Origin of the sequence: Haloarcula sp. 1CSR25-25, from assembly GCF_032027985.1 — an archaeon.
Classification (GTDB): Archaea; Halobacteriota; Halobacteria; order Halobacteriales; family Haloarculaceae; genus Haloarcula.
Genome location: NZ_JAHYBW010000002.1, coordinates 444,934 through 558,359 on the forward strand (window position 1 = coordinate 444,934; position 113,426 = coordinate 558,359).

110 protein-coding genes, 2 tRNA genes and 1 pseudogene (2 of these 113 only partly in view) are annotated in these 113,426 nt (G+C 64.3%); 33 read left to right on the forward strand and 80 right to left on the reverse strand.

What is annotated here, in order from left to right:
* A protein-coding gene (locus tag KZ498_RS07365; RefSeq protein ID WP_312618041.1) for an ATP-binding protein crosses the window boundary here: on the forward strand, positions 1–268 show its end. It extends 2,114 nt beyond the left edge of the window; 268 of the gene's 2,382 nt are visible here — the last part of the coding sequence; its start codon lies off the left edge, out of view; the stop codon is at positions 266–268.
* Between the two features lie 84 nt (positions 269–352).
* Here the strand turns inward: KZ498_RS07365 and KZ498_RS07370 are convergent, their stop codons facing one another.
* Positions 353–1,201 carry a hypothetical protein gene (locus KZ498_RS07370; RefSeq protein WP_312618042.1) on the reverse strand — a complete coding sequence of 283 codons (849 nt, stop codon included), beginning with the start codon at positions 1,199–1,201 and terminating at the stop codon, positions 353–355.
* 5 nt (positions 1,202–1,206) lie between these two features.
* Positions 1,207–3,090, reverse strand: a complete 1,884-nt coding sequence (locus tag KZ498_RS07375) for an ATP-binding protein (RefSeq protein ID WP_312618043.1) — start codon at positions 3,088–3,090, stop codon at positions 1,207–1,209.
* 402 nt (positions 3,091–3,492) lie between these two features.
* Here KZ498_RS07375 and KZ498_RS07380 point away from each other — a divergent pair, with 402 nt between their 5' ends.
* A complete protein-coding gene (locus KZ498_RS07380) occupies positions 3,493–3,921 on the forward strand; it encodes a hypothetical protein (RefSeq protein WP_312618044.1) in 429 nt (142 codons plus the stop codon).
* A 68-nt stretch (positions 3,922–3,989) separates the two neighbouring features.
* Positions 3,990–4,370 carry a hypothetical protein gene (locus KZ498_RS07385; RefSeq protein ID WP_312618045.1) on the forward strand — a complete coding sequence of 127 codons (381 nt, stop codon included), beginning with the start codon at positions 3,990–3,992 and terminating at the stop codon, positions 4,368–4,370.
* Positions 4,371–5,141: 771 nt separating this feature from the next.
* Here KZ498_RS07385 and KZ498_RS07395 read toward each other — a convergent pair.
* From KZ498_RS07395 to KZ498_RS07500, 22 genes are all read right to left on the reverse strand, one after another.
* Entirely contained in the window at positions 5,142–5,507 is a 366-nt protein-coding gene (locus KZ498_RS07395) for a hypothetical protein (protein ID WP_312618046.1), read from the reverse strand.
* Between the two features lie 795 nt (positions 5,508–6,302).
* Positions 6,303–6,995: a hypothetical protein gene (locus KZ498_RS07400; RefSeq protein ID WP_312618047.1), complete on the reverse strand. Its 693-nt coding sequence runs from the start codon at positions 6,993–6,995 to the stop codon at positions 6,303–6,305.
* Entirely contained in the window at positions 6,992–7,990 is a 999-nt protein-coding gene (locus tag KZ498_RS07405; protein WP_312618048.1) for a hypothetical protein, read from the reverse strand. The genes KZ498_RS07400 and KZ498_RS07405 overlap by 4 nt, the downstream gene beginning before the upstream one ends.
* Before the next feature lie 3 nt (positions 7,991–7,993).
* On the reverse strand, positions 7,994–9,094 hold the full coding sequence (locus KZ498_RS07410; protein ID WP_312618049.1) for a hypothetical protein: 1,101 nt from the start codon (positions 9,092–9,094) through the stop codon (positions 7,994–7,996).
* 18 nt (positions 9,095–9,112) lie between these two features.
* The gene (locus tag KZ498_RS07415; RefSeq protein ID WP_312618050.1) at positions 9,113–10,342 is read right to left on the reverse strand and encodes a hypothetical protein; all 1,230 of its coding nucleotides are present in this window, start codon (positions 10,340–10,342) and stop codon (positions 9,113–9,115) included.
* Between the two features lie 8 nt (positions 10,343–10,350).
* Complete coding sequence (locus tag KZ498_RS07420; protein WP_312618051.1) at positions 10,351–10,962, reverse strand: hypothetical protein; 612 nt, start codon at positions 10,960–10,962, stop codon at positions 10,351–10,353.
* Between the two features lie 3 nt (positions 10,963–10,965).
* Positions 10,966–13,884, reverse strand: coding sequence for a hypothetical protein (locus tag KZ498_RS07425; protein WP_312618052.1), 2,919 nt, complete (start codon positions 13,882–13,884; stop codon positions 10,966–10,968).
* 163 nt (positions 13,885–14,047) lie between these two features.
* Entirely contained in the window at positions 14,048–14,662 is a 615-nt protein-coding gene (locus KZ498_RS07430) for a hypothetical protein (protein WP_312618053.1), read from the reverse strand.
* Positions 14,663–14,664: 2 nt separating this feature from the next.
* Complete coding sequence (locus tag KZ498_RS07435; RefSeq protein WP_312618054.1) at positions 14,665–15,171, reverse strand: hypothetical protein; 507 nt, start codon at positions 15,169–15,171, stop codon at positions 14,665–14,667.
* Between the two features lie 36 nt (positions 15,172–15,207).
* The gene (locus KZ498_RS07440; RefSeq protein WP_312618055.1) at positions 15,208–15,684 is read right to left on the reverse strand and encodes a hypothetical protein; all 477 of its coding nucleotides are present in this window, start codon (positions 15,682–15,684) and stop codon (positions 15,208–15,210) included.
* Positions 15,681–16,175: a hypothetical protein gene (locus tag KZ498_RS07445; protein ID WP_312618056.1), complete on the reverse strand. Its 495-nt coding sequence runs from the start codon at positions 16,173–16,175 to the stop codon at positions 15,681–15,683. Before KZ498_RS07445 ends, KZ498_RS07440 begins: the two co-directional genes overlap by 4 nt.
* The gene (locus tag KZ498_RS07450; RefSeq protein WP_312618057.1) at positions 16,175–16,852 is read right to left on the reverse strand and encodes a hypothetical protein; all 678 of its coding nucleotides are present in this window, start codon (positions 16,850–16,852) and stop codon (positions 16,175–16,177) included. Before KZ498_RS07450 ends, KZ498_RS07445 begins: the two co-directional genes overlap by 1 nt.
* 7 nt (positions 16,853–16,859) lie before the next feature.
* Complete coding sequence (locus KZ498_RS07455; RefSeq protein WP_312618058.1) at positions 16,860–17,174, reverse strand: hypothetical protein; 315 nt, start codon at positions 17,172–17,174, stop codon at positions 16,860–16,862.
* Entirely contained in the window at positions 17,174–17,545 is a 372-nt protein-coding gene (locus KZ498_RS07460) for a hypothetical protein (protein ID WP_312618059.1), read from the reverse strand. The genes KZ498_RS07455 and KZ498_RS07460 overlap by 1 nt, the downstream gene beginning before the upstream one ends.
* Positions 17,545–17,865 (reverse strand): hypothetical protein, encoded by a 321-nt coding sequence (locus KZ498_RS07465; RefSeq protein WP_312618060.1) that lies wholly within the window; start codon positions 17,863–17,865, stop codon positions 17,545–17,547. Before KZ498_RS07465 ends, KZ498_RS07460 begins: the two co-directional genes overlap by 1 nt.
* A 10-nt stretch (positions 17,866–17,875) precedes the next feature.
* Positions 17,876–18,793, reverse strand: coding sequence for a hypothetical protein (locus KZ498_RS07470; protein ID WP_312618061.1), 918 nt, complete (start codon positions 18,791–18,793; stop codon positions 17,876–17,878).
* Positions 18,793–20,196, reverse strand: a complete 1,404-nt coding sequence (locus KZ498_RS07475; RefSeq protein WP_312618062.1) for an XkdF-like putative serine protease domain-containing protein — start codon at positions 20,194–20,196, stop codon at positions 18,793–18,795. The genes KZ498_RS07470 and KZ498_RS07475 overlap by 1 nt, the downstream gene beginning before the upstream one ends.
* A gap of 14 nt (positions 20,197–20,210) precedes the next feature.
* Positions 20,211–20,960 (reverse strand): phage minor head protein, encoded by a 750-nt coding sequence (locus KZ498_RS07480; protein WP_312618063.1) that lies wholly within the window; start codon positions 20,958–20,960, stop codon positions 20,211–20,213.
* Positions 20,960–22,531 carry a phage portal protein gene (locus KZ498_RS07485; protein ID WP_312618064.1) on the reverse strand — a complete coding sequence of 524 codons (1,572 nt, stop codon included), beginning with the start codon at positions 22,529–22,531 and terminating at the stop codon, positions 20,960–20,962. Before KZ498_RS07485 ends, KZ498_RS07480 begins: the two co-directional genes overlap by 1 nt.
* A gap of 110 nt (positions 22,532–22,641) precedes the next feature.
* Positions 22,642–23,922 (reverse strand): hypothetical protein, encoded by a 1,281-nt coding sequence (locus KZ498_RS07490; protein WP_312618065.1) that lies wholly within the window; start codon positions 23,920–23,922, stop codon positions 22,642–22,644.
* Positions 23,906–24,397, reverse strand: a complete 492-nt coding sequence (locus tag KZ498_RS07495; protein WP_312618066.1) for a hypothetical protein — start codon at positions 24,395–24,397, stop codon at positions 23,906–23,908. Before KZ498_RS07495 ends, KZ498_RS07490 begins: the two co-directional genes overlap by 17 nt.
* Before the next feature lie 380 nt (positions 24,398–24,777).
* On the reverse strand, positions 24,778–25,503 hold the full coding sequence (locus KZ498_RS07500) for a hypothetical protein (protein WP_312618067.1): 726 nt from the start codon (positions 25,501–25,503) through the stop codon (positions 24,778–24,780).
* A 164-nt stretch (positions 25,504–25,667) separates the two neighbouring features.
* On the opposite strand from KZ498_RS07500, the gene KZ498_RS07505 reads away from it, so the two are divergent.
* Positions 25,668–26,015: a hypothetical protein gene (locus KZ498_RS07505; RefSeq protein ID WP_312618068.1), complete on the forward strand. Its 348-nt coding sequence runs from the start codon at positions 25,668–25,670 to the stop codon at positions 26,013–26,015.
* Positions 26,016–26,316: 301 nt separating this feature from the next.
* Here KZ498_RS07505 and KZ498_RS07510 read toward each other — a convergent pair whose 3' ends face one another.
* Together KZ498_RS07510 and KZ498_RS07515 are read right to left on the reverse strand one after the other, a co-directional pair.
* Positions 26,317–26,895, reverse strand: a complete 579-nt coding sequence (locus tag KZ498_RS07510) for a hypothetical protein (RefSeq protein ID WP_312618069.1) — start codon at positions 26,893–26,895, stop codon at positions 26,317–26,319.
* Positions 26,896–26,898: 3 nt separating this feature from the next.
* Complete coding sequence (locus KZ498_RS07515) at positions 26,899–27,141, reverse strand: hypothetical protein (protein ID WP_312618070.1); 243 nt, start codon at positions 27,139–27,141, stop codon at positions 26,899–26,901.
* A gap of 69 nt (positions 27,142–27,210) precedes the next feature.
* Between KZ498_RS07515 and KZ498_RS07520 the strand changes: the two are divergent.
* Positions 27,211–27,849, forward strand: a pseudogene (locus KZ498_RS07520) (IS6 family transposase).
* Between the two features lie 114 nt (positions 27,850–27,963).
* On the opposite strand, the gene KZ498_RS07525 reads toward KZ498_RS07520, so the two are convergent.
* The gene (locus KZ498_RS07525) at positions 27,964–28,551 is read right to left on the reverse strand and encodes a hypothetical protein (RefSeq protein ID WP_312618071.1); all 588 of its coding nucleotides are present in this window, start codon (positions 28,549–28,551) and stop codon (positions 27,964–27,966) included.
* 700 nt (positions 28,552–29,251) lie between these two features.
* Between KZ498_RS07525 and KZ498_RS07530 the strand changes: the two genes are divergently transcribed.
* Positions 29,252–29,686, forward strand: a complete 435-nt coding sequence (locus KZ498_RS07530; RefSeq protein ID WP_312618072.1) for a hypothetical protein — start codon at positions 29,252–29,254, stop codon at positions 29,684–29,686.
* Between the two features lie 223 nt (positions 29,687–29,909).
* Here KZ498_RS07530 and KZ498_RS07535 read toward each other — a convergent pair whose 3' ends face one another.
* The gene (locus KZ498_RS07535; protein ID WP_312618073.1) at positions 29,910–31,631 is read right to left on the reverse strand and encodes a hypothetical protein; all 1,722 of its coding nucleotides are present in this window, start codon (positions 31,629–31,631) and stop codon (positions 29,910–29,912) included.
* 445 nt (positions 31,632–32,076) lie between these two features.
* Here KZ498_RS07535 and KZ498_RS07540 point away from each other — a divergent pair, with 445 nt between their 5' ends.
* Both KZ498_RS07540 and KZ498_RS07545 read left to right on the forward strand, forming a co-directional pair.
* Positions 32,077–33,552 carry a hypothetical protein gene (locus KZ498_RS07540; RefSeq protein WP_312618074.1) on the forward strand — a complete coding sequence of 492 codons (1,476 nt, stop codon included), beginning with the start codon at positions 32,077–32,079 and terminating at the stop codon, positions 33,550–33,552.
* A gap of 272 nt (positions 33,553–33,824) precedes the next feature.
* Complete coding sequence (locus KZ498_RS07545) at positions 33,825–34,253, forward strand: CBS domain-containing protein (protein ID WP_312618075.1); 429 nt, start codon at positions 33,825–33,827, stop codon at positions 34,251–34,253.
* Between the two features lie 125 nt (positions 34,254–34,378).
* On the opposite strand, the gene KZ498_RS07550 is transcribed toward KZ498_RS07545, so the two are convergent.
* The 14 genes from KZ498_RS07550 to KZ498_RS07615 form a co-directional block, all read right to left on the reverse strand.
* Positions 34,379–34,636: a helix-turn-helix domain-containing protein gene (locus KZ498_RS07550; protein ID WP_312618076.1), complete on the reverse strand. Its 258-nt coding sequence runs from the start codon at positions 34,634–34,636 to the stop codon at positions 34,379–34,381.
* Positions 34,637–34,832: 196 nt separating this feature from the next.
* The gene (locus tag KZ498_RS07555) at positions 34,833–35,891 is read right to left on the reverse strand and encodes a hypothetical protein (protein ID WP_312618077.1); all 1,059 of its coding nucleotides are present in this window, start codon (positions 35,889–35,891) and stop codon (positions 34,833–34,835) included.
* On the reverse strand, positions 35,884–36,012 hold the full coding sequence (locus KZ498_RS07560) for a hypothetical protein (protein ID WP_312618078.1): 129 nt from the start codon (positions 36,010–36,012) through the stop codon (positions 35,884–35,886). Before KZ498_RS07560 ends, KZ498_RS07555 begins: the two co-directional genes overlap by 8 nt.
* Positions 36,009–36,257: a hypothetical protein gene (locus KZ498_RS07565; RefSeq protein WP_312618079.1), complete on the reverse strand. Its 249-nt coding sequence runs from the start codon at positions 36,255–36,257 to the stop codon at positions 36,009–36,011. Before KZ498_RS07565 ends, KZ498_RS07560 begins: the two co-directional genes overlap by 4 nt.
* A gap of 138 nt (positions 36,258–36,395) precedes the next feature.
* Positions 36,396–36,469, reverse strand: a tRNA-Thr gene (locus KZ498_RS07570).
* A 32-nt stretch (positions 36,470–36,501) separates the two neighbouring features.
* The gene (locus KZ498_RS07575) at positions 36,502–36,969 is read right to left on the reverse strand and encodes a GNAT family N-acetyltransferase (RefSeq protein WP_312618080.1); all 468 of its coding nucleotides are present in this window, start codon (positions 36,967–36,969) and stop codon (positions 36,502–36,504) included.
* An 86-nt stretch (positions 36,970–37,055) separates the two neighbouring features.
* On the reverse strand, positions 37,056–37,631 hold the full coding sequence (locus tag KZ498_RS07580; protein WP_312618081.1) for a CBS domain-containing protein: 576 nt from the start codon (positions 37,629–37,631) through the stop codon (positions 37,056–37,058).
* A gap of 67 nt (positions 37,632–37,698) precedes the next feature.
* Positions 37,699–38,472, reverse strand: a complete 774-nt coding sequence (locus tag KZ498_RS07585; RefSeq protein ID WP_312618082.1) for a GTP cyclohydrolase IIa — start codon at positions 38,470–38,472, stop codon at positions 37,699–37,701.
* A 98-nt stretch (positions 38,473–38,570) separates the two neighbouring features.
* A complete protein-coding gene (locus KZ498_RS07590) occupies positions 38,571–38,909 on the reverse strand; it encodes a hypothetical protein (RefSeq protein WP_312618083.1) in 339 nt (112 codons plus the stop codon).
* Between the two features lie 55 nt (positions 38,910–38,964).
* Complete coding sequence (locus tag KZ498_RS07595; RefSeq protein ID WP_312618084.1) at positions 38,965–39,264, reverse strand: DUF5785 family protein; 300 nt, start codon at positions 39,262–39,264, stop codon at positions 38,965–38,967.
* A gap of 45 nt (positions 39,265–39,309) precedes the next feature.
* Positions 39,310–40,569, reverse strand: a complete 1,260-nt coding sequence (locus tag KZ498_RS07600) for a PGF-pre-PGF domain-containing protein (RefSeq protein ID WP_312618514.1) — start codon at positions 40,567–40,569, stop codon at positions 39,310–39,312.
* A 395-nt stretch (positions 40,570–40,964) separates the two neighbouring features.
* Positions 40,965–41,573: a hypothetical protein gene (locus tag KZ498_RS07605; RefSeq protein ID WP_312618085.1), complete on the reverse strand. Its 609-nt coding sequence runs from the start codon at positions 41,571–41,573 to the stop codon at positions 40,965–40,967.
* A 333-nt stretch (positions 41,574–41,906) separates the two neighbouring features.
* Positions 41,907–41,990 (reverse strand) — tRNA-Ser (locus KZ498_RS07610).
* Between the two features lie 26 nt (positions 41,991–42,016).
* Entirely contained in the window at positions 42,017–42,769 is a 753-nt protein-coding gene (locus KZ498_RS07615; protein ID WP_312618086.1) for a hypothetical protein, read from the reverse strand.
* A 101-nt stretch (positions 42,770–42,870) separates the two neighbouring features.
* Between KZ498_RS07615 and KZ498_RS07620 the strand changes: the two genes are divergently transcribed.
* Positions 42,871–43,413 (forward strand): hypothetical protein, encoded by a 543-nt coding sequence (locus KZ498_RS07620; RefSeq protein WP_312618087.1) that lies wholly within the window; start codon positions 42,871–42,873, stop codon positions 43,411–43,413.
* Here the strand turns inward: KZ498_RS07620 and KZ498_RS07625 are convergent, their stop codons facing one another.
* From KZ498_RS07625 to aroA, 4 genes are all read right to left on the reverse strand, one after another.
* Entirely contained in the window at positions 43,414–44,040 is a 627-nt protein-coding gene (locus KZ498_RS07625; RefSeq protein WP_312618088.1) for a uracil-DNA glycosylase, read from the reverse strand. It abuts the gene before it with no gap.
* 1 nt (position 44,041) lies between these two features.
* Positions 44,042–45,241, reverse strand: coding sequence for a chorismate synthase (gene aroC, locus KZ498_RS07630; RefSeq protein WP_312618089.1), 1,200 nt, complete (start codon positions 45,239–45,241; stop codon positions 44,042–44,044).
* 58 nt (positions 45,242–45,299) lie between these two features.
* Positions 45,300–45,479: a hypothetical protein gene (locus tag KZ498_RS07635; RefSeq protein WP_312618090.1), complete on the reverse strand. Its 180-nt coding sequence runs from the start codon at positions 45,477–45,479 to the stop codon at positions 45,300–45,302.
* 399 nt (positions 45,480–45,878) lie between these two features.
* Positions 45,879–47,168, reverse strand: a complete 1,290-nt coding sequence (aroA, locus tag KZ498_RS07640; RefSeq protein WP_312618091.1) for a 3-phosphoshikimate 1-carboxyvinyltransferase — start codon at positions 47,166–47,168, stop codon at positions 45,879–45,881.
* 95 nt (positions 47,169–47,263) lie between these two features.
* Between aroA and KZ498_RS07645 the strand changes: the two genes are divergently transcribed.
* Both KZ498_RS07645 and KZ498_RS07650 read left to right on the forward strand, forming a co-directional pair.
* The gene (locus KZ498_RS07645) at positions 47,264–47,971 is read left to right on the forward strand and encodes an SDR family oxidoreductase (protein WP_312618092.1); all 708 of its coding nucleotides are present in this window, start codon (positions 47,264–47,266) and stop codon (positions 47,969–47,971) included.
* Between the two features lie 45 nt (positions 47,972–48,016).
* Complete coding sequence (locus KZ498_RS07650) at positions 48,017–48,883, forward strand: ZIP family metal transporter (protein ID WP_312618093.1); 867 nt, start codon at positions 48,017–48,019, stop codon at positions 48,881–48,883.
* Positions 48,884–48,897: 14 nt separating this feature from the next.
* On the opposite strand, the gene KZ498_RS07655 is transcribed toward KZ498_RS07650, so the two are convergent.
* From KZ498_RS07655 to KZ498_RS07675, 5 genes are all read right to left on the reverse strand, one after another.
* On the reverse strand, positions 48,898–50,298 hold the full coding sequence (locus tag KZ498_RS07655; RefSeq protein WP_312618094.1) for a PAS domain S-box protein: 1,401 nt from the start codon (positions 50,296–50,298) through the stop codon (positions 48,898–48,900).
* Between the two features lie 6 nt (positions 50,299–50,304).
* Positions 50,305–51,795, reverse strand: coding sequence for an ATPase domain-containing protein (locus KZ498_RS07660; protein WP_312618095.1), 1,491 nt, complete (start codon positions 51,793–51,795; stop codon positions 50,305–50,307).
* A 117-nt stretch (positions 51,796–51,912) separates the two neighbouring features.
* Positions 51,913–53,190: a TIGR00300 family protein gene (locus tag KZ498_RS07665; protein WP_312618096.1), complete on the reverse strand. Its 1,278-nt coding sequence runs from the start codon at positions 53,188–53,190 to the stop codon at positions 51,913–51,915.
* 58 nt (positions 53,191–53,248) lie between these two features.
* Positions 53,249–53,635 carry a hypothetical protein gene (locus KZ498_RS07670; RefSeq protein ID WP_312618097.1) on the reverse strand — a complete coding sequence of 129 codons (387 nt, stop codon included), beginning with the start codon at positions 53,633–53,635 and terminating at the stop codon, positions 53,249–53,251.
* A 54-nt stretch (positions 53,636–53,689) separates the two neighbouring features.
* Positions 53,690–54,070, reverse strand: a complete 381-nt coding sequence (locus KZ498_RS07675) for a zinc ribbon domain-containing protein (RefSeq protein WP_312618098.1) — start codon at positions 54,068–54,070, stop codon at positions 53,690–53,692.
* A gap of 141 nt (positions 54,071–54,211) precedes the next feature.
* Here KZ498_RS07675 and KZ498_RS07680 point away from each other — a divergent pair, with 141 nt between their 5' ends.
* Positions 54,212–54,913, forward strand: coding sequence for an SOS response-associated peptidase (locus KZ498_RS07680; protein ID WP_312618515.1), 702 nt, complete (start codon positions 54,212–54,214; stop codon positions 54,911–54,913).
* An 18-nt stretch (positions 54,914–54,931) separates the two neighbouring features.
* Here the strand turns inward: KZ498_RS07680 and KZ498_RS07685 are convergent, their stop codons facing one another.
* A complete protein-coding gene (locus KZ498_RS07685) occupies positions 54,932–55,054 on the reverse strand; it encodes a hypothetical protein (protein WP_312618099.1) in 123 nt (40 codons plus the stop codon).
* 119 nt (positions 55,055–55,173) lie between these two features.
* Between KZ498_RS07685 and cysK the strand changes: the two genes are divergently transcribed.
* On the forward strand, positions 55,174–56,100 hold the full coding sequence (gene cysK / locus KZ498_RS07690) for a cysteine synthase A (RefSeq protein ID WP_312618100.1): 927 nt from the start codon (positions 55,174–55,176) through the stop codon (positions 56,098–56,100).
* 36 nt (positions 56,101–56,136) lie between these two features.
* Here cysK and KZ498_RS07695 read toward each other — a convergent pair whose 3' ends face one another.
* Positions 56,137–56,748: a translation initiation factor IF-2 subunit beta gene (locus KZ498_RS07695; RefSeq protein WP_312618101.1), complete on the reverse strand. Its 612-nt coding sequence runs from the start codon at positions 56,746–56,748 to the stop codon at positions 56,137–56,139.
* Between the two features lie 97 nt (positions 56,749–56,845).
* Between KZ498_RS07695 and KZ498_RS07700 the strand changes: the two genes are divergently transcribed.
* Together KZ498_RS07700 and KZ498_RS07705 are read left to right on the forward strand one after the other, a co-directional pair.
* The gene (locus KZ498_RS07700) at positions 56,846–57,226 is read left to right on the forward strand and encodes a transcriptional regulator (protein ID WP_312618102.1); all 381 of its coding nucleotides are present in this window, start codon (positions 56,846–56,848) and stop codon (positions 57,224–57,226) included.
* 10 nt (positions 57,227–57,236) lie between these two features.
* Positions 57,237–57,956, forward strand: a complete 720-nt coding sequence (locus KZ498_RS07705; RefSeq protein ID WP_312618103.1) for a DICT sensory domain-containing protein — start codon at positions 57,237–57,239, stop codon at positions 57,954–57,956.
* A gap of 43 nt (positions 57,957–57,999) precedes the next feature.
* On the opposite strand, the gene KZ498_RS07710 is transcribed toward KZ498_RS07705, so the two are convergent.
* The 6 genes from KZ498_RS07710 to KZ498_RS07735 all read right to left on the reverse strand — a co-directional run bounded on the left by KZ498_RS07710 (position 58,000) and on the right by KZ498_RS07735 (position 65,662).
* Positions 58,000–59,127: a CapA family protein gene (locus tag KZ498_RS07710; protein ID WP_312618104.1), complete on the reverse strand. Its 1,128-nt coding sequence runs from the start codon at positions 59,125–59,127 to the stop codon at positions 58,000–58,002.
* Between the two features lie 215 nt (positions 59,128–59,342).
* Positions 59,343–61,169, reverse strand: coding sequence for an FAD-dependent oxidoreductase (locus tag KZ498_RS07715; protein WP_312618105.1), 1,827 nt, complete (start codon positions 61,167–61,169; stop codon positions 59,343–59,345).
* 93 nt (positions 61,170–61,262) lie between these two features.
* Complete coding sequence (locus KZ498_RS07720) at positions 61,263–62,411, reverse strand: ABC transporter ATP-binding protein (RefSeq protein ID WP_396276102.1); 1,149 nt, start codon at positions 62,409–62,411, stop codon at positions 61,263–61,265.
* Positions 62,392–64,245 (reverse strand): iron ABC transporter permease, encoded by a 1,854-nt coding sequence (locus KZ498_RS07725; RefSeq protein WP_312618107.1) that lies wholly within the window; start codon positions 64,243–64,245, stop codon positions 62,392–62,394. Before KZ498_RS07725 ends, KZ498_RS07720 begins: the two co-directional genes overlap by 20 nt.
* 12 nt (positions 64,246–64,257) lie before the next feature.
* Positions 64,258–65,382 (reverse strand): thiamine ABC transporter substrate-binding protein, encoded by a 1,125-nt coding sequence (locus KZ498_RS07730; protein ID WP_312618108.1) that lies wholly within the window; start codon positions 65,380–65,382, stop codon positions 64,258–64,260.
* Positions 65,383–65,446: 64 nt separating this feature from the next.
* Positions 65,447–65,662 carry a hypothetical protein gene (locus KZ498_RS07735; RefSeq protein ID WP_312618109.1) on the reverse strand — a complete coding sequence of 72 codons (216 nt, stop codon included), beginning with the start codon at positions 65,660–65,662 and terminating at the stop codon, positions 65,447–65,449.
* Positions 65,663–65,729: 67 nt separating this feature from the next.
* Here KZ498_RS07735 and KZ498_RS07740 point away from each other — a divergent pair, with 67 nt between their 5' ends.
* From KZ498_RS07740 to KZ498_RS07760, 5 genes are all read left to right on the forward strand, one after another.
* Entirely contained in the window at positions 65,730–66,386 is a 657-nt protein-coding gene (locus KZ498_RS07740) for a TIM barrel protein (RefSeq protein ID WP_312618110.1), read from the forward strand.
* Positions 66,387–66,438: 52 nt separating this feature from the next.
* On the forward strand, positions 66,439–67,551 hold the full coding sequence (pdhA, locus tag KZ498_RS07745) for a pyruvate dehydrogenase (acetyl-transferring) E1 component subunit alpha (protein WP_312618111.1): 1,113 nt from the start codon (positions 66,439–66,441) through the stop codon (positions 67,549–67,551).
* A 60-nt stretch (positions 67,552–67,611) separates the two neighbouring features.
* The gene (locus tag KZ498_RS07750) at positions 67,612–68,316 is read left to right on the forward strand and encodes a hypothetical protein (protein WP_312618516.1); all 705 of its coding nucleotides are present in this window, start codon (positions 67,612–67,614) and stop codon (positions 68,314–68,316) included.
* Between the two features lie 173 nt (positions 68,317–68,489).
* Positions 68,490–69,815 carry a divalent metal cation transporter gene (locus tag KZ498_RS07755; RefSeq protein WP_312618112.1) on the forward strand — a complete coding sequence of 442 codons (1,326 nt, stop codon included), beginning with the start codon at positions 68,490–68,492 and terminating at the stop codon, positions 69,813–69,815.
* The gene (locus tag KZ498_RS07760) at positions 69,812–70,366 is read left to right on the forward strand and encodes a hypothetical protein (protein WP_312618113.1); all 555 of its coding nucleotides are present in this window, start codon (positions 69,812–69,814) and stop codon (positions 70,364–70,366) included. Before KZ498_RS07755 ends, KZ498_RS07760 begins: the two co-directional genes overlap by 4 nt.
* Before the next feature lie 65 nt (positions 70,367–70,431).
* On the opposite strand, the gene KZ498_RS07765 is transcribed toward KZ498_RS07760, so the two are convergent.
* The 3 genes from KZ498_RS07765 to KZ498_RS07775 form a co-directional block, all read right to left on the reverse strand.
* Positions 70,432–70,677, reverse strand: coding sequence for a hypothetical protein (locus KZ498_RS07765; protein ID WP_312618114.1), 246 nt, complete (start codon positions 70,675–70,677; stop codon positions 70,432–70,434).
* 10 nt (positions 70,678–70,687) lie between these two features.
* A complete protein-coding gene (locus KZ498_RS07770) occupies positions 70,688–70,843 on the reverse strand; it encodes a hypothetical protein (protein ID WP_312618115.1) in 156 nt (51 codons plus the stop codon).
* Positions 70,844–70,921: 78 nt separating this feature from the next.
* Positions 70,922–72,835, reverse strand: coding sequence for a beta-CASP ribonuclease aCPSF1 (locus tag KZ498_RS07775; RefSeq protein ID WP_312618116.1), 1,914 nt, complete (start codon positions 72,833–72,835; stop codon positions 70,922–70,924).
* 268 nt (positions 72,836–73,103) lie between these two features.
* Between KZ498_RS07775 and KZ498_RS07780 the strand changes: the two genes are divergently transcribed.
* A complete protein-coding gene (locus KZ498_RS07780) occupies positions 73,104–73,586 on the forward strand; it encodes a hypothetical protein (protein ID WP_312618117.1) in 483 nt (160 codons plus the stop codon).
* Positions 73,587–73,628: 42 nt separating this feature from the next.
* Here KZ498_RS07780 and KZ498_RS07785 read toward each other — a convergent pair whose 3' ends face one another.
* The gene (locus KZ498_RS07785; protein ID WP_312618118.1) at positions 73,629–74,687 is read right to left on the reverse strand and encodes a hypothetical protein; all 1,059 of its coding nucleotides are present in this window, start codon (positions 74,685–74,687) and stop codon (positions 73,629–73,631) included.
* A 110-nt stretch (positions 74,688–74,797) separates the two neighbouring features.
* Between KZ498_RS07785 and KZ498_RS07790 the strand changes: the two genes are divergently transcribed.
* Positions 74,798–75,280 (forward strand): hypothetical protein, encoded by a 483-nt coding sequence (locus KZ498_RS07790; protein ID WP_312618119.1) that lies wholly within the window; start codon positions 74,798–74,800, stop codon positions 75,278–75,280.
* A 15-nt stretch (positions 75,281–75,295) separates the two neighbouring features.
* On the opposite strand, the gene KZ498_RS07795 is transcribed toward KZ498_RS07790, so the two are convergent.
* From KZ498_RS07795 to KZ498_RS07805, 3 genes are all read right to left on the reverse strand, one after another.
* On the reverse strand, positions 75,296–76,561 hold the full coding sequence (locus KZ498_RS07795; protein ID WP_312618120.1) for a Tat pathway signal protein: 1,266 nt from the start codon (positions 76,559–76,561) through the stop codon (positions 75,296–75,298).
* 78 nt (positions 76,562–76,639) lie between these two features.
* A complete protein-coding gene (locus KZ498_RS07800; RefSeq protein WP_312618121.1) occupies positions 76,640–77,143 on the reverse strand; it encodes an ArsR family transcriptional regulator in 504 nt (167 codons plus the stop codon).
* Complete coding sequence (locus KZ498_RS07805; protein ID WP_312618122.1) at positions 77,140–77,472, reverse strand: hypothetical protein; 333 nt, start codon at positions 77,470–77,472, stop codon at positions 77,140–77,142. Before KZ498_RS07805 ends, KZ498_RS07800 begins: the two co-directional genes overlap by 4 nt.
* A gap of 81 nt (positions 77,473–77,553) precedes the next feature.
* On the opposite strand from KZ498_RS07805, the gene KZ498_RS07810 reads away from it, so the two are divergent.
* The 6 genes from KZ498_RS07810 to KZ498_RS07835 all read left to right on the forward strand — a co-directional run bounded on the left by KZ498_RS07810 (position 77,554) and on the right by KZ498_RS07835 (position 87,371).
* Positions 77,554–78,276 carry a hypothetical protein gene (locus KZ498_RS07810; RefSeq protein ID WP_312618123.1) on the forward strand — a complete coding sequence of 241 codons (723 nt, stop codon included), beginning with the start codon at positions 77,554–77,556 and terminating at the stop codon, positions 78,274–78,276.
* Between the two features lie 96 nt (positions 78,277–78,372).
* On the forward strand, positions 78,373–79,149 hold the full coding sequence (locus KZ498_RS07815) for an SAM hydroxide adenosyltransferase (RefSeq protein ID WP_312618124.1): 777 nt from the start codon (positions 78,373–78,375) through the stop codon (positions 79,147–79,149).
* Positions 79,150–79,235: 86 nt separating this feature from the next.
* Positions 79,236–80,690, forward strand: a complete 1,455-nt coding sequence (gene proS / locus KZ498_RS07820) for a proline--tRNA ligase (RefSeq protein WP_312618125.1) — start codon at positions 79,236–79,238, stop codon at positions 80,688–80,690.
* Positions 80,691–81,200: 510 nt separating this feature from the next.
* Positions 81,201–81,614, forward strand: coding sequence for a CBS domain-containing protein (locus KZ498_RS07825; RefSeq protein ID WP_312618126.1), 414 nt, complete (start codon positions 81,201–81,203; stop codon positions 81,612–81,614).
* Between the two features lie 154 nt (positions 81,615–81,768).
* Entirely contained in the window at positions 81,769–86,316 is a 4,548-nt protein-coding gene (gene gltB / locus KZ498_RS07830) for a glutamate synthase large subunit (protein ID WP_312618127.1), read from the forward strand.
* A 71-nt stretch (positions 86,317–86,387) separates the two neighbouring features.
* The gene (locus KZ498_RS07835) at positions 86,388–87,371 is read left to right on the forward strand and encodes an NAD-dependent epimerase/dehydratase family protein (RefSeq protein WP_312618128.1); all 984 of its coding nucleotides are present in this window, start codon (positions 86,388–86,390) and stop codon (positions 87,369–87,371) included.
* Between the two features lie 3 nt (positions 87,372–87,374).
* Here the strand turns inward: KZ498_RS07835 and KZ498_RS07840 are convergent, their stop codons facing one another.
* Both KZ498_RS07840 and KZ498_RS07845 read right to left on the reverse strand, forming a co-directional pair.
* Positions 87,375–88,445: a TrmB family transcriptional regulator sugar-binding domain-containing protein gene (locus tag KZ498_RS07840; protein WP_312618129.1), complete on the reverse strand. Its 1,071-nt coding sequence runs from the start codon at positions 88,443–88,445 to the stop codon at positions 87,375–87,377.
* Positions 88,446–88,616: 171 nt separating this feature from the next.
* Positions 88,617–91,178 (reverse strand): glycoside hydrolase family 3 N-terminal domain-containing protein, encoded by a 2,562-nt coding sequence (locus KZ498_RS07845; protein ID WP_312618130.1) that lies wholly within the window; start codon positions 91,176–91,178, stop codon positions 88,617–88,619.
* A gap of 151 nt (positions 91,179–91,329) precedes the next feature.
* Here KZ498_RS07845 and KZ498_RS07850 point away from each other — a divergent pair, with 151 nt between their 5' ends.
* Positions 91,330–92,388: an NAD(P)-dependent glycerol-1-phosphate dehydrogenase gene (locus KZ498_RS07850; RefSeq protein WP_312618131.1), complete on the forward strand. Its 1,059-nt coding sequence runs from the start codon at positions 91,330–91,332 to the stop codon at positions 92,386–92,388.
* Here KZ498_RS07850 and KZ498_RS07855 read toward each other — a convergent pair.
* Positions 92,385–92,903 (reverse strand): hypothetical protein, encoded by a 519-nt coding sequence (locus KZ498_RS07855; protein WP_312618132.1) that lies wholly within the window; start codon positions 92,901–92,903, stop codon positions 92,385–92,387. The genes KZ498_RS07850 and KZ498_RS07855 overlap by 4 nt on opposite strands.
* A gap of 195 nt (positions 92,904–93,098) precedes the next feature.
* On the reverse strand, positions 93,099–94,919 hold the full coding sequence (locus KZ498_RS07860; RefSeq protein WP_312618133.1) for a S9 family peptidase: 1,821 nt from the start codon (positions 94,917–94,919) through the stop codon (positions 93,099–93,101).
* A gap of 79 nt (positions 94,920–94,998) precedes the next feature.
* Between KZ498_RS07860 and KZ498_RS07865 the strand changes: the two genes are divergently transcribed.
* Entirely contained in the window at positions 94,999–96,057 is a 1,059-nt protein-coding gene (locus KZ498_RS07865) for a glycosyltransferase (protein WP_312618134.1), read from the forward strand.
* Between the two features lie 256 nt (positions 96,058–96,313).
* On the opposite strand, the gene KZ498_RS07870 is transcribed toward KZ498_RS07865, so the two are convergent.
* The 4 genes from KZ498_RS07870 to KZ498_RS07885 form a co-directional block, all read right to left on the reverse strand.
* A complete protein-coding gene (locus KZ498_RS07870; RefSeq protein WP_312618135.1) occupies positions 96,314–96,748 on the reverse strand; it encodes a nuclear transport factor 2 family protein in 435 nt (144 codons plus the stop codon).
* A 266-nt stretch (positions 96,749–97,014) separates the two neighbouring features.
* On the reverse strand, positions 97,015–98,367 hold the full coding sequence (locus KZ498_RS07875; RefSeq protein WP_312618136.1) for a hypothetical protein: 1,353 nt from the start codon (positions 98,365–98,367) through the stop codon (positions 97,015–97,017).
* Positions 98,368–98,703: 336 nt separating this feature from the next.
* Entirely contained in the window at positions 98,704–99,453 is a 750-nt protein-coding gene (locus KZ498_RS07880) for a hypothetical protein (RefSeq protein ID WP_312618137.1), read from the reverse strand.
* A 316-nt stretch (positions 99,454–99,769) separates the two neighbouring features.
* On the reverse strand, positions 99,770–100,792 hold the full coding sequence (locus KZ498_RS07885; RefSeq protein ID WP_312618138.1) for a hypothetical protein: 1,023 nt from the start codon (positions 100,790–100,792) through the stop codon (positions 99,770–99,772).
* 689 nt (positions 100,793–101,481) lie between these two features.
* On the opposite strand from KZ498_RS07885, the gene KZ498_RS07890 reads away from it, so the two are divergent.
* Complete coding sequence (locus KZ498_RS07890) at positions 101,482–103,347, forward strand: DEAD/DEAH box helicase family protein (RefSeq protein ID WP_312618139.1); 1,866 nt, start codon at positions 101,482–101,484, stop codon at positions 103,345–103,347.
* A 27-nt stretch (positions 103,348–103,374) separates the two neighbouring features.
* On the opposite strand, the gene KZ498_RS07895 is transcribed toward KZ498_RS07890, so the two are convergent.
* The 6 genes from KZ498_RS07895 to purH all read right to left on the reverse strand — a co-directional run bounded on the left by KZ498_RS07895 (position 103,375) and on the right by purH (position 111,604).
* The gene (locus tag KZ498_RS07895; protein ID WP_312618140.1) at positions 103,375–104,868 is read right to left on the reverse strand and encodes a globin-coupled sensor protein; all 1,494 of its coding nucleotides are present in this window, start codon (positions 104,866–104,868) and stop codon (positions 103,375–103,377) included.
* A 123-nt stretch (positions 104,869–104,991) separates the two neighbouring features.
* Entirely contained in the window at positions 104,992–107,463 is a 2,472-nt protein-coding gene (folP, locus tag KZ498_RS07900; protein ID WP_312618141.1) for a dihydropteroate synthase, read from the reverse strand.
* 111 nt (positions 107,464–107,574) lie between these two features.
* The gene (locus tag KZ498_RS07905; protein ID WP_312618142.1) at positions 107,575–108,303 is read right to left on the reverse strand and encodes a hypothetical protein; all 729 of its coding nucleotides are present in this window, start codon (positions 108,301–108,303) and stop codon (positions 107,575–107,577) included.
* 42 nt (positions 108,304–108,345) lie between these two features.
* On the reverse strand, positions 108,346–108,894 hold the full coding sequence (locus KZ498_RS07910; protein WP_396276105.1) for a hypothetical protein: 549 nt from the start codon (positions 108,892–108,894) through the stop codon (positions 108,346–108,348).
* 36 nt (positions 108,895–108,930) lie between these two features.
* Positions 108,931–109,917: a formate/nitrite transporter family protein gene (locus tag KZ498_RS07915; protein ID WP_312618144.1), complete on the reverse strand. Its 987-nt coding sequence runs from the start codon at positions 109,915–109,917 to the stop codon at positions 108,931–108,933.
* A gap of 106 nt (positions 109,918–110,023) precedes the next feature.
* Entirely contained in the window at positions 110,024–111,604 is a 1,581-nt protein-coding gene (purH, locus tag KZ498_RS07920) for a bifunctional phosphoribosylaminoimidazolecarboxamide formyltransferase/IMP cyclohydrolase (protein WP_312618145.1), read from the reverse strand.
* A 127-nt stretch (positions 111,605–111,731) separates the two neighbouring features.
* On the opposite strand from purH, the gene KZ498_RS07925 reads away from it, so the two are divergent.
* Together KZ498_RS07925 and KZ498_RS07930 are read left to right on the forward strand one after the other, a co-directional pair.
* Positions 111,732–112,286, forward strand: coding sequence for a hypothetical protein (locus KZ498_RS07925; protein ID WP_312618146.1), 555 nt, complete (start codon positions 111,732–111,734; stop codon positions 112,284–112,286).
* 259 nt (positions 112,287–112,545) lie between these two features.
* Positions 112,546–113,426: the 5' portion of a zinc-dependent alcohol dehydrogenase family protein gene (locus KZ498_RS07930; RefSeq protein WP_312618147.1), read on the forward strand. It continues 187 nt past the right edge of the window; the window shows 881 of its 1,068 coding nt (coding positions 1–881); it begins with the start codon at positions 112,546–112,548; its stop codon lies beyond the right edge, outside the window.

A 113,426-nucleotide genomic window follows, 5' to 3' on the forward strand; every position in this document is an offset into this window, starting at 1 on the left:
GACAAAGGAGTCGTCTGCCTCCGCATCGACCGAGAGCGATGCGACCCAACAGACGGCGACGGACGGGGCAGCGATCATCATTGGAGGTGACCGGTACGTCGTCGATGATGACGACTTCGAGAGGGTCGTCGACCTCGTAGGCCTGGATGATGACCCGGCACCGAAGGACCTCGTCGAGGCCATCCTCATGGAGTTGGAGGAAGGCCAGGAGGCCAAAGCACGTCTTGAGGAGTTCCGCGATCGGATCGGTCCAATACTCGATCAGTAACCGCCAGGCGGACCATCCCGCCTGCTCTGGTTCTGTGCAGAGGCCGCTCGAGCGGGGAAGAAAACAGAGAGAACGCGTCCTTAGTTACTCGTCGCGAAAACGATCCGATGGACCGATGATGTCACCGTCTGGACGGTCCTTGACGTAGTTTTTCTCGTCGAGGCGGGCGTGAGCGTCGACCGCGTCAGCCTCGAGATAGAGGACTGCCGGGTGGCAGAAGTTCACCTGAAAGACGCTGAAGCTCTCCTCGGAAGCGATGTGAGGGACTTCAACGATGAGGCCCTCGCTTGTCAGGGCGCGGAGACGGGAGCGAACGAACGAGCAACTCACCTCGTAGTCCGGGTGTTGTTCGGCGTTGAGCCGCCCGGTCAACCAGTCCGACCGGAACAGCGCTCGCTTTTCGAGCCACGCGAGGAGCTGCCGTTCGTATGGGCCGAGTTCATGGTTTATCCGTTTCGCGTCGAGTCGGAAGTTGTCTCCCTGTAGGAAGACATCATCGCAGCCGCCGCACACCGTCGCCAGATTGCACGGGTCGTGCGGACGGTGGACTCCGTTGGCCTGTGCTTTCGGATAGATGTGGTCGAGGGTACGTTTCAACGATCGCTCGCTCGCGTCCGCGACGGCGGGCGCATCGAAGTTACATCCACACAGGATGCAAGTGTTGTCGTCCCGCTCGAACACATCCTGTCGGACGTCCTCCGGCGTCGTGTCCCTCGCGAGATGCTGGGTCGTCTTCGCCAGCAGGTGGCCCACGAGACCCGAGACATCGCTGAAGTCGTCGACCGTCAGCCGATAGCTGTTTCCGTCCTTGATTGCCCCCTCTTGGGCGAGGCGTGCGATCGAGTCGTACAACTGCGGATCCTCGACGGTGATTTCGATGACTCCGCCGCCATCCTCGTGGACCGCGATGTCAAACTCGATCGCGCTGTGCATGCTGATCACTGGAAGTCGAAAGTCACACCGAGTTCGTCTAACCGCCGTGCGACAGCGGCCACGCGACGACCGAACTCCGAGGCCGGCATCCCGTCATCGACATCGAAGGTTTCCGCGACGATGTCGAAGTCGTCGCCCTCGAACTGCACGTCACGATTCACTGGCGTGGCAGACCCACTGTCACCGCTCTCATCGTCGTCCTCGTCATCCTGCGGCCCGCTATCCGGCGGCGACGGCCGTGTGTTGACGGGTGAGAGTTCGTCAACCTCGACCGTGGCGTACTGTTCGAGAAACGCCTCGTATAGCGGCTCTTTCCACGGCTTCATGCCGGTATACCGAACTCCCTGCGCGGCGTGGTGTTTCGCCGCCGTTTTTACCTCCTCGACCTCGTGCTGGACGTCCATCCCCGAGGCGGTGAAGTCCGGGAGTACCACACCCACCGGCTCCGGAGCCGTCAGTCCGGCGAGGTCGCCGTGCTCGTCCTCGAAGTCGGCAGCCACCAGATCGAGATAGACCGCACGCATCTGAGCCTGTGTGGTCGCGTCGTCGTGTTCGAGTGTCTCTTTCCGCTGGATCCCGAGTTTGGCGTGCGCGGTGGCGATCTCGGTGACCTCCCGGACAGTCGGGAACAGGACGCCCTGGGATTTCGTCGGCTTGTCGTTGACTTGATCCCCTTGGTCGTACGCCAGCGGTCCCTCAACGGCCCCGCCGTTACCGGGGTGGTCATGGTCCTGCGGGAACCGGAGGAACGGCGCCGGGACCTTGTCGAAGGTCGCGGCCATGTAGCGATCCGCGAACCGCCGGACGTGGTTCCAGACGTCGTCCATGAGCGGCGCGTCGACGAACAGGCGGTCTTTAGTCGTGTTCCACGGCAGGCGGTCAGCCGGTGCCTCACTCTCGATGGCGAGACAGAGCTTGAACCGGCCATGCGCCTCATCGCGGTGCTCGCGAAGCCCGTTCGCGACGCCGAACCCACCCTGTTCATCGGTCCGGCCCTCGTGGATAAGACGGCCCTGGACGTAGATGTCCGTCCCCGTCGCGTTCTGGTCCTTCTCCTTCAGGAGCCCCACTTTTGCCCGCACTGTGATCGGGTCGGACAGCGACGGGTAGGTGAGGTCAACGGTGAACTCGCGCGGGTGGAGGTCGTCGAGTGCCGGGAACGCCCACTCGGGTGTCGCAGGCGGAGTCAACTCCGCGTCGTCAACGACGAACTCGGCGTATCCCGATTCGTTAAACGGACTCGCGCCGAGCTGGCGGCGGTACTTACTGGCGAGACCCGCACGGATGTCGTCGACGTGCTCGTCCCAGTCGAACCGGAGGTCCCGGAGGCGGATCTCTGTCGTCCCCGGTTCGATGTCGTACCGTTCGGGGTCGCCCGTCCAAGAGTCGGTCTCTCGGATCCACTCGTCAGTGATAGTGAACCCGTACCCACACGCCTCGTCGCTTTCCAGTGAGTGGTGGCGCGTTGCGAACGTGATGGTATCCGCGAGTCGTAGGGTGGCCTTCTTGACGCCGACGCCATAGCAGCCCCGAGACTGGACGTCACCGGTCTCGCTGGCGCCGATGGTAAAGAACACGTCTAGTTTGCTCGGTGCGACCCCGCCGGCGTTGTCGCGGATGACCAACTCCTCCGGTCCGTCGTCCGGGTTACGGTACTCGACCTCGAACCTGAGCGTCGAGCGACTCGCCGTAGTCCGGTGGAACGCGTCGTCTGCATTGTCCGCGATCTCGTACCATGCGCCCGGGACGTCCAGGTCTGCCCGCATCTGGTCGAGGAACCCGTCCTTGCTCGGCAGGAAGTCTAACTGCTCATCGAACAGTTCCTCGACGTCCGTGAGCGTTGGCGTTGGCGATACCGCTCCGTTGTCGGTTTGGTCTGTGTCAGACACTGCACCGTCAGCAATGATCGGTGGTATATAAACTAAACACCGCCCGGAGAACTCCACCTATCCACGTGACGCTGCTATGAACCTCGGTTAGATGAGAGTCCGGTACGACCTCCTCAGGCCGCGTTATCGCCTCATCGGCTCTGACACTACTATGTTGATATCGATGCATATCTACCCACTACATCAAGATTACCGGGTGAAAATGATGAGCTGTGGCGGTGCTACAACTTATGACCGTCACCATGATGGGCTCGGTTCGAAACCCTCAGTGGGTGCTACAAATCGCGTCCTGCACATCGGGCGAATATTCAATACGTGGGTGTGCCAGTGTGAGCGGAGACACTATACGATTCAGTAGTAACAATTAAGAACACTCGATAACAACGAATAACACAGGATAACATGCCCATACACATCAACGATCTCAAAGCGCAGGCAGAGGAAGGGATCTCAGTTACCCCGGGGACACAGAAAGCAGAGGTACTCCGCGTCCTCGTTACTCACCCCGAGATGGCCTTCACGCCGAAGGATATCGCCACTCACGCTGATATCCCAGCGGACAATGCGCCGACGGTTTGCAAGCGCCTCGCTGAGAAGGAGTTGGCAAACACCGAGAACGGGTACTACTACCTCCCACAGGATGACGCGACCGCCGCTGCCGTGCGACGGGCACTCGGGAGTGCCCACCAGCAAGATATGGCCCAGAAGACCGCCGAGGCAGACGAGGCCGCCTTTGCGGATGACACGGCTGATACTGAGTCGGAACGACTCACTGATGCCGAAGTTGATGCTGAGCTGGCTGAGATGGAGACTGAACTACGCGATATCTGACGCATGCGAAGCGACTGAGCCGGTCGTAAGTACCTGGGTTTTATCGCTGATAGAATATTGTACATCGTATGATTGCGTTACGCCAGCGAGACGTGGTTAGTCTCACTTATGATCCATACAAATCCTCTGGCACCCGGTCAGCAGTTGTCATTGATGGTATGAAAACGCCGAACCATCCGAACGTTGGTCGTATCTACTCGGTTGTCACGATTACTAAAGATCAAAACAATCAATACGATCAACATGACTGGACCGTCGAACTGCCGAAAGAAAAGACTGAGACGGACCAGCCACCTCTGAAGCACGATTCTGTTATTACGCCGTGGGGTACTTTCAATATCCAATCAAACGATATCGCCAGCCAGCATACCCGACTTAACGACAGTGGCATGAAACGGATATTCCTTGCCTTTCAGAGAATGATTCTTGACGACGTCGATACGAACTGATTCATCGACTTTTCAATAATTTCAATAGACTCCGCGACCGAGTTGGCGGTTTCAGACGACTCCGAATGAGATTGATTGATTCTACTCAGGCATGCAACTCGTGATCCACGAGGGCTTGATCGGTGGTCAATCGGTCTGGTGATAAAAAGATTCGTGGCGGCATCAACAAAGCGGACTCAGCGCCGTTGCCATCATTGTCAACCGAAGGGCTGCTTAGTGTCTGTAGTGCGTATCGAGAATGGTGCGTTGCGTCGCTAATGTGTTCACGAAACCGGTCAGTCTCAGCGCGCTCTCTGGCTTGGACGACGAAGTTTTCTCGAAGCACTATCGCGATGTTATCCACGAAGGATAGAAAATGTCGGTCGACGACGCACTGGAGACTATCCGCGATATCGTCGACGACCACCTGATGGCCGAACGTGTTCAAGTCATGAGCGACGAGATGGACGCTCTCAGTGCTATCTGACCTACGTTCTCGGCCGAGGAAGCACGGTCTCCTACAACGTACTGAACTTCGATTCGTACGCAGAACTTAGCCGACGGATCAGTCCGAAGAACCTAGAACTTTTGCTAGCAATCTCTGAATATAAACCGGCAAGGATTCCGCGAGGCTGCTGTCGACAGCACCGTTTTTTGTGCTAACTGTGACCCGTGGGATTGACTGGTCGTATCCCAGTTGTATGTCGATCTTCCCGGCTTCGTCCTTCTGCCCCTTGATATCGGCTTGATAGGTAGCTATTCAACACGGCACAGAATTGAAATTTGTAGTGCTCAGTCAAACACAGAAGAATCTATTGTCTCCGAATTTACAATACTGGATTGATGATCGTTCGCGCGGGGCTTTGATTTCACTGTGAGAGTCCCAATTGGCATTTTACCCTCTACAGCAACGATGTCGCCGCTAATATCTAATAATTTGCTTCGTTCTTTTATTCGTTTTCCGCTATCTCCATCAATTACACGAGCCCATTCGATCTCAAAATGATCGTGTTTAAGTAGAGATTTAATTACTGTGGGTTTAGCACTGTAAATAGAGAAATGTTTGTCTTGTCCGCACATTGTTAGCGTCGTCTCTTTTTCATCCCCTCCCAGCATTGGGTCACGATCAACTAAACTTGCCAATTTTTCACCAGTCATAACACAGATACTTGCAACTTAGCCATATATAAAAACCTTCGCAATCATATAAACTATATAAAAATAAAATATCCGAGTAATATTTCCTGATCCCTCCTTCGAGCCTTGGGGCCTCTGATGCCTTCCAGATAGTCACTCGCGTTTGTCCGCTTTCGTCCGCGATGAGATCGACCTGAGCAATACTTGGATGGATCCCACGACGTCCTGACACGCCCCACGATGCTTACCTCGCCGTGATTGACATCCTCAACCTTCCCAATGGGTAGGAGTGCCTCGGACGCCCAATCCAGGTCGTCGTAAACCTCGACAACCGCATCCGTCATTCCACATCCATCTGCAACCCGCTTGGCCAGTCGCCGACCGATCGCCACCCGTGTCCACCTATTGAGTTGCTCTTCCAACCGCGCCGCCTACCTGTTGAACGTTGCGAGTTCCGACTGTGGGAGCATCTCTCGGGGATCGCCCTTCGCTGGACCCTGCCATGGTTATTACTGCTCGATGCGGAACACGGCCCGCTATTCCTCTAGTGTGTGGTCGCGGTTGAAGCGGTCGTCCAACCGTGCGAGAACGTTATCGACGTAATCCGACGCGTTGACGACATCGTCCTCGGTGACAACCCTTTTCAGTGCCGCCGTGTCCTCGGAGAACCAACACGCATATATCGCATCCGCTATGCTAACGCGTCGACACAATGCCCACGGACACCAGTCAGGCCGTCCCGCCCGTCGTACGTGGCCGACCGTCTAGACCCGCGGTGGGTCGACTGTTCAACCACCGGGACGGGTAGGAAGCGAATCATATCGTTGGTCCCTCAAGAATGACGTGGCGATCAACGCGCTCGACCTGGGTGCCATCGCCGCTGAACCACAGCTCGACGACACCATTGTTGTTTGTGTCGTGACTGGCGTCGACCGCGCCGGACTCCTCGGCGACTTTGACCCCGCGTTCCTGATTGGTGGTGTCCCACTCGTAGGCCGTCGCCGTCGCATCGTTGGGGTCGACCCACTCCAACGTAATTTCGTAGATGGTGTCCGACGCCAGTGGGCCCGACGTGTCGGCGCTGATGGTAGATTCGGTTCCGTTAACCTCCTCTCGCAAGACGAAATCCCCACCGCTCTTGATTCGGGCCTGGATGTTGTAACTCCCCGAGCCAGTGCCGTCGCCGGAGCCAAAGGCCACCAGCCAGCAATCGGCACTCAACGAGCTCGTGTCGACCAGCCACGAGACCGTCGCGCCCTTGGCCGGGTAGTTCGGGAGCGGGTTCGTCACGCCGGGGCCGCTGGTTACTTTGATGAACGACGTACTGGAGTGCTCGAGCGAGTAGTCACCCTGGATAGCCGTCGTCGTGACGGTGGTGTCGTCGGTGCCGGCCCAGCCCGTCTGGTCGCCGTCCTCCCAGTCGTCGATGAGCAGCGTACCGGCGGTCGTCTGCGCGGCGCCGCCGCTGGTCTTGACGACGCCATCGTTGGTCTGGCGGACGCCCGTCATGTGTCGATGTACCCGTCGATGGTTGGGGCGGCGTCGATGGGGCCGCCCGTTGCATTACTCATGCGGACGAGTACGGTGTTGCCCTGCTCGGCCGTGTACGTCGCTCGGTCGGCCGACCCCAGTGTAATCTGAGTGACCACCGTCGCCACGCCGGCGTCGTAGACATCGAGCGTGCAATTCGAGGACGACCCGCCGCCCTGTTGGCGAAATTGCATGGCTGTGATGGTGACCGTCCCGTCGCTGGGCGGCACGATGCGATGGTACTCGACGTCATCCTGGCCGTCGGGAATCTCAGTGTGGCCCGGCTCGTAGTGGATGCGCTCCTGTATCACGAGATCGTCGCTGCCGTCATCCGCAACGCCGGCGCCGGCGAAGTCCGCCGGCTCGATGTCGAACGTGCCGCTGGCGTCGACCAGGCCGTCACCCGCCGACGGGCGTTTATGATGATTGTCCGGATCGCTCGCGTGGGTGTCGAGTTCGGTCTGGGTGGCGATGTCTTGTGTCAGGCTGTCGGCTTGGAGCGCACGAATCCGCCGATCTCGGATATCCGAGGACGTGACGCTCGTCGCCCCCGCGGGCACCCAGACCTCCGCCAGGACACAGGCGACGGTTTCGCTGAGGTCCGCCGGCGCTGGCCGGAAGTACTCGAATCGATAGAGGTTGCTGTCGTCGGGGGCCGTCGCCTCGGGCGTGCCGTTCTCGACCTGGAGACTGCCCGTGGTGTCGACGTAGACGACGTCCCGCCGTGGGTCGGTCCCGTTGGCGCCGTCGAGGCCGATACTCTGGGAGCCCAGCGTGTGAGTCGTTCCCTGGATGTAGGCGTCGCCAGCCGCGACCGACAGCGTGTCCGTACTGCCGAGTGCGCCGGTGTTGACACTGACAGCCAGGTCGCCCCCAGCGGGGTCGACGACGCCGATACCGTCGCCGCGATAGTGTTGCTGGTTTTCGTCGAGCGCTGTGCCGCCGTCACCGTCGTCGATGGTGTAACTTGTCATACCTTAGGGTTGGTTCAGTTGGGCGGTCTCGCGGCGCAAGTCGACGATAGTGTCGACGACGCCACGGCCGCTGTCGTTGACCTCCAGTGTGGCGCGGGCCTCGCCCTGTGACTCTCGCAAGTGCGTCTGCTCGACCGGCAGGGCCGGCGCGCCGTCGCCGGTGTCGAACTCGCTGATGGTGTAGTGATACCCCGGCAGGACGACCTGGGGGATAATCTCGACCGACCCCGACAGGTCGTCCTCGGTGAGCCGGTTGGCGAGTTCGCTGTCAGCGCGAGCCTGGCAGTCGGCATCCGTCGTGAGTGTCTCGTCGTCAATGCGGACGAGAATTTCGTCACTGAGGCGGTCGATCTCGGACTGGTCAGCAGCACGAGCGAACGCCCGCGAGCCGTCGCTACTCTCGCCGCCATAGACCTCGACCGCGTTCGCGTAGTTCGTGGCGTCGAGGCTGCTGTCCCACTCCGTGGCCGTCCAGTCGTCGGTCTTGACCGTCTCCTCAGGTACGTAGGACTCGACGCGGGGGCCCGTCTGCTGGTGGGACACGGTGAAGCGCATCCCCGCCAGTTCGTGCAGGTCTTGCAGCACCTCCATCGGCGTCCCCTCGGTACTGTAGTCCGACAGCGAGGTCGGCGAATCCGGCACCAGCACCGTCGCGTCGAAGCGGGTGTATTCTCGCCACACGGCGGCGATGGCCTCGTAGGCGTCGCCGCTGAAGGGGCCGACGGCAATGGCGCCCCGGGTCAGCGTGCGTGCCGGGCCGGACACCTCGATTGTGGCGGTGTCGCCAGTGGTCGGGCCAGGCAGGCCGAGGATGCGACCCTGAAACAACCGCTCGCCGCGAAACTCCAGTGTCGCGTCGCCGAGGATGAAGTCCTCCAGTCGGTCGAACGGCGGGAGCTCCGCAGTCAGTGTCGAGACGGCTGTATGCTCGAGTGTGACGTCGATGGACAGCAACGCAGTCGTGAGGATTTGCTGGCCGTTGGGCGCCCGCAGTCGCAGGCGATACTGGGCCGTGGGGACAGCGCCGTAGGTCCCGGGCCGGGTCGAGCCGTATGTCGCCGGCCGGCTGGCGCCGTAGGTGAACGTGAGACTGGGGTCAGGCATGCACGATGGAACCCATGGTCAGTCGAGTGCGTGAAGGTAATCGATGCGACCCTCGCCGACGATGGCGACGGCGACTCCGCGACCCTGGTGGGTAGTGTCTTGCGTCGGCGACGAGATGCTCGCCAGCTCGGTGGCGCGTGTCCCAGGATCGGTCGAGGTATCTGTCGAGAAGATGCGCGTCGGATGAACGCCACTGCCGCCACCGTCGTAGTCGGCTTCGATGATGTACCACGCCCCTGCCGACAGGGTGGGGCTGGCCGAGCCCAGCGTGCGCGAGACGCCGTCGGCGTCAGTTGAGAGTAGTTCGAGGTCGTTGTTCGGGACGTCGATGCGGATGCGGTTGTCGCCGGTGAAATCGTCGACGTCCTTGCCGAACGCGAGGTCGATACGGTCGTGGCCGGATTCGGCGTAGACTGCCATCGCCACCGTATCCCCGGACTCGGGATAGTAGGCGAGGCCGTCGCCGGGCAGCGAGTAGTCCGTCGCGCGGGTGGACTGGTCCCAGTAGGCCGCCGCGCTGGCCTCGAACGATGGCGTTGTGTACGTAAAGTCGGAATCGCCACCCCGCCAGTTGTCCTTGATCGAGTCCTCGAAGTCCTCGACGAGGCGGGTGGTGTCACCGCTGAAGGAGGTGACCGTCGTCGTCGAGAAGGCAACGATGGCGTCGGCATCGGCCGTGTACGCGCGATACTCCTCTGCGCTGGTGTTGCGCCAGAGGCGGTCCTGTGTCAGGTCTGCCTCGGGCGGGTCCGATGAGCGGACGGGAATGATGCCCAGCCCACCGACATCCGATACGCGGACGTCGTTGAGGTCACCGGGGTCGAGTTCGTCACTACTAGTCGTCCCCGGCGGAATCCACGCCTCTGCCAACGGGACACCATCCAGTGCCTGCGCGCTCGGCGGGGCCGGCAACGGGTTCTGAAAGCGGTCGTTCGGGGTGAGTTCGGCCACCGTCTCCGCCGGTTCGCCCTGAATGTAGCCGGCCTTGCCACGGTAATCGATGTATATGAGGTCCCGTCGGTGGTCGTTCGGCGCGCCGTCGGGGAGTGTCAGCGTCGACTGTACAAAATCGACGACCGTTCCGTCGACACGGACGGTGCCTGCATTGACCGTGACGTCGATGCTGGATCCCGAGGACGCGAGCGTGACACCGCCGCCGTTGAGCCACCCATACCCTTCGCCGAGGCGAAAGAGGGCGTTCAGTGGTAATGCGGTCGCGCCATCGTCGATATTGAGTCGTTGTGGCATTGGTGAAATCACAGACCGTTGACTTCGCGGGCCGCACGCACCGCCGTCCGCGTGGCGAACTCGCCCGCTGGGGCGATGGTCGTCGCTTCGAGTGTGAGCATGGCACGGGTCGTCCGGTCGGCCGGTTGCGGGCTTACAGCTTCGCCGCCGCTGACGACTGCCCAGCGCGCATCGTGCATCGAGGAGCGCCCGGGCGGTTCCTCGCCGGCCGGGGCGTCGGCGCTACTCGTTGCCTCCAGGGGGCCGATGCGGACGAGCTGCGTACCATCTGGCCCGCCGTGTTGTTCACGATAGCGCACCGTACCCCCGGGCACGTCGCCGTAGACCACGACGTCCGACGCGCGAACGAGGAGCTGTCGCGCTCTCCTGAAGCGGCCGACGTGCTCGTTGGCGGCGAATCCGCGCCCCGTCTGGGGGAGAAACGAGAACGTGTAGCTGACCGTCGTCCCTGGGCGGATGGGCGACGGTCGTGTCTCCGCGAGTAGGCCGTCAGCGCGGATGTTTGCGCCCAACCCACTGTCGACCGTGATGTACCACGGCTGGTGGCTGTTCGTGTATGTCGGGTCGCCCTTGCCGTAGCGATGGTAGCCGTGACGGACGTAGCCGTGTCGGTAGGCCATGAGTTAGCGCGTGGAGAGGCGTTTGAGTCTGCGTTCGAGGCGCTGTTCGACGAGATCGGCAGCGGCTTCGGGATCCTCGGTTTGGATGGCGCCTTCCTCGAAGACGATACGTGTCTCGCCGCCGGCGTCGAGTTCCTCGGCGAGGGCTCGCGCCCCGGTTTCGACCCCCATCACGACCTCGTTGGGATGGAGGTAGGCCAGCCCCTCGCCTTGCGTGAGGCCGCCGTGGGCGAGGCCGGGGGCGTCGCTGCCGCCGTAGAGGTCGCTGCCGCTACTGTCGCCGCCGGTATCGCTATCGTCCGTATAGCCGGCGAACGAGTTGTTCGAGCCGCCACCCCCCGACCCGGATGTGCCGCTGGTACCGTCATCGTCCTCAGATACGCCGGCCCCAGGGTTACTGCCACCCCCACCACCGCCACCGTCGTCGCCGTCATTATCGTCGTCCTCATTCCCACCAAGGAAGTTCTTCTTGATGTTCAAATCGATCGAACTCGAGACGCTGCTCGGGATGCTGTCGATCGCGTCGAGGGCGTCACCGGCGGTGCTGACGATATCTTCAAGCGCGGTCGTGATATCCGACAGGTCGATGCTGTTCAGCGCGCCCTCGATGCCGCCGACGATCGTGTCGAACGCGCCCTTGATGAGGGACTTGCCTGTCGATGTGAGCCAGTCGGCGACGGCGTTGATAAGGTCGGGGAAAAACGAGTTGCCGATGAGCCAGTCCCAGAACCCGCTCCACTGAGCCTTCGTGGCGTCGATGATGATGTTCCACGCGCCCACCAAGAGCTGCTTGCCGTCGGTCTTGGCCCAGTCTGTGAGCGTGTTCCAGGTCCGCTGGAAGAAGTTCTTGATGTTTGTCCAGGCCCCCTCCCAGTCGCCGCTGATGAGGTCGAGAATGACGTTGATGGACGTCAGCAGTAGGTCGAAGCCAATACTCGCGACGGTGTTCAACGTCCCGAGGACACCGTCGAAGATGCGGATCAAGTCGTCGCCGAACACCCGCCAGCCGGCCTGGATGAGGGTCAGCGTCGGTTTGATGATGTTGTTCCAGAGGCTGTTGAAGGCCGTCCGGGTGTTAGCGAGGATGCCATCCGAGCCCGAGAGGTTGGCAATCCAGATACGCTTCATCGAGCGCAGTCGCTCACGGATGTTTGTGAACACGGTGTTCATGACGCGGCCGACGATGTCGCGAATTGTTTGGAAGGTCTGCTGGCTTTCGGCCAGCATCCGCGTCAGGTTGCGGCTAAACGCCATCTGGCTGTCCTGGGCCGGGTTGATAATCTGTCTTTTGAACGACTGCATCATCGTTTGGGCGACATCCGTGATCGTCGCCATCGCTGTCCGAACAGTCCGCTCGGCCTGATTCCAGTTGTCGCGGAAGGCAGCGACGATTGTCCCGAGCGGCCCGGGGACGATGACGGTCGCCAGCGTCGCCAGTGCCTGTGCCGGGTTGCGTTGGATGAAATCCGTCAGCCCACCGACGATACGCTGGACGTCGTCGCTGTGTTGCGTCCATGTGGCTTCCAGTGACCGTAATTGCTGCCGGATGAACTGACCAACCTGTGGTAGCCCCTCGAGAACGATTGTCGTAACCCGGCCGATGTACTCGCCAACGGTACTTTCTACATTTGTGCCGTGAATACCAAACGCTGCGGCGATGTCCGATAAGACGGTCGTGACGAGCGATTTGAGAGCTGGGAATGTCTTCTCAAATTCCGTTCGGATTGCGGATAACGCCAGTTCGATGCTCGTCCGGATGCCCCCGAAGTTAGCTTGCACCGCACCGGCCAGCGCCGAGATGGCGATCACGGCCGCGCCCAGCGGTCCCAACAGCGCCGAGATAGCACCGGCGATGGCCGTTACCGCAGGCACAGCCACGACGAAGGCTGACCCGAGTAGGCCAGCAGCGACCGCCCCGTCGCGGAGTGGTTGTGGCAGTTCGTTGAACCGGTCAACGACAGAGCCGATGACGGACACCGCGCCAGCGACTGCCGGCACCAGTATCCGCGCGACTGTGTTTCCGAGTTCCAATAGCGGCGGCAAGGCCGAGACCGTTGCACCCAGTAACAGCGCGAACTCGTCACGGGTCTCGCGGAACGAATCCAGCAGGAGGTTGAACGCCTGCGGCCCACGGCTAGCGATGAAACTCACGAAGTCCTGAAAGACGGGCAAGGCCCGGCGGGCGAGGTCGAACATCGCCGCCGTAATCTGTGGAATGATGTCCATCGCTTGCTGACCCATCGACCGCAGCGTCTGGGCAAACTGGTCCAGCGGGCCAAGTGTGTCCACAATCGAGCGAACCAGGCCCGGCAAGGCGTTCAGGGCTGCGCGGATGAGTGGCACGAACGCCTCTCCCAGTGGTGCGATGATGTCCGCGATTTCGGACCGGAGTTCGCCAAAGCGCTTGGCCAGTGCCTCCGTTGGCTTCTCAACGTCGGGCATCGTCGACGCCAGCTCGCGACCATACGCCAGCAAGCCCGACCCGATGACGGTCCCAAAGACCGCCGCCAGTGCGCCAGCCCCGGCTGCGACGGCGCCGAGCGTTGCGACCAGCGGCCCCAGCGTCAGCGATAGGGCCCCCAGCGCCGGGATGAGCGAGGCCGACATCACGGCCGACCACGTCGCCGACGTTCCGGCAGCGCCCGACGAGGCTGACGAATAGCCGACGATGCCAGCCGTTGCGGCAGCGGCCTTCCGACCAGTCTGACTCAGTTGGTCGCCGAGGTTGTCGACGCGATTGCCCGCCAGTGTCGCCGGGGCGACGAGATCAGACATGCCCTCCGCGACACGGTCGAGCCGTGCCGACAGGCCGGTGGCTTCGTCGCCGGCAGCCTCCATCGACTCGCCGGCCTTGTCGATGGCAGCGCGGAACTGCTTGTCCCCGTCAAGCACTATCTCGGCGAGGACGGTGCCCTCGGCCATCTACACGCCCCTCGGCTGGCCAGCGGCGCCGCTGTCCCGGTGGTCTCGCTGTAGTTCGTTGTAGACGTGTTCCATGAACAGCCGCTCCGGTGTGCCTTTCGCTGGTAACTCGTGGGGCATCGCACTCCAGAACTGGCAGAACTGCGCGTAGGCCTTCCCGTCCTTACTCCGTGCGAAATTTCTGGGCGTTGCGTGCCTCCTCCTCGTACCGGAAGAAAATCGCCGCCAGGAGTTCCTGACGCGTGCCCGAGCGCAAACCGGCGCCAGTCCTGAACCGCTCTTCGTCGAACGCCCTGTCGTCAGTCACGTCGGCCAGGAACGCGAACAGCCAGCACTCGAACTGTTCGAGGCTGTCGAAGTACTCACTATCGAAAGTGATGGCCTCGAGATCCTCGGCCGTCTGGGCCTGCTCGTCGATGGCCGCCATCAGCCGGAAGCCATCGGTCATGATGTCCTGCTCGCGGTCGGACAGTTCGCGGCATTCCAGCGGGACCGTCGGCACGTCGTCGGCATGCTCCCAGAGATTGGCCGTCCACGTCGTCGTCAGCGCCGCCTGCATCGCCGCCTCGGCCTCGGATAGGTCATCGTCGGCCTGCTGGCCTTCGATGGCGTCAATCGTCTCACGTTGCGCGCTGGCCGAGAGATGTCGCCAGTGGCCCTCGTCGCGGTCGCCCTTGAGTCGGGCCAATCCCTCGTCGAGATACTCGTCCTGTTCCGCCGGCGAGAGGGCTTGCCACGCCTCGGCGTCCTCCATGGGGTCGCTATTGGCGGCCACCATCGTCAGAGGCTCCCGCCAGCGTCAAGTCGCACTGGCCGCTCGCGGCTGTAGATGACGAACTCGCGCGTTGAGTAGTCCTCCACGGCCATCTCGCCGGAGTCGGCAATGATGACATAATCCGTCGTGCCGACCTCGTGTTTGACCGTGTTATCGGCCTGGTCGGCCTCGTTGTCATAGACGGTGATGGTGATCGCGTCGGCTGTGTTGCCAGTTTCCCGAGAGTCGGCGTAGCCTTTCAGCTCGTAGGTCGACGTGTCGATGAGGTCGATTGTCTCCAGTTGCGCCGTCCCGGTGACGATATCGGCTGCGAACGAGATTTCCCAGGCCTCGGATGTCGCGGTCTTGTCGCGCTGGAAATCCTCGTGGTGGCGAACGTCGGCCACCTCCGTCTCGGGCGCAATCTCGACGGTGTCTTTGGTTTTGCCCACCTTATTCCAGGTCGGCGTCGATGCGCTATGGTCGTCCGTATGTTCGATTTCGATGATGTCGCCAACGAGTGTCTCTGCCATGTATCTCTCCTCACTGTGGGTGGTTGCGATGCGATGCTACGGCCGGGGCTGGTCGGCCTGTTTGGTCAGTTCGATCTGGATGTTGCCGACGAGTTCGCGGCCGATGTTCGACTCCAACTCGAAGGCGTCGGCCTGCTGGATGACGAGATAGTCGACCGTGCCCTTGAGCGAGCGATCGTCGTACAGGGCCGTCTCGACGGCAGCCATCGCCTCCAGTGTCGTCAGCAAGTTCTCCTGTGGCGTCTGGGGGTCTTGTTTGACCATGACGCCGATGTCCGTGCTGATGCGGATGAGTTCGTTCCGGCGGGAACTTTCGACGTCGTCACGTTGGTGGGAGAACGACAGGACCATCGCGTGTGGGTGGTCGATGCCGCTGGGTCGCTTTTGTCCCAGGATAATCCACGGGGTGCGATTGCCATCCGTCGCCCACTCGACGTCGGCATCGGCGATGGTCGCCGACAGTTCCTCGAGGACCTCTTCGTACCACGGATACCAGTCCAGCGACGTCGTCATCGGTCGAACACCCCCCGACGCTCGAGGACGCGTTCGGCGATATCGCCGGCACGAGCCTGCGTGTCCGCGACCGGCTGGGTCACGAAGTCGTGTTCGTCGGTGCCGTAGTGGTAAATCGACCGGTAGATGGCCTCGAACCCGCCGGGATAGCCGTTGCGCCGTGCCCAGCGGGCCAGTGACGTGTTCTCGGCGGGATTCGGCGATCCCGGTGCGTGGGGGTCGGTCCCCGTCAGCAGCGGCTCGATGTAGTTGACGCCACGCTTGCCACCAGCAACGACCTCGCCTGGTCCACCGCTCTCGGTGTTGATTGTCCGCACCGTGGATTTAGCCGTCCCCGAAGACGTTGGGATGTCGCGTTTGAGGTTGCCAACGAGATCCTCGCCCAGCGCCTGGAGAATCGCACTCCGATGGCGCGGCCAGTTGTCGTCGATAGCCTCGAAGGTCTCCCGCAGGTCGTCATCGAAGCGAAACCCACCGCGGATGCCGGCCATCAGATGACCCCCATCGTCCGGCCAGTGTCCCGATGGGCTGCCAACAGGCCGCGGATTTCGGCCGTCATCGCCGAGGGCAGGTTGACCGTCACGTCGACATCATCCTGCTGGACGATCATGCCCTCGCGCATCTGGGCTAGCCCCGACAGCGTATTGTTGACCAGTTTCTTTTCAGCTTCGGCGACGTCGGCCGGCGGCGACTGATAGCCCCAGTCGAAATCGACGGCGATGTTACCGTAGCCAGTCGGCCACTCGGGCCGGTCGCGTTGCGCCTTGCCCCGCTGGGCGAGTCGGTCAGCGACAGACGTCGACGGCGGCGCAACGCGCACCAGTTGGGCCGTCGCCGTGTCGACGACGTACTCCTCAGTCGGGACGGTGTCACCATCGACGCGCACTTCGCTGACCGAGCGGACTGGACTGGGCAGTGCGAGGATGCGCTTGCCAGTTGCCCCGCCGTTGCGCGTGACCGTGTCGCTCGGGTGATCCTCGAAATCCCGGCCGACGTACTCGTCGATGCGGGCCTTCGCTTCGACCTGGCGGGCTTCGAGAAACGCCCGCCACTCCGTCGGGTCGCCGAAGCTATCCGCCAGTGAGAACGTGTCGCCATCTTGCTGGACGTAGCTCTCCAGTGCCGATGGTGTGGCGTAGACGGTGGTGCCGTCGCTGGTCGTAGGCATGGAGTATTTAGTTGAGGTTCTGGACAACCCGAACCCCGTAGTAGCCGTCTTTCGGGCTAATTTCGGTGGTACTATCGCTGTAGGCGATATGGAACTCGGCGTTGTGCCCACCAGTCTGGGAGAGGTCAGACGCCGAAAACGTGTAACTTACAGTGTCGGCGTCGACGACGGTGACACTGGCTCCCGAGACGGCCGTGGTACCGTCGGGTGCTTCGACGTACAGCGTGACGCCGCTGACCGTCGTCAGGTCGGCCTCGACGTCGTCGAGCGTCTGTGTCCACGTCGTGTGGTCGTCATCGAGTTTGCGCACGTGGGCAGCCATCAGTCATCCTCTCGAGCTGCGTGAATCGCATCCAGTGCGGTCGTCCGATCTTTGCCCGCCGTTTCAGCGGTCTCCAGCGCATCGAGTTCGTCAGCGGTGTAGTCACCATCGGCGAGTCGGTCACGAAGTGCGTCGACCGACATTTCGCTGGGTGCGAACGGCTCGACCGTCGACCCGTAGCGGTGGGCCTTGGCGGCCTCGACGTCGCTGTGTTCTAGCGCCCACTGCGACCCGACCAGTGCGTCGGCCGTCTGCTCGGAGAGGCCCGTCAGGAATGGTTCCTCGGGCGTGAGGTGGGGGCCGTCGACGCGGCGCCAGCCCGCGGCGTCGTCCCGGAGTTTGACGACATGGGGTTCGACGGACTCGCCCATCAGGACCGCCCCCGCACCTCGATGGCGACCGTCTCCGTCGAGACGTCCGTCGAGCCAGCCACTTCGGCTAGTGGACCGGCGCTGGCGTCCTCTTGGAACAGCAGCACCTCGTCAGTGTCGTGGTCGTACCGGACCACATACCCCGATTCCGTCGAGGGCGAGAGGACCGTTACTGACTCGATACTGCCGAGGTCGGCGTCGCTGGGCGTCAACGGTTCGCCACCGCTGGTGTAGGACGTATCGAAGGCCCCTGTCAGGCGCACGCGGCGGCTGTGGGCACCGTCCCAGTCATCGTCGTCTTTGGTCCAGCTAATTCCCATCTAGACCACCTCAGGGCGCCGCGATGTTACTGGCCGTGACGACACCGGATTTCTCCATGATCTGGTAGTCGATCTTGGCCAGCATGTTGTAGATCGTCTCGATGTCGTTGAGGACGTTGCGCTCGCTGGCGTCGGTGGACTTGACCCGCAGTGGGTCCTGCACGATGTACAGCAGGTTCTCCATCGACGTGAGCATCACCCGGTCGTCGGGCCAGCCCAGCGGCGTGATGATGTCGAAGCCGTATGGCGTCGGCTCGTCGCCGTTCATCAGCATCGCATCGCCACCGCTCGTCGAGCGGTCGGTGAGGTACTCCTGGTAGGCGTCTTTCTGTTCGTAGGACGCCAGAAACACCAGGTTCTGGGCCTTCTTGTAGCGGTCGGGCATCGCCGTTCGCATGTCCTCGAATAGCGACTTGTCGATGCTGGCCGAGCCGTGGTCGTACGTGCCGGGACTAGTACTGTTGTCCGCGACCGTGAGCCAGCCGTCCTCAATACCGGCGAACCCACTCGTCGACGTATCACCGACGCTGGCCAGGATTTCGAGGTCCCGCCCGAACTGGCGGATGAACAGTTGGCGGATGGTCGCTTCGGGGTCGTCGATGAGCTCGTTGCTGGCCTCCCACGTCTGTTCGAACGGCAGGCTGACCTTGGTGGTCGCGAACGAGACATCGGTGCTGTCGACGGTCTGTAGCGAGACGCTGTTACCCTCGCCGACGGACTGGAACAGTTCCGTGCCGACCGACAGCCGCGGAATCTCGCCCGACTCGGCCGCCGGGGTGAGCTGGCGAGCCTGCTGGAGGACGTTGCTCTGGTTCTCGACGTCAAGCATGAAGTCCTCGAACTGCTCGGGCGTGAGCTGGGAGCCCGTCGCGAAGTCAGTCGAGGAGACCTTTTCGAGCGCGCCGGTATTGGCCTCGCGCGCCGCCATCAGTTCTCACCTCCGGTCATGAACGGCGACTCGTCCCAGGTCGCTTCCTTGCCCTCGCTGGCTTCGGTGCCGGTGTCGGCCTGTTGGCTGACACCCTGTGCGGTGGCCATCTGTTCCAGCAAGTCGGCCTGCTGTTCGACGACGTCGGCGAGTTCGTCGACCTTCTCGTCGGTCGCCGGTGCGTCATCGTCTGGCTCGGGTTCGTCGGCTGTCTTCTCCTCGTCGGCGGCTTCCTCGCCGCTATCGTCATCTAGCTGTGCCTCGATCGTGTCGAGACGCTCGGTGATCTCCTCCAGCGTCTCCTCGATTGCGTCGCTCATGTCAGTAGTCTCAGTGTCGCTGTCGGTTGCGGCGTCGGACTCAGTCGGTGCTTTGGTGTCGGCATCGGCGTCCGATGGGCCTCCGGCGCTTGATTCGGTGTCCCGGCCGTAGGCCCCGATCTCGAAGCCGTCCGTGTCGTCGTCCGTGAACCGGCGCCGACCATGCTCGATGTCGGACCGAGAGAGTAGGTCCAGCGCTGCGTCGTGGACGGCCTTCGCGCTCGCGACGTTGGCCGCCGAGAGCGTCCGGCCGTCCTTCGTCTCGCTCGCTGCTGGGGCCGTGGCCTGCCCGTCGTCGCCATGCCCCTGCCCCAGCCAGGATTTGGCCCGGCCGAGCCAGCCACTCTCGTCGGCTTGCTTGTGCTCCTGCAGGAACCGGGCTAGGCGCTTTGCATCGTCGGCGGAGTGGCCCCGCTCTTCGAGGTACATGCGCGCCGCGACGATGTTCTCGGTCAGCGCCGGGCTGGCCTTCGAGAGGTGGGTCTTGGTCTCGGCGTGAGTCGCATCCGGTACCGCCGGCCGATCGACGGTGCTGGTTTCGTAGATGCGGCCGTCCGTAATCTCGCGGACCATGATGTCGTCACGCTCCATGCCAGCCTCGTCGAGGTCGGCCTGGACGGGGTCGGGAATCGAGACGTCGTCGGGCATCTCGCCGGGTTCGTACAGCCGGCCCTTTGCGCGGCCGCCGATGGAGAAGCCACCCAAAACGCCGTCGTCGACGAGTTGCCAGAGCTGGTCGTCCGTGTACTTCCAGGCTTGGATCCACGTCCCCGCGGGTAATTCCTTCGACCCGATGGTTTCCCGTTGCTGGAGTTGGCGGTCCTCAACGAGTTTCATCTGCTCTTCGGGGAAAATTGCGTGCATGACACCGGGGTGGGCGTCACCGTTGTCGACGCGCTCACTCCAGTTGTCTCGCAGTTGCGCGATGGTGCCCTGCCGGAGGAAATCCCCTTGATGATCTAGTCTCGACGGAACTAGAACCGCGCCCCTTGCAATCTGTTCATCTTCATTCTTTTCGAGGAGTTCGGCACGCTTCTCGAACTCCTCGGGTGATGCATCTTGGTCGATAGCTGTGGCTGGCATAGGTGAGTTGCTCCTTACAGGTCCCAGACGGGCGCTACAGAGCATCTGCAATTTGCCCGTTCGCTCATGGGCAGCCGTGGGTCGCCGGGCCACCACGCGCTGTGGCCGTCGATGTCGAACTGCGCGCCCACTGGGACCACCTGGCCGTCGGCGTCGCGGTGGCTGACCCGAGTTCGGGCGTCGTCTTCAGCGAGCCACACCTTGCCCGGTGCGCCGGCATCACGAATTGACGATGCTGCCCCCCGAGCGCTAGCGGCCGTCCCTTCGGTGCGGGCCGCCCGTTCGGCCTCGTAACCTCGCATATCCTCGAACACATCGGTCAGCAGGGCCTCAATCTCGGGCTGGCCCAGGCCGTCATCGAAGGCCTCCCGAAGTGCCCGGGCGATGTCGTCGGCCATCCGCGTCTGCATCTGGTCGCTGGCCGCCGCAGCATACGTCTGGAGTTCCCGGCGGACGTTGTCCCGTAGTCGCGGGTTGACGTCGAGGTCGAACCGGCGGATGGTGACCGCACGGCCGGCCTCGGCCCCGTCTTCGTACAGCGTCTCGAACGATGCGGTAACGCCATCGCGGTACGCGTCAAGATAGCGGCCGATCGTCCGCCGAATAGCCCGCTGGCTACCCGGCCTGATGTCGCCATCCCGGAGGCCCGACAGGATGTCGTCGTGCCACTGGCGTAGCAGCCGGACAAACGCCTCGATGAACGTCCGCCGGACAGCGTCCTCTGTCGGGGAGTCCTTGGCGAGGAACCCACAGTGCTGGCACATCAGTCGTCACTGTCGGCGCGGTCAGTCAGGCTATATCCGAGGTCCGCAGCGCGCTGGTCACGGCGGGCTGCCTGGACGTCGCCGCCCTCGCCGCTGCCCGAAGAGGGGGCGCCCGACCCACCAGCGGGCCCGGTCTGACTGAGTTCGGCGACTAGGAGATCCCCTTCCGGCGCGCCGAGTGGTTCTTTACCGACTTCCTCGCGCGCCTCATCGACCGTGATGACGCCTGCGGTGCCTTCGATGCGGAGCTTGTTGATTTCGGCCTGTCGCATCTCGCTTTCGCCGCCCTGCAAGGCGAACTCGATAGTCCATCCGTCGACGTCCAGCATCGTCTGATGAATGAGGCGGTACAGATGCGCCGCGAACTTCTCCTGTTTCGGCCTGATAGTTTCGTTGGCGAAGCGACGACGCTGGGCGTCAGCATTGGCGCGGTTGATGCGCTCCGTGCGATTGGCGACGACCGGTGGTACTTCGTGAGCCTTCAAAATGTCATGTTCATTCTCGCGGCGATACTCGGTAAAGCTGGCATCCTCGTCGACACCGACCGTCAACGGTTCGATGCGTAGGCTGACGTCGTGGGCATCCTCGAACGAGTTCTTGATGCCCGACACGGCTTCGAGGATGACGCCGCGATGGGCCTCGTCGTTGTCTTTCAACTCGGCGAATTTCTCCTCGAGTTCGGCCCACGCCGCATCGGTCAGTTCGCCGCCCTCGACGATGACTGCGAATCTGGGCACGCCGTCGTTCTCGAAAAACCGCCGGTTGTAGGTTCTGGCGGCGACGTCACCGGCTAGTGTCTCCATCGCCGGGATGATATCGGGCGTCCCGTAGTGTGGGGCCAGTGCAGAGTAGTTGCGATAGACGATGAGTTCGTTCGCGGGCGTGTCCACGTCGGCGATGGAACCCCCGACCGTGCCGTCGTCGGCGTCGATGAACGTCTGGTCGTCGCCATACCGTGCCCCGGCCGGCGCGAAATACCCCTCGATGATATTGCTATCGGGGTCGATCTGCACGAACCCTGGCGCGTCGCTACGCTTGCGAATCGTATGGGCCGGCAGGTGGGCCAGTCCCGTCGGGTCGCCCGTCATGTCGTTGGCCAGCACCTCGATCGCTAGCCAGCCGATTGACTCGTAGTCCGTCCAGCCGTTCTCGATGACCTGCGATGGCGTGGCCGGTTGGGCGTCGACGCCGAGTTGGAACGTTGAGTCGTCGCCGAACCAAAACTCTCGCACCGTGTCCTCGCCCGGCGGTTCGCTATCGCTGTCCTCATCGACGGCTTCCTCGTGTGGGACGATGTCGAATCCGTGGCCTGCGACGCCCTGGGCCTTGGCGTCGACACAGCGGGCGTGGGTTTCCGAGCGCTCCAGCAGCAGCGCCAGGTTCGTCGGCGGGTACGGCGGTTCGTAGTAGTCCGTCTGGTCGTGCGGGTCATCCGGATCGTGTTGCTGGCTGCTGGTAGCGTTCGCCGTCTCGCGGTCGGTGTAGTCCGTAGACTGGAGGTTCTGCCAGGCCGACCCGTTGGACTCGTCGCCGCCGATCGTGCGGGCGATTTCGGTGTCACCGCTACTCATTTTTCGACCTCGTCACCGGGGCAGGTGCGATGTACGCCCCTGGCTTTCGCCAGCGGTGTGTCGAGCGGGTCCCCGCAGCGCTGACAGAAGGTGCTGTGCTGGTGCATGTGTCAAAAGCTCCGTGCGAATCCGTCGTCCGACCGTTGGCGGGCAGTCACGGCGTTTGCCATCGCCAGCGCGTCGACGCAGTCATCGTGAAAGCCCTCCGGGGCGTGGTACTTCGTCGTCCCGGACGGCGTCACCTCGTACTCGAAGATCTCCAATTCGTGCTGGAGTTGGGGCAGCTCTGGTGCCGTCAGGTCGCCGGCCTCGATGGCAGCCGCCAGGTTCTCGACGAGGTCCTGCTTGCGCTGGAGCGTGAACCTCACCGGGACGATATTCAGCCCGGCTGCCGCGAGGTCGGCCACGAGCTTGTTGTCTCGCGAGGCGTCGATGCCGACCGTGCCGGGGTAGTCGGCAGCGGCCGTCTCGATCCGCCCTTGAATCTGGGGCCAGGACAGGCCACGGGCGCGCTCGAAGTGGACGATGTCGCCGTCAGCGTCGAGTACGACACCGACCAGCCAGTCCTCATGCCGGGCCAAGTCCCAGCCATGACGGTACGGTGCTGTCCCATCGTGGCTGTCGATGTCGTAGGCAGCCGTGAACAGCGTTTCATCGAGGTGTTCGAACACGCCGCCGGACTCCTCGACGAATTCGGCGAGGTACTCCTGCCGGTAGACGCGTTCGGGGACGTCGCCACGCTTCTCGGTGGGGTCCTCAGCGATGAAGGGGTTGTCCGCGCTGGTGGCATGGAAGCTCTCGTGGTCGGGGAAATCATCGCTCTCCCCGCGCTGGTACATCTCGTAGAACAGCCCTCGGCCCCGTGGCTTCGAAATGAACAACGCACAGCCCAGGCGGTCCATCAGCATGGGCTGGAGGTCGTTGTCCCACAGCGATCGTGGCATGTACGCCATCTCGTCGATGACCATCCGGTCGACGCCAGCACCCTGGAGGCTCTCGGGTTTGTCGAAGGTGCGGAACTCGTAGGTGACGCCGTTGGTGAGCTGGATTTCGTAGGGCTCGCTGCGGGACGTCTTTTCGATCCAGTGGGCGGGCAGGGCCGCCTTGAGCGTGTCGTAGCCGTGTTTCTTGGCCTGGTCGTAGGTCGGGCCGACCCACCAGACCGTCGCTGTCGTGGGGTCGTCAGCGCCCCAGTCCGAGCGCCATGGGGCACGGCCGTACTCCGTGATATCGATGACGGCCGTGATGTTCTTGCCACCACGCCGGCCCCAGGCACAGGTCCGATGGCGAGCGTCGGATTCGAGGACGGCTTCCTGCTTGGGATGGGTCGTGTACGTCGGCGGTTTGCCGTTGGGGCCAAGCAGTGCCTGTCGGTCAGTGGTTGTCCTCATCGTCTGGCGTGTAGGTGACGAAGTCGGCGGTTACGTCAGCCGTCGCGTCGACGTCGGCATTGAGGTCGACTTCCTGGCGCTCTGTTTTGATGAACTTGAAGGATCGTTCCAGCAGGAAGCGAGCGAACTGAATGTCGATTTCGTCGTCGGGATCCAGCGCTCGCTGGACGAGTTCGTCAGCTGCTGTCGCGCGCTTGCGTTTGAAGCTGTCCGAAAACTCCTCGTGGTCGTCGAGGTACTTGTACAGCGTCGACCGGCTGACGCCGCCCGTGTTTGCAACCTGCTTGATGTTGAGGAAGCTGCCGGCCGCCTCGAGCAGGTCGTTTTTGACCCGTTCGAACTTCGAGGGGCGACCGCCGGCCGACGTCTGGTCGTTTTCCGCGGAGTGGATGCCACACTTCCCGTCAGGATATTTCGGCGTGTACTCGCATGGGTCCCCGTTGTTCTTGATGTGGCCACACTGTTCGTCGGTCATGGATTAGGAAAGGACTGGGCTTGATGAACCCCTCAGTCGGTGACAGGTTTCACCAGCCTTGCTGAATACATAGCACATATCTATCGTGGAATTCGTCCTCAATGTAGTCTCTGAGGGCATCGAAAGAAGTGGGTCAGATGGAAAATTGCTCCCTGAAATTCGGCGGCAGAGCGTTTGTTTTTCATATTCAAGCCCAAAATCAACCTTTTTACTGCGCCCTCAGTCTCTGGGTTTGATATAGGAAAAGTGGTCTGTGCTGTGAACTAATATGAATATATATAGTAACAAGAATCGGTTTGTGAGTGTCTCTTCAGTCGATTTCACCGTATTCACGTGTGTACTAACACCAGCCACGAAGCGTCGCAAAGGCCGCGCAGTGATTAGCGGTAGACTGCATACTCAAGACTGAATTCGATGATGCCGTCCGAACTATCACCGAGGACAGGTGGCTTTGCTTTTCCCCGCACAGTATTATCTATAATAATATATTTTATTCCACCGGCGATTGTCCCTTGTATCCTCGCTTCTCTTGTGTCCAACACAGAGAGGTCAGTAAAATACTGAGTTTTCTCACCTGCAATCCAATTTTCGAGATTGTCCTGATCTAAGAGTAGTATATCAGCATTGGGCCCATTGGTTATACTCACTTGGTACTCCATTGTTACAGTGTTTTCAAGTTCAAACCGGTACCGCGATATCTTCCCTTTGCCGACTGAGCCTTTCTTATCACCTCGATATAGAAACGTCGGCGAGGCACCAGTGACAGTATCTATGGTATTGCTTTCGTCTGCTTGAGTGCTGTCCTCCTGATTAGCGTCTGTCGTAGCGGTGAGATCCAATTGTGTATCTTTCGAGGAATCAGGCGTCCCGAGGTTCCCCTCCTCATCAAACAGCCCTTTCGCTGGATTGAATTCTGTGGTATCGCTCCCTTCCTCACGGATTCCCGGTAGCTTCACCTCCCCGTTTTTTCTGGTTTGACAATCGTCACAAACATTCTTTTTTCGCTTTTTTGAACTCGTAAATTTGTCAGTGTCCTCAACTTGTTTTGTAATAGGTAATTCTCGCTGACAGGTTTGACAAATGAATGTACGATTCTCATTTCCCATGTAATACCCATCTATTCCCCTTATGATATATGACTTTTCTGCTGAATTAACCCTCTGTATCTTGTGCGGTGCTCCTGACAGACACTGAGCGGTCCGAAAGGGTAATGCTGCACACACAGCGCGTATTCATCATTCTTATCAGCCAATTCTACACATTGCTCTATATGCAGATAGGAGACATTAGCACTATAGGATGTGTCAAGTGTCAAATTGATTTTAATAATTCCTTCGCTACTGATACAATCAATGTCCCACAGTGTCCGAGCTGTGGCACTTTGGTTGACGGGTTCGAAGACCAAACAAATCTCCACCAGAGAAATTTGGAGGCATATAGTACACTTGAGGATATTAAGCGCGATTTGAGAAGAGTTGTCGATGCGATTGAAGATGGACAGAATTCGATTCCAGAGGGATCATCGCTGCCAACACTTAATCAAGCAACCCAGAGTCTAAAGAAGATTAGCCGGTATGCCGCTGAAAAAAATGAAGAGCTTAATGACTCTGATTCTTGACGCATCGCGCAACGCTGCTGAGTTGGGCACTCGGTAATGGTCAGGAAGGTACCGCCATTGACAGCAAACACAGTCTCCTATGCGCCTGAAAGGGACTCGTAGGACTGTCTTCGTTCCGGGCTGAGGGTGCCGTTGAGTAGCAGAGATGGAAGTGCGATGATAGGGTTGCACATGTGGTGGCCGACGACGTGGCCGGCCTCGAGAATGCGGTCGTAGGCGGCCTGGTCATATTCGTCTACCTTTTTTTTTCGCTCTCCTTCTGCGATACAGTGCGGGCATGCGGAACACATGCAGGGTGGTGTCACACCACGTCAATGTCGGCGCTGCGTTCGCTCTCAATAGCGGTCTGCGACGGGCCGGCCTTGGAGAGAACCTGGCGGATGCGGTCGCGGCCGTTGGAGTATGAGGTCAGCGAGCCGTCGAGATGCAGCCCCTGGGATTCGTAGCGCGAGGCCTCCAGATGGCTGACGACCAGCGTGCGGCCGTCGGTCGTCTCGAAGCCCCGGGCGTGCACCTCCATCGGCGTGGGCTCGCCGGTCGTGGGGCTCGGCGCCGTCCCGGCCGGACGGCGAAGGTTGACGTCTTCGCTGCGGTAGTTGTAGCTCGCTGGCGGGTACTCGAAATACTGCGTGCGGAGCGTCTGGGCCAGCGTCGACGGGGCACAGTCGACGACCAGCGCCGGCACGCCCTGTGGACGGGGTTTCGTGAAGTACCGATGCCGGAGGTCCTTGGCGATCTGGCGCGCCGACCGATACGGGAGCCGACCGATGGGCAGCTTGCCCGTCTTCTTCCAGTGCGTGAGTGCGCCGCCCAGCCCGGTTACAGTAGCCGCTATCTGTTCGGGATGTGTGGCGGCGTACTCGGTGAGTGCCTGGAGCATGGGTTAGTGGTCGTCATCTTGGAACTGACTGGGAGCGTCACCATTCAGCCGGTCGGCGACCCTTTCCTCGTCGATATTGGGATTTTCGCGAGCGATGGCGACCGTCACCTCAACGAGTCCGTTGAGCTTGCTGGCCAGAGCCTGCCCCCGGCCCAGACGGATCTCATACGCGAGATAGATGATTATCAGCAGGGCCACGAGGACGTTCTCGATCAAAAACGAGATGCTGGGCGTGACTTGAAGCATAGAAAAGCGTCGGGCGACGTGGGTGGTCGCGTTAAGTTAGAGAATGAGGCGGACGAGTTCTGAGTGTCTATGGCAGAATTCGACCGCCTCAGTGGATGTGTCGAGTGGATCGACTTGTCGTTTGTGGAGCGACGTCGGACTCCCGAGTGGGCGATTGAAGTGGGCATCCGGTGTCATCTGGCAGGTATGTCACTTCGGGATGCCAGTCAGTTTCTTGAGGATTTGGGAGTCCAACGCAGTCATGTTTCGATTCACAAGTGGGTTCACAAGGCCGATCTACAGCCGATTTCAACGGTGACCGCGGATCAACTCGCGGTTGACGAGAAGATGATCCGCCTCCACGGACAGCAGTTTTGGCTGTACGGCGCTGTCGATCCCTAAACGAACGAAATCCTGCATCTCAGCCTCTTTCCGACAGCTACGAAACAGACGACGCGGTGGTTTCTGACCGAGCTTCATCACCGGTATCATCTTGACGACCTTGTATTTCTCGTCGACGATGCTGATTATCTTGGACCGGTTCTGGCTGAAGATGGCTACCGATTTCAGACTCTCACACATGGAAATCGGAATGCTATCGAACGTGTCTTTTGGGAAATAGAACGCCGGACATCTTCGTTTGCAAATAGTTTCAGCCATGTCGAGCTAGAGACAGCTCAAGACTGGCTCGAAGCCTTCGCTGTCCACCACAACTCACGACAAAGTTAACGCGACCACGTGGGTAGGGGTGGAGACTGCGTGATTGTGGACAGACGAAGTGGGTGGAGTCGTGTGACGAAGTGGAGCTGTCCCTCGCCAGCGCTCTGTCGAGCGGCTTACGGGTCATCGGGAACCGTCATTTAACGCCCAGCCGACGGCCAGCGGCAGGTCGCTTGTGAACGCGTAGCCCTGCCGGAGTTTCTCGGCGTCGACGCTGGCGTCGTCGTTGGCGTCGAGCAACGTGACAAGGCGGTCGATGGCAGCACTGGTGGCCAGCGTCGGGTCGTGGTCGGTGTGGTCCGTCTGGCCACACGCATCACAGATGGTCCCAGTGATGACCCGCTCGCCGCGGTTCTTTTCGCCCTTGGTTGCGTCGCCAGTCAGAAACTGGAAGCCCGTTGCAGCGCTGCGGGTGACCTCCTGAGAATAATAGTGGAGTGTGAAATTACCGTCCGCGTCGCGCGTCCAGCCGTGGCCGTTCTCGGTAAACTCAAAGTCGGGCTTTGGCGGGTTGATGTCCTTGAGCCGTCGGAAGCACGTGAAACACCGGGTGTGGTCGTATTTCAGTTCGGCCAGTGTCTGGTGGCCCTCGTGGCGGAGTTCGCACTCGGTTGAGCAGTATCGGCCGTCACGAAACTCCCATTTCCGGCCGGTCTCGGTACAGGCCGGGCCGTAACACTCGACGGTCGGGGATTGTGATTGCGTACTCATGGCTGGTGGAAAGGCTCCGCAGGCCCCTCCACAGTGACGTGGCTAGTGTGCGGATTCCTGGGGCAGTGTCTTGAGAACTGCATGGGTGGCTGGAGTGATAATCCCGGCAGATACCCCAACGTCTCGGCCGATTGCTAACAGAAAACTCGGTTGATACTCGGGCGGTCAAAAAATTGCATCTCTGATTGATAAACAGAATGCCAGACCAGTCCACGTCCTGGATTGGTTTCAACAGTAAGGAACGGATCAACCGACCAGTCGCTACATGAATAGACGACTGGAACTTGTGTCAGATTCGAATTGAATTAGGAACCACCTGCTGAATAGAGCGCGCAAATGCAGTACAACATACTGTCTGTGAAGCGATATCTCTCAACACACAGGAATACTGCTGGAGGTGGTTCGATGGCGTCCGACTAGTTCCGCGCACGATCAGATGGTTATCCATCAGGTCATAGCAAAACAGTTCGGGTGGTGTAAGCGACAACAAAAGCAGTCACGACACGCCATCAGACCTGCGCGGCAGTCAAGAAGACGCCTTGGACAAGTTCGACGCAATGCTGGTGTATCTTACAGAAGTATCCCGCAACGTCGAAACAGGCATAGTATTATTCTTTCAGAATTCGTATCAAGACGTATGTCCGTGTCGGCTGAGGACCACGAGAATATGTCACGGCGTCGAATATTGCGGTCGGGTGCGGTGCTGGCGGGCGTCGTGGGTGCGGGCTGTACCGGTGGTGATAGTGGAAATTGTCGCGAAGAACGCGTCAGACGTGGGTCGACGATGATTTTCCGTGGGGAGGAGCTAACGAGTTTCTATGAAAAGGAGTGGTACATTGAGGTGGATGGCGGCGACGTGCTGGAAGCCTCAGTAGTTTCGGCGACTGAGGCGAACGACGAGGCGACGGTACGACTGCATATCGAACCAGCGGACTTCGACATTGAGGGAGAGTACGATTCGGGTTTTATGAACAGAATTGAGACGGAGTTCACGTTTCCGGAGTCGGGTGAATACCGTATTCACCTTCGAGAGCAAGCACCGGTTGTAGTCGTCGGGAACCCGGACTACGAGCAAGCGTTGTGGACTATGGACATCGTCCTGCTCGAGTACGAGATGGAACGGGTGTGTAACTGAGAGGGGCCAGAGACGAGGAGCGACAGTGGTCCAGTAGGGTCACCAACAAAGAACACGAAATAGCGTTCTGAGACGTCATCAAGAAGCCAATGGATATTCCGTTGAAGGTGAGAAAACTGCAGAACGTTACACAGACCTACAACGGAGGATTGAGGAAGATTCCGTGTTCTCGTCTCATGTCGATTCCTCAAGAAATCCACAGCCTACAGACCTACTCGTGAAGTCACTCTCCCGTCGACGGGCCGGCGTGAGAGGACAGAATTATCTTGATCAACAACGACATCAGCAGGAGGCCAGCGGCGATAAGATACACGACGAGTGGAACCGACCCGAGGGATTCGACTACGAACAGCGAGACAGCAACGAGTCCGGCCCAGTAGAGATCGCTGAGATAGTGCGCCGCGCCCTGTCGACGCTCGCTGTACATGCTGACCTCAGGGGAATACATGAATCCGACGAGGACCAGCAGGGTGCCGAATATAGGCCAGGGTGACTGCTGGGTGAGGACGACAACCGCGACACCGAAGGATACGAACTGGATCCCAAAGGCAAAGACGACGGCCCGTCCCTCGCCCCGGAGTGGTTGCGGTGGGTGACGGTAGCCAGCACGCACCGACCAGACGACGATTCCGACCAGAACGGGCCAGACGACTCCAAACACGACCCACCCCATCAACGAACTACCTTTCATAATCAGCCAGGTCGCTGCGCCCAACCCCAACAAGAGAGCGTTTCCGGGCAAGAATAGGCCGGGAGGCCGCGTCACCGACGGCATAGGAGGCGAACTGGACTCGCCTTGCCAGTAGGCTTGCCAGAATGGGACGTACGCCGGCAGCCGCTGGAGTTGCCGGAACCAGTACAGTAGGCTGTAGAGACTGAACGTCATCAAACTCGTGCCCACCCCTATGTTGGCCCACAGACGTGCGGAAAGGACGCCCAGCTCCGAAAGAGATCGGTCGCCCAACACATCTGGAATCGCGACGATTCCGGGCCACGCCTCAAGAAATGATCTACCGGCGCCGATGAGGAAGGAGATACCACCGACAAGGAAAAGCCCGCTGGTCAATATGCCCAAGATACAAAACACTGACAGGCACATTCCCTTCGGGTTTTGGATAGTTTCTATGAGGTTGTCGGCGATCCTGAACTCAATGTCGCTGTCGATTCTGTCGGGGAGCGACCAGGGTAGCCGCCCGCCGAGGGGGGCGTAGCTCCCGAGAACAGCCACGACTACGAGTCCTTCTGGTATCGGTGAAAGAAGCCCCAGGACGGCCAGTGCCAAACCGAGAATGATGGCTGGAGTCACGTAGAGTATGCCGACTTCGCTCTCGTAAAGTGCGACTAACAAGTGGCGACGACGCCTTGGGAGTGATTCGATCTTCTCAAGTTTCCCCTGTATTGACCGGATACTCGACACATCCAACGTCTCGAAGGGGGCACCTGACCTGTCGAATAGGCGCTCGCCTCTGACTAGGTGTATGTACCCACTGAATACGACTGTAATGACTATGAAGCCAGCCAAGAGGGCCACGATTATACCCCCAACATCTTGCGGGAGGTGGACGAACAGGCCCTGATCCGGAGCGCTCCCTGTCATCTGACCGATGAGGAGTCCGATATAAAGGGTTGTGACCGCAGTAAGTGCTCGAAAACCCCGGGCCTCAACGATATTGCCGAACCTCTCAATGTACAAATCTGGGATGTAGGCGTACACGAGATATCCGAAGGCCACGTACGTAAGAATGGGGCTGACAAGTGTATTCCCGCCGCCGAGCGTCTGGTAGATGGTAAATAGACCGAAACCGAGATCGAATAGGTCACTGGCTCTCGCCAGCAGGTCGGCTGCGGGCCGGGATGCCAAGACGCTCCCGCCGGCGAACAGTCCAGTGATCGCTCGGCGGGAGAGCCTCCGCAGTCCTTCGATAGGCCACGCCACTGCAACCATACTGTGTTATTTTCTACCACATATATTCAAGATACCTCATGTAACAGGGACCAGGACAGGTTCTCAGCTGATCCTGGCCAAATCCAGTCGAGAAAGCCGGCATAGTAAGCACTACTCCCTCGCTTAACTGTGCTGACTACATACTCTATATTCAGCAGGCGACTCCTGACAGCATCCCGGTAGTTCGATCGGGCGCTGCTGAATACAGCGCGCGAGCCCTGTTTAGACGCGGTGCAGTTCGTCCGGAACGGTCTTTCGCCACGGAGCGGAATCGGAACGAGAAGCACTCACGGACGAATGCTTTTCATCCAATAGAGCTGCCAACCGGTATCTTCACGAGCGTCTAAACAGGGCCCAGCGCGCGTATTCAGCAGAACGTGATTTTAGATGCCTACTGAATACGCGGACCGAGGGTTCAAGTGTCAACGAGTATCAAGATGGGTTGATGGACTCCTTGGAGCTCGTCCGGGCCACCCGCCGAGAAGAGGTCTACGAGGAGTTCGAACGGCGCCTGACCGACCAAGCCGCGCGGCTGCGCGAAGCATTCGCTGACGGGCGGTTCGGCGGTGGGTTCACCCTTGGCCTCGAGTTGGAGGGCATCGCTGTCGACGGTGAGGAGCGACTAGCCGCAGTTCCCGAATCCGCGTTTGGAGCGGTCTGTGAACGCGAACTCGGCCGGCACAACGCCGAGTTGAACACGCTAGCGACGGCGTTCACGCCAGAGGGTATCGATGAGCAAGTCGCCGCTGTCACCGAGCGGATCGACCGTGTGAACCGGGCGTTCAGAGACGCGGGTCGTCGGTTCGTCACCGACGGGATGTGGACGATTCCACCGCGAGGTGGCTCGCTCGCGTACCTGACCGCGGTCGACCGCGACGACGATGTCGTGATCCCGGTGAATATGGCACCGGAACCACGGTACTACGCCCTCAACGCCGACATCACGGCCCACGGACCGGTCGAACTCGACGTGTCCGGCTGTCGACGTACGTTCCCCACCATCCTGGTCGAATCCCTGGCCACGTCGATGCAGATACACCTCCAGGTGCCAACCGCCGAGTTTCCGAACTACTTCAACGTCGCGCTCCGGACCCTCGGGCCGGTCCTCGCGCTGTCGACGAACGCCCCCTTCCTGCCACCTGATCTTTACGATGTGGACGATCCCGAGGTGGCGCTCGATGGTCCCGTCGAGCACCGACTCCCCGTATTCGAAGCGATGAACGTGGGCGGTCCGGGGAAGGTCCGGTTCCCACGGGATATCGAGTCTCCCGTCGACGTGGTTGAGCGAGTGGTCGACGACCGCCGGTGTGCGCCGTACCTCCGCGAGTGGACCACGGACGCCCCTCGAGAGGGATTCGTCGACGAGTTCTGGGAGTTCTTGCACGGACAAGGGACGTGCTGGCGGTGGGTCCGCCCCGTCCTCGGGCCCGAGGGACCACGCATCGAGTACCGCCCGCTGGCGTCCCAACCGGGAGTCGATGACGTGGTCGGGTTGCAGGCGCTGGTCGTCGGCGTGATTCACGGCGTCGTCGCGACCGACCACCCGCTGCCCTCCCTGCCGTGGTCCGCGGCCAAGGAGTCGCTGTATGCCGCGGCGCGTGATGGCCTCGACGCCGATCTGGCGTGGGTCACCCGCGACGGCGACCTAGCGACCGACCTCTCCGTAGTCTACGACGAGGTGTTCGAGCTGGCCCGCCTTGGACTTGAGGACCGCGGACTCGAACCCGCCCACGTCGACGAGTTACTCGGACCCGTCGCGGCCCGGTGGGATGCCCGGACGACCCCCAGCACGTGGAAACGGCAGCAGGTCCGCGATCGGATTGAGGCGGGCGAAGACCTCTCAGACGCGATCACCGGGACGCAACGCGAGTACATCCGACGAGCCGAGGCGACCGATTCGTTCGCCAGGTGGCTCGAATGACCGGTCGCTGTTCCGGGATGCGTACGTCATCGATGTGAGCGAGACTCCCGGACTCTGCAATCCACACCGGTATCGCCCTGCTGAATCTACTCTCTGTATCTTGCACCGCGTTTTTAACAGAATTCGAACAGATAGTTGATTATACTGGGACGTGTATGCCCTATATTGAGCACTTAACTGGGATTAGAGACAACGCTGGGCGTAGATAGCGTATACAACTCTTCGATGAGGTTACTCGGCAGTGTTAACCATCTTGGGCAGAGACATATAGTATGATTGACCAAAAAGTTGGGGACGTGATGACCCGTAATGTGCGTTCGATTTCACCAGAGACCACGGCCTGTGAGGTTGCGACATTGTTTGCGGAACAGGGCATCGGATCGGTGCTAGTGGGTGATACCGAAACGGGCGCGTACAGCGGGATTGTCACTGAATCCGATATCATGCACCAGGTGGCAATAGGGGCCGATATCGACTCCGTTCGCGTGAAGACGTTTCTGAGTACGCCACTCGTCACGATCGCCAGCACAGAGAATATCCACGCGGCTGCTGCCCTGATGAAAGAGCACTCGATCCGACGGCTCCCGGTCACCGACGATGGCGACATCGTCGGTATCCTCACGACAACTGATCTCACTCATTATTTGCCTCGACTCAGGAACACGATTCTCCGCGGACGCAACGACCCGGCCGCTCAGTAAACATCCTGCACATAACATCTCATCTTCCTCCAGATAGGAGATACAAATTGTCCTACGATCAATTTGAATAGACTTCTATCTAACATAGTACTCGGATTTCAACAGCGCCAGAAGTTCAGGAGGGGTCAGCCAGTCGCCGGTTTCCAGAGTACGCTGCGGGCGTCTGTGCTTGGCCGTGACAGAACCAGGCCACGCGCTTCGAGACGGTCGAGCGCGTCGCGAACGGTCTGTCCGGCCAGCGCCGTCCGGGTCCGGATTTCACCCTGTGAGACTGGCGCGTGGGCATCGACGGCGAGATAGACCAGTTTGGCAGCTGGTGCGAGGTCAGCCAGTTCCGGTGGAATTGTAATCGGGTCGGTCATCGGATCGGATGTGTCGGTCATGATTCGAGGGGCGATTTGCGTCACAATCTGACGACGAAAGATTCCCGCCGTCACACTCCCACGAGTCTCGCTCTAGAGAGATGAGCGAGATTCGAGCGAGTTGCCGTACGACTACAGCGACGATACATGCACGACTACTGCAACGAAATTTTCATTCCCTCAAACGGCGGTGGAATCCAGCAGGCTGTGGCAGGGTTCATTCGGGGCCCTCCGCCGTCTCTTTCGTCGTCAGATTCTGACGAATCTCTGCACCCGTCACATCGGCCAGGTTCATCACGACCTTCGACGGCGAGCCGCGTCCGTCGCCGACGGAGAACGTGATCGCATCGACCGGTTGGAGGTCGCTACTGCCGTTGATAGCGGTGTAGGGCCGTCCATCGGATTCGGCGTCGTAGCCATCCGCAGCCCGCTTCATGGCATCGAGTACGGTGTCGCGATGATGCCCGCCACCGAGCCGCGAGTCCACGTCACTGCGGTCCATCTGGGCTTTGCCTTCGGGGTGGTCCTTCGCCTTGTTGTACAGCGTCTGGCGGATGCGTCGTGCCCGTGCATCGGGGTCGTCCGGACTCCCGCCGCCGTCGACCCGCACCATCTGAATCTTGTCACCCTGTTCCTGCACGCGCGCGTCGAGCTCGCGCAGTCGCTGATGGTGGTTCACCACGCTGTCAGCGGCGATGCCGGCCTCCTGGACGAGTTCCTCACCGACGAGGAGTTTCGCCTGTTCGGCCATCTGTCGACGGACCGCTTGGACGAGGCCCTGCGTATCCCGAGCGAGAGATTCGATTTCGTCGACGCGCTCCCGAAGCGCCTCCACCTCGGCTTCGAGCGCGTCGCGATCCATCGCGGCTGGATTCGGCGTCGATGCGTCAGAATCTGCCGGGACGGTCGTGGCTGTCGATTCCGGTGTGTCGTTGACGTCGCCACTCGATGGGTCGGGAGAGTCGGCCGCCTCTTGGACTACCCCACTCTCCGTTGCGTCAGATGCTGACGAATCGCTGGTGTCGGGTGTCTCGCCCGCCTCGTCGGTGGTGAGAGTCTCGTAGGCGTCTCGGAAGTGACTCAGCGAGACCTCGTGACAGCCCTCGTCGAAGGCGACCATGATGGCGTCGCTGCAGAGGTCGTCCAGCGCGTCCGAATCGAGCACGCCGAACTCCGTGGCCAGAATCTCTGCAGACACGTCGGCGGCCAGCTTCGCGCTGGACTGGGACAGCTTCCCGGTCCAGGCTTGGAACGCTTCGTCGTCGGCCTCAGACATCCGGCACCACCTCTTCGGGCCGCCAGACAGTGTGACACCGGAGACACTCGAAGCGGTGGCCGTCGGCACACGCACACAGCAGTGCCCCGTCAGCCGGACACGACAGGGGTCTGGTCGTCATCCCTGCACCTCCTTCAGCCGGCCACAGACGGTACAACAGACCAGCGACCCTTGGGCCTGTTCGTGACGCTGCTCCAGGTCGTCGACATCGAGGTCGGCACGGATGCGGTCCTCGCTGATGAAATACTCCAGGTTTCGCTCGCTGTCCTGCGAGTGCATCCGCTCCCAGGGCTGTGTCGACCGTTCCTCGGCAACGCCGGGGAGACACTCGCAGGCAACCCGCCATTGGACTGCGCCAGAGTGCATCACGCACTCACCCCCTGTGTTTCGATTGCAGTCTGTGGCGAGCTATCTATAGACTTATATAATATATCGCCCGTCTGATCTCCACCAGGCGGACGGTTTCCATGCCGTTTTCCGTTGGCATGTAAGCAAATTGATGAGAGCCAGGGGTGGGATTTGAACCCACGAACTCTCGATTACAAGTCGAGTGCTTGGACCACCCAAGCTCCCCTGGCGCGGTTGCATGCCTGCGTTGTGTGGGGACCGTTTAGAGAGTATCGTTTTCGGTCGGCTTTTCGAGTTCGATCCGGTGTGGTGCGTAGCCGTGCGCTCGGTAGAACTGCCGGGCGGACTCGTTGTCCGCCATCGCTTCCAGCGCGAGGACATCCGCACCGGCCTGGCGGAGTAGTTCCTCCGCCGCATCAAGCAGTTCGCTGCCGATTCCCTGGTTCCTGTAGCCCGGCTCGACGAAGATGTTCTCGATGATGCCACGCGTCTCGTCTTGCTCGTAGCGGCCGCTGTCGATAGTCACCATGACAAATCCGACGGTTTGTCGCCCCTCTCGGGCGATACGGACGTTCTCGGCGACGACACGCTGCACGACGGTCTCCCGGACCGCAGTCCTGTTCCGGTCCCCGAACAGGTGTGACCCGTGGGCACGCTGGCTCTCTGCCAGCCGGACCCACAGGTCGACGACGGTGTCCACGTCGTCCATCGAAGCGGTGGCGATATCCACGCTATTACTCCGTCTCGTACCGTCAAAACAGTTCGGCTACTCCGCGGTATCCGTCCGCCACAGGGAGTGTGACCGGCCTGAGCGGCTCAGACGTCACGACAGTCCGCACAGAGGAGTTGCCCGTTGAACGACGCCAAGTTCCGTGTGAACGTGCTACAGGCGGAACAGATGCCCTGACTGTCGAACGAATCCTCGGCGGCGGACTGCATCCCGTCGGTGGTGGCTTCCTGTCCGGTCGTCGCAACTTGCGGGGGCTGTTCGACGGCGTCCGTCGACTCGCTCTCGAACCTGGCAGTCGAGAGGATATCGTGCTCGGTCAGCGTCCCGAGTGGCTCACCGTCGGCCGTGATCAGAAGAAACTCCGCGGACCGCGTCGCCATACGGTCCCGGGCCTCCGGGAGTCCGGCGTCGGGGTCGATTGTCGGAATGGATTCACGCATCACGTCGCCGACGGTGGCAGTCTCCGGGTCGCCCCCGTCGACGATGTACGCCAGTACGTCCCTGTCCGTCGCGACGCCGATCGGTTTGTTCCCCCGCAACACGAGAATCTCCTGCTGGTCCTCCCGGAGCAGCAACTCCGTCGTCTCGAGGAGGTCGTCGGACTCGCTCGCACCGACGTACTCTCGGTTCATAACCTCCCGCACAGTGACCTCGCCGTTCATGTGTGACAGTATCACACGACCGGTCTAAAAGATACCTCCACTACGTTTATATCGCGTGGTTCACAAGTTACTCAGTTGTGTCGGTTTCGATGGTGACTGCCTCACCGGTCGCCCGACAGGTCTCTAGTGCGTGCTTGGCGTCCATCCCGGCCGTAGCTGCCGTCCGCCCGCGTCCGACACCGACTTTCAGCTCTACGTCGACCGCTTCGCGAACGTGGCTGATGGCGTCGTGGTAGTCCGCCTCGTCCAGCTCCGGACAGACCGCGATGACGTTGTCGCCGCCGACGAAGAACGACAGCGAGTCGTGGGCTTCGCGCATGTACTTCATGAGGGCCGCGTAGCCCTGCTCGATCTGGATGAACGTGTCGAACTCGTTGAGCTGGTCGGTGTACTTCTCGGTGGCGTCGTCGACATCGAAATGCGCGAGCTGTACGTCCGTCGCCTTCCGGAACTCCTCGTCGATGGTCTGTCCGCGGAGCACTTCACGTCGGCCCTTGTCCTGTGCGCTCCCGGCCTCCTGTAGCTGTTCCGTCGCCGTTCCCAGCGCCGAGACGGGCGTCGTTCCCGTCGCGACCGAGAGACTCATCGTCACCGGGTAGCGATTACCGACGGACTCCTGAACGAGCCCGTGTGCTGCCTCGTCCAGCCCGTTCGTGACGGCGATCATGTTGTCGAACCGCGAGAAGAAGATGTACCCGTCGCGGTTCCCGACCAGCTGGGCGAGGTCGGCGTACAGGCGAGATTGGAGCGTCTGGAGGTCGACTTCCCGCCGGGGTTCAGGCGTCACAGTCCACGGCCCGTAGTTATCGATCTGTATATGGGTGATCTGGGTGTTCGTCACTGTCCATTGGCCGTTTGGAAGCAACGGGTATTGCTCTGTCGGAATTTACCGGGAGAGCGGACTGTGGGCCGATTCGAACCCCGGACACGCGGGCCAGTTCAGCGGTGGTCGGTCGGCACTGCGTCGGGTCGCTGTATCTCGACGGTCCCGACCATAGAGTCGTATGCAACGATGCCTGTCGCCATCAGTTTCGGGAGGTGTTCGGTAAACAGTTCCTCGGTGAGTGCAGTCCTGTCAGTGTCGGGGACCGCCGCCGGCTCGATGTCACGCTCGGCCGCCAGCACCGCCGCCGCGAGGTCTGTCACGACCACAGGCTCATCACGGTCAGCCAGTATCGAGAGCGCGCGACGGCGAGTGTCGTCCGACAACAGGTCGTCGACGACCTCCTCGGGAAGTCTCTGCCCGGTGCGGTCACCGCTTGAAGATGTCGTCGCCATACGCGGAGCTACATCGTCCTCCCACAAGTATGTGTCGTGCCCCCACACCACACCGTCAGGCGTGTTCGAGTCTGTACGGCCACCAGTCCGCCTCGCGCAGCGCACGTCCGAGGGCCTTGTGGAAGTCCGGGAAGTCCGCGAACTCCTCCTGGTCGACGTACTCGAAGATGTCCGCCACGCTGACGACCGTCTCGTAGTCGATCCGAACCGGATGGTCCCCGTACTGATCGACGTACTCCGCGGCGGTCAACGGGAAGTCCTCCTCTTCGTTGACTTTCTTCGCCAGCACAGCGTGGCCGTACTTGCGCCGGCCCTCGCTTCCTTCCTCACCGTCCGGATCGTGTGGCCAATCCATACGCGGTTCTCTGGACACTGGCACAAAAAGGGTTTCTCTCCCCGCCTACAGTTCGAAGCCGCTGTCGTTCCGGCTGCCTCCCCGACGAAGGAGTGCGATGACGAGGCCGAACAGAAGCAACGCACCGAGGAGCCCGCCGATGACCAGCACCGTACTGATACCCATGACCGTGGCCGGCAGCGGCCCGAGTCCATTGCCGCCACCACCCGCGGGTTCGGTCTGGACCGCTGGCTCCGTTCCTTGCGGCTCGGTCCCCGGCTCGGCGCCTCCGTCGTCGGTCTGGAGTTGGCTCTCGCTTATCTGGACCTCGCCCGCGTCGACGTCGTTGAAGCCGATCCGGAACTGCCCCGGCGTCGTCACGACCGTCGAGAGTGTCACAGTCTGTTCGGTGTCCGCCGGCACAGTCACCGACGTCTGGTTGACGACCTCGCCGTCGACCAGCATCTGCGCGTCGTACGTGCCCGCAGCGCTGCCGGCGTTCTCGACGGTCCCACTGACGCTGATTCGGTGCCCGTCTGGCGCCTGCTCGCCGACGACTGACGTTCGCGTGACGGCGAACGACGGCTCGATTCTCCCGATTGCGTAGGCCGACGCACCCGCGGTGTCCGCCTCGTAGACGACGCGGTCGGGCCGTTCCGCAACGACGCTCGTTTCGGCGGCTTTCCAGGACCCGTTCACGCGATGATACACGCGGACGTCCGACGCGCCGATTCCGGCCGACTGGAGTGTGGACCGGTTCAGCGCGAACTGCATGGACGACGGCGCGACGCCGTCCGACGATCCGACGGTCACCACACCGAACACCGACGCGTCGTCGCCGGACGGAACCGGGATGTCCGCCGCGTCGGGCTCAGTGTACTCGGTCACGTCCTGGATGAACGACTGCTGTGACGCGGTGACTGTCCAGGACTGGACGGTAAAAGGTCGGTTCGTCGGCCCCGATACGTTCAGCCGGTAGGGTTCGGTTGTCGGGACTGTCCCGCCGCGTATCCTGAGTTGCCGCGTGGTCGCGTCCGAACGCCTCGTCTCGACGACTGCTGGCTTGACTTCGACCCGCCCGGCCGATTTGCCCGGGCTCTGGACTTTTATCCTGTACGTTCCGGGGGTATCGAACGTCAGTGCTCGCGTCCGCTGGACCGAGGAGTCGGCGTCGACGACCACCCGTTCGGTTGCTCTAGTCGTGCCGTTTACCACGTACTCGATAGTCGTCGCACCGCCCGAGTCGCCGGTGTTCTGGACCGTTGCTGTGACGTTGACCGATTCACCGGCCAGTATCGTGTTCGCGTCTTTCGACGCGCCGGACACGAACAGGCTCGGTGCAGCAACAGCGGGGCCTGCTGCCGTCGCTGCGAGGAGGAGAGCAACGACACAGACAATTAGCAGGCCCGGCAGACGCTGTTTCGGGGACCTATCTTCACGTACCATTAGACGGATATAACCAAGACCACCGTCATAAAACCGCCCGATTGCCTCGATTCGGTAAACTGCGCCTACGACCCGGAAGGCAGCGGATTCCACAAACACATATACTTCATAATATACTGGAGTTGGGTTTCTGCAAACAGACTCCAAAACTCGGGCTACGGGGGTGGGGCCTACGCCTACCCCCGTCAAGATTAGATTCGGGACGGGTCCCATACTCCACGGGATAGGGGGTGGATTTGTGGAGACGGGATGTAGGAATATTTACAACCGTTCTGCTATTCCACGTCAACACCAAGCAATTCGCGGAAGTGGTCTTCCAGTTCCTCCTTAAGTTCAGGTACTTCATCTTCTGTTACCCGTTCCCAAACTTCCAGCCACTCACCAGGTTCTTGAGGGTCACCAGGGCGCGACTGATATGGTGTGAATATGCCAAATTTACGATAGATAGATTCCATTTCTTGGTCCAAACTCTCTATTGTCTGACAAATATCGGCTGGGAAATATATTTTATTTTTCATATAGTAGTTACGAAACTCATTGCCTGATTCAGCCGCGGGTTGGAATTTCTCGTCTTTCGAGGGCTCATCCCCAACTTCTACAGGATTAACCAGACTTCGCATATCTTCTTCAAATAGTACAAATTTCTTATATAGTTCGGCAGTGATTTTCGCCCGTTCATTGTGAAGCTGAGAAAATTGTAGCTTGTCTTTTTCTAGCTCTGCTTGAAATCTATTCAATTCTTTATCTACTTCTTTTTCGTACTTAGTCAACTCTTTATCAAAATAATTAGTAATTGCCTCTTTTGCTACCCAACCTGCTACTGTCGCCCCTACAGCAAAGATTCCTAAGTCTCTCAAAACGGGAACTAAGGTCTGGATAATCATGGTTGAAATCATATTATTGTAGAATCATGATTGTTACTCATCCCGACACTACTTAGCTAAATTAGCCAAATCAAGCCAGCCACGATTAGCCCCGAGCCCATCGTATCTAGGAATTGTCACGATGAAAATAGATTACGTGGGTGTGAAAGCTACGGGGATGGATTCCCGCACCACCGAAAACCGCTGCTTGTGACGCTATTCACGTAGAAACAACCGGTGGGACTGGGATTTGAACCGAGCCGAGACGGTCCTGCTCGCTTCGCTCGTGCGCTGCGACTCCCAGGGCTCAAATCCAGTTGCACCGCTCACTGCTCACTATTGTTCGCAGAGAAGCGGTGGGGCTGGGATTTGAACCCAGGAATCCGTGAGGATACCTGCTTTCAAGGCAGGCGCAATAGGCCGCTCTGCCACCCCACCGCAGTCGAGCATATTCGGCGGTCCTTCTAAGACCTGTCGGTCTCCCGGACCACGGCCGGCTCGCCGTCGTCGTCGATGACGCGGATGCCGAGGTCATCGAGGAACGCCGTCGTCCGTGGTGGCACGACCCGACCGGCCCGGTCCCGGGCGCGCAACAGCGGGACAATGGTCCTGAGGTCCGCTCGCGTTTCGAGGACGGGCGCCGACGGGAGAAAGTCCACGTCGAGGCCGGCGTCCGCGGCGCGCTCGCCGATGGTCTCGACGCTCGGGACGGCGTAGCTATCCGCGAAATCTATCGGCTCGCCGAAGCCGGCGTAGTAGACGCGCCCGCCCTCTGCGGGGCCGAGAACCACGCCGCTGGACCGGAGCTTCATCGCCGCGCTGTCGATGAGCTGGCGGTTCAGCAGCGCCGCGGTCGGCTCGACGGCGGCGACGGTCGCGACCTCTTCCCGGTCGAGGAGGTGCGTGACTGTGTTCCCGACCCGACCGGCGAACGTCGACCCGACCTGCACCTCGAACCGGGCGTCGCCCGGCGATTCCAGAGCGTCCGTCACCGGCCCCCGTACTGCGGCCTCGGGGTCCACGCCGTCCGGGACCTGTTCCGGGGGGCGGTAGTTCACCAACAGCTCCCCACCGCTGATCTCCACCGCACGACAGACGTCGAGGAGCATGGCTTCGTACAGCCCGGCTGCCTCTGCGTCGTCAAGGAGGCCGCCGGCGAGGTCCTGTAGCACGACCCCCTCGACCGGGGGGTCCGCCAGCACAGTTACCGTGGTCATACTCTCCTCTCGGCCCGACATTGGTTAGTCGCTTGCGTTCCGACGTAGCTACCGACTAATTATAACATGTGAGTGGTATTTGATAACTAAGGTGAATTTATATGGAGCGAACCCAGACCTACAGATGCGACGGGTGTGGGTCGGAGTACCGGGTGCGCGGGGAGTCACAGCCGAAAGTCGTCTGTCGCGACTGCGACCACGAAGCCACGCTGTGCGGGACTGCGGCGGCACAGCGGGCGTACCACATCGGCTACACGCGATATCGCGAGGCGCGCCGCCAGCTATCGGACGCGCTGGCGACCGCCGAAGACGGGGAGACGACGCTCGCTCGCGGGGGGTTCGACGGCGCCGCGTCGGACTTCGAGGCGAGCGTCGACCAGTTCACGACCGTCGTACGCGAGGCGGAGGCCGAGACGCTGGCCGAGTCCTCGGAACGGGCGCGCAAAAAGGCCACCTGCCTCTGGCAGGCCGCCGAATGGCTCAGCGGGATGACCTACGCCAGCGAGCAGGGGGAGACCGCCCAGGCGGGCACGTACCGTCAGGACGCCGAGAACCGGCTACGGGCTGCAAAGGAGTACGGGACGGTGTCGAGCCCGGAGGAACTGCTGCAACCCGAGGAACTCGAAGCCCAGTCCGAGGCCTGACTACCGCCCGCGCCGGCCCTTCGTCTGGCGGTAGTCCTGCCCGAGCGTCTCGCTGAAGTGGTCCAGAAACGCCGTCCGTTCCTCGTCGGTCTGTTCTGCGGGCGGAAGCATGGGGAGGATCTCGAACCCGCGGCCCCGTATCGTCGTCGCGTGTCGCTCCGCGATGTCGAGGTCGTCCTCGCTCATCGTCGTGTACTCGAAGGCCAGCTCTTCGAGGGGGCGCTGTCCGACCGGGAGCAGAATCTCCGGGTTTATCATCCGTATCTCGCTGTTGAGATACGGCTCGCAGTTGACGACCTCCTCGTCGGTCGCCGCCCTCTCGGGATGTCGACAGCGGGTCACGTAGGTCAGAAAAGTGTTCTGTAGCTGTGGCCTGTCGGCGTCCGGGTCCGAACACATGTCGACCGCGGCGAGGATGTCCAGCAGTTCGCGCTCGCGCTCCCCGGTAAAGGGGATGCCGGACTCGTCGGCGCCGGCCGCGGGCGAGTCGCCGAGGACGACGAACTCGGCGCCCACGTCGCCGTAGCCGTGGACGACGTTCGCTCGCGTCTCACACAGCGCGGGGCAGTTCTGACACTCCTCGTCCATCCCGAACGGGTTCGACCTGGACTCCTGGTGTGCGTCCATGTTACTCGTCGTCGATGGTTTTCGCGTGGGTGTCCGCGTCCTCGGGGTCGTTCTGCGGACTGGACGGGTGGTAGTCGGTGTCGTACTCGCCCGGCCGGCCGTCGAGCCGGTCGGGGTTGATGCGGCCGCCAAGCAGCATGAAATCAAGCACCGTACAGGCGAGCATGGCCTCGACGACTGGGACCGCCCGCGGCGGCAGGACCGGGTCGTGCCGGCCGGTGACGGTTATCTCCTTGCCCTCGCCCGTCTCCCAGTCGACGGTCTTCTGGGTCTTGGGAATCGAGACCGGCGCGTGCCAGGACACTTCGCCGTAGATGGGCTGGCCGGTCGTGATGCCGCCCTGGATGCCGCCGTGGTCGTTGCCGACCGGCGTCGGGTGGCCGTCCTCGTCGAACTCCCAGTTCTCGGTGTACTCGCTGCCCCGGGTCGTCCGGGCCTCGCGGCCGATGCCGTACTCGAAGTCGTTGACCGCCGGGATGGAGTACATCGCCTGGCCGAGCCGGGACGGGACGCTGTCGAACCGCGGCGCGCCGAGCCCCGACGGGACGCCGCGACACTCGAAGTAGATCCCGCCGCCGATTGAGTCGCCCTCTTTCTGGTGCTGGTCGGCCACGTCGCGCATCTCCTCGGCGGCGTCGGGGTCGGCACAGCGGACCTCGTTTTCCTCGCTGTGTTCGAGCATGTCCTCGAAGGTCACCGGGCCGGCCTCGACGTCGCCGATCTGACAGACGTGGGCCTTTATCCGGACGTCGTACTCGGACTGTTCGAGGACCTGCTTGGCGACGCCGCCGGCGGCGACCCAGTTGACCGTCTCGCGGGCCGAGGAGCGGCCGCCGCCGCCCCAGTTCCGGGTCCCGAACTTCGCGGAGTAGGTGTAGTCCCCGTGTGACGGACGCGGAGCCGTGATGAAGGGCTCGTATTTGCCGGAGCGAGCGTCCTTGTTCTGGATGACCATCCCGATGGGTGTCCCGGTGGTGTAGCCGTCCTGAATCCCGGAGTTGATCGTCACCTTGTCTGGTTCGCCCCGGGAAGTGGTGATCATCGACTGGCCGGGTTTGCGCCGGTCGAGGTCCTTCTGTATCTCTTCCTCGGAGAGTTCGACGCCCGCCGGAACGCCGGAGACGGTACACCCCATCGCCTCCCCGTGAGACTCGCCGTAGGTCGTCATGCGGAACAGACGACCGAACTCGTTGCCGTTCATTACAGTGGTGTCGGGGTTGGGGGCATTTGAACCTTGTAGATGCTCGCGGCCACAGCCCTCAGTTGTCGGGCCACCTGATGCGGTCGAGTAGCTGCACTGTCTCCGCCGGCCTGACCTGCTTCTGGAGAACCGCATCGAACGCCTCGGCTACGTCAGTCGCCCACGGCTCCCAGGCGTACAGCACCACCGTCGTGTCAGGCGACGCCGTGGGGGCGTCACGGGTGAATCTGTCCGCCATCGAGCCGGCTCGCCCGCTACCAACTACTACGTAATCGAAGCCGCAGCCATCCAGCAGTGCCACTGCCCGGTCGATGCTCGGTGTCGTTACTATAGTAACAATTGAAACGATTTACACACCGACCGCACTGCAGTCGTGCGGTCGGGTGTACATTGATTTTCAATGGCTACTATAGTTCGATTTCCTCGCGTCGGTCGGCGATATCGGCCCGCAAATCAAGCAGCAACTGGTCGTCATCGACGTAGAGGACTGCCGTGGTCTCAGAGAGACTGTTCGGAAACGCCCGTTCGGGTCACAACGTGTGCTGTAACTATTCTTCACCGTGTTTAAGCGCGTCTATCTATCAGATACGTAATACTCTTTCATCGCAGAACGTGGCGCCCAGGTGACCGGTGGGCCCTATCGCCCGACAGCCGCGCCGAGCGATTCGAGCACGTCGAAGAAATCCGGGAAGGACACGTCGACGTGTTCCGCGCCGGTCACCGTCGTCTCGCCGTCGGCGACGAGGCCGGCGACGGAAAGCGACATGATGATTCGGTGGTCCGCGCGGCCCTCGACGGTCGTACCGACCAGGTCGCTGTCCGCGCCGTGGACGACCAGTTCGTCCTGGTGTTCCTCGACCTCGGCGCCCAGCTTGGTCAGTTCCTCGGCCATCGCGCTCACGCGGTCCGTCTCCTTGTACCGGACGTGTTCGGCGTCGGTAATCCGGGTGACGCCGTCTGCCGCCGCCCCCAGCGTCGCGATGGTCGGCAGGAGGTCCGGCGTGTCCTCGACGCCGACCTCGATGCCGGTCAGCGCGGACTTCGAGACGGTTATCTCGCCGCTTTCCTCGTCCCAGTCGAGGTCGGCCCCCATCCGGTCGAGGACCTCGACGATGGCGGCGTCGCCCTGTGCGCTGGGGAACGCCGACGTGACGCGCAGGCCGTCCTCGGCGGCGAGCGCGCCGGCCGCGAGCAGGTAGCTCATCGACGAGAAGTCACCGGGGACGCTGTACTGGCCGCCGGTCGGCGCATAGGACTGGCCACCGTCGACGGTGAATCCGGCGTCGGTCCGCTCGGCGTCGACGCCGAACGCGTCAAGCACCTCCAGCGTGATGTCGACGTACGGCGACGATTTCAGTTCGGTCGTCAGGTCCACGTCGATGCCGTCCGGCGAGACGGCCCCGGCCATCAGCAGCGCAGTGATGTACTGCGAGGACACGTCGCCGGGAATCTCGACTGCGCCGCCGTCCACGCCGCCGCCGACGACCAGCGGGGCCTGGCCGTTCCGGCGAGTCGACTCTGCGTCGCCGCCCAGCTGGTCGATGGCGTCGAGCAGCGGTCCCTGCGGGCGTGACCGGAGGGACTCGTCGCCGGTCAGAACCGCGAGGTCGTCCTGCAGCGCGGCCGTGGCGGTGACCAGCCGCATCGTCGTCCCGCTGTTGGCGCAGTCGATGACGTCGTCCGGCGTCTCGGGGCGACCGTCGAAGCCCGTGACCTCGACCGTCGACTCGTCGTCAGCCAGCGAGACACTCCCGCCGTAGGCCTCGACCGCTCGCATCGTGGCCTCCGTGTCTGCGCTCACGAGCGGGTCGTTGACGACCGCGCCGTCCGCGTAGCCCGCGGCCAGCACCGCCCGGTGCGTGTAGCTCTTCGAGGGCGGCGCTTGCGCCGTCCCCTCGACCGTCGACTCGGCAATCGTGATGTCCATGCCCGGTCGGTAGCGGGCGTTCGACAAGAGGCTACCGCTCTCTCACCCCACCGACGGTGAGAAACGACCTTGTGGCTGGCAGCGGTACCACCGCCATGGTCCCAGGGATGGACAGTGCGACCGCTGTCGTCACGGGCGCGAGCAGAGGTATCGGCGAGCAGATAGCCCACGCGGTGGCCGAGGCGGGCGCGCATACGGTCATCTGTGCCCGCGACGCCGAGGCTCTCGACGCGGTCGCAGCCGACATCAGGGACGCGGGCGGCTCCGTGACCGCGATTCGAGCCGACGTCCGCGACGAGTTCGACGTGGAGCGACTGGTCGAAACTGCCACGCGGGAAGGCGACGGCGCGATACGGTACGTCGTCGCCAACGCCGGCGTCTACCACGGAACCGCCGGCGAGACACCGCTCACCGAGGAGTCCTACGCCGCGTTCGACGACCACCTCCGGACGAACGCTCGTGGTGTGTTCTCGACCATCCGGGAAGCCGTTCCGCACCTTGGTCCGGACGCCCGCGTCGTCGTTCCGACGGGCGCCGTCGCCCGCCAGGGAATGCCCGGCTACGGGTCCTACGCCGTCTCGAAGGCCGCCGCGGAGGCTGTCGCCCGTGGGTTCGCCGCCGACCTCGACATCCCGGTCGGGACGGTCGACCCCGGCCAGGTCGCGACGGACCTCTCGGGGGGCGGCGGACGCGACCCGGCGACGGTGGCCGAGATGGTCCTCTGGGCGCTCCAACAGGCCGAGCCGTCGGCGCTTGACGGCGCTGTCCTCGACTGGGGAGACTACCGGTCGGCGACCCGGTGACCGCCATCGATGGATTTATTAGCAACACTCCGGTGGTATTAGGTAATGTCTATTAACACAACCTCCGTTTTTAATAACTTCGGGCGGATATCCGCCGTCGGGGTCGCGAGCGTCGTCGGCCTGGCGGTCCTGTCCGGCGTCGCAGTCACCGGCGGCGCGAGAAAGGTCCTGGTTATCTCGTGGGTTGCGTTCGTGGCAATGGGACTGGGCGCGTGGCTCGGCGCACGCGCCGACGAGACCAACCCCTACCGACTGGTCTGGGGCTACGGGCTCGCGAGTGGGGCGATGGTCACGTCGGCGGCCATGTTCCTCGTCCCGCAGGCGATGGGACTGGGCGGCCAGGCCGGGGCGGCGCGTCTCGGCGGTGTCGGCATCGCCGCCGGGCTGGTCACCGGCTATGGCACCCACACGGTCGGCCACCGGCTCACCCACGTCGAGACGTCGTTCGACATGACGACCATCGCCATCGCCGCCCACGCGCTCTCGGCCGGGCTGGTCATCGGACTGGTCTACGCGTCGATGCCCGAACTGGGCATCCTGCTCGGCCTGGCTATCGTCTCGCACAAGGGGCCGGCCGGCTACGCCGCCGCCCGGCGGCTCGGACGCAACGGCAAGTCCGCGACCGCGCTGTTGCTCCCCGCAGCCGGCGTCGGCCTGACGGCCATCCCGTCCGCGCTCCTTCCCGTCCCCGAATCCGCCGTTCTCAACGCAGTCATCTTCGGGTTCGCCGCCGGTATCTTCCTCCACGTCGCGATGGATTTTCTGCCGAACTGCGAGGCCGGCAGCGAGATCGACGAGGTCTGTGAACTCCACGACCACTCCCACGACCTGCTCGACGAACTCCGAACGCACGCCGTCGCGTCGACGGTGGTCGGCGCTGCCGTCATCGTGGCGGCGTGGGTCGCTATCTGAACGCGCGGGCACAGTCACCGCGCGGGCACAGTCACGGCCACGCTCGTCCCGTCGCCGTCAGTCCGGATGTCGATGTCGCCACCGACGTAACTGATGAGCCAGTATGCGAACCACAGCCCCAGGCCGGACCCGTGTTCGAGCGGCTTTTCGTCCGCCACCTCGATGACCCGCCGCTCCTGGTCCGGGACGCCCGGTCCGTTGTCCGAAATCGTCACTGTCGCCGTCGTGTCGTGGCGCTCCGTCCGGACGGTGACTCGCGGCGTCGATGCGTCGGAGTGTTTGATACCGTTCTCTATGAGTTCCTGCAACGCCGGGACGACGTTCGCGTCTATCGTGGCCGACGCGACGGCGTCGCTCTCGACGACGAACTCGGCGTCGGGGTATGCTGCTGCCAGCCCGTCCGTGATGTCACCGAGGACTGCTTCGAGTTCACGCTGTACACCGTCGGTGAGCGAGTCCGCGAGCAGCTCCTGGACGTGGTGGGCTTTCTCGCTGATATCGAGCAGGGACCGTACGTTCGCCTGGATTGTCTCGAGATGGCCGAGTGCGGCATCGTCGTCGACCAGCTCCGTCAGAATGTCTGCACGGCCACTGATTGTCGTGCCGTTGTTACGGAGATTGTGACGGAGAATCCGATGAAAGACGGTGAGTTGCTGCTCGCGCAGTCGACGACCGGTGATCTCGTCTTGCATCCCGACAAACCCCTGTATCGTCCCCTCCGCGTCCTGGATCGGGGCGATGGTCTGATTGATGATGAACCGCTCGCCGGACTTGCGCTCGTTTACGATCTCGCTCGTCCAGACCTCGCCGCGACAGATCGTCTCCCAGAGGCGTTCGTAGAACTGCTCGTCCTGTTCACCGGATTTGAGTATCCGCGGCGTCCGACCGATCGCTTCGTCGGCGGAAAACCCCGTGAGCTCCTCGAACGCCGGGTTGACGTACTCGATGACCCCGTCGGTGTTCGTTATCAGAATCGCGTGTCCCGCATGCTCGACGGCGTTTCTGAACCGCCGGCGTTCGCTGTTCTGTTCTCTGAGGTCCGTTACGAGGTCCTCGGTGTGGCTGCGCCGGGCGAGGAGGTTCGTGATGGTCCGGAAAAGCGCCTGGGTCTCCACCGGCGCTGTCACGATGTCGTTTACCAGGAGTGGCTGTTCGGCAGCGTCGATATCGGGCAGATCGATTCTGACCGGCGTCTGCTCCCGCCGGACCAGAATCACGGGACAGAACACCGGGTCCGCCGTGTGTTTGTGCTGCTCTATCCGTTCTCTGTACTTCGGAAACGACGACTCGTCGACGATGTGGAGGTCGACGTCCCGGAACTCGTCGTCCGTGACCGGCGTGTGGTGTTGGGCCACGACGGAGGCGAGCGCCTCCCGGTTGCCATCGCCGGCCAGCAGTAGTTGGATGTCGGCCATCTGTGGTTAGCGAGTGAACGAATCGCCGTCGCCGTCTCCATGCTGTTCTGGGACGCCCTCGAACACGCCGTGCATCCCTGAGACGGGGGCACCGACCTGCAGGCCGTCGGCGGTTATCTCGAAGCGGCGAGGGACCGTCTCGAACCCGCCGACGCGTTTCTTCAGCGCGCCGACGACGCGCTGGAGTTCGCCCTCGACTTCGATGTAGTTCTCGAAGACGATGTTGTCGGCGAGGTAACTGACGTTCTCGCTCGTCGGTTCGTGCAGGCCCGTCACGTCCCTGCGCTGGTCGATTAAGATCACAGCGGTGTTCCCGCGCGTGAGCTGCTGTGTCAGGGCGTGGAGCCGTCGACGCAGTTCCACGTCGTCTTGCCCGTGCTTGATCGCGTTCTTGTAGCCCGCGATGCCGTCGATGACGACGAGTTTGGCCCCCCGCTCCGCGGTCTGGCTCTTCACCCGGTTCGCGAACTCCTCGGGCGACAGCGCCAGCGATTCGATCTCCTCGACCAGGAGCGTCCCCTCGTCACGCAACCGCGAAAGCGGTATCCCGAACGTCTCACAGCGGTGGGAAAACGTGTCGATTGACTCGTCGAACAGGTAGGCGAGCGCGGGCGACCCGTCCGCCGCTGCGGAGGCCAGAAACTCCGTCGCTGTCGTCGACTTGCCGACGCCGGAGGGGCCGCTGAGAATCGTCACCGTCCCGCGTTCGAGCCCGCCATCGAGGAGCGAGTCCAGTTCCGGAACCCCGGCGGAGAACTGCACGGGGTCGAACGACCCCGCCCGCCGTTCGGGTTCGAGCGCCGGATAGACCTCGACGCCGGACTCGCGGATCTCCATCCCGTGTGACCCGTCCTGTTGGCCGATGCCGCGGTGCTTGCGCAGTCGAACTCGCCGGCCCGCCTTCTCGTCGCCGTGGCTGAGCGAGACGATGCCGTCGCTGAGCGACCTGAGCTGTGTGTCCATCTGATTGCTCGGTGTCTTGGTCGCCAGCACGGTCGTCTCTCTGTCCTGCAGAAAGCGCGCAAAGGAGATGACGCGCTTGCGAAACTGGTACTCGGTCGGTTCGAGGTACTGGAAGTGCGTGATCGGGTCGATGAGTACACGGTCCGGGTCGACCGTCTCGATAGCGTCGCGGATATCCGAAATCAGGTGGCCGTCCTCGACGTCTCGCGGCTTGACCACGTCGTAGGACTCGGACTCCTCGAAGAACTCCGAATCGGGTCCGACATCGAGAAACGTCGCGTCGCCGATATCGATGCCGAGTTCGGCCGTGTTCGAAAGCAGGTCGGCAGCCGACTCCTCGGCATGGATGAACAGCACGTCGTCGCCCGCCTCGAGCCCTGCTTCGAGAAACTGCGTGCCAAGCAGCGTCTTGCCGGTTCCGGGCGGTCCGATGACGAGATAGAGCCGCCCCTCTACAAGACCACCTCTGAGAAGCGAATCAAGCCCGGAGATACCGCTTGAAAGGCGCGTGAACTGTCGCGTGGGAGAGGACATAGGCGGAGTATCGGGTGGTGAGTAATAAGTATCTCGCGAGAAGTCAGCGCGTGATAACGGGACCCAGTTCCCGACACACCGCGTGCACCCTTTCCGTCGACCGCTCGTGGCCCTGCGTTACTCTTCGAGCAGCTGCTCGGCCAGAATCGGCACGAACGTGCCGATGTCGGTGACCATCCCGACCGCCTGTGCGGAGCCGCGGTCGAGGAGCTGGGTCACCGTCGCGGGATTGATGTCGACGCAGACGACCCGCGTCGTCGAGGGGAGGCAGTTCCCGACGGCGACCGAGTGCAGCAGCGTCGAGAGCATCAGCACCATGTCGGCCTCGTGGGCCTGCTCGCGGATGGCGTTCTGGGCCTCGACGGCGTCGGTGATGGTGTCCGGGAGCGGGCCGTCGTCCCGGATAGAGCCCGCGAGAACGAACGGTCGGTCGTTGTCGATGCACTCGTACATCACGCCGGACTCGATCGTGCCGGACTCGACGGCCTCGGCGATGCCGCCCTCGCGGATGACTTCGCTGATGGCGTAGATGTGGTGTTTGTGGCCGTGGCGTGGATGGTCAAGGCTCTCGGTGTCCATCCCGAGCGAGGTGCCGTAGATGTCCCGCTCGATGTCGTGGACGGCGAACCCGTTGCCGGCCGAGAGCATGTCGACGTACCCCTCCCGGACGAGTCGGGCGAGGTCCTCGCGCGCGCCGGAGTGGATGAGGGCCGGCCCACAGACAGCCATCACCTTGCCGCCCTCCTTTTTCGTCTCCTTGATAGCGTTCGCAATCTTGCGGATGGTCGACTCAGAGGGGCGCTCCGAGGAGACGCCGCCCTGCATGAAGCCGAACGCGCCGCCGGAGTCACGGGGTCGCTCCGGGGGCTGGACCTTGATTCCGGTCTCGTCGGTGACCACCATGTCTCCTTTCTCGACGGCGTTGAGAACTTTGGTGTAGGCCCGCGGGTAGTCTCCCGGTTCCTCGTCGTCACCGCTCGACTGTTCCGAGGCGCGGTGCGCCTCGCCGTCCTCAACAACGACGGCACAGTCCATCTCCATGTCCTCGACCTCGATCCACTCGCCGTCGTGGCGGATGTACGTCGGGTGGTTCGTCGTCGAGTAGAAGCCGTGCGGGACGACCTGGTCGTCGGGCGCGGGGACGAGCGTGGCGTCTTTCGGGTCCGAGGGATTGACGCCGTGCTGATGGAGTTCGTGGACAATCGACTGCAGGTGGTCCGGGTCGTCGGCCTCGACGAGCATCCGTGCGTACGATACCTCGTCCTTGTGACGGCCGATATCGAACTCCTGAACGGAGAAGGAGCCGCCCAGGTCCATGATGATGCCGAAACAGGACTGCATCATCCCGGAGTCGATGATGTGGCCCTCTAGCTCGACTTCGCGAGAGACGGTCATGGCGGAGACATGGTGGCTGGTGTGTAAGACGGTTTTGGGTCCGCCCCAGACCGACCGGTTACTGCCCGTCGACGTGTCGCTGCACGGTCCAGGACTGCCCCTCGCTGGTCTCGCACAGGCGGTCGAAGAACCGCCGCAGGCCGTCGGACTCCGTGGTCGGCAGGACGTGCAGCCGGACCGTCCCGTCGCGGACGGCGACGCGGAACACGTCGGTCGTCTCCTCGTCGCGGACCAGCCACAGCGGCATCGGCAGGTCGTGGAAGTCCCCGTAGCGGTACGGCCCGTCCGCGAGGATGTCGACGACGGTATCAGCGAGTTCCGGCGTCGCCCGTTCTCTCTCTGGCGTGAGTCGGAACTCCGTTCCGCCCTCGTATTCGACCCCGCTTCCGTGCGGGAAGCGCCGCTGTGGGTGTGCGGGGATGCTGAACGAGGGGTCCGTGGTCATCTGTCACCTAGTTGGTCGCTGTCGGATTTAAATTCGCGGGGGTGGTCTGCCCAGTCAACCGCCCAGAAAGAGGTCGACGACGATGTCCCCATCGGGCCCGCGGTAAAACTCCGTGTAGCCACAGTTCGCACAGGTGACCGCTTTGAATCGCCGGTTCTGTACGTCGAAGAGCTTCGTGAGCCCCGCGCCGGTCGTCGCGATGTCGTCGACCTCGGCCGCCTCGTGGCCGCATTTGGGACAGCCGGCGTCGTCCATGTCCAGCGTATCGTCCGCGCCAATCTGTTCTAGTCCGTCTTCGGGCGGACGAGCGTCGTCCAGCGACGACTGACAGGAGCGGCAGTACGACCAGGAACCGGCGGCCTTCGACCCGCAGGACGCACAGTAGACGAAATCGTGGTCGGCCTCCTCGTCTCCCGAAGGACCGTTCGGCGGCATACATCTGTATTTCTGTGGGCGTGTCAAATGAGTTACTCACGTCCGGACGGTGCTGCGCTCTCGAGACGGCGGGGCCGACTCTCCCGGAGCCGGCAGCGTGCCACTGCTGGATTTATCCGCCAGCGGCTCCTCTATCGGGCCATGTGCGGCCGCTACAGTCTGTTCGCGCCCCGAGCGAACATCGAGGCGCGGTTCGACGCGGAGTTCTCCTTCGAATACGAGCCGCGGTACAACGCCGCCCCGAGTCAGGACCTGCCGGTCATCACCAGCGAGTCTCCGGGCGCGATCCAGCGGATGGAGTGGGGTCTGATTCCGTCCTGGGCCGACAACCGCACGGACCACGGCCACATCAACGCCCGCGCCGAGACGCTGGCAGAGAAGCGCTCGTTCGCCGAGGCATACGAGTCACGGCGCTGTCTGGTCCCGGCTGACGGGTTCTACGAGTGGGTCGAAACGAGCGAGGGCAAGCAACCGTATCGCGTGGCGCTGCCGGAGGACGAACTGTTCGCCATGGCGGGACTGTACGAGCGGTGGGAACCGCCACAGCGCCAGACCGGGCTCGGGGAGTTCGGAGCGAGCGGGGGCGGTTCGGGCGGCGAAGACGACATCGTCGAGTCGTTCACCATCGTGACGACCGAGCCCAACGACGCCGTCGCGGACCTCCATCACCGGATGGCCGTCATCCTCGGCCCGTCGGAGGAGTCGACGTGGCTGCGGGGCAGCACCGACGACGTATCGGGACTGCTGGACCCCTACGACGGGTCGATGCGGACCTATCCGGTCTCGTCGGCGGTCAACAGCCCCGCCAACGACTCGCCGGAGCTAATCGAACCGGTCGGATAGCGACGACTGGCTGTGGCGTTACTCGCTTGGCGCGTGCTGTCGCTTGAACTGGTGGAGCATCTTCCAGAGCGTGTCCTCGTCGACCTGGTTCCCAGCGGCGAGTTGGCGGTACAGGCCCTCGGAGACGGTTATCTCGGGCATCAATGGATGAATCGCGTCGTGACGATATAAGCTTCTGGAGACTCGAAACCGAGTGAACCTATTCGGACCACAGTATTTTGGGTACCCAGTTACGGCGACCAGCGGCCTTCCCCTGCTGTATGCAGTCCTACGCCCAGCGGGACGACGGAACTGTCGTATCCAGCGTGACCGAACTCATCGGCGACACGCCGCTGGTCTGTCTCGACAGCTTCGCGGACAATCTGCTCGGCAAGGTCGAAGCGGCGAACCCCTACTCCGTCAAGGACCGCATCGCGCTGTACATGGTCGAGGCGGCCGCTGAATCTGGCGACCTCCCCGACAACGGGACCGTCGTCGAAGCGACCAGCGGCAACACCGGTATCGGGCTGGCCGCCGTCTGCGCCGCGCTGGGCTACGACTGCGTGTTGACGATGCCCGAATCGATGAGCGAGGAGCGCCGGCAGTTGCTGTCGGGGCTCGGCGCGGACCTCGAACTCACGCCGGCCGACGGCGGGATGAGCGGGGCAATCGAGCGCGCGAACGAACTCGCGGACGCGCCCGGTACCGTCCGTGCCCGGCAGTTCGAGAACGAGGCGAACCCGCGCGCCCACCGCGAGACGACGGGTCCGGAGATATGGTCGGACACGGGCGGCAATGTGGACGCCGTCGTCGCCGGTGTCGGGACCGGCGGCACGATCACCGGCATCTCGGAGTACATCGAGGAGGGGGTCGGCGCGGACCTCACCTCGGTCGCCGTCGAACCGGAGCAGTCCCGACTGCTCTCGGCGGCTGCCCCGGACAGCCACGACATCCAGGGCATCGGTCCCGGGTTCGTTCCGGATATCCTCCGGCGGGACCTCGTCGACGAGGTGCGGACCGCGAGCAAGGCGGACTCCGTCGAGGCGGCGCGCCGACTCGCGGGCGAGGAGGGAATCATGGCCGGCATCTCCTCGGGGGCGGCGCTACACGCGGCGACGGAGTACGCCACCGAGAACCCCGACGAGACGGTGGTCGTCGTCCTGCCGGACACCGGCGAGCGATACCTCTCGACGGGGCTGTGGGACTGAGCGAAAACCGTCTTCGCGTCGTGAGCGAAACCGGCGTTATGCGACCCGGCCGAACGCCAGCGTGCCGCTGATGCTCTCGATGTATGCCTCGACGACCTGGCCCTCGCGCGCGCCGGAGACGAAGATGGTGTATTTCCCCTTCTCGGCGACGCCGTCGCCCTCGCGGCCGGTCCCGGTGATCTTGACCTCGTAGGTCTCGCCCTCTTCGAGCGTGGGCCGGTCCTGCTGTGCGTTCGAACTCGCGCCCTTGGCGACCGGGCGGAACGCACCACAGGCCTGACAGCGCAGCATGTCGACGCCGTCCTCGTTCTTGAGAACGGTGTCGGGCAGGCCACACTCGGAACAGGTGACGTACTCGGCGACGTACGCGTCGATGGCGGCCTCGAAGTCGGCAGTGTCGAACGAGCCGTTGTAGCGGGCTTCGCCGCCGTCGAACTGGCCGTTGGTCCCGAACTCGCGCTGGATGGCTCGGTGGAGATGCTGTGCGTCCCGCGAGACGGCGTCGGCGATCGCTTCCAGATTCGTCAGGCGGGTGAAGGCCCCGTCGGTCTGGCCCTCCGGGTCCGGAATCGAGAGCCGTTCGCCGGCTTCCCGGGGCTGGTCTGGTAGCACGTCGTACGCACGCTGTAGGGCGGACTCGTAGTTCATACGTGACAGACGGTACTGGCACGTAAATGGATTCCGTCACATCTGTGACCGCACATCGGCCAATGATGTTAATACTGAGAGTGGATAATTGACTGACATGGACCAGCACGAACAGCCGGCGGAGACAGCCGGACTGTCCGCCGATCGACTCGACACGCTGATACAGGCGCTGGCAGCCCAGCCCCGCCGGATGATATACGCCTACTTCACCGAGCACGACTCGGCCTCGCTCGAGGAACTGACTGACGTGGTCGTGGGGTGGTCACGAGCGCGCGGTGGGGACACCGACGCCAGCGACTGGGACGACACCAACGTTGCGCTCCACCACCGCCACCTCCCTGTTCTCGATGACGCTGGCGTCATCACCTACGACGCCGACCAGCGGACCGCGACGCGGGCAACGCTGTCGCCGTCGACGACGGAGGTCCTTGCGACGATAACCGACCTGGACACCGCCGGGACAGACCACGAGGATTGATCGTGGTTCGATGACAGTCCGTACGCTCCTCCGGCGGTTCGAGGGCTCCGACCTGACGGTGACTGTTTACGGCCCGCCCTCTGTGACGACCGTGGTCGAGCGACTGACAGCTCAGCGGGTCGACGCCACCTGGCGGACCCTCCCGACCGGAGAGACGGAGGCGTTCGCCGTCATCCATCGGGACGGCGCGTTCGCCGAGACGGTCCCGCTCACGGCGCTGGAGACGTTCCTGTGTGAGCCGACAGCCGGTATCGGCGACAGCGGCGGGCCTGACAGCGACCCGGGCCGACAGCTTCTCCGCTCGGCGCTCGCGAACACGCTCCTGTCGTCGCTCACGCCGGCGCAGTTGCTCGCGACGTCCCAGGAGTTCGAGGACAGGGCCTACCGCGTCGGGGAGGGAACCCTTCGCGTGAGCTTCCAGTCGCTGTCGATCTTCCGCTCTCAGCGTGCCCGGTACGAGACGCTTGCCAGCGACACGGCCCTCGACATCCACGTGTACGGACGGGCCGACTGGGAGCCGCCGACGATTCCCGGAATCACGTTTCATCCGCTCACGGACAGCACTCTCGAATCGGTCTGGTTGCTGGCCTTTGACGCCGCCGGCGACGACCAGAACAAGTGCGCGCTCGTCGCCGAAAAAACCGAGGACGGACCGTTTCGAGGCGTCTGGACGTACAGCCCGCGGCTGGTAGACGAAATTATGACGACAGTTGCGGCTGTCGACGGGTAGCAGCCCAACCAGCGCCGTCTCGAAAACACACACACGACGGACGCTACTCCGGACACGGCAGCGGAACCCGAAGCCCGAGTCCGTCGCGCTCGATAGCCGTTCCGAACGGCCGGGAGTGCTCTCTGAGCGTCTCCCGGAGCCACTCCGCCACGGCTTCGTCGGCGCGTCCGACCTGCGTGTACGCGTTCTCGACCGGCGTGAGTTCGAGCGCGGCCAGCCGCCCGTCCTCGATACGGAGTTCGAACAGGAAACTCCGGTCGTTGCGGTAGCCGTCCTTGACCGCGTAGTCGTCGACGAAGTTACCGGTGTCGTACAGGATGGGACGACCGCGGTACACCTCGACGCCTTGGAGGACGTGGGCGCTGTGGCCGTGGACCACATCGGCCCCGCTGTCTACCAGCCAGCGGGCGAACGCCTGCTGTGTCTCGCCCGGTTCGGTCACCCAGTTCGGCCCCCAGTGGGCAGTGACGACGAGCAGGTCGGGGTCGGCGTCGCGGGCCGCCGCCAGCGCACTCCCGACCCGGCGGCGAGTCAGCGGATGGGTCGGGTCCAGCGGTGCGTAGGCCGTGCCGGGGCTGTCGCGGCCGGCGGCGTAGCTCGGCGACTGGTCGGTGACGGCGACGACGGCGACCGAGAGTCCGTCGATATCGACGACCGCCGGCTCGAACGCCCCGCTCCGGCTCTCGCCAGCGCCGGCCGAGGCGATATCGCTGTCGGCGAGGTGAGCCGGCGTGTCCGTCAGCGCTGCCGGTCCGAAATCGAGCAGGTGGTTGTTCGCCAGACCGGCACAGGAGACGCCGGCGCGGGCAAGGGCGGGCACGGCCCACTCCGGGGTCGCCCGGAAGTGGAACCGACGGCCGGGCCGTGGCTCGCCGCGGTCCGAGACACAGCATTCGAGGTTCGCCACGAAGCCGTCGAGTGAGCGGAGCCGGTCGAGCATCGACCCCCAGACGGCGGTCGGTCCGTCGGAAGTATCGCGCCAGCGTTCGTCGACGCTCCGGCCCAGCATAACGTCGCCGACGAAGCCGATGCGCAGCGACGTGTCGGTCGGGACCGACGGCGGACACGACACCTCCGCGTCGCCGGCGGCGCCCAGACAGCCCGAAACCGCGGTGAGACTCCCGAGTGCGGGGCCGCCGCTGGCGAGGACGGTTCGGCGGGTCGGTGCCACAGTGGGTACACTGTCGGCTGTGACCGTCTTGAATTTCGGTGCCGTATAGAGCCATCCTGGGTGTGTCGTGTCGAGACACACTCCGAGTGGTTACTTTTCGTTACCTATCCTCTGTCCAGGTATGTCAGGCGACACCACACGTGACCACGACACGGAGGAAGCGTGTACGACCACGGCGTCGTTCGCCGACCACGGCCTCGACGACGGCAGCGTCCTCATTCGAGGTGATGGTAGTCGAGTTCGTAGCCGACTTCGACCGCCTCGCTGACGGCCTCGCTCGGCTCGGCGACGCCGCGGGTCGTCAGTTCGAATCCGGTGTCGCCGCGGTCCACGAGGATGTTCCGGCGCCAGTCGGGGTCGACGTCAGGGGCGTCAGTGCGGTAATGTGCGCCACGGGACTCGTCTCGCTCACGTGCACTCAGCAGCAAGGCCTCTGCGACCGTGAGGCTGAACGAGAGGTCGACGGCGAGTTCGAACGACAGGCTGGTCCGGTCGCCCTCGACGCCGATGTTCCCCGTCCGCTCACGGAGGGCGGCAAGCGCTGCGAGCCCGTCCGACAGTGATTCGCCGTTGCGGAGGATACCGGCGTGCTCCCACAGCAGGTCGCCGAGGTCCGCCAGTAGCTGTTCGGGCGTCTCGTCGCCGTCCGAGGCCTCCAGCTCCCGCAGCGAGCGGAACTCGCGCTCGGCGATAGCGCGCTGACCAGCCGGCAGGCCGCCGCCCGCCCGGCTTTCCGCAGTCACCTCACCCGCGACGTGGTCGCCGACGAGCGCGCCGATGGCGACCGTCTCGGCCAGCGAGTTCCCGCCGAGGCGGTTCGCACCGTGGACGCCCGCCACCGTCTCGCCGACGGCGTAGAGCCCCTCGACGCCGGTCTCGCCGGTCTCGAAGTCGATGTCGACGCCGCCCATCGAGTAGTGGGCGGTCGGCGCGACCTCCATCGGCTTCTCGGTGATGTCGACGCCGAGGTCCATGAACCGCTCGTACATCCGCGGGAGCCGCGATTTGATGTACTCGTCGTCGCGATGGGAGATGTCCAGGTAGACGCCGCCGTTCTCCGTTCCACGGCCTTCGCGGAGTTCCTGTGCGATGGCGCGGGCCACCACATCTCGCGCGTCGAGTTCCATCTGGTCCGGCGAGTACCTCTCCATGAACCGCTCGCCGTTCGTGTTGAGCAGCCGGCCGCCCTCGCCCCGGACCGCCTCGGTGACGAGCCGGCCGTCCCAGTCCTCGCCGTAGCGGTCGCCGACCATCCCCGTCGGGTGGAACTGGACGAACTCCATGTCCATCAGCGACGCGCCGGCTTCGAGCGCCAGCGCCGGGCCGTCGCCGTTGTTCTCCTCGTCGCGCGAGGAGTGGCGGTTGTACAGCGCGGAGGAGCCACCGGCGGCCAGCACGACGTGGTCCGATTCGAAGAGGACGAACCCGCCGCTCTCCATGTCGTAGCCGGCCGCGCCGTAGACGCGGTCGCCGTCGGAGAGCAGCCGCGTTATCATCACGTTGTCGCGGTAGGGGATCTCCAGCGACTGGGCCTTCGCGACGAGCGTATCCAGCATCGCCTCGCCCGTGCGGTCGCCGACGAAGCAGGTCCGGCGGAACGACTGCGCGCCGAAGTACCGCTGATTGATCTTCCCGTCCTCGGTGCGGTCGAACGGCATCCCCCAGTCGTCGAGTTCCCGGATGCGGTCGGGCATGTGCTTGGCCGTCAGTTCGACCGCCTTCGGGTCGTTGATGAAGTGGCCCTCGTCTAGCGTATCGGCCGCGTGAATCGTCCAGTCGTCCTCGGGGTCGAGCGACCCCAGCGAGGCGTTGATGCCGCCGGCCGCCCACGTCGTGTGCGCGTCGCCGTGGTCCCGTTTCCCGATGACCAGCGGCTCGACACCGTTCTGGGCGAGCCCGATGGCGACCCGCGCCCCGGCAGCGCCAGCGCCGACGACCAGCGCCGGAACCGACACCGTCTCGTAGTCGACCGCCGAGTCCGCATCGGTCGTTCGACCGCCAGCGGCCTGCTCGTCGTCAGCGGATGGCTTCTGTGGTGTCATCACTACATGTAGGTGCCGAGAACGTATGAGGGCTTCGCGCGCACGCGTGCGCGGACCGGCAGGGCTAACGGTCCGCCGACAATCAGCGAGAGGCTATGGCCCGCCGACAATATGTGCGTCGTCCGGGTCGAAGCCGACCGTGACGGTGCCCTCCGGCGGCTCCTCGGTCCGCAACAGGAGCTCCCGACCGTCCCAGTCGAGGTGAACCCGCGTGGTCTCCCCGAGGAACTCCGCGCTCGTGACCGTCGCCGTCAGGGCGTTTCGGTCCCCGTCGACAGTGAGCCGTTCCGGCCGAACACAGAACGTGAGCCGGTCCCCGGACGGGACAGCGGACGCCCGGTCGCCCTCGCCGTCCAGTCCCACCGACAGCGTCGTGCCGTCGACCGTCACGTCCGCGATGGATTGTCCACGTCCGCCGTCCGAATCGGTGCTCGACCGCACCGCCGTGACCTCGCCGCTGAGCACGTTGTTGTCGCCGACGAAGGTGGCGACGAACTCAGTCGCCGGCTCCCGATAGACGGTCCGCGGCGGCGCGACCTGCTCCGGCGTCCCGTCGCGCATGACCGCCACGCGGTCGGACACGGCCAGCGCCTCCTCCTGGTCGTGGGTGACGTAGATGGTCGTGATACCCAGTTCCCGCTGTATCTCGCGGACCTGCACACGCAACCGTTCCCGGAGCTTCGCATCGAGGGCACTCATCGGCTCATCGAGCAGGAGTACGTCGGGGCCGGGAGCCAGCGCGCGGGCCATCGCCACCCGCTGTTGCTGGCCGCCAGAGAGCGTGTCGGGGTCTCTGTCCGCCATGCCGCCGAGGTCCACCAACTCCAGCAGGTCCCGGACTCGCGCTGCCTCGCTGCCGCCGCCGGGCGGGTCGGAGAACTGGAGCCCGTAGGCGACGTTCTCCCCGACGGTCATATGCGGGAACAGCGCGTAGTTCTGGAAGACGACGCCCACGTCGCGGTCCTCCGGCGGGACGCCGGTGACGGACTCGCCGCCGAACCGGACCGACCCCTGCGTCGGCGCCTCGAAGCCGGCGACGAGCCGGAGCGTCGTCGTCTTGCCACAGCCCGAGGGGCCGACGAGGGTGAAGAACTCGCCCTCGCGGACCGACAGCGAGAGGGCGGAGACGGCGGTCGTCCCGCCGTAGCGTCTGGTGACGCCGTCGAGCTCGACGGCCGGTGGGCCGGCGGAGTCCGCGTCGGCGCCCTCCGGCGGCGCCCCCTCAGAACCCAACGTCGTCACCCCCAAGCCGGTCGATGAGCAGGAAGCTCGCGCTGGTGACGGCGAGCAGGACGACGCCCATAGCGGTCGCGGGGCCGAGCCGTCGGCCGATGAACCGCTCGATGGCGATGGGCATCGTGAACTGGTTCGTCCCGGAGGCGAGTACAATCGTCGCCGAGAACTCCCCGATAGAGATGGCAAAGGCGAAGGCGGCCCCGGCGACGACGGCCGGCCACACCAGGGGGAGTTCGATGTCCACGAGCGCCCTGGCACGCGGCGCGCCGAGCGCGCGGGCGGACTCAACGAGCGTCTGGTCGACGCTTTCGAGGCCGGGCGCGACGGTGCGGACGACGAACGGGTAGCCGGCGACGGCGTGGGCGGCGACGATGGCGAGGCCGCCGCCGACGGCGAGGCGGGACCCGCCGATTTCGACGCCGAAGACGAGGCCCCGGAGCAGGCCGAGGCCGACGACGATGCCCGACACGGCGAGGGGGGCCATCGCGACGGCGTCGACGAGCTTCCGGCCGCGGTAGTCCCGCGTCGTCAACACGGCCACGACGACGCCCATCGGGAGGGCGACGGCGAGCGAGGCGACGCCGAACAGCAGCGAGTTCCTGACCGCATCCCACGGCTGGACCTGGAACGCTGCGCCGGTCGTCTGCCGGTCGAGGAGGAACCGGTAGTTCGCCAGCGTCAGCCCCTCTGGCCCGCTGAGGCTGGCCAGAACCATGCTCGCCATCGGCGCGACGAACACCGCCAGCGCGACGACGGCGTAGACCGCGAGGCCCGTTCTGGGAAGCAGTTCACGGACCGAGAGCGACGGTGGTGTCAGCGGCCGCCGCGGGAGCGGTCGAATCCCCCGCGACCGGACGGTGTGCTTGGCCTCGTACCGGAGATACGCGTACAGCAGCCCCAGCGAGATACCGAGCTCGAGCAGCGCAAGCGCGGCCGCCTCGGCGTACTCCAGGTCACGGATGAGCCGGTAGACGAACACCTCGACGGTCGCCAGCTGGAACCCGCCCAGCGCGAGGACGATGGGGAACGTGCTGAAGGTGAACACGAAGGTCAGCGCCGCGCCCATAAGCACCGACGGGTACAGCTGCGGGGCGACCACGTCACGGAACGCCCGGAACGGGCTCGCGCCGAGGCTCCGCGCCGTCTCCACCGCGCTGGCGTCGACGGACTCCCAGGCGGCGGTGGTCACCCGCGCGACGAGTGGGGCGTTGTAGAACGCGTGGGCGACGATGACGGCCTCCAGCGTGAACAGGAGGTTCACCTGTCCCAGACCGAGCGCGCCGAGCACGGCGTTGAGCGTCCCGCGCTGCCCGAACGTGGCGACGAATCCCACGGCGACCATTATCGACGGGAGGACGAAGGGGAGAATCGTCAGCGACCGGAGCGTCCGTCGTCCCGGGAACTCGAACCGGGCCAGCAGATACGCCGCCGGCAGGCCCAGGGCGACGCTGGCGACTGTCGACAGCGCGGCCTGATACGCCGTGAAGCCGATGACGCCCAGCCGCCGGTCCGGCGACAGGGCGCTCTCGACGACCGCCGCTACCGGCTCGCCGGCGAGCAGCCGCGCCGGCTCGCCGAGATAGAACGGGTCCTGCAGTATCGAGACGAACACCCGGCCGGTCGGGCGGCCGTCGACGAGGACGCTGTCGACGAACACCGTCGCCACCGGGTAGTAGAAGATGCCAAGCAACAGCGCGACCGTCGCCGTCGCAAGCGCCAGCAGCCCCCGGCGTTCGAGGCTCTTGCGGATAGCTCGGCCCCACACGCGGGTTCTGTCCGCTGTCTCCGTCGCCCCCTCGCCACCGTCGTCGTCTGCGCCGCCGCCTGAATCTCGGGCCACAGTCGGTCGTTGTCAGTTCGAGGCGAACTGCCGTTCCCAGTCCGATATCCAGCCCGAGACGGAGCCCTTGAGTTCGTCGTAGCCGAAGGTGACCGGTTCCGGGGGCTCCTGTGCCAGCTCGGCGTAGTCCTCCGGGAGCTCGGCGGACTCGGTCGCCGGGAACTGGACGTTCCTCACCGCGATTTCGCCCTGGATGTCCGGGCGCAGGAGAAAGCCCATGAACTCCCGGGCGAGGTCGGGCGTGTCCGCCCCCTCGAACACCGCCATCCCCTCCGGGTTGGCGTAGCCCTGGTCGTTCAGGAACCGTATCTGGTGTTCCTCCAGGTCGGCGTCGTTCTGGTCGGCGAACACCTGGTCGGTAGAGTAGGAGACGACCATCGGCGCTTCGCCGCCCGACCACGCGCTGTAGGCGTCGCTCCAGGAGCCAAGCACCCGAACGTCGTTGTCCTGCAGGTCGCTCCAGTAGTCCAAGTAGCCGTCGGGGCCGAACTGTTTTATCGTGTGCAGCAGGAACGCCCGCCCGGTCGCCGAACTGGCGGGGTTCTGCGTGATGAGGTCGCCGGCGTGTTCCTCGGCCAGCAGGCCGTCGAAGGTCTCCGGCGCTGTGGTCGCCGTGCCGTCGAACACCAGGCTGATGTAGCCGGTGTCGTAGGGGATCGCCCGGCCGTCGGGGTCGAACTGCAGCCCCGGTTTGATGTCGTCCTGGCCGGCCACGTCACCGACCTCGGCGAACAGCCCGTCGTCGAGGTTCTGGTCGACACGGACGAGGTGGTCGGTGTTCAGCCCGAGGTACATATCGGCCTCGATGTCGACGCCGGCGTTGCGGCGCTCGATGTAATGGTTGAGCTCGTTGCTCGGCGTCTGCCAGACGAGGCGGGCGTCGAACGCCTCCTCGAAGCGCTGTTTCACCCACGCGCCCGGACTCGTCGACGGCGAGTCGATGAACGCGCTGTAGGTCCCGACGACGAGCGTCTCCTCGGCACCGCCGGCGTCGCCAGCCGTCGTTCCGTCCGCAGTCGCCTCGCCGGTGTTCGACACCTCGGTGCTCGCCCCGTCGTTGCCGCCCAGCCCGGCACAGCCGGCAAACGAGGCGGACACCGTCGCGCCGGCCGCTGTCAGGAAGGAACGTCGTTTCATTACACAGTGGTCACACCCAGTGGTATTTAACCCCGGTGTTCCTGAATCGGACGGCTTCAGCCCCTCAAATATCCGTAGCAGCCGTTATTACCCCGCGGTACTGCAGGATGGTGACTGCGTTGTAGGCAACGACAGCGAGTGTCACCAAAGCGAACAGGGCCAGAAACACCGTCGCGTTGGGCTCGGAGAGGAGTTGTTCTCGCCAGCGTGGCACCCCACTCTCGTCCGCCTCCGCGTTCGCCTTGCCGGGCACCATCGATTCCTCGGGCAGAAATGACATGAGTGCTCGGGCCAGCGGCGTCGGCGAATGGACTGTTTTATTTTCGCCGTCGTGGAACTCCCCTGCAATGCATCTCGTCGGCAAGTGCCCGCCGACCCCAGCCGAGCTCGACGACGCAGCCGACCGGGGTTTCGACAGCGTGGAACTCCACCTGCGACCGCCTGACCTCGACGACGTGGCGGCTACCGCAGCGATAGTCGAACAGTCACCCGTCTCCGCGGCGTCGGTCCACACGCTTCATGCCTGCCCAGACGACCCGGAGCCGTTTCGGCGGAGCGACGCCCTGGCCGAGCACCTCGACGCCTACCTCGTGGTCCACAGCCAGTACGCCCAGCATACTCACACGGACCAACTAGACAGCTACGACTTCGCCGCCCCCTGCGGGTACGAGAACAACCCCGGCGCGAGCCAGTTCTCGCTGGCAACCCTCCTGCTCGACCGCGGCCACGACCTGGTGCTCGATACGGCCCACCTGTTCATGTCCGAGCCTGCGTATCTGGATTCGCTGTCGGCCCTCCTGGAGAACTACGGTGACCAGATTCAGGTCGTACATTTCACCGACGGCACGGCACTTGCGGACGGGCTGGCGTTCGGTGACGGCGACATCCCGCTGGAACGGACCGCCGAGGTTCTCGACGCTCGCTTCGACGGGGCCGTCGTCCTCGAAGTGATGCCCGAAGACCAGGCCGACGCCCGTCGGCGCGTGCTGGAGTGGCTCGACTGAGCGGCCACAGACACAGCTTTTTGCTCGTCCGCTTCGACTGTAGCGGTACGAAATGTCACGTGACGTGCTCAATCGGGCTCCCGACGACCGCATACAGGCGCTGGATGCGGACGGGGAAATCGTCGACCCCGACCTCATCCCGGACCTGTCCGACGAGGCGCTGGTGTCGATGTACCGCGATATGCGCTTTGCCCGCCGGTTCGACGAGCGGATGATAAGCCTCCAGCGCCAGGGCCGACTCGGCACCTACTCCTCGCTGGCGGGCCAGGAGGGGGCACAGGTCGGCTCGACCTACGCGCTGGCCGACGAGGACACGGTCTTCTACCAGTACCGGGAACACGGCGCACTCGTCGCCCGCGGGCTCCCCTGGGAGTACGTCCTCTACTGGATGGGCCACGAGGCGGGCAACGCGGCCATCGGCGACGTGAACGTGTTCCCGCTGAACATCTCCATCGGCGCGCACCTCCCCCACGCCGTCGGGTGGTCGTGGGCGGCAAAGCGCAAGGGCGACCAGCGGGCGGGCGTCGTCCACTTCGGCGACGGCGCCACCAGCGAGGGGGACTTCCACGAGGCGATGAACTTCGCCGGCGTGTTCGAGACGCCGACGGTGTTCTTCTGTAACAACAATCAGTGGGCTATCTCCGTGCCCCGGGAGCGCCAGACCGCCAGCCCGACGCTGGCCCAGAAGGCCGACGCGTACGGCTTCGACGGCGTTCAGGTCGACGGGATGGACCCGCTGGCGACCTACACCGTCACCGAGGCCGCACGGGAGCGGGCCGTGGGAGCCGACGGCGGGGCGCAGGAACCAATATTCGTCGAGGCCGTTCAGTACCGCTTCGGCGCGCACACGACCGCCGACGACCCGGACGTGTACCGGGACGAGGCGGAGGTCGAGGAGTGGCGCGAACGCGACCCGCTGGACCGCATGGAGCGGTTCCTCAGAAACTGTGACCTGCTGGACGACAAGAAACTCGACGTGATGGACGACACCATCGACGAGCGCCTCGGCGAGATTATCGACAACGCCGAAGCACACGCCGCCGACCCGACGGACCTCTTCGCCGACGTGTACGCGGAGTCGACGTCGAACATCGACGAGCAGCGCGAGTACTTCGAGGCGCTCCGCGAGCGCCACGGCGACGACGCCTTGCTGGAGTCCGAGTAGCCGACCGAGCCTGTTATTGCTGTCCCGTCGCTTCCGTCTACTGTGACAGAGTGGCCACCGGTGGACCCCGCCGACGCGACGGCCGTTGCACAGCAGCGTGACGAACTGGTCGCGGCGGTCCGGGACCACGCCGGACAGGTCGCCTACCAGCTCGCCCGGCTGGAGGGCGGCGACTACGGACAGGCGGACGTCGAGACCGACCGCGGCGAATGGACCGTGAAATACGAGGGCGGCGACCTGGAGTACCTCCGGTTCTCGCCGTCGCGTGGCTCGGACACGTACGTCATCTCGACCAAACAGCCGCCGGAACCGGAGCCGCTGGCGGCCGCACTCGCCGACTACGACGCCTTCGTCGAGGGGTTCAACGACTACGTCGCGTCGCTCGACGGCGTGCTCGACGACGTGTCGACGGAGTTCCCCGACATCGCCACCACCGACGGCGTCGTGGCCGAGCGCGACCGCGTACTCGGGCGCATCCGGGAAATCTGTGACCGGATCGCCCGGGAGCTCCAGCGCTACGAGGGCGGAGAGTACGGGACCTTCACCGACAGAATTGGCGGCACGCGCTGGGAGCTGAAGTGGGACACCGACGGCGCGTCGTATCTCCGCGTCGGCGGCAGCAACGGGCTCTATCTCCTCTCACAGTACGAACCGCCCTCGGCGGCCGACATCCGCGAGTACGCCCCGCAGTTCGCGGACTTCATCGCGGCGTACAACGAGCACGTCGACGACCTGGAATCGGACCTCGGAACCGTCGAACTGTGACCCTGACCGGCTTCTCCCGCTTTCGTCAGCGTTCCACTTGGTGAGCGGATGCCGCGTCGTTATGCTAACACCGACGTCTCGACAAAACCGCCGTAAGGCGGTTGAATTACTGCAGAATACCACCGGAAGATATGTCGGCAGGGTTTTGAGGGGGGCCCACCCAAGCCGGAGGTATGAGTCCGACCGAAACCGTCGACAGTTCGGCTGTGAGCAGGGGCACAGTCGGTGACTACGTCGAAGCGATGGGGCCGTCCTGGATTGCGGGCGCCATCGCCGCCGGCCCGGCGACGATTGCCAGCCTCGTCACCGCTGGCGGCGCGTTCGGCTACAGTCTCCTGTGGGTCGTCGTCCTCTCTGCGGGGGCGGGGGCGCTGGCGCAGTATCTCGCGATGCGGCTGGGGCTGCTGACCGAGCGGGGCATCGTCGCCGTCGTCGAGGACCACCTCGGCGACACGTGGGCGTGGCTGCTGGTCGGCGACGCTGTGCTTGCCGCCGGCGTGGCACAACTGGTAATCATGAAGACCGTCGCCACGGTCTCGGCGACAGTGACGGGTATCGACGCGCGAATCTGGGGCGTCGCCTGGGCGCTGCTCCTCGCGGTGGGACTGGCGGGCGGCGGCTACCGCTTTCTGGAACTGGCCGCGAAAGTGCTCGTGTTGCTGGTCGTCGTCGCGTTCGTCGCCAGCCTGTTCGTCGTGCCCATCGACGCGGGCGCGGCGGCGACCGGGCTGATACCGTCCGTCCCCTCCGGGAGCGCGCTGGTCGCGGCCGGCATCCTCGGCGGTGCGGTCCACATCACGCTCATCACGATGCACTCCTACACGATGCGGGCACGGGGCTGGACCCGCGAGGACTACGACCTCGCGACGGTCGACGTGGGGGCGTCCATGCTGGTGGCGTTTGGCATCTACAGTCTTGCCATCTTCCTGGTGACCGCAAGCGTGCTCACCTCCGGGGACATCACGACGGTCGGGGCTGCGGAGGCGCTTGGCCCGCTGGTCGGTGACAGCGCCCGCTGGTTGTTCCTGCTCGGTCTCTGGGGCGCTGCCGTGTCGACGCTCGGGGGCAACACCATCGTCCCGCCGTTCCTGCTCGCCGACAAGCTCGGCTGGGGGACCACCATCGAGGACAGCCGCTACCGCGGGCTGCTCGTCGCCGTGGCGCTTCTGTCCGCGCCGGGGGCGTTCATCGGCGGGAACGTGCTCGGCCAGCTCGTCCTCGTGCTCGCACTCGGCACCGTCGGCACGCCCTTCGTCATCGCCCTCGTCCTCTATCTCCTGAACTCCGACGCGGTTCCGGAGTCGAACTCGACGCTGGCCAACGTCGGCGGGCTGGCGCTCGTCGCTGTCTCGGGCGGACTGGCCGGGAACTTCGTCGTCGAACAGCTCGGCGGCGGCGTCGGCCCGCTCTCTGGGTTCGTGCTGGCCTTTGCCGTCGCGCTCGGCCTCGCTATGACCGGCCTCGGCGGGAAGTTCCTGCGGGAGGAACTCCTCGCGTGACCGGCGTCCAGTTCCCCCTCACCGGGTCGACGCTGGTCACCGGTCCCTCGAACGCCGGCAAGACGCGGACGACCGCTGCCGCCCTCGAGGCCTGGCTCGACCGCGAGGGGACCGACGGCGTCGTCGTTCTGGATTTCGCGCCCGAGCTCGAACGGGAGGGGGCCGTTCTGGGCGGTCGTCTCGACCGCTTCACTACCGTCCCGGAGGCGGTCCGGGTCGGCCGAATCGACGCCAGTGCGCCCCGCGCCGAGAGCGAGACGGCCGAGCAGGCCGTCGCGCTCGCCCGGGAAAACGCTCGTTGTGCCGAGCGACAGCTCGACGCGCTCCCGGAGAACCCGCGGGCGGTGTTCGTCAACGACGCGACGATTCCGTTCCAGCACGAACCCGCCGCCGTCAGCCGGCTCACCGGGTACTGTGACGGGGCGGACGTGGCCGTCCTCAACGCCTTCGACAGCGAGGAACTGGGCGTCGACGACCCGGTCTCCCGGGCCGAGCGGGACGCGCTCGGCCGACTCCGACGATGGGCCGACCGGACCGTCGACCTGTCGTAGCGACCCGCCCCAGCGCCAGACGTCCGGGGCGTCGAACGCTGACCAGACGGTACCGTAGCCGGCTCCTACCCACCGCGTTCCCGGAACCAGACGCGCTCACCGACCGGGCTCTCGTCGTCGCCGATGTCCAGCCGACTGACGAACAGGTCCCGGACAGCCATGGTGACGACGAGCTCGGTCGGCTCGCCGGACTCGTCTTCGACGGTGACGACGCAGTGGCCGTCCCGTTCTGTCATCCCGGTTATCGTGCCGACCGTCCAGCGGTCGCGGTGGTGTGACGGCTCCCGCGCGTGAATGCGGTCGTGGTCCATCGGTACCCCCTTACCGGTTCCACTCGTAGAACCACCACGCGCCGCCCAGCACAATCAGGCCGACCCCGAGCGTCGAGGTCGCGGGCTCTGGGATGATAAACAGCACGAGTCCGATAAGTACCATCCCGACAGGTTCGAGTTCGTCGAAGTACTTTATGAGGTCCATATCTAGTGGTTCACCCGCCTGCGGTATAGAGGTTCGTCCGGCTGTCGGGGGGACAGCGAACCGGGAACGATGGCCGAATCAGCGAAAGCGGAACGTTTCGAGGTTCTCCGGCGCGAAGGTCCGGATGTTCTGGTCGTGGTACAGCGACGAGGAGAGGTCCTGTGTCGCGGATTCGTCGCCGTGGACACAGAGGATCTTCTCGGGTCGGGGGTTCATCGTCTTCACGAAGTTCTCAAGCCCCTGTCGGTCGGCGTGGCCGGAGAAGCCGTCGACTGTCTCGACGGTCATCTCCAGTGGGACCGTCTCGCTGCGCCCGTTCCCGACGGGCACCTCGTCGACGCCGCGCTGGATTCGGTTGCCGAGCGTTCCCTGGGCCTGATAGCCGACGAAGGTGAGCGCCGAGTCCGGGTCGGGGCCGATTTCTTCGAGCCAAGACATGACCGGCCCGCCGGTGAGCATCCCGGACGTAGAGAGGATGATACAGGAATCACCGTCGGCGATCTCCTGTCGCTCCTCGTCCCCGCCGTCGATGTGGTTGAACTGCTCGGCAAGGAACGGGTTCCTGTCGTCGTCGAAGATGCGGTCCTGCAGGTCATCCCGGAGGTACTCCGGGTAGGTCGTGTGCACGGCTGTCGCCTCCCATATCATCCCATCGAGGTGGACCGGCATCTCCGGGATATCGCCGTTTCGCATCGCCTCTTCGAGGACGAGCATGAGCTCCTGTGACCGCCCGACTGCGAAGGTCGGAATGAGGACCTTGCCGTCGCGGTCGGCGGCGTTCTGGACGATCTGCTTGAGCTTTCGCTCCGAGTCCTCCTGGTCGGTCTGGTAGTCGTTTCGGCCGCCGTAGGTCGACTCCAGCACGAGCGTCTCCACCCGCGGGAAGTCGTTGACCGCGCCGTCGAACAGGCGCGTGTCGTCGTAGTGGATGTCGCCGGAGAAGGCGACGTTGTACAGGCCGTCGCCGACGTGGAAGTGACACACCGACGAGCCGAGGACGTGGCCGGCGTTGTGCAGGGTCAGCTTGATGTCCGGCGCGATGTCGGTGACGTCGCCGTACTCCAGCGGGATGGTGTGTTTGATGGCCTCGCGGACCATCTCGGAGTCGTACGGCGGGGTGCGGCCGTCGTCCGCTGCGGTGCCGAGGTAGTCGAGCGTCAGCAGGCCCATCAGGTCCCGCGTTGGCTCGGTGCAGTAAACGGGGCCGTCGTAGCCGTACTCGAACAGCAGCGGGACCAGCGCGGAGTGGTCCAGATGCGCGTGGGTCAGGACGACGGCGTCGATACCGTTGGCCCCGGCCCCGAACGCCTCCGGGACGTCCAGATACGGCGTTTCGCCGTTCGAGCCGGGCTTGTTGCCACAGTCGATGAGGACCCGCGTGTCCGGCGTCGAGATGATGAACGCGGCGCGGCCGACCTCCCGACAGCAGCCAAGCGTCGTGATGCGGACGTACTCGTCGTCGGACATTGGCTCGCGGTGGATCTGCCGGCCGACGCGTTCGAGGATGTCCCGGCGGTCCTCCCGTTCCTGCTTGAGGAAGTTCCGGACGTTCTCGACCGTCGAGGACTCGATGGGCGGCGTTCGAACGACCTCGGGCGTCCACCCGACCTCGCGGGTGATGTCACGCAGGGTCGAGCCGCGCCGACCGATGACGACGCCGGGCTTCCGGGCCTGGACGACGACCTCGCCGGTGTCGGTGTGGAACTTCAGGTCCATGACGCCGGCTTCCTCGGGGATGATCTCCCGGATCGCCGCCTCGGCCTCGGCTGGCGGGGCCAGCACGTCCGGGTCCGGGCGGACCGTGATTCGTTTGCGGAGTTTCGACGCGAGTCGGCGAACGAGGTCGCTGTTCGCGGCGAACTCCTTCGGGTCCCGCGTGTATATGACGAGCTCCGGTCCCTCGTAGGTGACATCCGAGACGGAGATGCGGGGCGGGACTTCGTCGTCGATCGTTGCCTTCACGTCTTCGAGTTGCTTGTCTACAGTGCTCATAGCTCAAAACGGGGTGCAATCCCGGTAGCGGGGCCGTCCACGACTGGTGCGGGCCGACCTGATACCGCGGGATGTACGCTCTCTAATAAAGTCATCAGTTATCGGTGAGTTGCCTCCGGACGTGGAGAGATGTCCGGAAAACCGTCCTCTATTTCTCAGTATTCCCCTCGTGTTATAAAAGCCTTCGCAATACGGCGGTCGGAACCTGGACCGCAGTCGCCACGCTGTGTGCCCAAAGGGGTAAACCCACACCGTGTGAGACAACGCCATGCGACTGACACCCGACACAGTCCGCGAGGAGTACGAACGGGTCCAGGACCGTCGTGGCGACGTCGTCCCGCTGGTAAACGAAACGCGGGCCCACCTCGGGGCACAGTTCGACGTGGACGTCGAGACGCTCACAGACGACGCCTATACGGCCGCTATCGACGACGTGTTCGCCGACGGCGACCGCGCGGTCAACGTCGCTGCGCTGGTCCGTCTGCTCCGAGAACTGGACGTCGAAGGCGATTACCCGGGCTTCGTCGTCGACGAACTCCTCGGCCGCGAGCTGGCGGCCATGATCGCCGGCGAGCAACCGCTCCGGCTGCTCGCGGAGGCGACGTTTCACGTCGCGGACGTGCGAACCCACGGCGACGACACAGCGGCCGCGGGCGCTGACGACCTCGACGCAGCGCTCGCGGCCGGGGTCCAGACGCGGGTCCCGGGGTGGCCGTGGCAACGGACTGCGAGTCCGTTCGCCGTCGAGTGAGCTGCGCCGCTATCACGCACCCGAACCGGCGATTGAGGGCGTTCAGCTCCCCGAAAACGAGAACGAGGGCGTCGCCAGGAACGCCGTCTCGTAGCCCTCGTGACGGGACACCTGTGGCGGGGCAACGACGTCGACACCGACAGACGGCTCTTCGACTGTCGTCTCGACGATTGCGCCGTAATGATACCCGAGTTCGGGGTGGATTCCGGCGGTCAGCGCGTCGTCGAACACCTGTTCGCCGTCGGCTTCCACGGTCCCGTCCAGCGACATCATCGGCAAGGGGACGCGGTTGTACGGCGTCCGGGCCGAGACGGCGAGATACGACTCCCCGTCGCCGAGGAACGCGGCGTCCCGGAGCCACGTGACGGCGTAGACGCCGTCGCTCCCCTTGTCTGTCCCGAGGACCGTCCCGGGCAGCGCAGACACCTCTGGGAGTTGCGAGGTCGGGACCATCTCCATGTTCATCAGGTCGACCGCGGCGCGTTCGCCCTGTGAGTCCGGGAACTCCTCGAAGGAGAGCTGGTCGCGGGCGCTCTGTGCGAAGTCGAACTCGACCGTGGCCTCGCCGGCGTCGCCGAACCGCCCCTCGAAGGCCCCCAGCCGGCGCTCGCCCATCCCGTTGACGCGGACCGACAGCTGGTAGACGCCGTCGCCGTCGAGCGCGTAGTTGTCGCCGTAGTGAAAGCCCATGTTCTGTGATATCATCGGCCACGGGGACTTGTCGGCGACCGTCTCGCCGTCGCGTTCGACGGTGATCGAGAGGCCGGCCGACACCGGGAGCACCATCTCCGTCTCGGGGTCCCAGACGGTCGCCATCAGGTGGACGCTGTCCTCGCTCCGGATGCTGGCCTTCTCCGCTGTGGTCCCGGTCACCGTCCAGAATCGGTGGGGAAAGGAGTAGCTCAGCCCGACCATGTACTCGCCCGCCTGCGCCATCCCGGCCATCCCCATCCCCTCGGCGTGGGTGGGGCGGTACGTGGCGTCGGGGCGGTTCTCGACCAGCGGCGGTGCGCGCGTCGACTGGGAACGCAGAGAGCCACACCCCGCCAGGACCGTCGTGCCGGCGAGGCCGGCACTGGCGAGGAACTGTCGGCGATTCATAGACCGCTCTTGGACCCTCATCTGAAAGACCGTTCTGGTACGATAGCCGAATGTCGTGGCGAAACCGAAACGGCACAAAGTACTTGCTATCGGTCGGTGCAATCCCGGCCGTGTCCTCCAGGATTGCCCGCACTGCGGTCCTCGGCTTCGTCGTCCTGACTGCGGGATGTTTCGGTGGACCGTCGCCGGGGTCAGCGTCCCCGTCGGAGGCAGCGACAACCGTTGCATCCCCGACAGGAACCGTCGAGTTCCATGACGGTCCGAAGGACCGGCCCGACCGGCCCGCGACGCTGAACGACTCTTCGGTCCGCGAGTTCGCGTACGAATACGAGTACCGCCGCGTTTACAACGGGCTGTGGCAGGGCGAGCATACCCAGATGACCCTCGCTTGCCGCGTCGACAAGGTCACCGGGCGCTCGTGGGGGTACGATGTCATCGTCACCTGTACGGGGTCCTCGACGACCGACCCCCCGGCCGACTCGACGGCGACTGCGGGCCCGATAGCCGACTACTTCACGCAGTCGTACCGGTACAGCGTCAGTGCCGACGCGGTCGCTCGTGAGTCAGTCGAGAACCGCGACCCCGTGTCCTGACGACAGAAGCCAGGTTCAGGCCGGGTCGGCCGGCGGCAGGGCGCGCAGCGACCGTGGCGGGAGCAGGTAGTTCCCGCGTCGTCTGACCGTCATGTACTGGAGGATGCCGTTGTTCACGCGCTGGCCGACGGCGGAGTCTTCGGCCACGTCGGTCCCGTTCATCGCCTGTTTCGTCCCGACGAAGTCGGCGATAGACTGCTGGAGCGAGAGGAAGTGGACCCCGGCCTCGCCGCCGTCGGTCGAGTCGAAGTCGCGGCGGAGGATGAGCGGCGAGTCGCCGTCACGGGCCCGCGCGGCCTTCTGTGCGTGACCGGCGACCCCCTCCCGTCGGCTACTCTCGACGACATCTTCGGGACACTCGCCGACGCCGCTGTCCGTGCCGAGGTTCTCGCCGACGCCCTCGACCCTGTCCTCGGCAGCGTGGGCCGGACAGAACATCTTCGAGACACGCTGGTCCTGTGACTCCTGCTCGTACCACTGCTGGAGTTGCAGCCGTATCTTCGAGAGGTGCTGGGTCGTGCCGCCGGCGAACGGCCCCGAGTCGACCGTCACCCGGTCCTCGGAGGCCTGATTGCCGTCGAAGCCGGACTTGAACCCCATGAACAGCGGGGCGTCGTCGGGAACCGGTTCGGAGTCCGGAACCCCGTCGACGTCCTGGTTCTCGGCGGGCAGGCCGGCCCCGACGAACCCCGTCCGCCGGTCCGCCTCGCGCAGAACGCCCTCGAAGGTCGCAGTCATCTCGTGGCCGTTCGCGGCCTCTCGATTACCTTCCAGCGCCTCCTCGGCCTCGATGACGACCCGCTCGTCGTCGCTCGCGAGGTGCAACAGCGCGTCGGGCGTGTCGAACTCGGGGTCCTCGAAGGGGGCAAGCGCCGTCGGTTCGGGCAGGTCGACGCCGGCCACGTCGGCCTCGAAGCGGTCGAAGTAGGCCGGGCTGTACCCGAGCGTGAACAGCAGCCCCTCGGTGCTCCACTCGTAGGCCCGCTCGAGGTCCCGAAGCGCCGTTTCGACCTGCTCGCGGTCGGCGTCGCTCGGCGTGCCGTCGCCGGTGTACTCAAGCAGCAGGAGGACGTGGTGGCGCGACAGCCGGTGGTTCCCCGCGTCGTCGGTCGCCAGCGACTCGTCCCAGGCGTGCTGGCGCTCCGGGAGCGAGGCGGGGTCGTCAGTCCCATCCGGTACCGTCCCCGACCCGCGGTCGAGACAGGCGGCCAGCGCCGCGGTGCCGCCGATGGCGACGGCGCTCTTGGCGAACTCGCGTCGGGAGATGCCGCGTTCAGTCATCACCCGCTCTAGGGACTGCCCCTGCAATTGGGTTGTGGTACGAGACTCGAAAGCACCGGGTGTCTGCGGGTAGTCCGGCTATCCGCTCTCGAAGAACCGGTCGAGTAACCTGGCGAAGCGGTCCGACAGGCGGTCGGGGACCGTGGGGTCGACCGCCGCGAGCAGTTCGACCGTCCGTGCCGGCCGAGAGAGCGCCAGCGTCACCCCTTGCTCGTCTCGGCGCTTCTCGACGATGTCGTGGTCGACCAGGCCGTCGACGTGGTGTTCGAGCGTGCTCCGGGCGATGTCGAGGTAGGCAGCCACCGCTCCGGGGCGGGCCGCCTCGCGCTCTATGAGCACAACGAGGACGTCCCTCGCCGTCTCCCGCCGGAGGAAGGCGATGGCGCGGCGCTCCCAGGGGGTGAACGACGCCGCGTAGTAGTGCGTGCGCCCGTTGATTGACTCACTGGTGATACGGTCAAGTCGGGCCAGGTGGTACTGCACCTGTCCCGTTGCGAGGTCCAGCGCCCGTGTCAGTCCCCGGAAGTGAACGCCCGGGTTGGACTCGATGTGTCGGTAGATCCGGGCTCTGGTGTCGCTCATAGTCCCTCCTCGTCGAGGCGTTTCTCGACTGTCCGAGCGTAGTACACTGCGCCGAGGACGAGAACGACGAAGAGGGTGTCGAGCGCGTGCTCGAGGAAGTGGTGGGTCGGTGCCGAGACCAGTGAGAACCCCGACAGCAGCGCGACGAGCGGCCGGGCGAACAGTGCGGTGAGTGCCAGGGCGATCAACAGGTACGGACGCGTCCTGCGCTGTCGGTACGCGGCCACGGCGAGGCCACACAGGACTGCCACGGCTACGGCAGAGAGGACGACAGCGGCGACGTCCCAGGTCCCACCGCCGAGATAGCTCCCAACACTGGGTGGCTCCATCACAGTCCCACTTGGAAGGCGACGTGCCTCAGTCGTTCGGTTTGGCGCGGCTTTTTTATCGGACCGCTGAGATGTGGCGGTATGGACCGCATCGGCTTTATCTGCGAGCCAGAGCATCCGGTGTTCGGTGCCGTCGCAGAGCGGCTCTCCGCACGGGGGTTCGACGTCCAGTTCCTCCGCCCCGGGAACCCGGTGGCCGAAGCCGATATCGACGACCTGGCCGCGCTCGTCAACACGACGCTCCGGCCGGAATCGTTCAGCGCCCTCCGGTACGCCGACAGAGTCGGGGTCGAAACGTGGAACGGCTTCCTGCCGACGACGGCGCTGTCATGCCGGCTCGTCGCCCTTCACGGGCTGGAACACGTCGGCTGTCAGGTACCGACCGTCTGGTTCGAAAAGCCCGACTGCGACTACATCGCCCGGACGCGCTACTCCTGGGACGGGGTGCCGGCAAGCAGTGAGGAAGGCGATTTCTACCAGGCCCGGGTTCAGGAGGAGCCCGTCGAGTACAAGTACTTCGCCGTCAACGACGGCCGCGAAACCCATCTTCGAGCGATTCAGGTCCGGTCGGAAGTCTCCGGGCTGGACCACGTCGTCAGCGAGGAGACTGTCGAGGTGACACTCGCGGCCCGCGTCCGGGAGTTGCTGGACCGCTTCGGCGCGCGGGCGCTCGGCGTCGAGTTCGTCCGGGGCGAGTCGGAGTTCTACGCACAGGCCGTCGACCCCGCGCCGGGGTTCACCGGGACGGGGATGGAACGCCGCGTCACCGACTCCATCGCCTCGCTGACGACGATCGGGGCCTGAGCGGGGCGCGGGACGTCTCCGACGCATCGGCTGGGCCCTGGTACCGAGACACAAGACACTACAGGCTCACCGACGTGGTAGCGACCGGAGCTTCACATGAGTACCTTCGTTCACCTCATCGCGGACTACGGCCCGGCCGACCCGGCCTTCTCTGAGGTCGTCCACCGCCTCACCGCCGCCGACCCGACGATCACCGTCCAGTCGACCGAGGTGCAGCCGTTCTCTACCGTCGCCACGGGGTTCTGGATCGCACAGCTCGGCGTCCACAACCCCCCGTTCGACGACCTGCTGGTCTACTCGAACACCGCGCCACGGACCACGGAGTCGACACCGGAGCGGGCGGACACCGGCGGCCCGCTCTGCTATCTCGAACTGGACAACGGCGTCCCCGTCGTCGCCGTCGACGCCGGCTACAACCTCTCGTTTATCGCAGACCGCGCCACGACGTTTCACGAAGTCGAACTGCCGGCCGACACCGGCCAGTTCCGGTCGCGGGACGTGTTCCCGCGCCGGGTCGCCGAAATCGCGAAGGGCAACCGCTCCTCGCTCGGGGCAGAGCGGTCGCTCGACGACGTGCCGGCCCCGCCCGAGTCTGTCGTCTGCCACGTCGACGGCTACGGGAACGTCAAGACCTCGGTCCGCCACTCGGAGTTCACACCGGGAAGCGACACGGTCGCCGTCGAACTCAACGGCGAGGCCCGGGAGGTCGTCGTCAGGGACGCCGTGTCGGAGGTTCCGGAGGGCGCTCTCGCTATCGTACCCGGGTCGGCCGGTGGGGGTGACCCCTATCAGGAACTGTTCCTGCGGGGCGGGTCCGCGGCGGCGGCATTCGGCGGTCCGGCGCCCGGCGACGAAATGACGGTCCGGGTGTAACAGTCCCGAACACGGCCCCGGCCGACTTGCCAGCGGCTCAGCACCCTTCGGGGAGTTTATTAGCGCCGTGGGCCACGACACATCTAATGAGTGGCGAGCAGGAACTCGGCATCACCGAGAGCAAGGAGCATTCACCCGGCGAGTGGTACGCCGAGGTCGTCCAGAAGGCCGGCCTCGCTGACTACGCCCCCATGGGCGGGTTCATCGTCACGCGCCCACGTGGCTACGCCATCTGGGAGCGCATCCAGAGCAACCTCGACGGCTGGTTCAAGGACTCCGGCGTTCAGAACGCCTACTTCCCGCTGTTTATCCCCGAGAGCTATCTGGAGAAGGAGAAAGACGTCGTCGAGGGGTTCGACCCCGAGGTCGCGTGGGTGACCCACGGCGGCCACGAGGAACTCGAAGAGCGCCTCGCCGTTCGGCCCACCAGCGAGTCCATCATCGCGCCGTTCATGGCCCAGTGGACCCGCTCGCACCGTGACCTCCCGATGCGACTGAACCAGTGGTGTTCGGTCGTGCGGTGGGAGGCCACCGAGACCAAACCGTTCTTCCGAACCAAGGAGTTCCTCTGGCAGGAGGGCCACACCGCCCACGCCGACGAGGACGGCGCGTGGGAGGAGACGATGACCCGCCTGGACCAGTACGCCCGCCTCTACGAGGAGGTCATGGCGATGCCGCCGCTGAAGGGACGCAAGCCGCCCCACGACAAGTTCCCCGGGGCGCACACCACGACAACTATCGAGACGCTGATGCCCGACGGCAAGACCGTGCAGGCCGCTACCTCCCACTACCTCGGGACCTCCTTCGGCGAGGCGTTCGACATCACCTACGCCGACGCCGACGAGGAAGAGAACACCGCCCACACGACGTCCTGGGGGCTGTCGTGGCGTGCGATGGGCGCGCTCATCATGACCCACTCCGACGACCAGGGGCTCGTCCTCCCGCCCGCGCTCGCGCCTGACCAGGTCGTGGTCGTCCCCATCTGGCAGGAGGACACCCAGGCGGAGGTCGTCGACTACGCCGCCGACCTCGCCGCCGAACTCGACGAGGCCGGTGTCCGCGTCGAACTCGACGACCGCGAGCACCGCAATCCCGGCTTCAAGTACAACGAGCACGAACTGCACGGCGTTCCCCTCCGGGTCGAAGTCGGTCCCCACGAAGTCGAGGACGGGGAGGCCACGCTGGTCCACCGTCCCGACGGCGAGACAGAGACGGTCGACCGCGATGGCATCGCCGACACCGTCACCGAGCACCTCGACGCCGTCCACGCCAAGCTGTACGCCAGCGCCGAGGAGACGCTGGAAGGCGGAATCCGCGAGGCGGAGTCCCGCGAGGAGATTCTGGGTACCATCGGTCAGCACGGCGGCTACGTGAAGTGTGGCTGGTGTGGCGACGCGGACTGCGAGGAACCGATCAAGGACGCCATCGCGGCCGAGATCGTGATGGTCCCGCTGGACCGCGACGAGGAACCGATCCACGACGACTGCGCCATCTGCGGCGAGGACGCCGAGGAGACGGCGTACTTCGCCAAGAGCTACTGAGGGGCAGCACCGCGTTTCGTCCATTCTTCGGGATGTTTCCGACGCACGTCTGCCGGACGAGCGACGCGACTACCCTGACAACCGGCCGACTGAAGGAAGGATGGGGTCGGGGAGCGTGTGACATTTTCCTCCGTGCCCCCGATGAGCACTGCTGGCCCTACGTATATAAATCGCCGTCAGACTACAGTCATACAAACGCCAAACGGCGAACAGATACCGTCGTGGGCAACGGATATTCCGGGTCCCAGTGCTCCTGTCGGCTGTCCGTTTGTGTCGGCGTTCGCCACCCCGAGGTGGCGAATATCTCGAAATCGGGACAGCCAACAGTACGGGCAGGCGGTAGTCCTGTCGAGACCGACCACCTGGGCCGATGCTGCGGGGGACTGGCGAGTCGGTGCAGACGTAACAGCGGAACGCGGCATATTATGACCTTATATATTTCTCTGTCGCTGGAATCGATAGATATCCGGAACCAACACGGTTATATTGCGACCCATGTTATCGACTCGCATGGAAGACGTGTTTGTCGGACGAATTATGTCATCGCCTGTAACGACTGTTGCCGCCGACGCGAACGCGAAAGCGGTCGCAAAGCGGATGCTCGACGAGAACATCAGTTCCGTCGTTGTCGCCGGTGCCGACGGGGAGCTATCGGGGATTCTCACCTCGACGGACTTCGTCGAAATCGCCGCGGAGGGCGGCGATACGACCGGACTGAGTGTTTCCGAATTCATGACGACGGAGCTGATTACAGTGACGGCAAACGACGCCGTCGAGACGGCTGCTAGCCTGATGCTGGACCACGGTGTCCACCACCTCCCCGTCGTCGACGAGACGGAGGGTGTGGTCGGAATGTTGACGACGACTGACATTACTGCCTACGTTTCGGGCATCGAGGAGTCGGCTGCGCCGATACTCGGCTGAGTTCCGGACAAACCGCCAGCCTGCAGTCACCCACATATAAATCATGATATAGACCGAACAATCGTGACAAATATATATGCCTTAATGTGGGGTTAAACAACACTTATACCATTAGGAGTACCCTCTTATAGGGGCATACCTAGTCGTGAAACACATGGTTGAGCGACAGACGGGTCTCTCTGCAGGCGACGCCGGGCTTGCAGACCCCACGGACGAGCGGTCGAACTGCGGCGTCGGGGTCGTTATGGACCTCGACGGCCAGAGCGACCACTGGGTTGTATCGGACGGACTCGAACTCCTCGACAACCTCGAACATCGAGGGACGACAGGAGCCGAGCAGAACACGGGCGACGGAGCGGGCATCATGCTCCAGACTCCACACGAGTTTTTCGCTGCCGAAGTCGACGCCGACCTGCCACCCGCTGGCGAGTACGCCGTCGGGACGCTCTTTCTCCCGAAAGACGACGAGGTCGCTGCAAGCCTGAAAGACCTCGTCGAGACGGAACTCGCCGGAGAGGGCCTGGACGTCCTCGAATGGCGAGACGTTCCCACGGACAACAGCGACCTCGGCGCGACGGCGCTGGAATCCGAGCCCGACATCGTCCAGTTCTTCGTCACCTCTGCGACGGGTAAGACCGGCGACGCCTTCGAGAACCAGCTGTACGTCGGCCGCCGGTCGCTCGAAAACACCGTCAAAGAGGAGAAACCGACGGGCAACGAGCGCTTCTACGTCGTCTCGCTCGCGACCGACGTCGTCGTCTACAAGGGCCTGCTCAAGGCCGAGCAGCTCGAAGACTACTACCCGGACCTGGAAGACGACCGGGTGCAGTCGACGTTCGCGATGGTCCACGCCCGCTTCTCGACGAACACGCTGGGCGCGTGGCACCTCGCCCACCCCTACCGCCGTATCATCCACAACGGCGAGTTCAACACTATCCAGGGGAACATCAACTGGATGCGCGCTCGGGAGACTGACATCCAGAGCGACGAGTTCGAGGGCGACCTGGAGAAAATCAAGCCCATCATCGATGACCCCGAGCAGTCAGACACCGCGAGCGTCGACAACGCGCTCGAACTCCTGTTGCAGGGCGGCCGCGACCTCCCCCACGCCCTCCGGATGCTCATCCCCGAAGCCTGGCGCGGCGAGATGAACGACGTGACCGGCGACCGGCGTGACTTCTATGACTACCACGCCTCGCTGGTCGAGCCCTGGGACGGCCCGGCGCTCGTCGCGGCCACCGACGGCGACCGCATCGGTGCCGTCCTCGACCGGAACGGCCTCCGTCCGTGTCGCTACGACGTGCTGGCCGACAACACGCTCGTGATGTCCTCCGAAGCCGGTGCGCTGGAACACGACGCCAGCGAAATCGAGGAACGCGGCCGGCTCCAGCCCGGGCAGTGTTTCCTCGCCGACCCGGAAGAGGGCCGCGTCATCCCCGACGAGGAGGTCTTCGACGACATCACCGACGACAAGTACGGCGAGTGGGTCGCCGAGGAACAGGTCAGCATCGACGAGGTCGCCGACCGCGAGAACAACGCGCCCCGGGACCCCGCGGACGCCCTCCGGAGCCACCAGGCCATGTACGGCTACACGTACGACGAGGTCGACCACCTCATCGAGCCGATGGCCGAGAAGGGGAAAGACCCCGTCGGCTCCATGGGCGACGACACGCCGCTGTCGGTCCTCTCGCAGTTCAACCGCCCGCTGTTCACCTACTTCAAGCAGCTGTTCGCCCAGGTGACGAACCCGCCGCTTGACTACATCCGCGAGGAGCTCGTCACCTCGCTCGAATCCCGGCTGGGCCACCAGCGCAACATCCTCGACGAGAGCCAGGACCACGCCCGCCAGCTAGTGCTTGACTCGCCGATACTCACCGACGAGGAGACGGAGTCCATCAAGAACGTGTCCGAGAACGGCATGTCCACGAAGGTCATCGACATCACCTACGAGGAGGGCGGGGACCTCCGCCAGGCCGTCGAAGACGTGCGGGCCGAGGCCGACGCCGCTGCCAGGGAACACGACATTCTGGTGCTTTCCGACCGGGGCGCGGACGAGGACCGCGTGCCGATTCCGAGCCTCCTCGCCGTCGGGGGCGTCCACCACCACCTCGTCCGCAACGGTCTCCGCAATCACGTCGGCGTCGTCGTCGAGTCCGGCGACCCGCGTGCGGTGCATCACTTCGCGACGCTCATCGGCTACGGGGCCGGGGCCGTCAACCCCTACCTGGCCTACCAGACCATCGAGGACCTGGTGGCCGGCCCGGACGGCGCGGACCTGGCTGACGCTATCGACGCCTACATCACCGCCGTCGAGGACGGCCTCCTGAAGACGATGGCCAAGATGGGTATCTCCACGGTCGAGTCCTATCAGGGTGCCCAGATATTCGAGGCCGTCGGCCTCTCCTCGGACTTCGTCGCCGAGTACTTCGAGGGCACGACCTCCCGGACCGAGGGTATCGGCATCGAGGAGATCGAGGACGACCTCACGCAGCGCCACGATATCGCCTGGAGCGAGGAGGAGCCGGACATGCCCCGCCAGGGCGAGTACGAGTTCCGTTCGAACGGCATCCACCACCAGTGGAACCCCAACACGGTCGGCAAGATCCAGCAGGCCGTCCGCATGGGCGACTACGACACGTACAAGGAGTTCGCCGAGCTCATCAACGACCAGAACGAGGAGCTCCAGACGCTGCGGGGCCTGCTCGAGTTCGATTCCGACCGCAAGCCCGTCCCCATCGAGGACGTCGAGCCGGTCGAGGACATCGTCGAGCGCTTCGAAACCGCGGCGATGTCGCTCGGGTCGCTGTCGCCCGAGATGCACGAGAACAACGCCATCGCGATGAACCGGCTCGGGGCCAACGCCAACACAGGTGAGGGTGGCGAACCGCCCGAACGGTTCGACACCGAGAAGGAGTGTATGACCAAGCAGGTCGCCTCCGGCCGCTTCGGCGTCACCTCCGACTACCTGGCGTCGGCCGACGAGCTACAGATCAAGATGGCCCAGGGCTCCAAGCCCGGCGAGGGCGGCCACCTGCCCGGCAAGAAGGTCAACGAGATGATTGCCCACGTCCGGTACGCGACGCCGGGTGTCGGCCTCATCTCGCCGCCGCCGCTGCACGACATCTACTCCATCGAGGACTTAAAACAGCTCATCCACGACCTCAAGGCCTCGAACCCCGAGGCCGATATCAACGTCAAGCTTGTTTCCGAGGACGGTATCGGTACCATCGCGGCCGGCGTCGCCAAGGCCAACGCCGACGTGGTCCACATCTCGGGCCACGACGGCGGGACCGGCGCGTCGCCGAAGACCTCGATCAAGAACGCCGGCCTCCCCTGGGAACTGGGTGTCTCCGAGGCAAACCAGATGCTCCGGGCGACCGGCCTGCGCTCGCGCATCAAGGTGACAACCGACGGCGGCATGAAGACCGGCCGAGACGTGGCCGTCGCCGCCCTGCTCGGCGCCGAGGGGTACACCTTCGGGACCGCGTCGTTGGTCACCTCCGGCTGTGTGATGGCCCGGCAGTGTCACGAGAACACCTGTCCGGTCGGCATCGCAACGCAGAACGAGAACCTCCGGGAGCGGTTCCCCGGCGAGCCACAGCACGTCATCAACTACATGACCTTCGTGGCCCAGGAACTGCGCGAGATCATGGCCGAACTCGGCTTCGAGACGATCGACGAGATGGTCGGCCGGCCGAGTGTGCTGGAACAGCGCGACGACGTGACCCAGCCAAAGGCCCAGAAGCTCGACCTCTCGGCCGTCATCGCTGAACCGGCCGACAACGACGGCCGCTACAAGCAACGCGAGCAGACCCACGAGGTCGACCAGCAGCTCGACTGGGACCTCATCGACGCAGCCGAGGACGCCATCTACGAGGGCGACCCGGTCGCTATCGACGCCGACATCAACAACGTCGACCGCGCGGTCGGGGCGACGCTCTCGAACCGCATCTCACGCGAGCACGCCAGCGACGGCCTCGCGGACGACACTATCCGGGTCGACTTCGACGGCACGGCCGGCCAGTCCTTCGGCGCGTTCCTCGCGCAGGGCGTGACGATGGAGCTGACCGGGACGGCCAACGACTACGTCGGCAAGGGGCTCTCGGGCGGGAAGCTCATCCTGAACACGCCCGACAGCGCTCCCTTCGACCCGACGGAGAACATCGTCATCGGCAACGTCGCCCTGTACGGCGCGACCCAGGGCGAGGCCTACGTCAACGGCATGGCCGGCGAGCGCTTCGCCGTCCGTAACTCCGGAATCAAGGGCGTCGTCGAGGGCGTTGGCGACCACGGCTGTGAGTACATGACCGGTGGCGCTATCGTCGTGCTGGGCGAGACGGGCAAGAACTTCGCGGCCGGCATGTCCGGCGGCGTCGCCTACGTCTACGACCCCGACGGCGAGTTCGAGGAGAAGGCAAACACCGGCATGGTGTCGCTGTCCGACACGCTGGAGGGCAAGGACCGCCAGATGATAACCCGACTCGTCGAGAACCACGCCGCCTACACCGACTCCGACCGCGCGGCGGAACTCCTGGCGGACTGGGACGCCGAACTGGAGAACTTCACGAAGGTGATGCCCGACGCCTACGCCGAGGTCATCGCCGACCGCGAGCGCGACGACGTGCGCAACGAGCCGCCGGCCAAGGCCGCACCGAGCGCCGACGCCGTCGAAGCCGACTTCGCCGCTTCCACCGACGACTGAGCGGCCGGCATCGGCGACGGCCGACCGACTTCGACGTACCGTTTTTTGATGCTGCCGGGACAGGCAACGCTATGGACAGCGTCCTCGTCATCGGCGGCGGCAGGTTCATCGGCCGACAGACGGTCACCGAGTTCCGCGACGCGGGCTACGACGTGACGATGCTCACCCGCGGCCGGCGCGCGAACCCGTTCGCAGACACCGACGTCGCCCACGTCGAAGGCGACCGCCGCGAACGAGCCACGCTCGAAGCCGCTCGCGACCAGGTAGACCCCGACGCAGTCGTCGACTGCGTGGCGTACTTCCCGGCGGACGTTCGGGCGGCGACCGACGTGTTCGCCGACACAGCGGCGTACGTGTACGTCTCCAGCGGCGCGGCCTACGGCGCCGAACGGACGCCCAAGCGGGAGGGGGAGACGCCGCTTGCGGGCTGTACAGCCGAGCAGGCCACGACCGACAGCGCGGCGACCTACGGGCCGCGGAAAGCCGAGGGCGACCGTGAGGTGTTCGCCGCAGCCGAGGCCGGCGTACGGGCGATGAGCGTCCGGCCGACCGTCGTGTACGGTCCCTACGACTACACCGAGCGCTTTGCCTACTGGGTCGACCGCGTGGCCGAGTACGACCGACTTGTCGTTCCCAGCGACGGACTCAGCCTGTGGCAGATGGCCTACGTCGAGGACGTCGCGAGTGCGCTTCGGCTCGTCGCGGAGCGGGGGACGGCCGGCGAGGCCTACAACGTCGGCGACGAGCACGCGCCGACGCTCCGGGAGTGGGTCGACCTGCTCGCCGGGGTCCACGAGACGGAAGTCGAGACTATCGGCGTCGGCGAGCGCGAGCTCGCCGCAGCGGGGCTTGCCCCCGACGACTTCCCCATCTACCGCGACTCGCCCCATCTGCTGTCGACGGCGAAGCTCCGCGACCTGGGCTGGTCGTCGACGCCCCACGAGACGGCCCTGGCCGTGACCGTCGCCGAGCATCGGGAGAACGGCCGGACCGGCCGGGAGTTCGGGCCTGCCCGGGACGCGGAAGCGGCCCTCATCGACCGCCTGACCGAGTAGCCACTACGCCCGGCGGAGCGTCGTCTGCCGGACCTCGTAGTCCTCCAGGAACGCGCCGTATCCACCGACGGTGACGCGGTCCTGTCCGGTGTCGACGACCAGCGAGTTCTCGAACCCGAAATCGCTGTTGTGCGGTTCGACGAGGTTCTGTCTCACGTCGACCACCTCGCCGGTTATCACCTCGAAGTCGTCGTCGGAGCCTGTCGGCCGCGCGTACAGGTCGGCAACGACGGACTCGCCGGCTCGGAGCGCGAGCGTGGTCGTGAACACGACGTGGCGGAACATGTCGTACCGGGCCGGGAGCGACGGGGGCCGCGAGACGAGAATCTCCTCGCCTATCGGCCAGTAGTTGCCCAGGTAGGAACCGACCAGCACCGCCGCGACCGCCTCCTGCGTGAACGTGATCGCGTTCGTCTCGTCGTGGTCCCAGGTGAGCATCGTCGCCGGCGAGACGAACCCGCGCTGCTGGTCCGTCGCAAGCAACGAGGGCGTGCCGTCGAGGCCGAGGCGGACGGCGTTGGCGACCCCCTCTAGCTCCAGATTCATCGGTGCCGGGTCGGCGCTCGACAGCGTCAGGAGGACGAGGATGCCCCGTTCACGGGCACGGCAGAGCGTGTCGCGGATGTCGGGGAGCCGGCGGGCCGGAATCTGGAGCACGACCTCGCAGTCGGCGGCCTCGATGTGCTGTTTCAGGCGCTTGATGATGGTCGGTCTGGACTTGACCACCTCGAAGGAGTTGTCGTCGGCCGAGCTGTCCTCGTACCGGGCCTGCACCGCAGTCTCTAGGGTGTCGAGTTCGCGTTTCAGCGTGCCGAAGGCCTCCGACGGGGGCCTCGCACGGATGACTGTCGGCGTCCGGTGGTCGTCGACGGTGACGAAGCCGTCCGCAGCCAGGGAATCACAGATGTCGTACACGTAGCTCTTGGAGACCCCTGCCGTTTCAGCCACCGTTCGTGCCGTTGCCGGTCCCGTTTCGACGACCGCGAGGTACGTCTCGGCTTCTGTCTCGGAGAGGCCGTACTGCTTTAGTCGGTCCCGAACGGTCGCCTCGGGTTGACGTGTGGAGTCAGGCATGCGTGTCCCGCTCAAACCGTGCTGGGTGGGTTCCTGTCACTGGGTCGCTGTTTCGGCTAATATCATCGGGGATATATAACGATTAGTGAGCCTGCGAGTGCGACGACGTGTCTCTGTACGGGGTGGTGCTCCAGCACGGGCCACCGGCGGAGCGGGACCGCGCCAGCACGCTCAGGAACGTTGCCGAACCTCGTCAAGCAGGTCCACGACGTCCTCCATGGTGGGGTCGCGGTTGCTGTTGTTCCCGTTCCCGTTGTCGCCAGTGCCCCGGCCGGGGTTGCCACCCGACCCGTTCGGGAGGCCCGGAACGGGGTCCGGGTCGGTGATGCTCGCCGCGTTCTCGACGGTGAGCGTGGTCGTCGGGCCGTCCTGACCCACGGTGAGCTCGTACTCGCCGGCTTCGACGACCTTCGGGCCCAGTGCGAGTACGTCACCGGGAACGACTTCAAGCGCCGTCAGGTCGGCGGTCACGTCCACCGTGGCTGACTCATTGGGAGCCAGCGAGACGCGCTCGTAGCCCAGCAGCCGGCGAATCGGCTGGAGCACCGAGCCGTATGACTGGGTGTTGAACACCTCGACGATGTGCTCGCCGGCCATCCCGCCGGTGTTTGTCACCTCGACGCTGACGGTCACCTCCGACTGATTGGCCGGGTTCCCGATGGTCGGCTGTGTGACCGAGACGCTCCCGTACTCGAAGTCGGTGTAGGAAAGCCCGTGGCCGTACTCGAAGAGCGCGGTGTTGTCCGTCGCTCCCGTCGACGTCGGGTCGTAGCGGTTGTACTGTACAGGCGTGGTTCCGACGTTCTCGGGCCAGCTGAACGGAAGCTTACCCGAAGGGTTGTACTCGCCGACGAGCGTCTCGGCGATGGCGACCCCGCCGTCGCTCCCGGGCTGGCCGGCAAACAGGAGCGCGTCGAGCTGGCTGAACGTCTCCGGGGACCCCCGCGGCGCGCCGGCGAGCATGACGCCGATAATCGGCGTCGAATCGTCGGTGGACTCGGTGACGGTGTCGAGGAGGGCCTGCTGGGACTCGTCGAGGACCAGTTCGTCCCGGTCGCCAAAGCCCTCGTTGTGGGTCCCCTCGCCGAGCACCACGACGACGGCGTCTGACTCGGGGGCCGCCGACTCGACCTGTGACCGCTGCCCGTCGGTAAACTCGAAGTCGCCGTTCTCGTCGCTTTGCTGGTTCTGGCCGTCACCTTCGCCGGCCCACCAGGTGGTGTTCTCGTACAGGGTCGGTACGTGCGTGAGACTGCCGACCCGAGCGCGGAGCGCGTCTTCGAGGAGGTTCTGGCGCGGGTACGGGCCGCCGGCGCTGGCCCCCTGCCAGCCGAGCGTCCAGCCGCCGTGTTGCATCAGCGCGCGGGTGTTGTTGCCGTCGCCGTCGACGCCGGGGCCGGTCAGCAGGACGCTCTCGTCGCCCGAGAGCGGGAGCGTGTCGTCGGCGTTTTTCAGCAGGACCAGCGACTCCTTTGCCATCGTCTCTGACGAATCCTGTGCGCCGCCGAGCACGTTCCCGATGCGGGACGCGTCGACCGTCGGCTGCTCGAACAGGCCGAGGTCGGCCTTCAGTTCGAGGATTCGGCGGACCGCTCCGTCGATGCGCGCCATCGGAATCGCGCCGTCCTCGACGAGGCCGACGACGGTGTCGATGAACTGGACCGGACCCGGCGCGTCGCCGCCGTTGCCGATCATGTACATGTCGATACCGGCGTTGATGGCCATCTCAGTCGCCGTCTCGAAATCGGGCGCGTAGTCGTGGTTGGTTATCATCCGGTGCAGGTCGTCCCAGTCCGAGACGACCATCCCCTCGTAGCCGTAGGTGTCCCGGAGCAGCGTCGTCAGCAGCCAGTGGGAGGCGTGGGCCGGAATCCCGTTTATCGCGCCGCTGTTGACCATCACCGTTCCGGGTTCGGACTCCAGCGCGTCCCGGTACGGCGGGAGGATGTTCGTCCGGAGGTCGCGAAGGGACGTCGAGGCCGGCGCGCGGTCGTTGCCGTTGTTCGGGATGGAGTAGGCCGCGAAGTGCTTGACACACGCTGTCAGCCGGTCGTCGTCCTCGAGGGCCCGCGCCCGTGCTTGCGATACGTCGCCTTCGAGCTTCGGGTCCTCGCTGACACCCTCGAAGAAACGGCCCCAGCGGGGGTCCCGCTGGAGGTCGGTCGTCGGCGCGAACGTCCAGTGAGCGCCCATCGACGCCGTCGCGTCGCTCGTGTGGCGTTCGGCCTCCGCGATCAGGTCCAGGTCGCGCGTCGCACCCATGTTCAGCCGCTGGGGGAACACCGTCGCCCCCTCCAGCAGGCCGTTCCCGTGTGTCGCGTCGACGCCGTAGAGGAACGGGATGCCGTGGTCGGCGTTCGCCAGGTTGTACTCCTGCAGGGCGTTGATACCCTGGACCACCTCGTTGGCGTCGAAGCTCGGCGGCTCGGCCCCGCCGGAGAGGACCGACCCGACGCCGAGTTCACTGAAGTACTCGCCGACCGTGTCGACCCCGAAGCTGTCGGGGACGTTCGATTCCTCCGGCTCCGCCTCGAAGGAGCTAATCGCGACCTGTGTCATCTGGGCCGCTTTCTGTTCCAGTGTGAGGTCGCCGACGAGCGAACCGACGTCCGGTTGCGCCGCGGCGGTCCCAACACCTGCGCCGGTCGCGGCCGCTGCGCTGGCCATACCGGTCGCTTTCAGAAACGTCCGCCGAGACGCCCGCATGCCGTCGTCAGTCGTGTCATCTACCATGACAGGCCCACCCAAACATCGATGTTAATAATTGTTTTTGGAAAACTGGTGTGTGATAGTTGCCAAAAGATTTGCTGCCGGTTCGCTCTCGGCGCCCTGACTGACTGCGCGCACCTAAACTGTTTTCACGCGTGCCCGGAGACAGGCAACCATGTTCGAGAAACGCACCTGGATACGCCTGCCCCGGAACGTCGTGGTCGGGCACGGCGTCCTCGACCGGACAATCGAGGCCGTCAGCGAACTCCACCTGACCGGCAGGCCGCTCATCGTCTCCAGCCCGACGCCACACGAGGTCGCGGGCGAGAAAGTGGTCGCACAGTTCGAGGACGAGGGCTATGACCCCTCCGAGATCGTCATCGAGAAGGCCAGCTTCGACGCCGTCCAGCGCGTCATCGACCACGCCTCGGAGATCGACGCGGGCTTTCTGCTGGGCGTCGGCGGCGGGAAAGCCATCGACATCACGAAGATGGCGGCTGACGACCTGGGACTGGGGTTCGTCTCGGTGCCGACGGCCGCGAGCCACGACGGCATCGTCTCCGGCCGGGGCTCAGTCCCCGAGGGCGATACGCGCCACAGCGTCGCCGCCGAACCGCCGCTGGCCGTCATCGCCGACACCGAGGTGCTGGCGGAGGCCCCCTGGCGGCTGACCACCGCCGGCTGTGCCGACATCATCTCGAACTACACCGCCGTTCGGGACTGGCAGCTCGCTCACCGGCTCAAGAACGTCCACTACTCCGAGTACGCCGGCGCGCTCTCCCAGATGACCGCCGAGATGCTCGTCGAGAGCGCCGACTCGATCAAGCGGGGGCTGGAGGAGTCGTCCTGGATTGTCGTCAAAGCGCTCGTCTCCTCGGGCGTCGCGATGTCCATCGCCGGTTCCTCGCGCCCGGCAAGCGGTGCGGAACACCTGTTTTCCCACCAGCTGGACCGGCTCGTCCCCAACGGCGCGCTCCACGGCCACCAGGTCGGCGTCGGCTCTATAATGACCGAATACCTCCACAGCGGCCAGAAAGGCAAGTGGCGAGACGCCAGAGACGCGCTGGCCGCCATCGGTGCGCCGACGACGGCGGACGAGCTCGGCATCGACGACGAGACGGTGATCGAGGCGCTGACCACGGCCCACCAGATCCGCGACCGCTACACGGTGCTCGGGGACGGGATGAGCGAGGAAGCGGCGATAGAAGCGGCGACGGTCACCGGCGTAATCTAGACCAGTTCCGCGACCGCGACCTCACCCGGGTCGTCCCATCGAATCGACGCCTCGGCCTCGCCGGCCGTCTCGGCGACCTCGCCGTCCTCGAGGTCGGCGCTGTTGACCTCCGCGTCGAACACGATGCTGAGCCGGTACACCGTCTCGGCATCCGGGTCCGCCTCGTTCCGTACCCCACAGATGGTGGCCCGCACCGCGTCTCGAATCGTACAGGCGACGCCGGCCGTCTCGGTGACGACCCGTTCGACCGCCGTCGCCGGTCGCTCCATCCCCTGCGTTTGCCCCTGTGGAACCTCCCATGACCCGTCAGCGTCGCTGAGCAGCACGTCACCCGACTCGTTGTGGACGAACGCGTGCACGTCGACCTGGCCCTCCCGCGAGCGCTCGACGGCACGCTGGTACGCCTCCGCACCCACCGAGAAGGTGGCCTGGTCCACCGGCGTCGAGCCGAACTCCTGTTCGAGACGGGCGAGGCGCTCCTGTACCCGCGCTCGCGAGCGATCGGCTATCTCCATACGAAACGGTGCTTCGGAACCATGATAAATCCGTCTGAACGTTCTCGTCACCTGAAAACTCCCTGTGGAACCCCTGACTCCCCGCGCAGTCTCCGGGTCTGCCGGCAGCGCTGGGCATACTGTTTGCTATACCTGTTGTGAGATGTCCGCCGCTCCGGGGCGGCAAACGCCGTCACAGACGTACAGCCGACAGTATCAGACGTGTTGGTCGAGGAACTCGACGACGGCGGTGTAGGCCTCGATGCGGTTCGCCCGCTTGCTGATGCCGTGGCCCTCGTCGTCGAAGACGAGTTTCTCCACGGGAACTCCCTGCTTGGCCGCCTGCTCGGCGATCTGCTCGGCCTCGCCAACTGGGACGCGCGGGTCGTTGGCACCGTGGAGGACGAACAGCGGCGCGTCGATGCGGTCGACGTTGTTGATCGGCGAGATGGATTCGAGGAACTCGCGGTCCTCGTCGAGGGAGCCGTACTCGGCCTCGCGGAGTTCGCGCCGCCAGTCGCCGGTGTTCTGGAGGAAGGTGACGAAGTTGGCGATGCCGACCACGTCGACGCCGGCCGCCCAGATGTCGGGGTACTCCGTCAGCGCCGCAAGCACCATGAACCCGCCGTAGGACCCGCCCATCGCCACGATTCGGTCGGGGTCGACTGCCGGATGGTCGTGGAGCCAGTCGACGCCGGCCCGCAGGTCCCGCACGGAGTCCATCCGTTTTTCGACGTCGTCGAGGTGCGTGTAGGCCTTCCCGTAGCCGGTCGACCCGCGGACGTTGGGCTCGAAGACGGCGTAGCCCCGCGAGAGGAAGTACTGGGTCAGGCCGGAAAACGACGGCCGGCGCTGGCTCTCCGGGCCGCCGTGGATGTCCACGATGACGGGCGTGTCGCTGGCGGCGTCGCCAGCCGCCGGCCCCGCTGTCGCCCTGTCTGGCAGCGAGAACAGCGCCGGAATCTCCCGCCCGTCGAACGACTCGAACCGGACCACCTCCGGCTCGATGAACGTCTCGCGCGGAACCCCGCCCGTCGAGGCGGCCGTCCACTGCTCGCTCTCGCCGGTTTCGGTCTCCACGACGAACACGTTGGTGTTGACCGTCCGCCCGGTGACGCTGACGGCGAAGCGCTCGGCGTCGGGTCCCCAGGAAACGCCCCCGGCCAGCCCGCCCGGCAGGTCCGGCGCCGGGAACGTCTCGATGGTCATCGGCCCCGTCAGTTCGCCGACGGTGAGGTCGTTGTAGCCGTCGACGTTGCGCGAGTACACCAGCCGGCCGCTGTCCCTGTCCAGCGCGACGCCGTCGATGTTCCACTGGTCGTCGGAACGGACGATTTCGAGGTCGCCGTCGAGCGAGAGCCGGGCCAGTTCGAGCGTGTCGCTCTCGGCGTCGGTGACGAGATAGGCGGCCTCGCCCTCGGGCCCCCACGATGCGCTCGTGTACCGGACCTTCCCGTCGTGTGGCGTGAGGTGGGTCAGTTCCTCGCTGTCGAGGTCGAGCACGTAGATGTCCTGGTCGAAACTGGAGTGGGCTTCGCTGACCAGCAGCCGCTTGCCGTCGGGCGAGAACCCGCCGACGGAGAGCCAGCCGTCGCCCTCCCAGACCAGTTCCGCGTCGTCGCCGGTCGCGTCGCGGTCCTGCACGTAGATGTCGAAGACGGCCTCGTCGCGGCGGTTCGACGCGAACGCGAAGCGCTCGCCGTCGGGCGACCAGCCGCCCCAGCGGTGTTTCGCGTCGGGCATCCCGGTGAGTTCGTGGACGTGCCCGTCCGCGTCGAGGCGGTACAGCTGCGCCCGCTCGTTGCCGCCCTCGTCCATGCCGAAGACGAGTTCCCGGCGCTCGGGCGAGTAGTCGACGAAGCTCACGGAGTCGTCGTAGAACGTCAACTGCTCGGGCCAGCCGCGGGGCTCGGTAAGCGACCAGGCCTGGGCGACGCCGGTCGTGTCCATCAGGAAGGCGAGCGTCCCGTCCGGCGCGAACGAACTGCCGTAGGCGCTGCGGACGTTCAGATAGCGAGAGAGGTCGTGCGCGGTCACAACGGGAGGGAGGGCAGGCACGGCCAAAACCTTTTGTTGCAAACGGGGGCTTTTTGAGCGGTCACGTCGTCGCCCCTGTATGCGTGTCGCGGTCGTCGCCATGGAGACGAGTCAGTACCGGGACACCGAGGGCCGGACCCGGCTGGAGCGGGTGGCTACCGAACTCGCCGCCGCCGGCCACGACGTGACCGTGTTCTGTTCGCAGTGGTGGCCGGGCTTCGACAATCAGCGCGAACGTGACGGCGTCACCTACCGCGCCGTCACCGTCTCGCCGACCGTCCCTGCCTTCTGTGTCCGCCTGCCGGTCATGCTCGCGCGGTTCCGCCCGGACGTCGTCCACGTCTACCCGACCCCAGCGTCGGTCGCACTCGCGGCCAGGACCGGTGCGACGCTGTCACGAGCGCCGCTGCTCACGGAGTGGTTCGGCGACGAGGACGTGCCCGAGAGTCGCCGTGCGTCTCTCGCGCTCAGCTCGTCGGACTGTCTCATCACCCCCTCCGAACTCGTCCGAACGCGGGTCCGCGAGCGGGGGGCGACGGCGGACCAGACCGCGGTCCTCCCACAGAGCATCGACATGGACCTCGTTCGGGCGGCCGAGGCCGACGACGAGATCGACGTGGTGTACGCCCACCGACTGGACGGCAGCGCGAACGTCGAGTCGCTGCTGCTCGGGCTGGCGGAACTCAGACAGAAGGACTGGTCGGCGACGATCGTCGGCGACGGCCCGGAGCGGCAGTATTACGAACAGGAGGCGTCCGACCTCCGCATCGACGACCGCGTGACCTTCGTCGGTGCGTGCGACCTCGAGGAGCGCGTCTCCATCTACAAGGGCGCACACGTGTTCGTCCAGACGGCGTTCCGCGAGTGTTTCGCTACTGACCTCCTCTGGGCGATGGCCTGTGGCTGTATCGGCATCGTCGAGTACCAGGCCGAGTCCTCAGCCCACGAACTCATCGAGCAGCGCGACCGGGCGTTCCGGGTGACGAACCCGCAGGAGATCGCCGACAAGATCGCCGAATCGGCCGACTTCGAGCGCCGGACCGTCGACGAGTCCTGCGCCGAGTACGACCACGCGCAGGTCCGTGCGGAGTACGAGGACCTGTACGAGGCGCGTATCGAGGGCACCGGCATCTTCTGATCGGAACGCCGCCCAGACGCGCGGACGACGAGCGCGAGCGTGCCCTCGTACGGATTATTGTAGATTATTTCCGGATAGTTGGCTCTGTTCAAACTCTTAGAAACTGATACACACTGCATGCGGGATACAGAGGATCTATTCAGCACGGTCGTCACCGACTGTGGAGGCTCCGTGACGACCCAACCGTGAGTAAAGGATCTCTATTCAGTAGGGTGGAACAGCAATCGAATCGGGAGGCCGAACGTCCGTCGGTCGCTCAGGCACCCATGTTCGCCACTCTCTCGGCTAACTCGGCGTCGAGGTCGCCGTGGTGGTGGACGGCTTTCCACTCGTCCCCTTCCTTCCGATAGACGTTTGTCACCCGGCCCTCCACGGAGAGCGGTTCACCCGCAAAGGTCACCGATATCGACTGGTTGTAGAGCTCGTATGCAAGGTCGCCGGTGACGCGGATGACGTGATCCGTGCGGGTGACTGTGCCATCTGTACACGCTGACGCGAATCCCTCCAGACCCCCACCGACGGCCTCCCAGCCCTGCTCCCGACCACCGTTTATATGCATGGTCGTCACGTCGTCCTCGTGCGACCAGATGTCCGCCATAGGACTGGCATCCCCGTCCAATAACTCTTCGAGTGCATCACGGTACTGGTCGGATACAGCTTGGACTTCCTCTTCGGCGGTTGATATTGCCATGTGTCAGTCTCTCCACGCCGATATAGGACGCCCGTCCATGTGAACTGGTAGCATTTTCACGTTGCGATGGTGTGACGAGCATCCGAGTGACATACGACCGACCAGCTGGGACCCATGCTTCATACGCGCCCTGTATGCAGCAGTGCCTTTTCGAACTGCTCAGAATCTGTCAGTACCGGTGTGACCGATACAGAGGCTCTATGCATCAGAGCGAAAGTTCAGGAACCTTCCTGAACACCTATAGGAACGATGTCCTGCGGGAGTAATCACTCGTTAGGAAGTGGGAGTGGGAGCGAGCGGTGCTTTCGAGGCGGGAGGAGGAACGTCGCGCGGTTGGTGACCTCCATGTATGGAAGGATACCGTGGCCCCCCTCCCCGATGTGATTGTCGAGATGCGAGGCGTTCATCGCCTGCCGCGTCTTGACGAAATCCTCGATGTCTTCCATCACCGCGGAGAAATTGAAACCTACTTTCCCCTCTTTGGGGTGAACGAGACTGTTGTTGACGCCCTCGGATCGGCGAAGAATGAGCGGTTCGAAGTCCTCGTTTCTGGCCCCGGCCGTCTTCGCGGCATGACCGACCCGACCCCGGTTTTCCGCCGTCTTCTCGAGATCGTCGACTATCTCTTCACTGATGCCACTATCGTCTTCGAGTTTTTCCCCGATATCACCGATGTCAGACGGCGAGTGTTCGTGGCTGAACATGAGTTCATCCCGGCGTTGTCGGTCGTTCTCGTACCACTTCCCAAGGTCTAACTCGAGCTTTGAAACCTGAAAGGTCGTTCCCTCCTTGAACGGACCCGTCGTAATCGTCGCAGCGTCCTCCGTCGCCAAGTTGTCCTTGAACCCCGACTTGTACCCCATCGAAAGCGGGGCCTCCTCGCGAAGACTCTCCTTGACGTGCTCGTCAGTAATCTCGTCGGTTTCCTCGTCAGTAAGGGGAACGTCTGGGTCCTCCACGAGGTTGTCCCGAGGGAGCCCCTTCCCCACAAAGGCCGTCCGCCGTTCCGCCTTCTCAAAGATTCCCTCTAAACTCCCGCGCACGCTGACGCCGTTGAGGGTGTCGAGTTCGCCGAAGAGTGCCTCCTCGGACCCCAGTAACACTGAGACGGTGGCCGACGAGAGTAGAGTTACGGCGTCGTAGTTGTCCGCCTTGTCGGGGTCGTCGTCCGTTCTTCGAAGGACCTCCTCAGGCCGGAGGAAGTCGACGGCATTCGGCAGATCCTGCTCGAACCGGTCGAAATACGACCGGGAGTATCCTACCATGAACACGAGTCCCTCATTGTCGCCGGCAGAGTCCCCACCGGAAAGCCGCTGAAAAGCCAGCTCCAGTGTCCGGAATGCTGCCTCGACTTCCTTCCGTTCTTTTCCAGTTGGGGTACTACCGCCCTTGTAGTTCAGAAAGAGGATAAGTTGGTGATTCGGCAGCACACCGTTCCCGAACGGATCTGTCTTGAGGTCTTGCGCCCAGGCGTGTTGGCGCTCCGGAAACGCATTCGGGTTCTCTGGTCCCTGGGGCACATCAAAACTGTATCCTTCACCTTTGACACCGGCACCCGGTTGTGCGCCGATGACCGCTGTGAGTGCGCTCGAACCGCCGATCGCCAGTGCCGTCCGCATGAACGAGCGACGGTTTACTGGCCGATCAGCCAACCCTGGTTTCTCGGGCCCATCGTTGTTTTGAACCTGTGACACTTCTTTGGTTTCGCTGGTATCGTTGTGGAATGGACATCCACTGGATTGCCTTTTTTTATTATCCGTTGCGTTGGATTTCTTGTCCGAAAAATCTGTGTTCGTGTCCTCTTGATCACTCATAACTGACTCTCCCGTTTGATATCAGTCTGTCTGGTGCACACCACTCGGGTTTAGTCCGAACAGTGTCCATGTTGATGATTGATCAACGCTGAACGATTGCTTAGCTCAGTCACGGAGCACTTTTTATTGATTTGGCATTCACTATGACCGGGAGACGCGCACGTCGTCGACCACAATTTCGTCGGTACCCTCGCCGCCGTTGACGGCGCCGACGTAGAGGCCGGCTGCCGTCTCTCCAGTAATTCCCTCGACACTCCCATTCTGTAACTCGGCCAGTGTCGCCTCGATTTCTTTATTAATGAGTCGAAAGGAGGTGTCGCCGTCAACAATCACGGCTCCGTTTGCACCATAAAACGCAACGCCTTCATCATCGTTACCGGGTCCGGTCGGACGCTCGATTCCATCGGTGGTCTCCCACGTCAGGAACTCCCCGTTATCGTCTATGTCGAGGAACAGGCCAAGGAACAGGACGGCTGGTCCCGTCGTATTTGGGGTCTGGAGCGTACGGGCGTCAATGGTGATTGTCTCGAGTTCGCCGACCGACCCGAGATGCACGTCGAAACCCGCATTCCGATTCGGAGGCTCCGTCCCAAGATTCGACACGAGAATGCGCACGCCGCCCTCGTCGGTCGGTTCGGCCAGCCAGCGACTCTCCCCCTCCTCCATGTCGTAGGGCTCCTCCTTACGGCCCCACGACTCAGGTCCGAGCGGGAACCACGAGTAATGCCCATGACTCTCGATCATGGATGGGAGGTCTTGCTGCTCGTCCTGGCTCTCATCTTCCTGCCCGTCACTGTCGGCCTGGAACTCGGTGAGTAGCACGCTGCCAGCAATGAGCCCACCTGCTGTTTGCAGAACTGTCCGCCGGTTTGTGATTGATGAGTCGATCATCGTAGCCCTCTCCTATTCTGATGTCTGTCGTCCTGAGGGTCGGGTACCAGGCGTAGTGTTTTCTTGTGGTGTCGATGCCAGCAATACGTACAGATTCATTTCGGGGTTTGCCACACGACGGCGTGCCGTCGACCCACCAATCGGCAGGTCTATCTCAGCTACTGGCTGTCCTGTCCCGCTGTGACTACAGGACACTGATAAATTGTTGAGCGATGGTCGTAAATGTAATCTATAAAATATTATAGTAGCCGAGTCGACAGTCAAGCAGAGTTGAACCACAGGACAGAGAGTACGAGACAGTAACGTGGGATGGCGCTCACGGCGCTTTCCGGACTCGTTCGGTCACGTCAATAACGTCAGCCTCGTCATCGAGGATGATGGTGAGGCTGTCGCCGTCGAGTTCGACTTTCACAGCGATCTCCAGTGGTTCCTCCGCGTCTACTGTTACCTGTTCGACCGCATCAAACAGGACACCGTATTCGAACTTGTCTTCGAGCGCCTTGGTGTCCAGTCCGTGGTCGTGGAAGAAGGCAATCACGGCGACTTCAGTCAGGATCGTGTTCCAGATCCCCGTCCGAATACTGGACTTACAGACATCGCAGACGAAACTCGCATCGATTTCGTGCACCCGTTCACAGTGCTGACAGACTGTGAGATCGTGGCTGTCGTGGTCGTCACATACGGAGATTGTGGTCGTAATCGTTCCGGAGCACTCGGGACAGGCCCCCTCGATAAACGCATGCCGTTGGTGGCGCTGCCACGTTTTGCCTTGCTGCACGAACTCTTGCGGCGTACGGTTTTTCAGTCCGACCGGCGGGCGATACTCCTTGGCGATGACCCCCTCCGGCTCGTTGGGCTCTTGTGACACCCCATCGCAGCTGGGACAGCGCTGGGTGAGGACACCGTCGCTGTAGTCCACAATTGTTGATGTTCCACAGAGCATACACGCGGCGTCGATTCGCTCTTCCGCGAACGACGGGGCGTCGGTTACCGTTCCAGCCAACACTGTGCTGAGAACTCGTTTGGCACTGGTGGTGAGCCTATACCCCTCGTCAGTTTTGTTGACGAACTGGCCTGTGAGTTTCTCTAAGTGGTACTGAAAGTTCGAGGTCTGGTCGTACTTCACTCGATCGTACAGCTCCACAAACGAAGGGAGAGTCTCAGAGGCGTCGGTCTCAGGGCGGGGGTCCATGGCGCTCCAGAGCACCAGTAGGATTTCTACCCGCGTCTCGTTGGCCAGCGCGGCGAACGCCTCAGTCACTTGTGTGCTGTTCGTCTCGGTGAGTCCTTTAGGCTGCGATGAGTGTACATTATCGTTTACCATGTAAAAAGTTACCACAGTCCAGGATATAAAAGCAGGCCGAGGAGGTGTAAGGTGTCCGTATCTTAACTGACGTTGACGACCCAATCTAAAGGCCGGCATCATTTCCGTTCACAGACATAGGAATTCAACCGCGTCACGGCACGGAGAAAGATCAGCTCCTAACAGGAACGAACGCCTGTAGCGCCACCATCTAAGTGGTTGACCTGTCTTGAGTGTGGCGGCGATGTTGAGCGTGTTTCCGGTGCCTTCGATACGACGACCATCGGCGCCCATTTGTGAAAGGGGGCACCAGTACCCCACTCAGAACCCCTGCTTCTCGGCCTCCGATACTTTCCACATCGAACCTTCGCTCAGTATCTCACGCATCTACAACTCTCTCCCGGAATCTACTCGGATGCTGACTACGCGCTCTGTATTCAGCAGGACTGCTGAAACCTATCACCGAGTGGGGGCTTCAACAAGGCCGGATAGCTCCGACTCCGGGGTCGGAACATACTGGTAAATCGCTCCAATAATCCGTATCAGTCACACGGGATGACTCGGAATCCGCCGGGGAGCACCAGCCCGAGCGGGAAACAACACGGCCACGACTCGCTCGACCACGCCGGCAGGTCCGGGTGGGGCTACGTTCGTCTCCGTCTTCGGACCGGCAGCGGGGGTGTCCAGACGAAACCCGTTTGAGCGTCGACCCCCTCTGGTCGGTAGTGACAGCCGAGGAGCCAGCCGACCGAGACGACGACTCGGACCCCGCCACGGAACTCGAACTCGACGCCGTCTACGACGCCATCGACGCCGTCGGCCGCCCGCATCTGACGGCCACGGAGCTCTCCCGGAAGACGGACCTGACGCCCGACGATGCGCGGGCGGCGCTGGAGCGTCTCGCCGCCGACGGCGACATCGAGCGCCAGGACGTGTCCGAGGTGGAGTCCGTGTGGTACCCGACGGACATCGCCGAGGTGACCGACCGCGAGCGCGTCGTCCTGTTCCCCGACCGCCGGGAGGTGGTCGTCGAGCACCCCGAGCAGTTCACGCGGGCACAGCTCTCGCAGTTCGCCCGCCTGCAGGACACCAACCGCTCGGGCGGCTACGTGTACGAACTCCGCGAGGAGGACATCTGGGCCGCACCGCACGAGTCCCTGGAGGACCTCCTGGCGACGATGCGTGACGTGCTGGGCGAGCGCTCGCCCCATCTCGAAGAGTGGGTCACGAGCCAGTGGGAGCGCGCCCGGAAGTTCCGCCTGAAGACCCACGAGGACGGCTACGTCGTTCTCGAAGCCGAGAGCGACGACCTGATGGGCAACGTCGCCCGCCAGAAGCTCGACGACGACCACCTCCGGGCCCCCATCTCGGACTCGGAGTCGTGGGTCAACGAGGACGCGACCGCCGAGATCAAGCGGACGCTGTACGAGGCGGGCTACCCGGTCCGGGACGACCGCGACCTCGAGACGGGCGACGCCATCGAGATGGACCTCCTGTTGCGCCTGCGGGACTACCAGCAGGACTGGGTGGAGCGGTTCACCGAGCAGGGCTCGGGCGTGTTCGTCGGCCCGCCCGGGTCGGGCAAGACCGTCGCCGCGATGGGCGCGATGGCCGCCGTCGGCGGCGAGACGCTGATTCTCGTCCCCTCGCGCGAACTCGCGACCCAGTGGCACGACGAACTGGTTCGCCACACCTCGCTCACGGACGACGACATCGGCGAGTACCACGGCGGCGAGAAGTCCATCCGCCCGGTCACCATCGCCACCTACCGCACCGCCGGCATGGACCGCCACCGGAAGCTGTTCGACCAGCGCAAGTGGGGCCTCATCGTCTACGACGAGGTCCACCACGTCCCCTCGCCGATACACCGCCGGAGCGCGGACCTCCAGACCAAACACCGCCTGGGGCTGACTGCCACGCCGACCAGGGAGAGCGACGACGAGGAGGAGATATTCACGCTCGTCGGCCCGCCAATCGGAACGGACTGGGGCAAGCTGTTCGACGAGGGCTACGTCGCCGAACCGGAGGTCGAGATCCGCCTCGTGCCGTGGGGCAACGAGACCGAACAGTCCGAGTACACCTCTACCTCGGGCCACGACCGCCGGCAGGCCGCCGCCAGCAACACAGGGAAGGTCGACGAGATACGCTACGCGCTGGCAGAGAACCCCGCGGCGAAGGCGCTCGTGTTCATCGAGTACTTAGACCAGGGCGAGGCCATCAGCGAGGCCATCGGTGCGCCGTTTATCAGCGGCGAGACGCCACACGCCCGCCGGGAGAAGCTGTTCGACGAGTTCCGCCGGGGCGAACTGGACACGCTCGTCGTCTCTCGGGTCGGCGACGAGGGCATCGACCTGCCGGACGCCGAACTCGCTATCGTCGCCTCCGGGCTCGGCGGGTCACGCCGCCAGGGGGCACAGCGGGCCGGGCGGACGATGCGCCCGGCCGGCAACGCCCGGATGGTCATTCTCGCGACCCGAGGGACGACGGAGGAGGACTTCGTCCGCCGGCAGATGCGCCACCTCGCCTCGAAGGGTATCCGCGTGACCGAGACGGAGGCCGAGGCCGTCGAACCGCCCGAACCAGAGGAGTAATCCAGTCGCCGGTGCTGTGGGTCGAAACTACGCCGTCTCGGTGTCGAGCCGGCGGGCGGTCTCGGCCACGTCCTGAATCTTCTCCGTCTGTCTTTCGTTCGTCGCCGCGAGGTCCTCGAGCTGGGCCGACATGTCGTCGATGCCGCTGGACAGTTCGTCGACCATGCTGGCGACCTCCTCGGTCGACGCCGCCTGGTCGTCGGTCGCCGCGGACACCTCCTGGATGCCCTGTGACGCCTCGTTGACCGCCGAGACGATCTCCTCGAGTCGCTCGGTCGCCGTCTCTACCTGGTCGATGCCCTCCGTCACCTGCTCGGTCACGGTTTCGAGGCTCTCGACGGCGTCGACGGTCTCGTCCTGGATCTCCGTGACGGTGTCCTCGATCTGGTTCGCGTGTTCCTGGGAATCCCCCGCGAGCGTCTTGATCTCGTCGGCGACGACGGCGAACCCGTCGCCCGCTTCTCCGGCCCGGGCGGCCTCGATAGACGCGTTCAGGGCGAGCATGTTCGTCTGGTCCGCGATATCGTTTATCACCTCGACGATGTCGTCGATCTCGTCGGCCTGCTCCTGCAGTCCGGCGATGTCCGAGGAAACCGTATCGACGGCGTCATCGACGTCGTTCATCATGGCCGCCGCTTCCTGTGCGGCTTCGTTCCCGCGTTCGGCCTTCCGTTCGGCCGACGTGCTGGTGCTTGCCACCTCCTCGGCGGTCGAGGCAATCTCCTCGATGGTCGCGCTCATATCCGCGACCTCGCCCGCCACCTGGTCCATCGACTCGGACTGGCTCTCAGCGGTCGCAGTGACCTGCTGGTTCGTCTGTGCGACCTGTTCGGCGGAGGTACTCAGTTCGTCGATGGGCTGCCGGAGTCCGTTCTCGACCTCCTGCATCAGCGCCTGCTGGTCGTCGATCGCCGATTCCAGGCGCTGGCTGTAGGAGTCGATGTACGTGTCCATCGCCACCTGCTGGTCGAGATTGAGGAGCTTGAACACGGAGAGCGCCCGCGACTGCATCTCTTCGAGCGCTTCGTCCCGGTCGGCGTCGCCCGACTGCAGGTCCTCGACGATCGTCCGCAGGAAGTGTTCGACGTAGATGCTGTAGGCGCCGAGATAGATCTTCGGGCCGAGGTCGAGCATGTCGTGAAGTTTCCCGATTCGGGCCCTGTTCTCGAAGTACTGTCTGTCGTAACTCCCGGCGACGAGGTCGCGGAGGTACTGCGTCTGGGTGTTCTTCAGCTGGTCGACCGACTTGGTGGACCGCCCGAATATCTCGACGGTCTCGTCGAACGACTGGAGGTGCTCGTAGAAATCGTCGACGACAGCTTCGGCCCGGGCGTTCGTCTCGTCTGCCATCGCGGTGAGATTGTCGACGTCCGACTCGTCGAACCCGGTGAACTCCTTGCGCCAGCGTATCTCCCCGCTGTCCAGTCCGATACGGTCGGTAAGGGTCGCGCCGTCGACGCCTGACCGATCAGATTCAGTGATGCGTCTTCGAGAGCCGGCACTCTCGCTCTGGAATTCCATGGCGGGGAGTCAAACGACGCGGGGGTTATATGTTCGCCCCCGATTCTCACCGCTGAGAAATATGAACGGACGACGCAAAATTTGGGGCACCAGTCGTTCGTGGCACCCTCGCGGCTGGCCGACTCAGTCTTCGAACGCCTGGGGATTATGGGTCGCCTCGGCGACGCGAACGGCGGCAACGTTTTCGGGGACGTCGTGGACGCGAACGATGTCGGCTCCCCGCTCGGCCGCCAGCGCCGTCGCGGCGATGGTTGCCTCCAGACAGTCGCCCGCCTCCTGGCCGACTACGCGAAACAGCGACTTGTGGGAGTGCCCGACCAGGACGGGACAGCCAAGCGCCTCGAACTCCGGAAGGCGGTCGAGGAGTTCGAAGCTCTCCGTGGCTGATTTCCCGAACCCGATGCCGGGGTCGACGATGATCTGGTCGCGGTCCAGTCCGGCTTTCTCCGCAAGCAGGACGCGCTCTGTCAGCTGGTCGATGCAGTCCTCCACCACGTCGTCGTAGTGGATGTCGCTGTCGGGGTCGACCGGCGTTTCGATCGAGTGCATCACGACCACCGGCACGTCGTACTCGGCAGCGACGAGGCGCATCTCGGGGTCTTCGAGGCCGGACACGTCGTTCAGGATGTCCGCGCCGGCGTCCAGCGCCGCCCGCGCGACGGGGGCTTTCCGCGTGTCGACGGAGATTGCCACGTCCAGGTCCGAGAGCGCCTCGATGACCGGGACGACGCGGTCGATCTCGTCCTCGACCGGGACGGGTTCGGCACCGGGCCGTGTCGACTCCCCGCCGATGTCGAGGATGTCCGCGCCCGCCTCGACCATCCGCTCGGCGCGGGCCACGGCGTCCTCGACGGCGTTGTACTCGCCGCCGTCGTGGAAGGAGTCCGGCGTGATGTTGCAGATGCCCATGACGGCCGTGCCGTCGTCCCAGGGGTGGGCCGTCGACGCGTCCGGCTCGGGCTGCTGGATGGACAGCGCCGCCCGCAGTTCGTCGGCAAAGGACGCGAGCCCGTAGGGCTGGCCGTCCAGTTTCTCCGTGAGGCGCCTGTACTGTGCCATCGTGGCCATCGTGACCACGTCGACGGACTCCTCGTCCTGGTCGTTCAGACCGGACACCGCACATTCGCCGCCCACGGACAGGAGTTCCTCCTTGAGGTACCGGGCCTGTCGCGGCTGGACGCGGGTGCGCAGGACGCGGTGGACGCCCTTGCCCCGCATCCGCCAGGCCCCGGCGTCGGTGACGTGGGCGTCCTCGATAGTCTCGCGGGCCTCGGCCAGCGAGTCGACCTGCTTGGGGACCAGCGAGCGCGACCATCTGGTCCGGGCCTCCCGGACGGCGTACAGCGACCCCACCACGAGGACCGCATCGCCGGACTCCGCGGCGTCGAGCGCGAGTTCGAGCGCGCCCGCCACGTCGCGGCGCGTCTCGACGGCCGCGTCGGTCGCCTTCTCGACGGCGGCCGCGACGATGTGGTGGGACTCCGCCCGGTCGACGTTCGGCTGACAGGCGACGACGTGGTCCGGGTCCGGCAGCGCCGCGGCGATGCGCTCGTGGTCCTTGTCGACCATCGCGCCGACGACGACGTGGAGGTCGTCGTAGTCGAACGCGGACAGCGTCTCGGCGGTGCGCTCGATGCTCCCGGGGTTGTGTGCCCCGTCGAGGACGACCAGCGGCGACTCGTTCATCACCTCGAACCGGCCCGGCCAGTGGGCGTTCCGCAGGCCGCGTTCGAGGGCCGTCTGCGAGACGTCCGCGACCTGCCGGCACAGCGTGGCCGCGATACCGGCGTTCTGTGCCTGGTGTGTGCCAAGCAGCGGGAGGGAGGTATCGACGCTCCAGTCGGGGCCGTCGACCGACACCGACCCCTCAAGGCCCTCACGACCGCGGTAGTGTACCACTATATCGGCGTCATTTTCCGACGGTCCCTGGTCTGTCTCGACTGCGCTCCCGACGGTCACGACGCCGTCGGCGACCTCGCGGACGGCGGCGAGCGCGTCGCCGGTCGTGCCGGTCACCAGCGGGGTGCCCTCGGGCGCGACGTGGGCTTTGTCGCGGGCGATCTCTTCGACGGTGTCGCCGAGGATGTCGGTGTGTTCGAGCGTCACGGACGTGACGGCGCTGGCGACCGGGTCGACGACGCTCGTGGCGTCGTACCGGCCGCCGATACCGACCTCCAGAACGGCGACGTCGACGTCCTGGCGGTCGAACTCCCACAGCGCCATCGCAGTCATCGTCTCGAAGAAGGTGGGCGACTCGCTGGCCGCGCCCTGCTCGGTCACGTGCGTCCGGACTGCCTCGACGAACTCGACGAGGGCGGCTTCGGAGAGCTTCCGGCCGTTGATACGGATTCGCTCCCGCACATCGTCGAGATGCGGTGAGGTGTACAGCCCGACGTCGAGGCCCGCTTCCCGAAGCGTTCGCTCGACCATCCGTGCTGTGGACCCCTTTCCGTTGGACCCCGCAATCTGCACGCAGCGAAGTCCCTCCTGTGGGTCATCGAGCGACGAGAGCAGGTCCCGCGTGGCATCGGTACCGGCTCGCGGGGCGAACCGGCGCAACTCGAAGAGGAAGTTCGCAGCCTCGTGGAACTCCATAGTCGGGCTATCGGAGCCGCTCGCTTTAGCCTGTCGGACTGTTGTGTGTCTCCGACGTGCAGACCGCGTGTCCGTTCTTCGCTCCCGGGATTGCGAACCAGGGGCCGGTAGCTACGCCTGTTCGCTACGGTCGCGCGTGGCCCACCGGCCGAGCGCGCTCGAAAGAACCAGGAACGCGGCACCCAGGAGCGGTGCCGGGTCGATTTTCGCCTCCGGCCGCTCGTCCGCCTCCGGCCGCTCGTCCGCCTCCGTCTCCTCGCCCCCTGCCTCGCCACGCTCTGTCTCGTCGCGCTCCGGCGCATCCACCCCGGCTGCCGATTCGGCAACGCCAGACCGTTCGGTGTCCCGCCGCCGCTGTTCAGACCGGCCCGTCAGCGTCTCCGAAGCCAGCGCCGTCTGGCGTGTCTCCGGCGTCGGCGTGTCGTCGACGTCTCCGGCCGGCGCTGTGGGCTCGAGGTCCGTTTCGGTCGGGGACGGCGTATCAGGGGCTTGTTCGGCCGGCGGTGGCGTCTCGCCCCGGCTCTGGGCGGCCCAGTCCGACGCGTACTCTTCGGTGCTCTCGCCACCGCCCCCGTCAGCGCCGCGGCGACGATACCACCAGAGTCCGGCCGTCGCCGCGCCGAGGGCGATGAGGGACAGCCCCGTGCCGAGCAGTCCCCACTGTCGCCACAGCGACCCGAGTCGGTCCGTCAGACCGGGGCCGTCGGCTTCGTCAGACTCCGCTGGCGGTGGCGTCGGGACAGTCGCGTCGTCGACAACGGCGACGCCGGGGACGGCGTCGAGCACCGAGGCGACGGCGTCCCGCTCCACCTCGACTTCGAGGAGCGTGGGTGCGTCCATGTCTGACCTGTCGTCGGGCGTCCATGTAAAACCCGCTCAGTGTCATTCCCGGGCCGGCTCTCGCTCGCGGTCGGTGTCGATAGGACGCGTCTGCTCGGTACCTTCCTCCTCCGGGGACTCAGGGTCGAGATCCGCCAGTGACCCGGTGTCAGGCTCCTCGCCGTCGCCGAGCAGTGCCTGCAGTTCGCGCTCGTAGGTGGCTTCGGATATCTCGCCCTCGACGTATCGGCGCGTCAGTCTCTCGTGCCGGTCCTCGACAGATGGCGCGAACACGTCGGAGAGCCCCAGCGACGCGAGCGGTGGAACGAGTGATTCCAGCCGTGCGAGCCCGCCGGCGACGCGCTGGCTCTTCGGCACCGACGCCCGCCGAGCCAGCGCACGGACCAGCGCGACCGAGAGGACGACGTCGACGCCCACAAGCAGCAGTGTGCCGAGCAGGAATGCGGCGACGGTCTGGACGACCGCGCCGCCGCCGAGAAGCGCCCCGACTGTCGCGACGACGCCGACGATTCCCAGCCCGACGGCCCCCAGCGTCGTCAGAACGACGGCGGCGAACAGAAGCAGCAGGCGGTTACGTTTCACCCAGTTCACACCACCGATAGCCGGAGGGCGTTGAAATGGTTTGTGTCAGGGCTCCTCTTCCGGCGGCTCCGGGTCGCTTGTGGGAACCTCGTCCGTCGCCGGCACGTACGAGCGCCCGGAGGCGGACAGCCCGCCCCAGACCCACTCCCGGACGGTGAGCTGGCGCTTGGAGCCTCCTTCCCGCGCCGTTTCGAGCCGTCGCTCGGTCGTATGGAAGTAGTTGACGACGGTCACGAGCACGACGCCGCCGACGGAGTTGCCGACGAGCACCGGCAGGACGAACTGCCAGAGGCCGACAGACAGCGCCAGTTCCCCGATGAAGACAAGGTAGAACATCTCCGTCGCGGAGACGACGACGTGATAGAGGTTCCCGAACGGAATCGCCAGAAAAGCGATGTAGATCAACACGAGCCGTGAGATGCTGTCCCGCAGCGAGTAGTCGACCCAGACGACGCCGGCGACGATGAGCCCGGCGAACACCGCCTTCGAGAACAGCGTTATCTGCGATGTCTCGATGGCTTTCTGGGCGAAGCCGGCGGCGGCCGCCGCCGCGTCGGCGGAGAGGACGTTGGTCGTCGCGAGCGCGAGCGCCCCGAGCATCCCGCCGAAGACGTTCGACACGAGGACGACGGCCCAGATGCGAAGCAGCGACGGGAGGCTCGACAGCCGTTCGAGGACGAGCGCGACCGGCGGGAGCGTGTTCTCGGTGTAGAGCTGGTAATCCCCGAGAATGATGAAGATGAACCCGAGCGGGTACAGCAGCGCGCTCAGTATCGGGTCGCCGCCGGTCGTGCCGTACAGCGACGCGTACAGCAGGAACGTCACCGTGATAGCGAACCCACCGGCGAGCCCGCTGAAAAAGAGCTCCCGGGTTCCGGACGTCACCTCTTCGTCGGCAGCGGCGATGATGCGCTGGAATATCTCGTCTGCCGAGAACCGGTCCCGGATGACACTGCCCCCTGCCGGGGCACCGCTCCGGGAGACATCGACAGCGTCGCGAACCGCCTCCTCCCTATCGTCGTTGTCTGCCATCGGTCGCTGATTCAGTAGCCGGTATGAAACGTCTTTCGTTGCCGATAGTAGCCCTGGAAAAAGCCTGCAGTCAGCCGGTACGGGTCATACACTCGCTCGCTATCGCTCAGTCGTGTCTGAACGACCGCTGGCCGGTGAACACCATCGCCATGTCGTGTTCGTCCGCGGCCTCGATGACGCTCTCGTCGTTTTTCGAGCCGCCGGGCTGGATGACCGCCTCGATACCGGCGGCGGCGGCCTCCTCGATGCCGTCCGGGAACGGGAAGAACGCGTCCGACGCCATCACGGCCCCCTCTGCGTCTTTCCCCTCGGCGTGTTCGTCGGCTTTCATCGCGGCCAGTCGGACGGCGTCGACCCGGGACACCTGCCCCATCCCGATGCCGACCGTCTCCGTCCCGTCGGCGAGGAGGATGCCGTTGGACTTGACGTGTTTGAGCGTGTGCCAGGCGAACAGCATCGACTCGACCTGCTCGTCGGTCGGCTCGCGCTCGGTGACGACTTCGAGGTCGTCGGCCGAGAGGTGCTGGGTGTCCCGTTCCTGGACCAATCGACCCCCTACGAGGGGCTTCTCGGTCAGGTTATCGGTGACTTCGAAGTTCTCGTTTACGTCCAGCACCCGGAGGTTCTCCTTCTCGAACAGCACGTCGAGCGCGGCGTCGGTGTAGCCGGGTGCGACGACGACCTCCTTGAACGAGTCGATGATCTGCTCGGCGGTGGCGGCGTCGCACTCGCGGTTCAGCGCGACGATGCCGCCGAAGGCGCTCATCGGGTCCGTCGACAGCGCCTTCCCGTAGGCGTCGGCCACGGAGTCGGCGGTCGCACAGCCCGCGGGGTTGGTGTGTTTGATGACCGCGGCGGCGGGCTCCTCGAACTCCTTGATGAGGTTCAAGGCGCCGTCGGCGTCGTTGTAGTTGTTGTACGACAGCGCCTTCGCGCCCTCGTTCAACTGGTCGGCGTGGACGACGCTGGCCTCCGAGACGGTCGTGTCGGCGTACAGCGCGGCGTCCTGGTGGGGGTTCTCCCCGTAACGAAGGCTCGACGCGAGGTCGTCCGAGACGATGCGGCGGGCGGGGAAGTCGCCGCCGTCGTCGCCCTCTACCGAGACCGTGCCCTCCTCGAAGTCGACTGTCACGCGGTCCTCGGCGAACCACTCGACGACGCGGGGGTACGCGGTGAACTCGCCCTCGTAGAGGACGCGCTCTTTGAGGCTGGCCTCGTCGTCGCCCTCGAAGACGGGGATCGGTTCCTGCGTGACGATGGGGCCGCCGTCGACGCTCTCGTCGATGACGTGGACGGTACAGCCGGTGACCTTCACGCCGGCGTCGAGGACCTGCTCGTGGGCGTTCGCCCCCGCGAAGTTCGGCAGCAGGCTCGGATGGACGTTCAGCGTCGTCGGGGCCGAATCGAGGAACGTCTCGCTGAGGACGCGCATGTAGCCGTCCAGCGTGACGAGGTCGAAGTCGTACTCCGAGAGGGCATCGAGGATTCGCTCTTCGTGGGCCTCGCGGGCCTCGCCCGCGTCCCGTTCGACGACTTCAGTCGGGATGCCGCGCTCGGCGGCTGCTTCGAGTACCGGCGCGTCGGCGTCGTTCGTCAGGACCACGGCGAAGGACGCCCCGCCCGGGGCGCGGTCCGCGATGTTCATGAGGTTCCGGCCGCGGTTGCTGGCCATACCGGCGAGTTTCATGTGGGACCGACGGACCGGCCCGTGCAAAGTTGTTCCGAAACCCCCGGCCGACCTGTGGCGTGTGCCCGGGCCGCACTACTCGTCCTCGGTGCGGTGTGCATTTGTAGGCCGACGCCGACTCGCCCGTATGGCGAAGCTACGGTGTCAGCGCGCGGGTGCGGTCGCCGCCGTCGGTGGTGTCGTCTGGGTCGGCTGGGCCGTGGCGCTGTCCACGACCGGCCAGACCGCCACGAGCCAGCCAGTCCTAGCCGGAATCGTCGTCTCCGCACTCGGTATCGTGGCCGGGCACTACGCCGTCGAGGACTTCTACGGGGCCCGGATGAAGCGGCCCGGGACCGCCGGCGCGTGGGCTGGCGGCCTCGGCGGCCTCGTATTCGGGGCCGGACAGCTGCTCCGCCTCCTCGACGGGGGCGGCGAGGCGATAATCGGAATCGGCGTGCTCGTGCTGGTGGCCGGGTCGATGCTGGTCGCGGCCGGTCTCGTCAGGACCCGCATCCAGCCGCCGTGGCTGGGCGTGTTGCTCGGCCTCGGGACCATCGCCTTCCTCGGGTTCGAGGTACAGCCCGCGACGGCGACCGTCTACGGGCTGGCCTGGGCCGCGCTTGGCCAGGACCTCTACCGCTTCGACCCGCCGGACGGTCGCTTCGGCGAGGCCGACAGCGACTACGGCTGGCTGCGCTGAGCGAATGCCGCCAGCGGGCCTGTTCCCGGTCCGTCTCTCGTAGCGTTTTCAGGTCGTTTGATACAGATAGAATTATTACATATACCGGAACGTTACCGGCTCCGGAAGTCGAAAGTCGTTCTCGGGACGGGACTCTGATGTATGGCGCTGCTATCACGTAATCCGCAAAACTGTGGGTAGCGGACCTGGTGACCCGTACCAATCATGTATGAATAAAATCATAATTTTAATTAGTGAGATATACTATGTGCCATGTGTAATGCAAGCAGTACTACTAGAAGAGTTTCAGGAACCGCTGACAGTACAGGACGTCGACCGCCCCGAGCCGGAGCCGGACGGTGCCGTCGCCGAGGTCATCGGCTGTGGTATCTGTCGGTCCGACTGGCACTGCTGGCAGGGGGACTGGGACTGGTTCGGCTACCGGCCCGACCCGCCACACATCCTCGGTCACGAGCCGACCGGCCGTATCGTCTCTGTCGGCGAGGACGTCGAGAACCTCGAGGAGGGACAGGAGGTCGCCATCCCGTTCAACTTCGCCTGCGGGAGCTGTGACCTCTGTCGGAACGGGCGAGAGAACATCTGTGAGAACCACATCGGGCTCGGGTTCATGAACCAGGCTCCCGGCGCGTTCGCCGAGGAGGTCCACATTCCCAACGCCGACCTCAACGCCGTTCCGCTTCCCGACGGTATCGACGCCGAGTCGGCCGCCGGAATGGGCTGTCGGTTCATGACCTCGTTCCACGCGATGGCCCACCGGGCACCGATCAGCGCCGGCGACGACGTGGTCATCCACGGCTGTGGCGGCATCGGGCTCTCGGCGGTCCACATCGCGAACGCCCTCGGTGGCAACGTCATCGGGGTCGACCTGATGGACGAGAAGCTAGACCGAGCGGAGGACCTCGGCGCTGTCGCCACCGTCAACGCAAAGGAGGTAGACGACCCCGCAACGGAGGTCAAAGCCATCACTGACGGTGGTGCCGACGTCTCCGCAGACGCGCTCGGCATCGCAACGACCTGCCAGAACGCGGTGAACTCGCTCCGCAAAGGCGGCACGCACGTTCAGATCGGGCTGACCACCAGCGAGGAGGAAGGGATGGTGTCGCTCCCGACCGACGAGTTCGTCGCCAAGGAGATCGACTT

Excerpts from the sequence above, each read along its gene's own strand:
- KZ498_RS07460 (WP_312618059.1), bottom strand. The coding sequence starts at position 17,545 with ATGGGCGAGTCCGTCGAACCCCATGTCGTCAAACTCCGGGACGACGCC.
- KZ498_RS07840 (WP_312618129.1), bottom strand. The coding sequence starts at position 88,445 with ATGCCTGACTCCACACGTCAACCCGAGGCGACCGTTCGGGACCGACTA.
- KZ498_RS07605 (WP_312618085.1), bottom strand. The coding sequence starts at position 41,573 with ATGATTATCCAGACCTTAGTTCCCGTTTTGAGAGACTTAGGAATCTTT.
- KZ498_RS07385 (WP_312618045.1), top strand. The coding sequence starts at position 3,990 with ATGATTGCGTTACGCCAGCGAGACGTGGTTAGTCTCACTTATGATCCA.
- gltB (WP_312618127.1), top strand. The coding sequence starts at position 81,769 with ATGGTTGAGCGACAGACGGGTCTCTCTGCAGGCGACGCCGGGCTTGCA.
- KZ498_RS07715 (WP_312618105.1), bottom strand. The coding sequence starts at position 61,169 with ATGACACCACAGAAGCCATCCGCTGACGACGAGCAGGCCGCTGGCGGT.
- KZ498_RS07795 (WP_312618120.1), bottom strand. The coding sequence starts at position 76,561 with ATGACTGAACGCGGCATCTCCCGACGCGAGTTCGCCAAGAGCGCCGTC.
- KZ498_RS07645 (WP_312618092.1), top strand. The coding sequence starts at position 47,264 with ATGGTCCCAGGGATGGACAGTGCGACCGCTGTCGTCACGGGCGCGAGC.
- KZ498_RS07780 (WP_312618117.1), top strand. The coding sequence starts at position 73,104 with ATGCGACTGACACCCGACACAGTCCGCGAGGAGTACGAACGGGTCCAG.
- KZ498_RS07550 (WP_312618076.1), bottom strand. The coding sequence starts at position 34,636 with ATGACCGACACATCCGATCCGATGACCGACCCGATTACAATTCCACCG.
- KZ498_RS07785 (WP_312618118.1), bottom strand. The coding sequence starts at position 74,687 with ATGAATCGCCGACAGTTCCTCGCCAGTGCCGGCCTCGCCGGCACGACG.
- KZ498_RS07440 (WP_312618055.1), bottom strand. The coding sequence starts at position 15,684 with ATGACGACGTCGCTGGACTGGTATCCGTGGTACGAAGAGGTCCTCGAG.
- KZ498_RS07455 (WP_312618058.1), bottom strand. The coding sequence starts at position 17,174 with ATGGCTGCCCACGTGCGCAAACTCGATGACGACCACACGACGTGGACA.
- KZ498_RS07765 (WP_312618114.1), bottom strand. The coding sequence starts at position 70,677 with ATGGACCACGACCGCATTCACGCGCGGGAGCCGTCACACCACCGCGAC.
- KZ498_RS07740 (WP_312618110.1), top strand. The coding sequence starts at position 65,730 with ATGCATCTCGTCGGCAAGTGCCCGCCGACCCCAGCCGAGCTCGACGAC.
- KZ498_RS07755 (WP_312618112.1), top strand. The coding sequence starts at position 68,490 with ATGAGTCCGACCGAAACCGTCGACAGTTCGGCTGTGAGCAGGGGCACA.
- aroC (WP_312618089.1), bottom strand. The coding sequence starts at position 45,241 with ATGAACGGCAACGAGTTCGGTCGTCTGTTCCGCATGACGACCTACGGC.
- KZ498_RS07655 (WP_312618094.1), bottom strand. The coding sequence starts at position 50,298 with ATGGCCGACATCCAACTACTGCTGGCCGGCGATGGCAACCGGGAGGCG.
- KZ498_RS07870 (WP_312618135.1), bottom strand. The coding sequence starts at position 96,748 with ATGGCAATATCAACCGCCGAAGAGGAAGTCCAAGCTGTATCCGACCAG.
- KZ498_RS07665 (WP_312618096.1), bottom strand. The coding sequence starts at position 53,190 with ATGACCGTCTCTCGCGAAGTCGAGCTAGAGGGCCACATCATCGACTCC.
- KZ498_RS07800 (WP_312618121.1), bottom strand. The coding sequence starts at position 77,143 with ATGAGCGACACCAGAGCCCGGATCTACCGACACATCGAGTCCAACCCG.
- KZ498_RS07855 (WP_312618132.1), bottom strand. The coding sequence starts at position 92,903 with ATGGAGATAGCCGATCGCTCGCGAGCGCGGGTACAGGAGCGCCTCGCC.
- KZ498_RS07670 (WP_312618097.1), bottom strand. The coding sequence starts at position 53,635 with ATGACCACGGACCCCTCGTTCAGCATCCCCGCACACCCACAGCGGCGC.
- KZ498_RS07425 (WP_312618052.1), bottom strand. The coding sequence starts at position 13,884 with ATGGCCGAGGGCACCGTCCTCGCCGAGATAGTGCTTGACGGGGACAAG.
- KZ498_RS07395 (WP_312618046.1), bottom strand. The coding sequence starts at position 5,507 with ATGACTGGTGAAAAATTGGCAAGTTTAGTTGATCGTGACCCAATGCTG.
- KZ498_RS07595 (WP_312618084.1), bottom strand. The coding sequence starts at position 39,264 with ATGGATTGGCCACACGATCCGGACGGTGAGGAAGGAAGCGAGGGCCGG.
- KZ498_RS07805 (WP_312618122.1), bottom strand. The coding sequence starts at position 77,472 with ATGGAGCCACCCAGTGTTGGGAGCTATCTCGGCGGTGGGACCTGGGAC.
- KZ498_RS07695 (WP_312618101.1), bottom strand. The coding sequence starts at position 56,748 with ATGAACTACGAGTCCGCCCTACAGCGTGCGTACGACGTGCTACCAGAC.
- KZ498_RS07495 (WP_312618066.1), bottom strand. The coding sequence starts at position 24,397 with ATGACCGACGAACAGTGTGGCCACATCAAGAACAACGGGGACCCATGC.
- KZ498_RS07675 (WP_312618098.1), bottom strand. The coding sequence starts at position 54,070 with ATGCCGCCGAACGGTCCTTCGGGAGACGAGGAGGCCGACCACGATTTC.
- cysK (WP_312618100.1), top strand. The coding sequence starts at position 55,174 with ATGCAGTCCTACGCCCAGCGGGACGACGGAACTGTCGTATCCAGCGTG.
- KZ498_RS07590 (WP_312618083.1), bottom strand. The coding sequence starts at position 38,909 with ATGGCGACGACATCTTCAAGCGGTGACCGCACCGGGCAGAGACTTCCC.
- KZ498_RS07865 (WP_312618134.1), top strand. The coding sequence starts at position 94,999 with ATGCGTGTCGCGGTCGTCGCCATGGAGACGAGTCAGTACCGGGACACC.
- KZ498_RS07515 (WP_312618070.1), bottom strand. The coding sequence starts at position 27,141 with ATGCTTCAAGTCACGCCCAGCATCTCGTTTTTGATCGAGAACGTCCTC.
- KZ498_RS07635 (WP_312618090.1), bottom strand. The coding sequence starts at position 45,479 with ATGGCGGACAGATTCACCCGTGACGCCCCCACGGCGTCGCCTGACACG.
- KZ498_RS07810 (WP_312618123.1), top strand. The coding sequence starts at position 77,554 with ATGGACCGCATCGGCTTTATCTGCGAGCCAGAGCATCCGGTGTTCGGT.
- KZ498_RS07405 (WP_312618048.1), bottom strand. The coding sequence starts at position 7,990 with ATGACAAGTTACACCATCGACGACGGTGACGGCGGCACAGCGCTCGAC.
- KZ498_RS07510 (WP_312618069.1), bottom strand. The coding sequence starts at position 26,895 with ATGCTCCAGGCACTCACCGAGTACGCCGCCACACATCCCGAACAGATA.
- KZ498_RS07490 (WP_312618065.1), bottom strand. The coding sequence starts at position 23,922 with ATGAGGACAACCACTGACCGACAGGCACTGCTTGGCCCCAACGGCAAA.
- KZ498_RS07435 (WP_312618054.1), bottom strand. The coding sequence starts at position 15,171 with ATGGCAGAGACACTCGTTGGCGACATCATCGAAATCGAACATACGGAC.
- KZ498_RS07875 (WP_312618136.1), bottom strand. The coding sequence starts at position 98,367 with ATGCGGACGGCACTGGCGATCGGCGGTTCGAGCGCACTCACAGCGGTC.
- KZ498_RS07465 (WP_312618060.1), bottom strand. The coding sequence starts at position 17,865 with ATGGGAATTAGCTGGACCAAAGACGACGATGACTGGGACGGTGCCCAC.
- KZ498_RS07560 (WP_312618078.1), bottom strand. The coding sequence starts at position 36,012 with ATGACGACCAGACCCCTGTCGTGTCCGGCTGACGGGGCACTGCTGTGT.
- KZ498_RS07685 (WP_312618099.1), bottom strand. The coding sequence starts at position 55,054 with ATGCCCGAGATAACCGTCTCCGAGGGCCTGTACCGCCAACTCGCCGCT.
- aroA (WP_312618091.1), bottom strand. The coding sequence starts at position 47,168 with ATGGACATCACGATTGCCGAGTCGACGGTCGAGGGGACGGCGCAAGCG.
- KZ498_RS07500 (WP_312618067.1), bottom strand. The coding sequence starts at position 25,503 with ATGGGAAATGAGAATCGTACATTCATTTGTCAAACCTGTCAGCGAGAA.
- KZ498_RS07730 (WP_312618108.1), bottom strand. The coding sequence starts at position 65,382 with ATGAAACGACGTTCCTTCCTGACAGCGGCCGGCGCGACGGTGTCCGCC.
- KZ498_RS07555 (WP_312618077.1), bottom strand. The coding sequence starts at position 35,891 with ATGTCTGAGGCCGACGACGAAGCGTTCCAAGCCTGGACCGGGAAGCTG.
- KZ498_RS07925 (WP_312618146.1), top strand. The coding sequence starts at position 111,732 with ATGGCGAAGCTACGGTGTCAGCGCGCGGGTGCGGTCGCCGCCGTCGGT.
- KZ498_RS07835 (WP_312618128.1), top strand. The coding sequence starts at position 86,388 with ATGGACAGCGTCCTCGTCATCGGCGGCGGCAGGTTCATCGGCCGACAG.
- KZ498_RS07545 (WP_312618075.1), top strand. The coding sequence starts at position 33,825 with ATGATTGACCAAAAAGTTGGGGACGTGATGACCCGTAATGTGCGTTCG.
- pdhA (WP_312618111.1), top strand. The coding sequence starts at position 66,439 with ATGTCACGTGACGTGCTCAATCGGGCTCCCGACGACCGCATACAGGCG.
- KZ498_RS07825 (WP_312618126.1), top strand. The coding sequence starts at position 81,201 with ATGGAAGACGTGTTTGTCGGACGAATTATGTCATCGCCTGTAACGACT.
- KZ498_RS07370 (WP_312618042.1), bottom strand. The coding sequence starts at position 1,201 with ATGCACAGCGCGATCGAGTTTGACATCGCGGTCCACGAGGATGGCGGC.
- KZ498_RS07540 (WP_312618074.1), top strand. The coding sequence starts at position 32,077 with ATGGACTCCTTGGAGCTCGTCCGGGCCACCCGCCGAGAAGAGGTCTAC.
- KZ498_RS07445 (WP_312618056.1), bottom strand. The coding sequence starts at position 16,175 with ATGGCCGGCATCCGCGGTGGGTTTCGCTTCGATGACGACCTGCGGGAG.
- KZ498_RS07650 (WP_312618093.1), top strand. The coding sequence starts at position 48,017 with ATGTCTATTAACACAACCTCCGTTTTTAATAACTTCGGGCGGATATCC.
- KZ498_RS07485 (WP_312618064.1), bottom strand. The coding sequence starts at position 22,531 with ATGAGTAGCGGTGACACCGAAATCGCCCGCACGATCGGCGGCGACGAG.
- proS (WP_312618125.1), top strand. The coding sequence starts at position 79,236 with ATGAGTGGCGAGCAGGAACTCGGCATCACCGAGAGCAAGGAGCATTCA.
- KZ498_RS07915 (WP_312618144.1), bottom strand. The coding sequence starts at position 109,917 with ATGGCAGACAACGACGATAGGGAGGAGGCGGTTCGCGACGCTGTCGAT.
- KZ498_RS07660 (WP_312618095.1), bottom strand. The coding sequence starts at position 51,795 with ATGTCCTCTCCCACGCGACAGTTCACGCGCCTTTCAAGCGGTATCTCC.
- KZ498_RS07580 (WP_312618081.1), bottom strand. The coding sequence starts at position 37,631 with ATGAACGGCGAGGTCACTGTGCGGGAGGTTATGAACCGAGAGTACGTC.
- KZ498_RS07880 (WP_312618137.1), bottom strand. The coding sequence starts at position 99,453 with ATGATCGACTCATCAATCACAAACCGGCGGACAGTTCTGCAAACAGCA.
- purH (WP_312618145.1), bottom strand. The coding sequence starts at position 111,604 with ATGAAACTCGCCGGTATGGCCAGCAACCGCGGCCGGAACCTCATGAAC.
- KZ498_RS07480 (WP_312618063.1), bottom strand. The coding sequence starts at position 20,960 with ATGTGCCAGCACTGTGGGTTCCTCGCCAAGGACTCCCCGACAGAGGAC.
- KZ498_RS07705 (WP_312618103.1), top strand. The coding sequence starts at position 57,237 with ATGACAGTCCGTACGCTCCTCCGGCGGTTCGAGGGCTCCGACCTGACG.
- KZ498_RS07430 (WP_312618053.1), bottom strand. The coding sequence starts at position 14,662 with ATGGTGGCCGCCAATAGCGACCCCATGGAGGACGCCGAGGCGTGGCAA.
- KZ498_RS07775 (WP_312618116.1), bottom strand. The coding sequence starts at position 72,835 with ATGAGCACTGTAGACAAGCAACTCGAAGACGTGAAGGCAACGATCGAC.
- KZ498_RS07525 (WP_312618071.1), bottom strand. The coding sequence starts at position 28,551 with ATGAGTACGCAATCACAATCCCCGACCGTCGAGTGTTACGGCCCGGCC.
- KZ498_RS07475 (WP_312618062.1), bottom strand. The coding sequence starts at position 20,196 with ATGCCAGCCACAGCTATCGACCAAGATGCATCACCCGAGGAGTTCGAG.
- KZ498_RS07850 (WP_312618131.1), top strand. The coding sequence starts at position 91,330 with ATGTTCGAGAAACGCACCTGGATACGCCTGCCCCGGAACGTCGTGGTC.
- KZ498_RS07700 (WP_312618102.1), top strand. The coding sequence starts at position 56,846 with ATGGACCAGCACGAACAGCCGGCGGAGACAGCCGGACTGTCCGCCGAT.
- KZ498_RS07895 (WP_312618140.1), bottom strand. The coding sequence starts at position 104,868 with ATGGAATTCCAGAGCGAGAGTGCCGGCTCTCGAAGACGCATCACTGAA.
- KZ498_RS07400 (WP_312618047.1), bottom strand. The coding sequence starts at position 6,995 with ATGACGGGCGTCCGCCAGACCAACGATGGCGTCGTCAAGACCAGCGGC.
- KZ498_RS07415 (WP_312618050.1), bottom strand. The coding sequence starts at position 10,342 with ATGCCACAACGACTCAATATCGACGATGGCGCGACCGCATTACCACTG.
- KZ498_RS07410 (WP_312618049.1), bottom strand. The coding sequence starts at position 9,094 with ATGCCTGACCCCAGTCTCACGTTCACCTACGGCGCCAGCCGGCCGGCG.
- KZ498_RS07450 (WP_312618057.1), bottom strand. The coding sequence starts at position 16,852 with ATGCCTACGACCAGCGACGGCACCACCGTCTACGCCACACCATCGGCA.
- KZ498_RS07770 (WP_312618115.1), bottom strand. The coding sequence starts at position 70,843 with ATGGACCTCATAAAGTACTTCGACGAACTCGAACCTGTCGGGATGGTA.
- KZ498_RS07380 (WP_312618044.1), top strand. The coding sequence starts at position 3,493 with ATGCCCATACACATCAACGATCTCAAAGCGCAGGCAGAGGAAGGGATC.
- KZ498_RS07535 (WP_312618073.1), bottom strand. The coding sequence starts at position 31,631 with ATGGTTGCAGTGGCGTGGCCTATCGAAGGACTGCGGAGGCTCTCCCGC.
- KZ498_RS07620 (WP_312618087.1), top strand. The coding sequence starts at position 42,871 with ATGGAGCGAACCCAGACCTACAGATGCGACGGGTGTGGGTCGGAGTAC.
- KZ498_RS07905 (WP_312618142.1), bottom strand. The coding sequence starts at position 108,303 with ATGGACGCACCCACGCTCCTCGAAGTCGAGGTGGAGCGGGACGCCGTC.
- KZ498_RS07815 (WP_312618124.1), top strand. The coding sequence starts at position 78,373 with ATGAGTACCTTCGTTCACCTCATCGCGGACTACGGCCCGGCCGACCCG.
- KZ498_RS07625 (WP_312618088.1), bottom strand. The coding sequence starts at position 44,040 with ATGGACGCACACCAGGAGTCCAGGTCGAACCCGTTCGGGATGGACGAG.
- KZ498_RS07845 (WP_312618130.1), bottom strand. The coding sequence starts at position 91,178 with ATGGTAGATGACACGACTGACGACGGCATGCGGGCGTCTCGGCGGACG.
- KZ498_RS07470 (WP_312618061.1), bottom strand. The coding sequence starts at position 18,793 with ATGGCGGCGCGCGAGGCCAATACCGGCGCGCTCGAAAAGGTCTCCTCG.
- folP (WP_312618141.1), bottom strand. The coding sequence starts at position 107,463 with ATGGAGTTCCACGAGGCTGCGAACTTCCTCTTCGAGTTGCGCCGGTTC.
- KZ498_RS07505 (WP_312618068.1), top strand. The coding sequence starts at position 25,668 with ATGCAGATAGGAGACATTAGCACTATAGGATGTGTCAAGTGTCAAATT.
- KZ498_RS07680 (WP_312618515.1), top strand. The coding sequence starts at position 54,212 with ATGTGCGGCCGCTACAGTCTGTTCGCGCCCCGAGCGAACATCGAGGCG.
- KZ498_RS07615 (WP_312618086.1), bottom strand. The coding sequence starts at position 42,769 with ATGACCACGGTAACTGTGCTGGCGGACCCCCCGGTCGAGGGGGTCGTG.
- KZ498_RS07565 (WP_312618079.1), bottom strand. The coding sequence starts at position 36,257 with ATGCACTCTGGCGCAGTCCAATGGCGGGTTGCCTGCGAGTGTCTCCCC.
- KZ498_RS07735 (WP_312618109.1), bottom strand. The coding sequence starts at position 65,662 with ATGTCATTTCTGCCCGAGGAATCGATGGTGCCCGGCAAGGCGAACGCG.
- KZ498_RS07420 (WP_312618051.1), bottom strand. The coding sequence starts at position 10,962 with ATGGCCTACCGACACGGCTACGTCCGTCACGGCTACCATCGCTACGGC.